This is a genomic window from Curtobacterium sp. UNCCL17 (genome assembly GCF_000686685.1).
Taxonomy (GTDB): domain Bacteria; phylum Actinomycetota; class Actinomycetes; order Actinomycetales; family Microbacteriaceae; genus Curtobacterium; species Curtobacterium flaccumfaciens.
This window is the reverse complement of the sequence record NZ_JMLI01000017.1, coordinates 57,086-170,971: the sequence shown is the minus strand read 5'-3', so window position 1 is coordinate 170,971 and position 113,886 is coordinate 57,086. Positions and strand designations below refer to the sequence as shown.

At 70.5% G+C, this 113,886-nt stretch carries 105 protein-coding genes, 1 tRNA gene and 2 riboswitches (2 of these 108 only partly in view); of the genes, 35 read left to right on the top strand and 71 right to left on the bottom strand.

The window, feature by feature from the left end; translation table 11 throughout:
* From BR70_RS0100970 to gcvT, 6 genes are all read right to left on the bottom strand, one after another.
* Positions 1–297 carry the start of an ABC transporter permease gene (locus BR70_RS0100970; RefSeq protein ID WP_027464554.1) on the bottom strand. The gene continues 654 nt to the left of window position 1, outside the view, so only the first 297 of its 951 coding nucleotides appear in the window; the start codon lies at positions 295–297; its stop codon lies off the left edge, out of view.
* Positions 287–1,216, bottom strand: a complete 930-nt coding sequence (locus BR70_RS0100965; RefSeq protein ID WP_027464553.1) for an ABC transporter permease — start codon at positions 1,214–1,216, stop codon at positions 287–289. The genes BR70_RS0100970 and BR70_RS0100965 overlap by 11 nt, the downstream gene beginning before the upstream one ends.
* Before the next feature lie 221 nt (positions 1,217–1,437).
* Complete coding sequence (locus BR70_RS0100960; protein WP_027464552.1) at positions 1,438–3,066, bottom strand: peptide ABC transporter substrate-binding protein; 1,629 nt, start codon at positions 3,064–3,066, stop codon at positions 1,438–1,440.
* Between the two features lie 583 nt (positions 3,067–3,649).
* Positions 3,650–6,571, bottom strand: a complete 2,922-nt coding sequence (gene gcvP / locus BR70_RS0100955; RefSeq protein ID WP_027464551.1) for an aminomethyl-transferring glycine dehydrogenase — start codon at positions 6,569–6,571, stop codon at positions 3,650–3,652.
* Positions 6,568–6,945 (bottom strand): glycine cleavage system protein GcvH, encoded by a 378-nt coding sequence (gcvH, locus tag BR70_RS0100950; protein WP_027464550.1) that lies wholly within the window; start codon positions 6,943–6,945, stop codon positions 6,568–6,570. The genes gcvP and gcvH overlap by 4 nt, the downstream gene beginning before the upstream one ends.
* 4 nt (positions 6,946–6,949) lie before the next feature.
* Positions 6,950–8,095: a glycine cleavage system aminomethyltransferase GcvT gene (gcvT, locus tag BR70_RS0100945; RefSeq protein ID WP_027464549.1), complete on the bottom strand. Its 1,146-nt coding sequence runs from the start codon at positions 8,093–8,095 to the stop codon at positions 6,950–6,952.
* A 49-nt stretch (positions 8,096–8,144) separates the two neighbouring features.
* Positions 8,145–8,246, bottom strand: a riboswitch (glycine riboswitch).
* Positions 8,247–8,367: riboswitch (glycine riboswitch) on the bottom strand.
* Between the two features lie 97 nt (positions 8,368–8,464).
* On the opposite strand from gcvT, the gene BR70_RS0100940 reads away from it, so the two are divergent.
* The 4 genes from BR70_RS0100940 to BR70_RS0100925 are packed head-to-tail and all read left to right on the top strand — an operon-like array spanning position 8,465 to position 10,364.
* Positions 8,465–8,839, top strand: coding sequence for a BlaI/MecI/CopY family transcriptional regulator (locus BR70_RS0100940; protein ID WP_027464548.1), 375 nt, complete (start codon positions 8,465–8,467; stop codon positions 8,837–8,839).
* A 13-nt stretch (positions 8,840–8,852) separates the two neighbouring features.
* Positions 8,853–9,590: a M48 family metalloprotease gene (locus tag BR70_RS0100935; protein WP_027464547.1), complete on the top strand. Its 738-nt coding sequence runs from the start codon at positions 8,853–8,855 to the stop codon at positions 9,588–9,590.
* A 40-nt stretch (positions 9,591–9,630) separates the two neighbouring features.
* Positions 9,631–10,113, top strand: coding sequence for an FBP domain-containing protein (locus tag BR70_RS0100930; RefSeq protein WP_027464546.1), 483 nt, complete (start codon positions 9,631–9,633; stop codon positions 10,111–10,113).
* On the top strand, positions 10,110–10,364 hold the full coding sequence (locus BR70_RS0100925) for a hypothetical protein (RefSeq protein WP_027464545.1): 255 nt from the start codon (positions 10,110–10,112) through the stop codon (positions 10,362–10,364). The genes BR70_RS0100930 and BR70_RS0100925 overlap by 4 nt, the downstream gene beginning before the upstream one ends.
* Before the next feature lie 46 nt (positions 10,365–10,410).
* Here the strand turns inward: BR70_RS0100925 and BR70_RS0100920 are convergent, their stop codons facing one another.
* Positions 10,411–11,295 (bottom strand): LysR substrate-binding domain-containing protein, encoded by an 885-nt coding sequence (locus BR70_RS0100920; RefSeq protein WP_027464544.1) that lies wholly within the window; start codon positions 11,293–11,295, stop codon positions 10,411–10,413.
* A 68-nt stretch (positions 11,296–11,363) separates the two neighbouring features.
* Here BR70_RS0100920 and BR70_RS0100915 point away from each other — a divergent pair, with 68 nt between their 5' ends.
* The gene (locus BR70_RS0100915; protein ID WP_027464543.1) at positions 11,364–11,852 is read left to right on the top strand and encodes a GNAT family N-acetyltransferase; all 489 of its coding nucleotides are present in this window, start codon (positions 11,364–11,366) and stop codon (positions 11,850–11,852) included.
* 35 nt (positions 11,853–11,887) lie between these two features.
* On the top strand, positions 11,888–12,073 hold the full coding sequence (locus tag BR70_RS0100910; protein ID WP_017887087.1) for a hypothetical protein: 186 nt from the start codon (positions 11,888–11,890) through the stop codon (positions 12,071–12,073).
* Positions 12,074–12,101: 28 nt separating this feature from the next.
* On the opposite strand, the gene BR70_RS18860 is transcribed toward BR70_RS0100910, so the two are convergent.
* From BR70_RS18860 to BR70_RS0100895, 3 genes are all read right to left on the bottom strand, one after another.
* The gene (locus BR70_RS18860) at positions 12,102–12,482 is read right to left on the bottom strand and encodes a hypothetical protein (RefSeq protein ID WP_035807565.1); all 381 of its coding nucleotides are present in this window, start codon (positions 12,480–12,482) and stop codon (positions 12,102–12,104) included.
* Complete coding sequence (locus BR70_RS23515; RefSeq protein WP_027464542.1) at positions 12,479–12,685, bottom strand: hypothetical protein; 207 nt, start codon at positions 12,683–12,685, stop codon at positions 12,479–12,481. Before BR70_RS23515 ends, BR70_RS18860 begins: the two co-directional genes overlap by 4 nt.
* A 214-nt stretch (positions 12,686–12,899) precedes the next feature.
* Positions 12,900–14,087 carry a MalY/PatB family protein gene (locus BR70_RS0100895; protein ID WP_231495608.1) on the bottom strand — a complete coding sequence of 396 codons (1,188 nt, stop codon included), beginning with the start codon at positions 14,085–14,087 and terminating at the stop codon, positions 12,900–12,902.
* A 112-nt stretch (positions 14,088–14,199) separates the two neighbouring features.
* Between BR70_RS0100895 and BR70_RS0100890 the strand changes: the two genes are divergently transcribed.
* Positions 14,200–14,976, top strand: a complete 777-nt coding sequence (locus tag BR70_RS0100890; protein ID WP_027464540.1) for an isocitrate lyase/PEP mutase family protein — start codon at positions 14,200–14,202, stop codon at positions 14,974–14,976.
* An 82-nt stretch (positions 14,977–15,058) separates the two neighbouring features.
* On the opposite strand, the gene BR70_RS0100885 is transcribed toward BR70_RS0100890, so the two are convergent.
* Both BR70_RS0100885 and BR70_RS0100880 read right to left on the bottom strand, forming a co-directional pair.
* Positions 15,059–16,930 carry an amidase family protein gene (locus BR70_RS0100885; protein ID WP_027464539.1) on the bottom strand — a complete coding sequence of 624 codons (1,872 nt, stop codon included), beginning with the start codon at positions 16,928–16,930 and terminating at the stop codon, positions 15,059–15,061.
* Positions 16,927–17,736 (bottom strand): hypothetical protein, encoded by an 810-nt coding sequence (locus BR70_RS0100880; protein ID WP_027464538.1) that lies wholly within the window; start codon positions 17,734–17,736, stop codon positions 16,927–16,929. The genes BR70_RS0100885 and BR70_RS0100880 overlap by 4 nt, the downstream gene beginning before the upstream one ends.
* A 139-nt stretch (positions 17,737–17,875) precedes the next feature.
* Here BR70_RS0100880 and BR70_RS0100875 point away from each other — a divergent pair, with 139 nt between their 5' ends.
* From BR70_RS0100875 to BR70_RS23510, 4 genes are all read left to right on the top strand, one after another.
* Positions 17,876–18,487 carry an HD domain-containing protein gene (locus BR70_RS0100875; RefSeq protein ID WP_051596501.1) on the top strand — a complete coding sequence of 204 codons (612 nt, stop codon included), beginning with the start codon at positions 17,876–17,878 and terminating at the stop codon, positions 18,485–18,487.
* 272 nt (positions 18,488–18,759) lie between these two features.
* Positions 18,760–19,047, top strand: coding sequence for a hypothetical protein (locus BR70_RS21970; protein WP_017887091.1), 288 nt, complete (start codon positions 18,760–18,762; stop codon positions 19,045–19,047).
* Positions 19,048–19,131: 84 nt separating this feature from the next.
* Positions 19,132–19,611, top strand: a complete 480-nt coding sequence (locus BR70_RS0100865; RefSeq protein ID WP_081827168.1) for a nucleotidyltransferase domain-containing protein — start codon at positions 19,132–19,134, stop codon at positions 19,609–19,611.
* Entirely contained in the window at positions 19,611–19,883 is a 273-nt protein-coding gene (locus tag BR70_RS23510) for a hypothetical protein (RefSeq protein ID WP_027464535.1), read from the top strand. The genes BR70_RS0100865 and BR70_RS23510 overlap by 1 nt, the downstream gene beginning before the upstream one ends.
* A gap of 1,397 nt (positions 19,884–21,280) precedes the next feature.
* Here the strand turns inward: BR70_RS23510 and BR70_RS23035 are convergent.
* From BR70_RS23035 to BR70_RS18855, 6 genes are all read right to left on the bottom strand, one after another.
* Positions 21,281–22,255, bottom strand: a complete 975-nt coding sequence (locus tag BR70_RS23035; protein WP_155896721.1) for a hypothetical protein — start codon at positions 22,253–22,255, stop codon at positions 21,281–21,283.
* A gap of 28 nt (positions 22,256–22,283) precedes the next feature.
* Entirely contained in the window at positions 22,284–24,167 is a 1,884-nt protein-coding gene (locus tag BR70_RS23030) for an ORC-CDC6 family AAA ATPase (protein ID WP_155896720.1), read from the bottom strand.
* Positions 24,164–25,090, bottom strand: a complete 927-nt coding sequence (locus BR70_RS23025; protein WP_155896719.1) for a phosphoribosyltransferase-like protein — start codon at positions 25,088–25,090, stop codon at positions 24,164–24,166. Before BR70_RS23025 ends, BR70_RS23030 begins: the two co-directional genes overlap by 4 nt.
* A gap of 63 nt (positions 25,091–25,153) precedes the next feature.
* The gene (ychF, locus tag BR70_RS0100850) at positions 25,154–26,227 is read right to left on the bottom strand and encodes a redox-regulated ATPase YchF (RefSeq protein ID WP_027464533.1); all 1,074 of its coding nucleotides are present in this window, start codon (positions 26,225–26,227) and stop codon (positions 25,154–25,156) included.
* Positions 26,228–26,286: 59 nt separating this feature from the next.
* Positions 26,287–26,496, bottom strand: coding sequence for a hypothetical protein (locus BR70_RS0100845; protein ID WP_027464532.1), 210 nt, complete (start codon positions 26,494–26,496; stop codon positions 26,287–26,289).
* 9 nt (positions 26,497–26,505) lie between these two features.
* Positions 26,506–27,063, bottom strand: a complete 558-nt coding sequence (locus BR70_RS18855) for a hypothetical protein (RefSeq protein ID WP_051596500.1) — start codon at positions 27,061–27,063, stop codon at positions 26,506–26,508.
* A 74-nt stretch (positions 27,064–27,137) separates the two neighbouring features.
* On the opposite strand from BR70_RS18855, the gene BR70_RS18850 reads away from it, so the two are divergent.
* Together BR70_RS18850 and BR70_RS0100830 are read left to right on the top strand one after the other, a co-directional pair.
* Positions 27,138–27,773 carry an exonuclease domain-containing protein gene (locus BR70_RS18850; protein ID WP_051596555.1) on the top strand — a complete coding sequence of 212 codons (636 nt, stop codon included), beginning with the start codon at positions 27,138–27,140 and terminating at the stop codon, positions 27,771–27,773.
* A 139-nt stretch (positions 27,774–27,912) separates the two neighbouring features.
* The gene (locus tag BR70_RS0100830; RefSeq protein WP_027464530.1) at positions 27,913–28,671 is read left to right on the top strand and encodes a GntR family transcriptional regulator; all 759 of its coding nucleotides are present in this window, start codon (positions 27,913–27,915) and stop codon (positions 28,669–28,671) included.
* A gap of 157 nt (positions 28,672–28,828) precedes the next feature.
* Here the strand turns inward: BR70_RS0100830 and BR70_RS0100825 are convergent, their stop codons facing one another.
* The 11 genes from BR70_RS0100825 to iolC all read right to left on the bottom strand — a co-directional run bounded on the left by BR70_RS0100825 (position 28,829) and on the right by iolC (position 41,182).
* The gene (locus BR70_RS0100825) at positions 28,829–29,236 is read right to left on the bottom strand and encodes a tautomerase family protein (RefSeq protein ID WP_027464529.1); all 408 of its coding nucleotides are present in this window, start codon (positions 29,234–29,236) and stop codon (positions 28,829–28,831) included.
* A gap of 61 nt (positions 29,237–29,297) precedes the next feature.
* Positions 29,298–30,491 carry a Gfo/Idh/MocA family protein gene (locus tag BR70_RS0100820; RefSeq protein ID WP_027464528.1) on the bottom strand — a complete coding sequence of 398 codons (1,194 nt, stop codon included), beginning with the start codon at positions 30,489–30,491 and terminating at the stop codon, positions 29,298–29,300.
* 235 nt (positions 30,492–30,726) lie between these two features.
* A complete protein-coding gene (locus BR70_RS0100815) occupies positions 30,727–31,839 on the bottom strand; it encodes a transaldolase family protein (protein WP_051596499.1) in 1,113 nt (370 codons plus the stop codon).
* The gene (locus BR70_RS0100810; protein ID WP_027464526.1) at positions 31,836–32,705 is read right to left on the bottom strand and encodes a sugar phosphate isomerase/epimerase family protein; all 870 of its coding nucleotides are present in this window, start codon (positions 32,703–32,705) and stop codon (positions 31,836–31,838) included. Before BR70_RS0100810 ends, BR70_RS0100815 begins: the two co-directional genes overlap by 4 nt.
* A gap of 3 nt (positions 32,706–32,708) precedes the next feature.
* Positions 32,709–33,782, bottom strand: coding sequence for a Gfo/Idh/MocA family protein (locus BR70_RS0100805; protein ID WP_027464525.1), 1,074 nt, complete (start codon positions 33,780–33,782; stop codon positions 32,709–32,711).
* A 43-nt stretch (positions 33,783–33,825) separates the two neighbouring features.
* Complete coding sequence (locus tag BR70_RS0100800; RefSeq protein WP_027464524.1) at positions 33,826–34,779, bottom strand: sugar phosphate isomerase/epimerase family protein; 954 nt, start codon at positions 34,777–34,779, stop codon at positions 33,826–33,828.
* 33 nt (positions 34,780–34,812) lie between these two features.
* Positions 34,813–36,702, bottom strand: a complete 1,890-nt coding sequence (gene iolD / locus BR70_RS0100795) for a 3D-(3,5/4)-trihydroxycyclohexane-1,2-dione acylhydrolase (decyclizing) (protein ID WP_035807757.1) — start codon at positions 36,700–36,702, stop codon at positions 34,813–34,815.
* Positions 36,703–36,719: 17 nt separating this feature from the next.
* A complete protein-coding gene (gene iolB / locus BR70_RS0100790) occupies positions 36,720–37,643 on the bottom strand; it encodes a 5-deoxy-glucuronate isomerase (protein WP_027464522.1) in 924 nt (307 codons plus the stop codon).
* Between the two features lie 8 nt (positions 37,644–37,651).
* On the bottom strand, positions 37,652–39,163 hold the full coding sequence (locus tag BR70_RS0100785; protein ID WP_027464521.1) for a CoA-acylating methylmalonate-semialdehyde dehydrogenase: 1,512 nt from the start codon (positions 39,161–39,163) through the stop codon (positions 37,652–37,654).
* Positions 39,160–40,149: a class I fructose-bisphosphate aldolase gene (locus BR70_RS18845; protein ID WP_035807563.1), complete on the bottom strand. Its 990-nt coding sequence runs from the start codon at positions 40,147–40,149 to the stop codon at positions 39,160–39,162. Before BR70_RS18845 ends, BR70_RS0100785 begins: the two co-directional genes overlap by 4 nt.
* Positions 40,142–41,182 (bottom strand): 5-dehydro-2-deoxygluconokinase, encoded by a 1,041-nt coding sequence (gene iolC, locus BR70_RS0100775; protein WP_027464520.1) that lies wholly within the window; start codon positions 41,180–41,182, stop codon positions 40,142–40,144. The genes BR70_RS18845 and iolC overlap by 8 nt, the downstream gene beginning before the upstream one ends.
* A 190-nt stretch (positions 41,183–41,372) precedes the next feature.
* Between iolC and BR70_RS0100770 the strand changes: the two genes are divergently transcribed.
* Entirely contained in the window at positions 41,373–42,635 is a 1,263-nt protein-coding gene (locus BR70_RS0100770; RefSeq protein ID WP_027464519.1) for a DNA recombination protein RmuC, read from the top strand.
* A 145-nt stretch (positions 42,636–42,780) separates the two neighbouring features.
* On the opposite strand, the gene glpX is transcribed toward BR70_RS0100770, so the two are convergent.
* On the bottom strand, positions 42,781–43,770 hold the full coding sequence (glpX, locus tag BR70_RS0100765; protein WP_017886722.1) for a class II fructose-bisphosphatase: 990 nt from the start codon (positions 43,768–43,770) through the stop codon (positions 42,781–42,783).
* 159 nt (positions 43,771–43,929) lie between these two features.
* On the opposite strand from glpX, the gene fbaA reads away from it, so the two are divergent.
* The gene (gene fbaA, locus BR70_RS0100760; RefSeq protein WP_027464517.1) at positions 43,930–44,958 is read left to right on the top strand and encodes a class II fructose-bisphosphate aldolase; all 1,029 of its coding nucleotides are present in this window, start codon (positions 43,930–43,932) and stop codon (positions 44,956–44,958) included.
* Positions 44,959–45,063: 105 nt separating this feature from the next.
* A complete protein-coding gene (locus BR70_RS0100755) occupies positions 45,064–46,323 on the top strand; it encodes a M18 family aminopeptidase (protein WP_027464516.1) in 1,260 nt (419 codons plus the stop codon).
* 593 nt (positions 46,324–46,916) lie between these two features.
* Here the strand turns inward: BR70_RS0100755 and BR70_RS0100750 are convergent.
* Together BR70_RS0100750 and BR70_RS0100745 are read right to left on the bottom strand one after the other, a co-directional pair.
* Entirely contained in the window at positions 46,917–47,666 is a 750-nt protein-coding gene (locus tag BR70_RS0100750; RefSeq protein WP_027464515.1) for a DUF6264 family protein, read from the bottom strand.
* Entirely contained in the window at positions 47,663–48,727 is a 1,065-nt protein-coding gene (locus BR70_RS0100745) for a 4-hydroxy-3-methylbut-2-enyl diphosphate reductase (protein WP_081827167.1), read from the bottom strand. The genes BR70_RS0100750 and BR70_RS0100745 overlap by 4 nt, the downstream gene beginning before the upstream one ends.
* A 126-nt stretch (positions 48,728–48,853) precedes the next feature.
* Between BR70_RS0100745 and xseA the strand changes: the two genes are divergently transcribed.
* The 5 genes from xseA (at position 48,854) to BR70_RS0100720 (ending at position 53,238) form a co-directional block, all read left to right on the top strand.
* Positions 48,854–50,089, top strand: coding sequence for an exodeoxyribonuclease VII large subunit (gene xseA, locus BR70_RS0100740; protein ID WP_027464513.1), 1,236 nt, complete (start codon positions 48,854–48,856; stop codon positions 50,087–50,089).
* A gap of 71 nt (positions 50,090–50,160) precedes the next feature.
* Positions 50,161–50,406, top strand: coding sequence for an exodeoxyribonuclease VII small subunit (locus BR70_RS0100735; RefSeq protein ID WP_027464512.1), 246 nt, complete (start codon positions 50,161–50,163; stop codon positions 50,404–50,406).
* Positions 50,403–51,038: a DUF4245 domain-containing protein gene (locus tag BR70_RS0100730; protein WP_027464511.1), complete on the top strand. Its 636-nt coding sequence runs from the start codon at positions 50,403–50,405 to the stop codon at positions 51,036–51,038. The genes BR70_RS0100735 and BR70_RS0100730 overlap by 4 nt, the downstream gene beginning before the upstream one ends.
* Positions 51,039–51,094: 56 nt before the next feature.
* Positions 51,095–51,709, top strand: coding sequence for a carbonic anhydrase (locus BR70_RS0100725; RefSeq protein ID WP_027464510.1), 615 nt, complete (start codon positions 51,095–51,097; stop codon positions 51,707–51,709).
* 125 nt (positions 51,710–51,834) lie between these two features.
* Entirely contained in the window at positions 51,835–53,238 is a 1,404-nt protein-coding gene (locus tag BR70_RS0100720) for a class II fumarate hydratase (protein WP_027464509.1), read from the top strand.
* Between the two features lie 170 nt (positions 53,239–53,408).
* Here the strand turns inward: BR70_RS0100720 and BR70_RS0100715 are convergent, their stop codons facing one another.
* The 3 genes from BR70_RS0100715 to BR70_RS0100705 all read right to left on the bottom strand — a co-directional run bounded on the left by BR70_RS0100715 (position 53,409) and on the right by BR70_RS0100705 (position 57,691).
* Entirely contained in the window at positions 53,409–54,770 is a 1,362-nt protein-coding gene (locus tag BR70_RS0100715; protein ID WP_173035851.1) for an RNA 5'-3' helicase PhoH2, read from the bottom strand.
* 940 nt (positions 54,771–55,710) lie between these two features.
* Complete coding sequence (locus BR70_RS0100710) at positions 55,711–56,820, bottom strand: aminotransferase class V-fold PLP-dependent enzyme (RefSeq protein ID WP_035807560.1); 1,110 nt, start codon at positions 56,818–56,820, stop codon at positions 55,711–55,713.
* Positions 56,821–56,905: 85 nt separating this feature from the next.
* Complete coding sequence (locus BR70_RS0100705; protein WP_027464506.1) at positions 56,906–57,691, bottom strand: isoprenyl transferase; 786 nt, start codon at positions 57,689–57,691, stop codon at positions 56,906–56,908.
* A 96-nt stretch (positions 57,692–57,787) separates the two neighbouring features.
* Here BR70_RS0100705 and trhA point away from each other — a divergent pair, with 96 nt between their 5' ends.
* Complete coding sequence (gene trhA, locus BR70_RS0100700) at positions 57,788–58,507, top strand: PAQR family membrane homeostasis protein TrhA (RefSeq protein ID WP_051596553.1); 720 nt, start codon at positions 57,788–57,790, stop codon at positions 58,505–58,507.
* Between the two features lie 181 nt (positions 58,508–58,688).
* On the opposite strand, the gene BR70_RS18840 is transcribed toward trhA, so the two are convergent.
* Together BR70_RS18840 and mca are read right to left on the bottom strand one after the other, a co-directional pair.
* Positions 58,689–58,994 (bottom strand): hypothetical protein, encoded by a 306-nt coding sequence (locus BR70_RS18840; RefSeq protein ID WP_017886736.1) that lies wholly within the window; start codon positions 58,992–58,994, stop codon positions 58,689–58,691.
* Entirely contained in the window at positions 58,991–59,881 is an 891-nt protein-coding gene (mca, locus tag BR70_RS0100690) for a mycothiol conjugate amidase Mca (RefSeq protein WP_027464504.1), read from the bottom strand. Before mca ends, BR70_RS18840 begins: the two co-directional genes overlap by 4 nt.
* 19 nt (positions 59,882–59,900) lie before the next feature.
* On the opposite strand from mca, the gene BR70_RS0100685 reads away from it, so the two are divergent.
* Together BR70_RS0100685 and greA are read left to right on the top strand one after the other, a co-directional pair.
* The gene (locus tag BR70_RS0100685) at positions 59,901–60,392 is read left to right on the top strand and encodes a DUF4307 domain-containing protein (protein WP_051596498.1); all 492 of its coding nucleotides are present in this window, start codon (positions 59,901–59,903) and stop codon (positions 60,390–60,392) included.
* Positions 60,393–60,463: 71 nt separating this feature from the next.
* On the top strand, positions 60,464–60,952 hold the full coding sequence (gene greA / locus BR70_RS0100680; protein ID WP_017886739.1) for a transcription elongation factor GreA: 489 nt from the start codon (positions 60,464–60,466) through the stop codon (positions 60,950–60,952).
* A gap of 132 nt (positions 60,953–61,084) precedes the next feature.
* Here the strand turns inward: greA and ilvA are convergent, their stop codons facing one another.
* Positions 61,085–62,344, bottom strand: a complete 1,260-nt coding sequence (gene ilvA, locus BR70_RS0100675) for a threonine ammonia-lyase (RefSeq protein WP_027464502.1) — start codon at positions 62,342–62,344, stop codon at positions 61,085–61,087.
* 48 nt (positions 62,345–62,392) lie between these two features.
* Positions 62,393–63,652 carry an AI-2E family transporter gene (locus BR70_RS18835; RefSeq protein WP_051596497.1) on the bottom strand — a complete coding sequence of 420 codons (1,260 nt, stop codon included), beginning with the start codon at positions 63,650–63,652 and terminating at the stop codon, positions 62,393–62,395.
* 93 nt (positions 63,653–63,745) lie between these two features.
* On the opposite strand from BR70_RS18835, the gene BR70_RS0100665 reads away from it, so the two are divergent.
* Complete coding sequence (locus tag BR70_RS0100665) at positions 63,746–65,029, top strand: winged helix-turn-helix domain-containing protein (protein ID WP_027464501.1); 1,284 nt, start codon at positions 63,746–63,748, stop codon at positions 65,027–65,029.
* Between the two features lie 4 nt (positions 65,030–65,033).
* Here the strand turns inward: BR70_RS0100665 and BR70_RS0100660 are convergent, their stop codons facing one another.
* Positions 65,034–65,936 carry a M48 family metalloprotease gene (locus BR70_RS0100660; RefSeq protein ID WP_027464500.1) on the bottom strand — a complete coding sequence of 301 codons (903 nt, stop codon included), beginning with the start codon at positions 65,934–65,936 and terminating at the stop codon, positions 65,034–65,036.
* Positions 65,937–65,955: 19 nt separating this feature from the next.
* The gene (locus BR70_RS0100655; protein ID WP_027464499.1) at positions 65,956–66,537 is read right to left on the bottom strand and encodes a LemA family protein; all 582 of its coding nucleotides are present in this window, start codon (positions 66,535–66,537) and stop codon (positions 65,956–65,958) included.
* A gap of 218 nt (positions 66,538–66,755) precedes the next feature.
* Between BR70_RS0100655 and BR70_RS0100650 the strand changes: the two genes are divergently transcribed.
* Complete coding sequence (locus BR70_RS0100650; protein ID WP_155896718.1) at positions 66,756–69,152, top strand: Ig-like domain-containing protein; 2,397 nt, start codon at positions 66,756–66,758, stop codon at positions 69,150–69,152.
* Between the two features lie 197 nt (positions 69,153–69,349).
* Positions 69,350–71,041 carry a class I adenylate-forming enzyme family protein gene (locus BR70_RS0100645; protein WP_027464497.1) on the top strand — a complete coding sequence of 564 codons (1,692 nt, stop codon included), beginning with the start codon at positions 69,350–69,352 and terminating at the stop codon, positions 71,039–71,041.
* 67 nt (positions 71,042–71,108) lie between these two features.
* Here the strand turns inward: BR70_RS0100645 and BR70_RS0100640 are convergent, their stop codons facing one another.
* The 8 genes from BR70_RS0100640 to BR70_RS0100605 all read right to left on the bottom strand — a co-directional run bounded on the left by BR70_RS0100640 (position 71,109) and on the right by BR70_RS0100605 (position 79,268).
* Entirely contained in the window at positions 71,109–72,449 is a 1,341-nt protein-coding gene (locus BR70_RS0100640; protein WP_027464496.1) for a threonine/serine exporter family protein, read from the bottom strand.
* A gap of 33 nt (positions 72,450–72,482) precedes the next feature.
* A tRNA-Leu gene (locus tag BR70_RS0100635) sits at positions 72,483–72,556 on the bottom strand.
* Positions 72,557–72,627: 71 nt separating this feature from the next.
* Complete coding sequence (locus tag BR70_RS18830; RefSeq protein ID WP_035807555.1) at positions 72,628–74,103, bottom strand: NAD(P)/FAD-dependent oxidoreductase; 1,476 nt, start codon at positions 74,101–74,103, stop codon at positions 72,628–72,630.
* A gap of 40 nt (positions 74,104–74,143) precedes the next feature.
* On the bottom strand, positions 74,144–74,692 hold the full coding sequence (locus BR70_RS0100625) for a DUF501 domain-containing protein (protein WP_027464495.1): 549 nt from the start codon (positions 74,690–74,692) through the stop codon (positions 74,144–74,146).
* Positions 74,693–74,768: 76 nt separating this feature from the next.
* Positions 74,769–75,302: an FtsB family cell division protein gene (locus BR70_RS21965; protein ID WP_081827163.1), complete on the bottom strand. Its 534-nt coding sequence runs from the start codon at positions 75,300–75,302 to the stop codon at positions 74,769–74,771.
* A 342-nt stretch (positions 75,303–75,644) separates the two neighbouring features.
* Entirely contained in the window at positions 75,645–76,928 is a 1,284-nt protein-coding gene (eno, locus tag BR70_RS0100615) for a phosphopyruvate hydratase (RefSeq protein WP_027464494.1), read from the bottom strand.
* 123 nt (positions 76,929–77,051) lie between these two features.
* Positions 77,052–78,296 (bottom strand): histidine--tRNA ligase, encoded by a 1,245-nt coding sequence (gene hisS / locus BR70_RS0100610; RefSeq protein WP_027464493.1) that lies wholly within the window; start codon positions 78,294–78,296, stop codon positions 77,052–77,054.
* Between the two features lie 270 nt (positions 78,297–78,566).
* On the bottom strand, positions 78,567–79,268 hold the full coding sequence (locus BR70_RS0100605; protein ID WP_027464492.1) for a MazG family protein: 702 nt from the start codon (positions 79,266–79,268) through the stop codon (positions 78,567–78,569).
* 90 nt (positions 79,269–79,358) lie between these two features.
* Between BR70_RS0100605 and nhaA the strand changes: the two genes are divergently transcribed.
* Entirely contained in the window at positions 79,359–80,537 is a 1,179-nt protein-coding gene (gene nhaA / locus BR70_RS0100600; RefSeq protein WP_027464491.1) for a Na+/H+ antiporter NhaA, read from the top strand.
* Positions 80,538–80,726: 189 nt separating this feature from the next.
* Here nhaA and mfd read toward each other — a convergent pair whose 3' ends face one another.
* The 3 genes from mfd to BR70_RS0100585 all read right to left on the bottom strand — a co-directional run bounded on the left by mfd (position 80,727) and on the right by BR70_RS0100585 (position 85,659).
* The gene (gene mfd / locus BR70_RS0100595; protein ID WP_027464490.1) at positions 80,727–84,335 is read right to left on the bottom strand and encodes a transcription-repair coupling factor; all 3,609 of its coding nucleotides are present in this window, start codon (positions 84,333–84,335) and stop codon (positions 80,727–80,729) included.
* A 69-nt stretch (positions 84,336–84,404) separates the two neighbouring features.
* Complete coding sequence (gene pth, locus BR70_RS0100590) at positions 84,405–84,992, bottom strand: aminoacyl-tRNA hydrolase (RefSeq protein WP_027464489.1); 588 nt, start codon at positions 84,990–84,992, stop codon at positions 84,405–84,407.
* Positions 84,993–85,035: 43 nt separating this feature from the next.
* The gene (locus BR70_RS0100585; protein WP_027464488.1) at positions 85,036–85,659 is read right to left on the bottom strand and encodes a 50S ribosomal protein L25/general stress protein Ctc; all 624 of its coding nucleotides are present in this window, start codon (positions 85,657–85,659) and stop codon (positions 85,036–85,038) included.
* Positions 85,660–85,932: 273 nt separating this feature from the next.
* Between BR70_RS0100585 and BR70_RS0100580 the strand changes: the two genes are divergently transcribed.
* Positions 85,933–87,441, top strand: a complete 1,509-nt coding sequence (locus BR70_RS0100580) for a phospholipid carrier-dependent glycosyltransferase (protein ID WP_027464487.1) — start codon at positions 85,933–85,935, stop codon at positions 87,439–87,441.
* A 140-nt stretch (positions 87,442–87,581) separates the two neighbouring features.
* Here BR70_RS0100580 and BR70_RS0100575 read toward each other — a convergent pair whose 3' ends face one another.
* From BR70_RS0100575 to BR70_RS0100515, 12 genes are all read right to left on the bottom strand, one after another.
* Complete coding sequence (locus BR70_RS0100575; protein ID WP_027464486.1) at positions 87,582–88,556, bottom strand: hypothetical protein; 975 nt, start codon at positions 88,554–88,556, stop codon at positions 87,582–87,584.
* Positions 88,557–88,564: 8 nt separating this feature from the next.
* Complete coding sequence (locus BR70_RS0100570) at positions 88,565–89,221, bottom strand: response regulator transcription factor (protein ID WP_027464485.1); 657 nt, start codon at positions 89,219–89,221, stop codon at positions 88,565–88,567.
* Entirely contained in the window at positions 89,218–90,477 is a 1,260-nt protein-coding gene (locus BR70_RS21960; protein ID WP_051596495.1) for a sensor histidine kinase, read from the bottom strand. The genes BR70_RS0100570 and BR70_RS21960 overlap by 4 nt, the downstream gene beginning before the upstream one ends.
* Positions 90,478–90,561: 84 nt before the next feature.
* The gene (locus BR70_RS21955; RefSeq protein ID WP_051596494.1) at positions 90,562–91,464 is read right to left on the bottom strand and encodes a hypothetical protein; all 903 of its coding nucleotides are present in this window, start codon (positions 91,462–91,464) and stop codon (positions 90,562–90,564) included.
* 79 nt (positions 91,465–91,543) lie between these two features.
* Entirely contained in the window at positions 91,544–92,896 is a 1,353-nt protein-coding gene (gene manD / locus BR70_RS0100550) for a D-mannonate dehydratase ManD (RefSeq protein ID WP_231495607.1), read from the bottom strand.
* On the bottom strand, positions 92,893–94,176 hold the full coding sequence (locus BR70_RS18810) for a mannitol dehydrogenase family protein (RefSeq protein ID WP_051596493.1): 1,284 nt from the start codon (positions 94,174–94,176) through the stop codon (positions 92,893–92,895). The genes manD and BR70_RS18810 overlap by 4 nt, the downstream gene beginning before the upstream one ends.
* Entirely contained in the window at positions 94,173–95,060 is an 888-nt protein-coding gene (locus BR70_RS0100540) for a sugar phosphate isomerase/epimerase family protein (RefSeq protein ID WP_027464483.1), read from the bottom strand. Before BR70_RS0100540 ends, BR70_RS18810 begins: the two co-directional genes overlap by 4 nt.
* The gene (locus tag BR70_RS0100535; protein ID WP_027464482.1) at positions 95,057–96,268 is read right to left on the bottom strand and encodes a Gfo/Idh/MocA family oxidoreductase; all 1,212 of its coding nucleotides are present in this window, start codon (positions 96,266–96,268) and stop codon (positions 95,057–95,059) included. Before BR70_RS0100535 ends, BR70_RS0100540 begins: the two co-directional genes overlap by 4 nt.
* Entirely contained in the window at positions 96,265–97,104 is an 840-nt protein-coding gene (locus tag BR70_RS0100530) for a sugar phosphate isomerase/epimerase family protein (RefSeq protein ID WP_027464481.1), read from the bottom strand. The genes BR70_RS0100535 and BR70_RS0100530 overlap by 4 nt, the downstream gene beginning before the upstream one ends.
* 73 nt (positions 97,105–97,177) lie before the next feature.
* Positions 97,178–98,137, bottom strand: a complete 960-nt coding sequence (locus BR70_RS0100525) for a carbohydrate ABC transporter permease (RefSeq protein WP_027464480.1) — start codon at positions 98,135–98,137, stop codon at positions 97,178–97,180.
* The gene (locus BR70_RS0100520) at positions 98,134–99,156 is read right to left on the bottom strand and encodes a carbohydrate ABC transporter permease (protein WP_027464479.1); all 1,023 of its coding nucleotides are present in this window, start codon (positions 99,154–99,156) and stop codon (positions 98,134–98,136) included. The genes BR70_RS0100525 and BR70_RS0100520 overlap by 4 nt, the downstream gene beginning before the upstream one ends.
* Positions 99,156–100,511: an ABC transporter substrate-binding protein gene (locus tag BR70_RS0100515; RefSeq protein ID WP_027464478.1), complete on the bottom strand. Its 1,356-nt coding sequence runs from the start codon at positions 100,509–100,511 to the stop codon at positions 99,156–99,158. The genes BR70_RS0100520 and BR70_RS0100515 overlap by 1 nt, the downstream gene beginning before the upstream one ends.
* Positions 100,512–100,631: 120 nt before the next feature.
* On the opposite strand from BR70_RS0100515, the gene BR70_RS18805 reads away from it, so the two are divergent.
* From BR70_RS18805 to BR70_RS0100500, 3 genes are all read left to right on the top strand, one after another.
* Positions 100,632–101,723 carry a LacI family DNA-binding transcriptional regulator gene (locus tag BR70_RS18805; RefSeq protein WP_051596492.1) on the top strand — a complete coding sequence of 364 codons (1,092 nt, stop codon included), beginning with the start codon at positions 100,632–100,634 and terminating at the stop codon, positions 101,721–101,723.
* Positions 101,724–101,785: 62 nt separating this feature from the next.
* Complete coding sequence (gene uxaC, locus BR70_RS0100505; RefSeq protein ID WP_027464477.1) at positions 101,786–103,282, top strand: glucuronate isomerase; 1,497 nt, start codon at positions 101,786–101,788, stop codon at positions 103,280–103,282.
* Positions 103,283–103,438: 156 nt separating this feature from the next.
* Positions 103,439–104,038: a class I SAM-dependent methyltransferase gene (locus BR70_RS0100500; RefSeq protein WP_027464476.1), complete on the top strand. Its 600-nt coding sequence runs from the start codon at positions 103,439–103,441 to the stop codon at positions 104,036–104,038.
* Between the two features lie 12 nt (positions 104,039–104,050).
* Here BR70_RS0100500 and BR70_RS0100495 read toward each other — a convergent pair whose 3' ends face one another.
* The gene (locus tag BR70_RS0100495; protein ID WP_035807552.1) at positions 104,051–104,722 is read right to left on the bottom strand and encodes a response regulator; all 672 of its coding nucleotides are present in this window, start codon (positions 104,720–104,722) and stop codon (positions 104,051–104,053) included.
* Complete coding sequence (locus BR70_RS18800; RefSeq protein WP_051596491.1) at positions 104,719–106,032, bottom strand: sensor histidine kinase; 1,314 nt, start codon at positions 106,030–106,032, stop codon at positions 104,719–104,721. The genes BR70_RS0100495 and BR70_RS18800 overlap by 4 nt, the downstream gene beginning before the upstream one ends.
* 214 nt (positions 106,033–106,246) lie before the next feature.
* On the opposite strand from BR70_RS18800, the gene BR70_RS0100485 reads away from it, so the two are divergent.
* Positions 106,247–106,510: an SHOCT domain-containing protein gene (locus tag BR70_RS0100485; RefSeq protein WP_051596490.1), complete on the top strand. Its 264-nt coding sequence runs from the start codon at positions 106,247–106,249 to the stop codon at positions 106,508–106,510.
* Here BR70_RS0100485 and BR70_RS0100480 read toward each other — a convergent pair.
* Positions 106,497–107,036: a gluconokinase gene (locus BR70_RS0100480; protein WP_027464473.1), complete on the bottom strand. Its 540-nt coding sequence runs from the start codon at positions 107,034–107,036 to the stop codon at positions 106,497–106,499. The two genes, BR70_RS0100485 and BR70_RS0100480, sit on opposite strands and share 14 nt — an antisense overlap.
* A gap of 112 nt (positions 107,037–107,148) precedes the next feature.
* On the opposite strand from BR70_RS0100480, the gene gndA reads away from it, so the two are divergent.
* Positions 107,149–108,606: an NADP-dependent phosphogluconate dehydrogenase gene (gene gndA / locus BR70_RS0100475; RefSeq protein WP_027464472.1), complete on the top strand. Its 1,458-nt coding sequence runs from the start codon at positions 107,149–107,151 to the stop codon at positions 108,604–108,606.
* Positions 108,607–108,712: 106 nt separating this feature from the next.
* Here gndA and BR70_RS0100470 read toward each other — a convergent pair whose 3' ends face one another.
* Positions 108,713–109,432 carry a hypothetical protein gene (locus BR70_RS0100470; protein WP_155896717.1) on the bottom strand — a complete coding sequence of 240 codons (720 nt, stop codon included), beginning with the start codon at positions 109,430–109,432 and terminating at the stop codon, positions 108,713–108,715.
* Positions 109,433–109,604: 172 nt separating this feature from the next.
* Here BR70_RS0100470 and BR70_RS0100465 point away from each other — a divergent pair, with 172 nt between their 5' ends.
* Entirely contained in the window at positions 109,605–111,239 is a 1,635-nt protein-coding gene (locus BR70_RS0100465) for a molybdopterin-dependent oxidoreductase (protein ID WP_027464470.1), read from the top strand.
* Positions 111,240–111,594: 355 nt separating this feature from the next.
* Here the strand turns inward: BR70_RS0100465 and BR70_RS0100460 are convergent, their stop codons facing one another.
* From BR70_RS0100460 to glmU, 3 genes are all read right to left on the bottom strand, one after another.
* Positions 111,595–112,374, bottom strand: coding sequence for a putative protein N(5)-glutamine methyltransferase (locus BR70_RS0100460; RefSeq protein WP_027464469.1), 780 nt, complete (start codon positions 112,372–112,374; stop codon positions 111,595–111,597).
* A complete protein-coding gene (locus BR70_RS0100455) occupies positions 112,371–113,348 on the bottom strand; it encodes a ribose-phosphate diphosphokinase (protein WP_027464468.1) in 978 nt (325 codons plus the stop codon). The genes BR70_RS0100460 and BR70_RS0100455 overlap by 4 nt, the downstream gene beginning before the upstream one ends.
* A gap of 61 nt (positions 113,349–113,409) precedes the next feature.
* Positions 113,410–113,886: the end of a bifunctional UDP-N-acetylglucosamine diphosphorylase/glucosamine-1-phosphate N-acetyltransferase GlmU gene (gene glmU, locus BR70_RS0100450; RefSeq protein WP_027464467.1), read on the bottom strand. Its footprint extends 951 nt past the window's final position; 477 of the gene's 1,428 nt are visible here — the last part of the coding sequence; its start codon lies beyond the right edge, outside the window; its stop codon occupies positions 113,410–113,412.

The following is a 113,886-nucleotide window of genomic DNA, read 5'->3' as shown; positions in this document are numbered from 1 at the left end:
CTGACGGGTGAAGCCGAGGATGTGCCCGGCCTCGGGTCCGCCATCGCTGTTGTCCAGGTTCGACGCCCTCGGGTCGACGTGGGCGAAGAGTCCCGGGAAGACCGCGACGACGATGATCAGCAGGATCAGGACCGAGGAGATCCAGAACGTCGGGCGGGTCCGCATCGACTCCCAGGCGTCGGTCCACAGGGAACGGGTCTTCTCGTCCTCGTTGACCTGGTCGACCGCCTGCAGGGGGGTTTCTTCGAGCGGGGCGACGTAGTGCGTCGCCGAGCGGGGTGCGGCGTTACTTGGCATAGCGGATCCTCGGGTCCAGGACGGCGTAGAGCAGGTCCACCAGGAGGTTGGCGAGCATGAAGATGATGACCATCACGGCGACGAAGGAGACCACCGTCGGGCCCTCGCCGAGCTTGACGGCGCGGAAGACCGTGCCGCCGACACCGTTGATGTTGAAGATGCCCTCGGTGACGATCGCGCCGACCATCAGGTTGCCGATGTCGACACCCAGGTAGGTCACCACGGGGATGAGCGAGTTCCGGAAGATGTGCACGCCGACGACACGACGACGGGGCAGGCCCTTGGCCGTGGCGGTGCGCACGAAGTCGGCGCTCATGTTCTCGGCGACGCTGGCCCGGGTCAGACGCACGATGTACGCGAACGACACCGAGGCGAGCACGATCGCCGGCAGGACGAGTTCACTCCACGGTGCCTCGCCGGACACCGTGACCCGGAACAGTCCGAGCTTGATGCCGAAGACGTACTGCAGCACGAACCCGACGACGAAGGTCGGCACCGAGATGAGCAGGAGCGACACGACGAGCGCGGTGGCGTCGAACAGCTTGCCCTTGCGCAGACCCGCGATGACGCCGACGACGATGCCGGCGACGGCCTCGAACACGAGCGCGAGGATCGCCAGGCGCGCGGTGATCGGGAAGGCCGACGCGAGCTGCTGGCTGACCGGCAGACCGGAGTAGGTCACGCCGAGGTCGCCGCGGAACACGCCGCCGATCCAGAGCAGGTACTGCACGATGAACGGCTTGTCGAGGTTGTACTGCTGACGCAGCGTCTCGATGACCTGCGGCGACGGCTGCCGGTCGCCGAAAAGCGCGGCGATCGGGTCGCCGGGCAGCGAGAAGACCAGGAAGTAGATGAGGAACGTGGCCCCGAAGAACACGGGGATGAGTTGCAGGAGGCGCTTGCCGAGGTACCAGAGCATCAGATCACTGCCCGGTCCGGAGCGATGTCGATCAGGTTCATTGTGGTGAGGGGTGGACGGTCCGAGGGTCGGCACGGATGTCCGGTGCGGGAGGGCGCCCGCTGTGTGGGGGTGTTGTCACCGTGGTACGGGGGTTCGGGGACCTGTGCGGTCCCCGAACCCCCGTCCGGTGGTCGCGAGGCAGGATACCTGCTCGCGCCTTGGTCTCGAGGAGACCGGTGTTACTTCTTGACCTCGATGTCGTAGTACAGCGGCACCGAGTTCCAGCCGAACTTGACGTTCGACACGTTGTCCGCGTTCCAGACACCGGTCACGTTGGAGTACCAGAGCGGGATCTCGGGCAGGTCCTGGAACAGGAGTTCCTGTGCCTGGTCGAAGGACTTGTTGCCCTCTTCGACCGTCGCAGCCGAACGGCCCTTGGCGAGCAGCTCGTTGTACTCCTTGGAGTCGTACCGCGAGTAGTTGTTCGACGAGCCCTCACCCATGGTCGGGCCGAGGAAGTTGTACAGCGACGGGTAGTCGGCCTGCCAACCGGTGCGGCTGCCGCCCGTGAGCTTGTCGTTCGTCTGCAGGTCCAGGGCTTCCTGGAACGTCGGGATCGCGTTGCCTTCGGCCTTGATGCCGAGCGTGTTCGAGATCGAGTTCGTGACCGCGGTCACCCAGGCCTCGTGGCCACCATCGGCGTTGTACGTGATGGTGAGCGTGTCGTCGTACTTCGAGATCTTGTCGGCCTCGGCCCAGAGCTTCTTGGCCTCGGACTCGTTGTAGTCCAGGACGTCCGACCCCTCGAGGTCGTCGTTCCAGCCGGCGATCACCGGGGAGGTGAAGTCCTTGGCCGGAGTGCGGGTGCCGTCGAAGATCTTGTCGGTGATCTGCTTGCGGTTGATCGCCATCGAGACGGCCTCGCGACGCAGCTTGCCCTCTTCACCCTTCCAGTGGTCGAGGTAGTAGGGCAGGTAGATCGCCTGGAAGATCGCGGCGGCCTGGTTGACGTTCGAGTCCGGGAAGTCGGACTTGTAGGTCTTGAACGCGCTGTCCGGCACGGCGTCGAGGACGTCGAGGTTGCCGCCCTGGGCGTCGGAGTACGCGGTGTCCTGCGAGGCGTAGAACGTGATCGTGAGACCACCGTTCTTCGGCTTGCGCTTGCCCTCGTAGTCCTTGTTGGCGACGAGCTTGATGGACTGGTTGTGGGTCCAGGCCTTCTTGCCGTCGAGCTTGTACGGACCGTTGCCGATCGGGTTCTCACCGAACGCCTTGGTGTCGTCGTAGAACGCCGACGGGAGCGGCACGAACGCCGAGTAGCCGAGCGACAGCGGGAAGTCGGACTGCGCCGACTTCAGCGTGACGGTGAACTCGTCGTCGTCCACGACCTTGAGGCCGGTGAGCTCGGAGTCCTTGTCGGCGTCGTAGCCCTCGATGTTCTCGAAGAAGTAGCTGGCGCCCTGGGCGTTCGACTTCTGGGCTGCCCAGTTCCACGCCTTGGTGAACGACTCGGCCGTGACCTTCTCGCCGTTGGTGAAGGTGTAGTTCGTGTTGAGCGTGATGTCGAAGGTCTTCGAGTCATCGGTCTTGATGCTCTTCGCGACCTCGTTGACCGGCTTGCCGTCGGCGTCGTACGAGACGAGGCCTTCGAAGAGCGAGTCGATGATCTTGCCGCCACCGGTCTCGGTGGTGTTCGACGGGATCAGCGGGTTCTGCGGCTCGCTGCCGTTCGTGGTGACGATCCCGGACGCGTTCGCCGAGCCCGAGTCACCGCCGTTCGACGAGCTGTTGCTGGAGCAGGCGGTCAGGGCGAGTGCTGTGGCCCCGAGCACGGCGAGGGCTGAGAGCCCGGCGCGCTTCTTGATCAAGGTTCCTCCTGGTGCATGGGACGCGCAAGGGCACAGCGGTGTCACCCGGGCGCGTTTGACCTTTGCAGCGTAGGCAAGGTGAACAGCGGCGTCCAAACCCAGGGGCGAACGGTTACACGCCGGTAACCAAGTTGCACGATCCTTGCGAGAAGATGCAACATTCGCGCGCGTGCCGGTGAAGGGTGCGTTTTTGTTGCATCCGCATGAAATCCATTGCACTCCGTCACACTTCTGTGCAAGTCGGGCGACGGGCGAGCATCGCTCAGGGGTACGGCTGAGGGGGCGCGTCGAGCGGTCAGGACCTGCCGTGGGTGGCGCGCCGAGGGGTCACGAACTGTCGGTGGGAGCGGGTCCGGACGTCGGTTCGTGACCGCCCGGCGGACCTGAGCGGGGTGTCTTGACCGCCCGGCCGGACGCCCGGAGGCCCGGACGTGAAGACGCCCGGAGGCCCGGACGCCCGGACGCCCGGAAGCCCGGACGCGACCGTGCCCCGCCCGGCGGACCGGACGGGGCACGAAGCGCTCGGCGACCAAGCGGGCAGCGACGACGGGGAGTCGGCGCCGGGGCGTCGGCGCCGGACGGATCAGGCGAACGCCTCGATCGGCGGGCAGGCGCACACCAGGTTGCGGTCCCCGTACGCCTGGTCGATGCGACGCACCGGCGGCCAGTACTTCCGGCCGCTGATGCCCGGCAGCGGGTAGACGGCCTGCTCGCGGGTGTACGCGTGCGCCCACTCCCCCGAGATCACCGACGAGGCGGTGTGCGGTGCATGCACCAGCGGGTTGTCGTCCGCCGGCCACTCCCCGCGCTCCACCGCTGCGGCCTCGGCCCGGATCGCGAGCATCGCGTCGACGAAGCGGTCGAGCTCGGCGAGGTCCTCGCTCTCGGTCGGCTCGACCATGAGCGTGCCCGCCACCGGGAACGACATCGTCGGCGCGTGGAACCCGTAGTCGACCAGGCGCTTCGCGACGTCGTCGACCGTGATGCCGGTGGTGTCGCGCAGCGGGCGGAGGTCGAGGATGCACTCGTGCGCGACGAGTCCGTCGTCGCCCGTGTACAGCACCGGGAACGCATCACGCAGACGAGCCGCGATGTAGTTCGCCCCGAGGACCGCGGCCTCGGTCGCACGGGTGAGGCCCTCGAGCCCCATCATCCGGACGTACGTCCACGTGATGGGCAGGATGCTCGGGCTGCCGTACGGAGCAGCACTGACCGGGCCACCGGCGTGCGCCAGGCGGTCGTCCGCCTCGGCGACGGTCGCACCGGAGCGCCGGTCGGCCTGCTGCGCGAACGGGTGCCCGGGCAGGAACGGTGCCAGGTGCGCCTTCGCGGCGACGGGTCCCACGCCGGGGCCGCCACCACCGTGCGGGATGCAGAAGGTCTTGTGCAGGTTGAGGTGCGACACGTCGCCGCCGAAGTCACCGAAGCGGGCGTGGCCGAGCAGCGCGTTGAGGTTCGCGCCGTCGACGTAGACCTGGCCGCCGGCGTCGTGCACGGCGTCGCAGATCTCGCGGATGTCGTGCTCGTAGACGCCGTGCGTGGACGGGTACGTGATCATCAGGGCCGCGAGGGTGTCGGCGTGGGCGGCGACGCGGGCCCGGAGGTCCTCGAGGTCGACGTTGCCGTTCTCGTCGCAGGCCACGACGACGACCTTCATGCCGGCGAGCACCGCGGACGCCGCGTTCGTGCCGTGGGCGCTCGACGGGATCAGGCAGACCGTGCGCTCGCTGTCGCCGTTGGCCTGGTGGTACCCGCGGATGGCCAGCAGGCCGGCGAGTTCGCCCTGGCTGCCGGCGTTCGGCTGCAGGGAAACGGTGTCGTAGCCGGTGACCTCGGCGAGCCACGACTCGAGGTCGCCGATCATGTCGAGGTACCCCTCGACGTCCTCGCGCGGTGCGAACGGGTGGATGTTCGCGAACTCCGGCCAGGTCACGGCGGCCATCTCGGTCGCCGCGTTGAGCTTCATCGTGCAGCTGCCGAGCGGGATCATGCCGCGGTCGAGCGCGTAGTCCTTGTCGGACAGGTGCTTGAGGTACCGCATCATGCGGGTCTCGCTGCGGTGTGCGCTGAACACGGGGTGCGTCAGGTAGTCGCTCTCACGCTGCAGGGCGGCCGGGAGGCCCGTGGCCGCGTCACGCACAGCGGTCTCGGTCGCGGGGACGGTGACGTCCACCGCCCCGAGCACGCCCGCCAGCGCCACGACGTCGTCTGGCGTGGTCGTCTCGTCGACGGACAGCTGGAACGTGTCGGCGTCCACGACGTGCAGCAGGTAGCCGGCGTCCTGCGCTGCCGCGACGATCGCCTCGGCGCGACCGAGGGCCCGCAGGGTGAGCGTGTCGAAGAAGGCGTCGTGCACGACCTCGACCCCGGCGTCACGCACCACGGCGGCGAGTGCACCGGTGGTCCGCGCGACCCGTCCGGCGATGAACCGCAGGCCCTCGGGCCCGTGGTAGACCGCGTACATCGAGGCCATCACGGCGAGCAGGACCTGCGCGGTGCAGATGTTGCTCGTCGCCTTCTCGCGGCGGATGTGCTGCTCGCGGGTCTGCAGACTGAGGCGGTAGGCCATCTGGCCGTCGGCGTCGAAGGACACCCCGACCAGGCGACCGGGGAGCTGGCGCTCGAGGCCGGCGCGCACCGCGAGGTAGCCGGCGTGCGGGCCACCGAAGCCGAGCGGGACGCCGAAGCGCTGGCTCGTCCCGACGGCCACGTCGGCGCCGAGGTCGCCGGGGCTGGCGAGCAGGGTCATCGCGAGCAGGTCGGCCGCGACGACGGCGATGCCGCCACCCGCGTGGACCCGCTCGATGACGGACGACGGGTCGACGATGCGGCCCGAGGCGCCCGGGTACTGCACGATGACACCGAACGCACCGTCGAGCTGGTCGTCGCTCGGGCCGTCGGCAGCGTCGAACGCGCGCAGCGTGATGCCCACCGCGTCGGCACGGTGGTCGAGCAGCGCACGGGTCTGCGGCAGCAGGTCGGCGTCGACGAGGAACGCGTCACCCTTGACCTTGGACGCGCGGCGGGCGAGGAGCATGCCCTCGACCACGGCGGTGCCCTCGTCGAGCATCGAGGCGCCGGCGGTGGCCATACCGGTCAGGTCGGACACCATCGTCTGGAAGTTGATGAGTGCTTCGAGGCGGCCCTGCGAGATCTCCGGCTGGTAGGGCGTGTACGCCGTGTACCAGCTCGGGTTCTCGAGCACGTTCCGCTGGATCACCGCGGGCGTGTGGGTGCCGTGGTAGCCGAGGCCGATCATGGCGCGGCGGACGGTGTTGCGGCCGGCCTTGGCGCGGAGCTCGGCGAGCGCCTCGGTCTCGCCGACGGCGGCCGGGATCACCGAGTCGGCGACGGGGCCGACGTGGATGGACTCCGGGATCGCCGCACGGACCAGGGCGTCGAGCGACGGCTGCCCGACGACGTCGAGCATGGCCTGCTGGTCGGCCGGGGTGGTGCCGATGTGTCGGTCGGCGAAGGACGTCTGGAGGTTCTCGAACGCGGTCATGCGATGGAGGCCCGGTACGCGTCGTGGTCCATCAGGTCCTCGGGGAACGAGGTGCCGTCGACCTTGATCTTCACGAGCCAGCCGGCACCGAACGGGTCCTGGTTGACGGTGTCGGGGGTGTCGACGACGGCGTCGTTGACCTCGACGACCTCACCCTCGATCGGGGCGAAGAGCTCGCCGACGCTCTTGGTCGACTCGATCTCGCCGATCTGCGCACCGGCGGTGGTGGCGGTGCCGACGGCGGGGAGCTCGACGTAGACGACGTCACCGAGCTGCTCGGCGGCGTGGTCGGTGATGCCGACGGTGACGGTGTCGCCCTCGACGAGCAGCCACTCGTGGTCGGCCGTGTACTGGAGTGCGGTCTGGTCGGTCATGGGGTCAGCCTTTCGAGGCGCGGCGGTAGAAGGGGAACGCGGAGACCGTGCTGGGGACGGCAGTCCCGCGGACGTCGATGTGGAGGACCTGTGCCCCGTCCGACACGGCGGCGAGCGCGGCCGGGTCGACGAAGGCCATCGCGACCGGGTGGCCGAGCGTCGGCGAGAGCGCGCCCGAGGTCACGGTGCCGACGACCGTGCCGTCGAGCACGACGTCGTAGCCGGCTCGGGGAGCACGGCGTCCCTCGGTCACCAGGCCGACGAGCACGCGGGCGTCCGCGGACGGGGTGACGCCGGCCGCACCGACGAAGTCGCCGTCCTTGGCGACGACGCGGCCGAGGCCTGCCTGGGCCGGGCGGACGTCGGTGCCGAGCTCGTGCCCGTACAGGGGCATGCCGGCCTCGAGCCGCAGGGTGTCGCGTGCGGCGAGGCCTGCGGGGACGACCCCGCGGTCGGCACCGGCCTCGAGCAGGGCGTCCCAGAGCACCGGGGCGGTGTCCGGGTCGGTGTAGACCTCGAAGCCGTCCTCGCCGGTGTACCCGGTGCGCGCGACGAGCACGTCGGCACCGTCGAACAATGCGTGCAGCACCCGGTAGTAGCCGAGTTCGTCGAGCGGGGTCTCGGGCTGCAGGCGGTCGGCGACGACGAGGGCGTCGAGCGTGCCGGCCGCCGCCGGTCCCTGCACGGCGACGAGGGCCGTGGTGTCGGAGTCGTCGGAGACCTCGACGTCGAACCCGTCGGCCCGGGCGGTGAGCGCGCTGACTGCCACATCGCGGTTGGAGGCGTTCGCGACGACGAGGAAGACGTCGTCGTCGGTCCGGTACACGACGAGGTCGTCGAGGATCCCGCCGTCCTCGGCGAGCAGCAGCGAGTACTTGGCGCGGCCGTTCGGCATCGCGCCGAAGGACCCGGCCAGCGCGTGGTCGAGGAAGGCGACGGCGTCGGTGCCGGTCACCCCGATCTCGGCCATGTGCGACAGGTCGAAGACCCCGGCGGCCTCGCGCACGGCGTGGTGCTCGGCGAGGTCCGACGAGTAGCGCACGGGCATGAGGTACCCGGCGAAGTCGGTGAAGGTCGCACCGGCGGCCTCGTGCACGGCTTCGAGCGGCGACGAACGCTGACCCGGCGTGGGCAGTGGGGACGGACTCATGGCGGAGTTCTCCTGGCATCGGCAGGGCCCGACGACGATCGCCGGGTGGAACTCCCCCTCTGTCATGGGCCTGAGAGTTTCACCGCGGCCCGTGAGGTCCGGCGGCTTTCACCGTGGGCGAGACGACCGAGCGTCTGCTTTTCAGAGTGGCCTGTCCGCTGCGGTGTGGGACCTGAGAGATTGACGGGGGGATTGCTCCTTCGGTGCCGTGCGTGTGCCCGAGGGCACGACGTACCCGGAGGTACGTGCACGGCGTCTCCCGCGACGGATGAGCGGCCGGTGTGTTCAGTTGTCCGCCCAGAGCATACCGAGACCGCGTTACGAGCGTGTGTCGTGGCCCCGGCCTTCGACATCTCGTAGAATGCGGGGATGGCCGGACAACGATCGCGCCCCCGCGGGCAGCTGGAGCAGGCGGTGCTCGACGCACTCCGCTCCGCCGACGCAGGTCTCACCGCACGCCAGGTGCTCGACGCGTTCCCGGAGCCCCGCCCCGCGCTGACGACCGTCCTCACCGTGCTCGACCGGCTCGGCCGCAAGGGCCAGGTGGAACGGGAACAGCACGACGACGCTCCCCTGACGTTCCGCGCCGTGCACAGTCGCGACGAGCAGACCGCGTCGCTGATGTCGAGCGCGCTCGCCGCGTCCTCCGACCGCGAGGCCGCACTGCTGCAGTTCACCGGCTCGCTCGCCTCGGACGACCTCGAGGCCCTGCGCCGCGCCCTCGACGCCCGCGCCCGCTCCTGACCGGCTGCGCACCGTGGTCGTCGCCGGCATCGCGCTCATCGTCCTCGCACTCGCGGTGGTGGTGTTCGCGCCCCGGGTCCTGACCCGTTCCGCCTGGACGATCGACCTGCCCCGCACCGCGCTGGTCTGCTGGTCGGTCGCGGTCCTGCTCGGCGTCGTCGGCTTCGTGGTCGGCATCACCCTCGTGGTGCTCGCGGACCGTCCGGTCACCGAGCTGTTCGGCGGGGACGGCTCCCCCACGCACGGCTTCAACGTCGGCGTCGCGCTGCTCGGGGTCGTCGCGTTCGTCGTCGCGGTCCGGGTGCGCCCCGGCCCGGAACACGAGGCCGTCCGGCAGGCGATGCGTTCCGGTGTCGCCCCGCACCGCGAGATCGACGGCACCCCCGTCGCCGTCGTCGAGGCCGACCACGCACTGGCGTGCGCCGTGCCGGGGCGGAGCGGTGGCGTCCTCGTCAGCACCGGCTTGGCAGACCGGTTGCGCACCGACGAACTGGAGGCCGTGGTCGCCCACGAACGCGCCCACCTGACCCAGCACCACGCGGCTGCGGTCGCGGTCGCCGAATCGATCGAACGTGCGGTCCCGTGGGTGCCCGGTGCGCGCGCCATGGCGCGGTCGACGCGTGTGCTCGTGGAGTTCGCCGCGGACGACGCGGCGGCCCGTCGCGTCGGACGCGATGCCCTGCGCCGGGCGGTGCTGGTGGCGGACGGGAGCAGCGCGCTCGGAGCGATCCGTGCCTCCAGGCTGTCGTGACGCACCACGTGTCGGGGGCGAGGCATATGGTGATCGGACCGTGAAGCCTTTGACCGAAGCCGACATCCGATCGTCGTTCGTGAACGCCACCCCCGACGAACTCGCACAGCTGCCCATCCCGGGCCTGCACGAGACGCTCTGGGACGAACGCGAGTTCCTGGGCTGGCGCGACCCGCAGGCCGCCCGCCGCGGGTACATCGTGTCCTGGATCGACGAGCGCCCCGTGGGCATCGTCGTCCGGTCCGCCGGTGGCTCGCTGCGCCCCGGCATCGCCGCGATGTGCTCGTTCTGCCACTCGCCGCAGCCCGCGACCCAGGTCCGGCTGTTCTCCGCCGCGCGTGCCGGTGAGTCCGGGCGCAACGGCAACACGATCGGCACGTACATCTGCGAAGACCTCGGGTGCCCGATGCTGATCCGCACCGCGCCCCCGCACCTGAACCCGCCGGCGACGATCGCGATGCGTGGCGCCTCCCTGCTGCAGCGCGTGCAGAACTTCACCGCGGACATCACCAAGACGGCGTGAGCCGGTTCGGCACCGCCCGCTGGGCCGTGGTCGAGGAAATCGGCGACGGCCGGTGGCGGCTGACCCTGCGGGACGAGGCCGACGACGAACTCGGCGCGTTCGGCCTGGGGGTCGAGGGGCCGTGGGACCCCGACGTCGAGCCGCACGTCGGGTTCGTGCTGGTCCAGCTCGGCTTGACGCTCCGCGGGGCTCGGCCGTGGCGCATCGACGAACTCGGTGACCACCGGGCGCCCGTGCTGTCGCTCGGCTGAGCGAGGACGCCCGAGCGGCGTCCGCTGGCGCAGCCGGTCCGCTCGGTCAGTCCGCGGCGACGAAGTTGCGCAGGATCTCGCGGTCGTCGTCGGCGCGCATCGCCCAGGCGAGCTCGCTGCGGTGGTCGCTGCCCTCGAGGGGCAGGAGCGCCACCGTGTCGGGTGCGGCGAGCGCGGCGCTCTCCGGCGCCACCGTGACACCGAGGCCCACCCCGACCAGGTGCAGCACGGTCGCCCAGGTCGTGGCCTCCTGCACGATGACGGGACGGCGGCCACCGGCGGTGACCGGTGCGAGGTTGCGCTCGGTCGCCAGGGCCCCGGCGACCGCCGGGAAGAACACGAACGGCTCGTCGACCAGCTCGGTGCCGCGGATGCGATCCCGATCCGCCAGCCGGTGGCCGCGCGGGACAGCGGCGACGAAGGCCTCGGACCGGAACGGCAGCAGCCGCACGGCGGGGTCCGGATCCGCATCGCGGACGACGGCGAGGTCGAGCTCGCCGCGGACGATCCGGGCGAGCAGGGTCGACGAGTACCCCTCGGTCAGTTCCACCCGGACCAGCGGGTAGCGATCCCGGAACGCCTGCACGCGTTCGATCGGACCGAGGGGCAGCGCGGAGACGACGAACCCGACGTCGAGCCGCCCGACCTCGCCCCGACCGACCCGCACCGTCTCGTCGAGGTCCCGTCGCACCTGCCCGAGCAGCGATCGCGCACGCCCCTGCAGCACCCGGCCGGCTGCGGTCAGGGCCACACTGCGGCTGGTCCGGACGAACAGGTCGACCCCGAGCGCGCGTTCGGTCCGCCGGATCTGCTGGGACAGCGCGGGCTGCGCGATCCGAAGCTGTTCGGCAGCACGGCCGAAGTGCAGCTCGTCGGCGACGGCCAGGAACGCCCGCAGCTGCCGGAGGTCGACGTCCGGTTCGCGATCCATGCACACAGCGTATCGATCAGCGCGAACGAGTATTGGACGTGACTGCATTGCCGCCCGAGGATGGTTGCATGCCCGAAGCGACCTCCACCGTCACCATCGCCGACCTCGCCACCCCCGCGGACGTCGAGGCGTTCCGCACGCTCAACGAGGCGTGGATCACCCGGTACTTCACCCTCGAGGACGAGGACCGCGTGTTCCTCTCCGATCCCGTCGGCCGCGTCGTGGAGCGGGGTGGGGCCGTCATGGTCGCCCGGCTCGACGACCAGGTCGTCGGGTGCATCGGGGTCGTGCCCACCACCCCCGGCGTGTTCGAGCTCGTGAAGATGGCCGTCTCCCCCGACCACCAGGGGCACGGCACCGGGCGGAAGCTCATCACCGCGGCGCTCGACCGGGCACGCGGACTCGGCGCCCGCCGCATCGACCTGGAGAGCAACGCGCGGCTCGCCAGCGCCGTGCACCTGTACGAGGCGTTCGGCTTCCGGCACCTGCGCGAGGACGAGGTCGCCCCGAGCCCGTACGTGCGGGCTGACGTGCACATGACCCTCGACCTGCACTGACGGCGGCCCCGTCCCGGTCCCGGTACGCTCGCGGCATGGCGACGTACGAGGTGCAGGCGGTCCGCGAGGCCGGCGCGTGGCAGGTCTTCATCGACGGCTTCATGGTGACCGAGGTGTCCCGGTGGCCGTCCGTCGGGTTCGTGGCCCGCGAGCTCCTCGCGATGGACCGTGACGACGACCTGCGCATCCGCGTCGTCGGCCGCAACCAGTACGTGGCCTGACCCCGGCGGAGCTCGATGACCCGGGCGGTCAGCGAGCAGCGGCGACCAGCTGTTGTGCTCGCTGGTGCGAGACGTGCAGCAGCGGTCCGATCTCACGCACCGTGAGCCCGCACTCGTGCAGGACCAGCGCCGCGGCGGCCGTCTCCTTCGCTGCCTCGACGCGTGCGCGCTCGGACTCCTCGCGGAGCGCGACCGCCCGGTCCAGGTGAGCCTGCGCCGCTTCGGGCATCGCCACCTCGACGACGAGTTCGAAGGACTCCGGATCGCGGTCGTCATTCATCAGCGAGAGCCAGTCGCGAGCCATCAGCTCGATCTCTCGTTCGCGCTTCGCCTGCGTCCGGATGACGCCGTCGATCCAGATCACCCAGTACTTCTTGCCGCGCTCCGCGCGCACCGTGTGTCGGCTCATCGTCGCCCATCTCCTCTTCGGTCGCAGTCACGGAGGATGCCGCGCGCCGTCATCTCCTCCACCTCTCGGTGCCTCGGAACGACGACCGCGTTCCGACCGAAGCGGAACAGGTCGTGTCTCCCGCCGTGGCGGTGGAACACGAACTCGACGTCGTTCTCGTCAGCCTTCCGAGCGAGCCGGCGGAGCAACTCCGTGCGCTTCACCGTAGCTGGCCAACTGTGACTAGGCAATCCTGCCTATCTCGATTGGACACTGTCGGATCGGATCTCTGCATGCACCGACCGTGGCGGTCCGCGGAGCGCGATCCAGGAGACTCAACGCGATCTGTGAGCAGATTTCAGCCAGGGCGAGTTGTGGAGGACGAGCCTTCCAGCCGCGTCGCCGGCACGCGCCGGTCAGGCGCGGGTCAGGAGCAGGTCAGGCGACGTGCCAGACCAGCCCCTCCTGCGCACTCGACGGGTACGCCGCAGCGATCCGGAACACGGCCTCGCGCAGGGTCTCCGGTGAGCACGCCAGGTTGAGCCGGACGAACCCGCGCCCCTCGGACCCGAACCCGAGCCCGGAGTTGAGCGCGACGTACGCGTGCTCCCGCAGCGGCACCGCGGGGTCGTCGCCGAGGCCGATGCCGCGGAAGTCGAGCCACGCCAGGTACCCGGCGCGCGGCCGCGTGTAGACGACCCCGGGCAGGTGCTCAGCGAGCAGCTTGGCGAGCAGCCGGTCGTTCGCCACGATGCGCGCCACGACGTCGTCGAGCCAGTCCGTCGCCAGGGTGAACGCCGCCAGGTTCGCGTGCAGCCCGAGGATGCTCGTGCGGCAGGCGACCTCCTCCCACAGGGTGTCGAGGAGCGCGGCGGTCCGGGGATCGCCGGCGACGATGACCGAGCACTTCACGCCGGCGAGGTTCCACCCCTTGCTCGCCGAGGTCACGCACACGCTGCGGGCTCCGAGCGGCTCGGCGACGGCGGCGAACGGGGTGAACTGCACGCCCGGGTGGGTCAGGGGCGCGTGGATCTCGTCGCTGATGACGAGGACGTCGTACTTCGCGGCCAGTTCGGCGATCGCCACGAGGTCGGCCCGGTCGTGCACGAGTCCGACGGGGTTGTGCGGGTTGCAGAGCAGGAAGACGCCGACCCCGTCGGCGAACGCCCGCTCGAGGCCCTCGAGGTCGAGCCGGTACTGCCCCCACTGCTCGAGCAGCGGGACCTCCTCGACCTGACATCGAGCCTCTTCCACGAGCTCGAAGAACGGCGGGTACACCGGCGGCGTGATCGCGACGCGGCCGCCGTCGGGCAGCGCGAGCCGCAGCGACTCGACGATCCCGACGCTGACGTCGGTGGCCAGGTGGATCCGCGACGGGTCGATCTCCCAGTCCCAGCGGTCCAGCGCGAACTGCGCGAAGGCCGGAGCGAGCGGCCCGGGGCCGTCGAGGTACCCGAGGTCGGACTGCGAGACCCGCTCGATCAGGGCCTGCCGGATCGCCGGGGCGACGTCGTGGTCCATCTCGGCGACGAACAGGGGCAGCACGTCGGGCGCGTACCGCGTCCACTTGATGCTCGTCCGGACCCCGCGGAGCGTACCGACCGGGTCCTGCTCGTCGCTCGCCATGCGTCCCAGCATGCCCCTGCCAGGAGGCCCGGCGCGACTCCCGACGTCATCCCACGTCGTCTTCGGGTGGGCTCGCGGCCGGGGGCCGCCCCGTCGGCCTACTGTCGGCAGCATGAGCACGAGCACCGCCGACAAGGCCGTCACCCTCAAGCAGCTGCACGAAGCACCCGAGATCCTGCGCGTCGTGAACGTGTGGGACGCGATCACCGCCAAGGTCGTCAGCGACCTGCCCGGCACGAAGGCGATCGCCACCGCCGGGCACTCGATCGCCGCGTCGTACGGGTACGAGGACGGCGGCATGCCCCTCGACCTCGCCCTGTCCGGGGCAGCGGTCGTCGCCGCCGCCACGGACCTGCCGGTCACCGCGGACCTGGACGACGGCTACGAGGACCCCGCCGAAACGATCCGCCGCGCCATCGGCTCGGGCATCGTCGGTGCCAACGTCGAGGACCGGCTACGGCCCTTCGACGAGGCCGTCGCCCGCGTCGCCGCGATCACCGCTGCGGCACAGGCCGAGGGCGTCGACTTCCAGCTGAACGCCCGCACCGACGCGATCGTGCGCGGCGGCGACCGCCCGATCGACGAGAGCATCGAGGACGCGATCGCCCGCGGCAAGGCGTTCCTGGACAACGGTGCCGCCCTGGTCTTCGTGCCCGGCGCGATCGAGCGTTCCGTGGTCGAGCGACTCGTCGCCGGTCTGGGCCGCGGCAAGCTCTCGGTCATCGGCCTGCCCGGCGCCCTGCCCGCCGCGGAGTACGAGGCGCTCGGCGTCGCCCGCATCTCCTACGGCCCGCTCACGCAGCGGGTCGCGCTGCGCGCGCTCCGCGACCTGGCGACCGACCTGTACGCGGACGGCGTCGTGCCGGAGGACACCCCGACCCTGAACTGAGCCCAGTGCAGACGGGAGGCCCGGTGCCAGCTGGCACCGGGCCTCCCGTCCATCACATGGTCGCGATCGCGACCCGCGCAGCTCAGCCGAGCGCCGGGTACAGCGCGGGCGTGGTGCGCGCGTGCGTCTCCTGCTCGAAGGCGTAGCCGAGGCCGATGACCGTGCTCTCGTCGAACGAGCGGCCGAGGAACTCCAGGTTCACGCCGGCACCGGTGATCGTGTTGTCGGCAGCGGTCGCCTGGCCCATCGGGACGGTGATCGCCGGCATGCCGGTGTTCGGGCTGAGGCGCATGTTCGTCGACTGCGTGCCGTACGGCGTGCCCGACGGGTAGACGAGCGCGTCGAGGTCCTGGTCGTCGAGCATCTGCGTCACGAGCTGCTTGCCGGTGGCGAGCTGCGTCGTGTGCGAGCCCGTCGGTCCGGCCCACGCCTGGTACTGCGTGTCGGTGATCAGGTCGCGCGACTGGTAGGTGCTCTTGCGGCTCGGCACGTACTCGCCCGAGGCCAGGATGCCCTGCAGCGAGCGAGCGGCGACGTCGGGGTCGAGGTGCTTCGCCACGTACTCGTCCAGGTCGTGCTTGAACTCGTTCGTGCTGCCGCTGCCCTCGGACAGGACCCGGTTGAAGGCCGTCGTCGCCGTGATCGGGACGACGGTGGCACCGGCGGCCTCGAGCTTCGCGACGGAGGCGTCGAACAGGCGCTTCGTCGTGGCGTTCGTGCCGACCATGCTCGTCACGTAGCCGATGCGGGAGCCCTGCAGGGAGTCGGCGTCGAGCGACGACGTGTACGACGTCGGCACCTTGCCGGCCTGCGCACTCGTCGCCGGGTCCGCCGCGTCCACGCCGGTGACGGCGTCGAGCGCGACCGCGGCGTCGGTCACCGAGCGCGTGATCGGGCCGCCGGTGTCCTGGGACAGGGCGAGCGGGATGATCCCGTCGCGGCTGGTCAGGCCGACCGTGGGCCGGATGCCGACGAGCTGGTTGTACGTCGACGGCACACGGATCGACCCGCCCGTGTCCGTGCCGAAGCCGATCCCGGCGAGGTTCGCGGAGATCGCCGCGCCGGTGCCGCCGCTCGAGCCACCGGCCGTCTGCGCCGTGTTGTACGGGCTGGCGACCAGGAGCGACGAGCCTGCGGGCTGGTTCGACGAGAACTCGGAGACGAAGCCGAAGGCGAACTCGTCGAGGCTGGCCTTCGCCAGGATCACGGCGCCGGCGTCGCGGAGGCCGGTGACCATGGCGGCGTCGGTGTCGGTCTGGTTGTCGTCCCAGCAGCCGCAGCCACCGGTGGTGGGCATGTCCTTCGTGTCGTAGTTGTCCTTCACCGCGATCGGCACGCCGAGCAGCATGCTCGTCATCCCGTGCTCGGCGCGCTCGGCGTCCGCGGTCTTCGCGGCGGCCAGGGCGTCGGCGTTGGTGGTGACGATCGAGTTGAGCGGGCGCCCGGTCGACGCGGTGTCGACCTTCGCGCGGTCGTAGGCGGCGATGCGGTCGAGGTAGTCCTCGGTGATCGCGACCGACGTGGTGACCCCGGCGTTCATCGCGGCCTGCATGTCGATGGTCGACGCCTCGACGAGCTGGAAGGGGCCGTCGTCGTAGATCATCCGCTGGGACAACCCGGCCAGGTCGGCGACGGTGATGGTGCCGTCGGCGTCGGTGTCCGCGGCGCTGACCGTCGCCCAGTCGGTGCTCGCGGTCGTCGCACCGAGGTGGTCGGTGAGCACGGCGAGGTCGGCCTTCGTCACCTGGTCGTCGCCGGTCAGGTCGAGGTCCGTGTAGTACGGCGCGAGCATGGCGGCGGGGCTGGCGTCGACGGCCGCGGGTGCGGCGGCGGCGGTGATCGCGGGGGTCGCGGCGAGGACGGTGCCGACGAGGGCGATGAGTGCGGCGCCAGCGACGGTGGTGCGCTTCTTGCTGGCGGCCTGCTTGCTGGCGGCCTGCTTCGTGGCGGTCATGCGGAGGCTCCGGTGCGGTCGCGGCGGGCACGACGGGCCCGCAGGGTGATCAGGGTGCCGCCGGCTGCGAGCAGGGCGATGGACGCGGCGATCCACGGCGCGACGTCCGCGCCGGTCCAGGCGAGGTCGCCTCCGGTCGGACGGCCGTCCCCGCCGGCTCCTGCCCCGGCGGTGGCGCCGTCGGTCGGGTCGGCGACCGGTGCCGTCGGGTCGCCGGGGCCGGCGGGGGCACCCGTGCCGCCACCGGCGCCGGGCTGCGTGGTCGCACCCGGCGTCGGCGTGGCCGTCGGGGCGGTGGTCGCGGCCGCGGCGACCACGACGGTGGTGCTCGCCGGGTCGTCGAGGGTCGTCGACGTGCCGTCGGAGCCGACGAGGGTGATGCTCGTGACGTCGAGGTCGACGCTGCCGACCGCCGTCGGGGTCAGCGAGATCGAGGTGGCCAGGTCGCCGTCGAGCGCCGGTGAGGTGCCGAGGCGGGTGTGCACGATCGTCAGGGCGTCGCCGTCCTGCTCGACGCTGTCGAAGCCACCGTCCGGGCCGGTGACGCTGTCGTCCCGGTACTGCACCGAGTCGGCCTCGAGCGTGATCTCGTACGCGTAGACGTCGGCGGTGTCCGGGATCGTCAGGTCGACGTCGAACGCGGTGCCGACGGTCACGGTGGCCGGGGCGTCGATGGTGGCGGTGGTCGCGGTGGGTGCTGCCTGGGCCGGAGCGGCCGTCAGGACGGCGAGGCCGAACGCCCCGGCGGCGACGAGCGTCGAGGAGACGATCGTCGCGCGGGGGCGCAGCCGTGGTCGGTGCTGCATGGGCGCAGATCCTTCGGGTGGGGTGGAGGGGTGCTGAGCGGGTACTCAGTGAACCGAAAGCTAACGGGGTGCTGTTTCCGGTTCTGGCCCGGCACGTTTCCGCCCCGTTACGGCTCGTTCCTGCCGCTACTGTCGTGCCATGTCGGTCGACGTCGAAGCCCTGCTCACCCCACCCTCCCCCGTCGCTGCGCGCGCACTGGAGGTCGTGCGGGCATGGTCCGAACCCGCCCTCGTGCACCACTGCCTGCGCTCGTGGGCCTGGGCCGTCCTGCTCGCCCCGACGGTCGACCTCGAACCGGACCCCGAGCTGCTCTTCGTCGCGACGATGCTCCACGACCTCGGCGTGACCCCGTCGTTCGACGCCCACGGCGTGCCCTTCGAGCACGCCGGCGGCGCGGTCGGTTCGGTCTTCGCGCTCGGTGCCGGGTGGGATGCCGTGCGAGCCCGTCGGGTCGGCGAGATCATCGAGCGGCACATGTGGCGGTCCGTCGAACCGGAGCTCGACGCCGAGGGGCACCTACTCGAGGTCGCTACCTCGCTCGACGTCTCCGGTGTGGGCTTCGACAGGTGGTCGTCGGACGACCTGCGGGACGTCACGGCCGCGCTGCCCCGTCTGGACTTCTCGGCGACGTTCGACGGGCTGATCCACGAGCAGGCTGACCGCAAGCCGTCGTCCGCAGCCGCTCGCCTCGACGGCTCGGGCAACGTGGCAGCAGGCGGAGACCGTTGGGCCGCGTTCCTGGCATCCTGACGCTCGGTCCGGTCGCTCGCTGGACTTCTCGGCAGGGTGGGCGTATAGTTTCTGGTTGGTGCACTGCAGCGAACCCATCTGACTCGCGCACACCAACCTCTCGACACCGACTCACCCGAGTCGCATTCCACTCGAGACACCGCTCGATCCGAACGGACGAGCTGCACGTTGAAACTCGACGTGCGCGCCCCGCACTCGATGCGTCGCGCTGGACTGAGACGTCCGCCGACACCGAGTCGCCCTGGCGCCGAATGACCAGGAAGTACAGCACCATGACCAGCAACGAACGAATCACCGTGTTCGGGACCGCACTCGCGGCCCCGACGATCACCCCCGACCGCATCGCCGAGTTCCCGGTGCGCGACGACCGCTCGCAGCGCGAGTACCTCGTGCGCATCGCGGCCGACGACCTGGGGACCTTCGTCACCCGGGGCACCCGGCTCGACGCCGTCGGCGAGGCCGGCTGGACCGTCCCGGGCCGCTCCTGGGCGGGCGAGGCCAGCCGCACCCTGCTGCAGGCACAGTCCGTGCAGGCGGGCGAGATGGCCCTCGCGGCCTAGGTCCACCAGCACCACCACGAAGCGCCGCCGAGTCCGCTCGGCGGCGCTTCGTCGTTCCCGGGCGCCCGTCTATCGTCAAGCGCTATCGGGGAGGTCGCCACGCGGGTCGAACGTGCTGCGGAGCTGATCCGCGCCGCCCCCGAGGACCTCGGCCTCTCGCAGACCGGTCTCGCTGCCGCCGCCGGCATGCAGCAGCCCACCATCTCGGCGTACGAGAGCGCACGGAAGCGGCCGCGCCCGGAGTCGCTCCGGCGGATCCTCGAAGCGGCGCACACCCACCCGAGCATCCCACTCGCCGTCTACGCCGACGCGATCCTCGACGAGGCAAAGCGCTTCCACCTCGAGGACGTCCGCGTCTTCGGCTCCGCTGTGCGCGGTCAGGACACCGAACACAGTGACATCGACCTGCTGGTCCACCTGACCCCGGCAGCATCGCTGTTCGACCTCGGTGGGTTCGCGCACGAGGTCGAGCGCATCACCGGTTTCGAGGTCGACGTCCTCACCGACGGCCTCGAGGACGACGAGTACCTCGCGCACGTCTCCGACGAAGCAGTGCCGCTGTGATGCCGACTCCCCGGTTCACGCCTCTGCCCCGCAACGACCGTGACCCTGCTGCCCTCGAAGAGCAGTGGGCGTCGCTGCAGGCCAGCTTCCTCGACGTGCTCGGTTGCATCCCCGAGGACCGGGAGGCACGACTCCTGCCGGACCTATCACTCGCGGCCGTCCGGAAGACCCGGAACATCCTGTCCCTCGACTACCGAAAGGCGCGGCAGGAGATCGTCAGGGACGCGATCGAGCACCGCATCCCGGCGGTCATCCTCCCGCTCGTCGACTGACCGCACCAGCCACCCCGACGACTCGGACCGATCGCACCAGTTCAGGCGCTCGAAGACCATCGTGGCTTGCACCCGGTCCCCGCCGCGGAAGCCCGCGCTCCCTGAGGAAGCCGTTGTGTTCGTGTGTGCAGACGGTACCCGAGAGCAGCCTGCGCGTTGATCGCCTTGTCGAGCTCGGTCAGGTTGCCAGAACCCGGAAAGAAAGCAGACAATCCGCTGCGAAACGGGCGATGGCTCGCACTTCGGCTACGTACAACCGTTCGGGACCCCCCCTGACGGGCACTTACAACGGAAGTCCCCCTTAGACGCTGGCACGTGCGTCGGGCGCGAGCCGAGTTTCCTGAGAAACTCGAGCAGCATGGGGAGAGTCAAATGTTTCGCGCCAGATCCCGTGTAGCGACTGAGCAGATCGGGCAGCTGATGCCCAATCTGCCGTTCGAACCAATGGCGGCTGGCGACCGATGCGAAACGCAAGGCGTAAACGCAGTCGCTCAATATCACTGGGCCGTCCACGATGCGGACCCGAAACGAAATCGGATTACCAACGCGCGGTAGAACTAAGAGCAGGCCACTGGTGGACCACCTGATTTCAGCTTCACTTGCCGAACTCTGCCCGTCAGCGGCGAGGGCGATCTCTCGAGTGTGCACAAAGCGCACCGATCCTGTGTCAGAGCCACGCATTCGAGCAACGGCCACCCTGCCACGAATAACCTCCACGCAAGAACACACATCGGCTGGAAGTGCCGGAACAAGTGGCGGAGGTTGTCGATCGACGAGAGGGACCCCGGTGTCGCTGACGCGTTTCCTGTCAAATCTGATGAGAACCACATCGACGGTTGCCTTAGCGAACACCTTACCGCCGAGATGCATTGGTTCCGATATGTCCCAGGATCTTGATGCCCAAGACATAAACCGCGAACCTCGCTCAGAGGTCAGGACCCCCGCGGGAAGCAGCGCAACGATGCCTGCCTTTGGGCGGATTGCGCTCATCGACCTCCACACGAACGCAAGTGCCGTCGGCAGACGGACCGTGCAACCATCTAAGCTGGCAAGCACACCACCGGAGCCCCGGTACGAAAAAGGTGGGTTGAGAACCACCCAATCAAGCCCGTAACGAGACAGATCGCGAAAAACTCTAGTCGAAGCAACGGCGCGATGATTGAGAAAGTCGGCACGACTCGAGGTCGTTACCCCCGACGCTGCCTGGAGAGCCCTATGAGCCCGCTCGTCAGAATCTATGCCGAATAACTTCGCGGACCCACCGAATCGCCGCTCGGCAGCCGAGAGTAAGGAACCGGTCCCGGCCGTCGGATCGAGGATCGAACCCGAAAATCCATCGGGCAACTCCGAAATGAGTCGATCGGCCAGCCACAACGGAGTGTAATGACGATCGACCGTCACCGCTCGAACTCTTCCCAACGGTCTACTTCTTCGTCCGCCGAAGCGCGAGCGCCCCTGAAAACTTCCGTCTGGACAAAGGCTGGAAGATCAAAAACGCACATACGATTAGCCCCCACCGATCGTTTCCGACTCCGCTTGGGGTGATCGTAGAGAAGCTCAACCCGGGTACCACGGGATAGCGCAAATAGCACCGCTCCAACACCATGAGGCTTCGTACCAATTGGCGCCAACTTGATGCGATCGCTCGGCATATCTTCCGAGATGCGCGTGATTGCGTCGAATACATCGAAAGGGCAATTCGCCTTAGCAAACGCCACCCGTCTATGCATATAATCGATTTCAAGCGGCACTCTATTACCCTTGTACGCGTAGTCTACATACTCGGGTCGATACCCGGGAAGCCCGATGACGGGAAAGGTCTTGTTTGAATCGTACTCCGTTTGATCAAGCACCCGGGTAAATCGATTGCCTTCGAATCCAAGAAGTGGAATGAGTATCGACGATTGCTGCGATACTGAAGGTAGACGAGCGAACCCTGGGAGCGGACTTATTTCCTCGAATCGCTCGGACAAATTGAACACCCGAGCAGCATTAGGTTGCTCGACTGACGAATACTCCATCGGCTCGACGTAGAGCACTGTCGGAGTTCTCTCGATCGACACGGCAGCGCGCAAAATCGATACCCAGGATCGATGCGTCAAGCCAGTGATATCGAGATAGATCGATCCCTCCACAAGGGCGAGGAACGCCGTCAACTCGGTGTCGTCGTGGATATAGACCGGCGTTATCTCAGCGTCGCGCAAGAACGGGTAAGTGAATCGAAAGTCTTCCTGAGACTCGCTTACGATAGCTATAACGTTCTCGGGCGCCAGCTCGGAGCGCGTGATCCATTCAAGATCCACCTGGGCTCTCGCTTCGTCTGCATCGAGTCGAAAAATGAACGCCGACCCGTTCGGGAGGCGGTAGTCCATCCTTTTCGTCTCAAGGGTGTAATGAACACTACTGATCATCGACCAGCAACTCCTCGTAGAGCGCCAACTGGGTGGGCAAGGAATCTGGCTCTGTTCCATTGGCGGAATACAACACCTGCTTGACCGCTTGCCCCGTCCTGTCGTTTGATAACGCCAAGACCTCGCGCCCCGATATCGTCATTCGCCTCTTCCGCCTGTGCCCGTAGACAAAATATGGGGCGAAGATCGGATGCATCTGGTAATCATTCTCCAGGGTTTCGGCCGAAACACTTGCTCTTTTATCAGCGGGAAAGGCGAGCAAGAGATTCTGCGAGATCGCGTCACGCAAGAGCGACGACAGAGCGTCGTCGTCAAGAACGTTCGAAGACCGATTGACGCGGAACTGATTGACTTCTGGGGTATGGCCGAAAGGTTCCGAGGCGAGTACTTGAAAAATTCGACCCAAGCCCAAGCCAAGCTTAGTCAGCGCAGCTCCATTGGCAGAAGTTCCGTCTAATTCTCCCAGAACTTTTTGTCCTATTCGAGAAGCAGCAATGGTCTGATGATCGATAGACACGGGCTCGTCGAGCGACTTGCCGCTCGCAATGTGCATGCTCAAAGCTTCATGCACTAGCTGGAGCATGTACCGGATATTTCCGTCGGCCAGTAGGGAGTAGGTCTGCCAGCCAGCATAGTGCTTCCGAATGCCGCGAACTCGCCGTCGCAAAGTGAATAGCATCGCGTACGAGTAATTACCCGTCCGGGTCGCCCAGGCTTGCGGGTGCGCAAGAGCGTCCTGCAATGCTTCAAGCGGCGCCACGCCCTTCGATTCCGCCCAGAAGCCGACCATTGCAGCCTCCAATGGAGGCATTTCCGTCCAGAGTTTCAGATGCTCGTCTGTGGCGCCACCTTTAAGAAGACGCGATCGAATGCGATCCAGCGCCTTGTCGAGTTCGAGTGCGTAAGCCTCCTCCAGGATCGTCAGACCTGGGAACAACGACTGAATTTCTGTCTCGTCTACCGCAAGCGCTCGCGCCAAACGTTGGTTGCAAATGGAGCGCGCAAACTTTGTGAAGTTCTGCTCCTTGATATGGTCAACTATTCGAATTGCTGCAAAATCGGCGGGATCAGAAAGAGTCTGTCCTAGCGCCAAGGTCTCTCGGCTCCAACCAAAACCATCGCGTACGCCGATTTTGAAGGTGAAAGGCGCGTCGCCGACGTGCTTGATCAACGTATTGAAGACTCGCTGCTGAGCCGGACGGAGGTTTTCGTATTCGTCGATAGCGAAACTGAACGGAGGCGATCCGGCGGGTAGAACTCGCGCCAAGGCCTTAGTGATGTATTTGATTGGCGCTCCCAGTACCGAGATTTCGATGCCTTCAAGTCGGCTCGGATTGTTCAGCGCAAATTCAAGTTCAACGCTAAGACGACGGACGAGGCGTCTCAGCCGCGACGCATCCGTCGTAGCAGGCAGTCCTAACGAATAGCAGAGAAGTTCGAGTTCGTCAGCCGGAAGTTCAACCACCCCGCCGCGCGTTCTCTCGAGCCATTCGACAAAGGATAGAACTCGTTCCGTCAACTGCAGGTTGACGAAATGGCCAAAGATCTTCTCCCAATCCTCATCGGTTTGGCGACGACCTTGGAAAGCAGAAACGACATTGGTCTCCACTCGCATATAGGCTCCGATTGACGCCCACTGTTCAATGTCGTTCCCGTTTAGTGCGGCTTGGCCTAGAAAAGACAGCCCTTTGAGGGCTGTAGTTTTTCCGGTTCCTCGTCCCCCGATTAGAAACGATGGCCGCGTACTTACAAGTTGCCCCCAATAGACGGGGCGGGAGAACATGGCAAAGACGTCCTCTTCCGATGCGTATTCCGCGCGCAGGTGACCGAAAGCGCGAGCGACCGCTTCGAGTTGTTGTTCTTTATTCGTCATTCCTGCAACCGTTTTCTTAAGGGTACCCAGCCAGATGCCTCAGCAGTGAACAGTGGGAGTGTATTGTCTGGGACTCCATGGTCGAAGGAGATGGCTAAGCCACTTCCGCGGTGGCCGTATCGCCCTGCTTCCGAGTATCCAGCCTTCCGTGCATGTCGCCGAAGGAACCCATCTAGGCCATCTCGGAGCTGATCAGGGACAAGCAGAGTTTTTGCGTGGGAGGCTGAGTAGCGATCGGGCAAGACATGAGCGGGACGCACTTCTATGAAAGGAATTTCGCCCTGTATGCGCTCGACTGCTTTCGAGGTCGCCACTGCCGGCAGATAGTAGCAAGTATCAAGTTTTCGTTCGTTAATCAGTTCTGCATAGCTGGTCGCTTCGGTGGCATTGATCTGCACTTCCCGCCTCATCGCTTTAAGAAACTGGTCGCCGCTACCGGCAAAATCATCGATCAATATGATGTCTGACGGGACATTCGAGTGAGCCAATTTGATTAGCAGATCGTCAGGATCGTGCAGCTGCTCCTCGGACGGAAGGAGGTTGGCACGAGCTTGACGGAGGAATATCCGCCCGGAACCTGCCGGGTCTCTTTCGTCCTCTTGAGGGTACGAGACTTGCACGTTGGCGAGATACTCCCGCCAACCTGAGCCGGAGTACGGGGGAACTCCTCGCATTCGTTCGACCTGGTAGGACAGGGCGTGGAAAGCGGAGGAGATGAGCCGCTTAGTCTGTCCTGAACTAAAGTGAACAAATGAGTCAAGAAGCTCGATTGCGATCTGCTGATCGAGGTCGGCGCGGAAGTTAGAAAGCCAACCCTCGGGATTTATGCCGCCGGGGATAGCTGGCCACAGCCCTAATCCGGAATAGTACCGGCGCGTTTCGAGAATCTCTGTACGTCTCGCGTCCATCACGTCGGGTTCCACCGCTCCACTTGGTCGATCGCAAGCGTAAGCGAGCGGTACCCACTAACGGAAGAGCTGCTGCCGTCAGTTGTTGAAGCGGAACTCCACCACGTCGCCGTCCTGCATGACGTAGTCCTTGCCCTCGATGCGGGCCTTGCCGGCAGCGCGGGCCTCGGCGATCGAGCCGGCTTCCATCAGGTCGTCGAACGAGATGACCTCGGCCTTGATGAAGCCCTTCTCGAAGTCGGTGTGGATGACGCCGGCAGCCTGGGGAGCCTTCCACCCCTTGCCGATCGTCCACGCACGGGCTTCCTTCGGACCGGCCGTCAGGTAGGTCTGCAGTCCGAGGGTGTCGAACCCGATGCGGGCGAGCTGGTCGAGGCCCGACTCGGTCTGACCGGTTGACTCGAGCAGTTCGGCGGCGTCCGCCGGGTCGAGGTCGATGAGCTCCGACTCGACCTGGGCGTCGAGGAACACGGCCTGCGCGGGAGCGACGAGCGCGGCCAGTTCGGCCTTGCGGGACTCGTCGGTCAGGATCGCCTCGTCGACGTTGAAGACGAAGATGAAGGGCTTGGCGCTGAGCAGGCCGAGCTCGGCGATCGGCGAGAGGTCGATCTTGGTGGCGGAGAGCAGGGTGCCCTGCTCGAGCGCGGCACGGGCCTCGCGAGCGGTCTCGAGCACGATCGGCTCGGTCTGCTTGAGCTTCACGGTCTTCTCGTACCGCGGGAGCGCCTTGTCGATGGTCTCCATGTCGGCGAGGATCAGCTCGGTGTTGATGACCTCGAGGTCGTCCTTCGGGGAGACCTTGTTCGCGACGTGCACGACGTCGTCGTCGGTGAAGCCGCGGACGACCTGCGCGATGGCGTCGGCCTCGCGGATGTTGGCGAGGAACTTGTTGCCCAGGCCTTCGCCCTCGCTCGCGCCCTTGACGATGCCCGCGATGTCGACGAACGACACCGGCGCCGGCACGGTCTTCTCCGAGTGGAAGAGCTCAGCGAGCTGGTCGAGCCGCGAGTCGGGCAGGTTCACCACCCCGACGTTCGGCTCGATCGTCGCGAACGGGTAGTTCGCGGCGAGGACCTGGTTCTTGGTCAGGGCGTTGAACAGGGTCGACTTGCCGACGTTCGGGAGACCGACGATTCCGATGGTGAGAGCCACGGAAGAAGAGCCTACCGGCGGCGGCCTGTCGGAGCCGACCCGGGCCTCCAGTCCGTCCGTCAGTACAGGGGACGCGACGCGCCCAGCGTGACCAGCCAGAGGATCGCGACGAGCAGGCCGTGCGCCGATCCCGTCACCACGATCGCGATGGCGGCGCCGGCCGCGACCAGCGCGGCGGCCAACCCGACGGCACGCCGCGTGGTGTGCGGCGATGCGTCAACGGGCTCGGCCTGCGCCAGCAGCTCGTCCATGTCCTGCGGTTCCCCCATGCGCCGAACCTAGTCCGTCGTCATCGGCGGCCGCAGGACCGTGATGCGCCGCTCGACGACGTCGAAGACGTCGACCTGCAGCCGCTGTGATCGCCGCCAGTCCCCCGGCACCTGGAGCGAGTGGTCGGCACGGTCGACGGTCTGGAGGCGCGCAGCAGTCCCCGAGACCCGCTCGGGCCGCCACATGGTGTCGTCTCCACCCCCGATCGCCTCGTGCACGTCGGTGGCGGCGGCGAGCGCTGTGGCCACGTCATCATGCGTCAGTACCGGGGTGAGCCAGACGCCGGGCACCGCGTGGCGGATCGCCCACGGCAGGGCGAAGCAGCCGAACGACTTCGCGACGACGAGGTCGGGCAGCCGGTTTCCCATTGCCGCGGCAACAGCGGTCTCGACGAACCCGACCGGATCGGCACCGGCAGCGTCGTCGACGTGCCAGCGTGGCGCGACGACCTCACACCCGGCCGCGGCGGCGATCTCGCTCGTCCACCACAGCAGCGGCGCCTGCTGCCCGTAGCCGGCACCGGCGAGCACCAGGACGAGCGGACGGCGGTCGGCCTCGTTCCCCATGCGCCGAGAGTAGCCACACGCAACGCCGACGGGAACGGAGGGCGATGTCGGCACCCCGTGCGACGATCGGGACCGTGCCGTTGAACTTCACCGCGATCGACTTCGAGACCGCCAACAGCTCGCCCGCCAGCGCCTGCTCCGTCGGGCTCGTGAAGGTCCGAGCCGGCCGGGTCGTCGATCGGGCGTCGTGGTTCATCCGCCCGCCGTTCGGGCACGACGCGTTCCTGGAGTGGAACACGCGGATCCACGGCATCGTCGCCGAGGACGTCACGCACGCCAAGACGTGGGAGCAGCAGTACCCCGACCTGGTGGCCTTCGCCGAGGGCGACGTCCTGGTGGCCCACAACGCCCGCTTCGACATGGGCGTCATCGCCGGTGGCTGCTCAGCGACGGGGATCGACCTGGCCGAGCACCACTCGCTGTGCTCCCTGGCGGTGGCCCGCAAGACCTACACGCTCGACTCGTACCGCCTGCCGGTCGCCGCGATGGCCGCCGGGTTCGAGGGCTTCCAGCACCACGACGCCGCCGCCGACGCCGAGGCCTGCGCCGCGATCGTCGTGCACGCAGCCGGGCACCACGGGGTCGAGACGGTTGAGGCGCTCGGAGCGGTGACCCGGGTGACGATCGCCCCGGTCCGTGCGCGTGCCGAGAAGCCGAAGGCCGCGAACCAGCCGCGTCTGTCGAACCGGCCGATGGTGTTCGCCGACTGACGGTCTGCGCTGACTGACGGTCTGCGACGACTGACGCAACGCCCGCTGCGCGCGGCCGGGGCGCCACATCCCCGGTGGTATTGTCACGACAATGCCGTCGGCACCGACGCCGGCATCTCCGCACGTGTGAAGGACCGCGATGACCAACGAAGGCCAGCTGCCGTCCGACCTGTTCATGGACCTGGACCGGTCGGGTCCCATGCCCCTCTACTTCCAGGTCGCCTCGCGCATCGAGGAGTCGATCCGCTCCGGCGCGATGCCGCCCGGGGCCCGGCTCGAGAACGAGATCGCCCTCGGTGAGCGTCTCGGTCTGTCGCGGCCGACGATCCGACGGGCGATCCAGGACCTCGTCGACAAGGGTCTGCTGGTGCGCCGCCGCGGCATCGGGACCCAGGTCGTGCACGGGCCCGTGACCCGCAAGGTCGAGTTGACGAGCCTGTACGACGACCTGGCCCAGGGTTCGCAGGCTCCGGCGACGAAGCTCCTGCAGCGCAACGACGTCCCCGCGTCCGACGAGGTCGCCGCGGCACTGAGCATCGAGCCCGGCACGACCGTCGCGCACATCCGGCGGGTGCGGTTCGCCGAGGACGTCCCGATGGCGATCCTCGAGAACTACCTGCCGCCGGAGTTCCTCGACCTGACCGACGAGGACCTGCAGGCGTACGGGCTGTACCAGCTGCTGCGCGGCCGCGGTGTCACGATGCGGGTGGCGAAGCAGCGGATCGGGGCCCGTGCGGTCACCGACGAAGAGGCCGGCCTGCTCGAGATCGAGGACGGCGACCCGGTGCTCACGATGAGTCGCACCGCGTACGACGCCTCGGGCCGTGCGGTCGAGTACGGCGTGCACTGCTACCGCCCGGACCGGTACTCGTTCGAGGTGACGCTCGTCGACAAGTAGGCCGAGCGGTCACGTGGCCGAACGGTCACGACGTGCTGTCGGTCGTGCGCCGAGTGGTCACGAACTGTCGCTCGGACGCCCGGCAACCGACAGTTCGTGACCACTCGGCGGACCTGAGCGGGGCGTCGTGACCACCCCGCACCCGCACCCGCACCGCTCACCCGAGCGCGGGCACCCCGAGCTCACCCGTGACGTACTGAGCACGCCCGAAGCCGAAGGACCAGTCCTGCGGCCCGTTCTCGACGTAGCCGATGAAGACGTCCTCGGACGCGACACCGATCGCCGCGAGGGCGTCGTGGATCGCCCGGTACAGCGCCGCCTTCGCCTCGTCGGTCCGCCCGCGCTGCGTGAACACCTGGATGACGATGACACCCTCGGTGCGCCCGAACCCCAGGCCGGCGTCCTCGGCGATGATCTGCTGCGCGGGGTGCTCGGTGATCACCTGGAACCGGTCCCGTACCGGGATCCCGTACACGTCGACGATGGCCTGGTGGATGGCGTCGGCGATGCCACGGACGGCCTCCGGCGTGCGGCCGGTGGCGAGGTCGATACGGACGAGCGGCATGTTGCCTCCTGGTTGCTCGGACTTTGTCCTTACATACTAACAAGCAACAGCGACCGGGTGTCTACAACTTCGGCGTCGCGGCCCCGTACGTCAACGGCCCGTCGACACGAGCGACGTCGTGCCACGAACCGTCGACCAGCGAGGCCTCCGCAGCCTCGACGATCGACGCGGCAGCCAGCCCGTCGGCGACCGAGGGTGCGAGCTGCTCCCCGCGCTGCACGCTCGCGATGAACTGCGCCGCCTCGATCGTCTTCAGGTCGTCGTAGCCCATCGCCGTGCCGGCGCCCGGCTGGAACCGCCCGAACTCCCCGTCTCCGGGAGCGACGTAGTGCGTCGCGTACCCGTCGACCTCCTGGCCGTCCAGGTACACCTCGAGCTCGTTGAGGCGCTGGAAGTCCCACCGGACCGAACCGCGGGTGCCGTAGATCTCGAGCGTGTACTCGGCGTGCGGCCCACGCATGACCCGACTCGAGTCCATCGTGCCGACCGCACCGTCCTCGAACCGGAACAGCAGCGCGGCGTAGTCCTCGTTCTCGACTGCACCGAGCTCGCCGGTCGCTGCGGCGCTGCGGTCGACGATGCCGGCAGCCGGGCGGGGCCTTGACTCGATGAACGTCTCGGCGAGCGCACTGACCGACGCGATCCGTCCGACCACGTACTGCGCCAGGTCGAGTCCGTGCGACAGCAGGTCGCCGAGCACACCCGATCCGGCACGCTCACGCTCGAAGCGCCAGGTCAGCGGGGCCGCCGGGTCGGACGAGTAGTCGGCGAGCAACGAGCCGCGCACGTTCGTGATCCGGCCGAGCCGTCCGCTGCGGACGAGTTCACGGGCGCGCTCGATCGCCGGGGCGTGCCGGTAGTTGAAGCCGACGCTCGTGATGACTCCGGCACGCTGCACCGCCTGGTGGATGGAGCGCGAGTCGCTGGCGTACCGTCCCATCGGCTTCTCGATCCAGAACGGCTTGCCTGCCTCGGCCGCGGCGACGGCCATCTCGCGGTGCAGGAAGTTCGGCGAACAGATCGACACGACGTCGACCGCCGGATCGGTGAGGACCTCGTGGTAGTCGGCGACGGCCCGCTCGTACCCGAGCCGCGTCACCGCCTGGTCACGGGCCGCCTCGATCGGGTCGGCCGCGACGACGAGCCGCGGCTGGACGCCGAGCTCCGGGAAGTGGTCCGGCAACGCTTGGTAGGCACGCGAGTGCAACCGCCCCATCCAGCCGACCGAGATCAGCCCGACGCCGATGCTGTCCATGGAGAACTCCTTCGTTCAGGTGACGCGCATTGGAGCGCGACAACGAGCGTAACCGATGCGGCGGACTTTGTCAGCACATGACGCAACCGCCTGGAGGCCCGGTGCCGGTCTCGGGGACCGGCACCGGGCCTCGAGGCTGGTGCGTCAGCGCGCGGGGCGCGACCCGTGGTTCCGACCGCGGATCGCGCCGCGCATCAGATCGCGCCGCGCATCAGATCGCGTCGCAGATCGCGTTTCAGATCGCGGGGACGATGATGTCGCGGACCAGGGCGTCGAGCTTCGCGTCGGCGTCCAGGAACTGCCGGAGCGTCGTCACGGTCGCACCGAAGCGGTCGAACTCGTCGATCGTCATGCCGTCCACGTCGTAGCCGCGGGCGAACTCCGGCGTCGCGGCCCGGAGCGCCTCGATCACGTGCACGGGGACCTCGTCGTCGATGGCGTGCGGACGGAACGGGAACGCGTTGTCGTTGATGTCCTTCGTCCACTGGAACGGCGGCGACACCACCAGGTCACCGCCCTGGAACTCCGACCACTGCAGTGCGTTGCGGAACGCGGCGACCAGCACGCGCGAGCGGAACCCACGCTCCCGGAAGACGCGGTAGGCGTTCTTCACCGCGGCGACACCGGCCCACTCGAGGATGCCCGGGTCCACCATCACGTGGTCGCGCTTGACGACGGTCTTCAGCCAGTCGTCGAAGCGGCCGGCCATCAGGGTGACGACGTGGCCGAACTCCTGCTCCGGCAGGCCCTCGGCAGCACGGCGGTCGAGGGCGCGCTCGATGGCCTCGCCCACGGCGACGACCTGCGGCACGGTGAAGGACACCGTGGCGTTGATCGAGACCCCGCGGTAGGCGGCTTCCTCGATCGCGGCGATGCCGACCTTCGTGGCGGGGATCTTCACGATGATGTTCGGCGCGAGCTGCGAGAACCGGACGGCCTGTTCGACGAGCGCGTCGGCGTCGCGGTGGAACCGGGGGTCGGTCTGCATGGACAGTCGACCGTTCCGGCCGCCGGACGCCTCGAACGCGGGCAGCAGCTGCGCCGCGGCGGCGATGGAGAGCTCCTCGACGGCCTTCCAGCCGACCCAGGACTCCCCCGCCGTCGGGTGCTCCTCGGCGATCTCGCGGATGCGCGGGACCCAGGTCTCCGGGTCCTGCCGGATGCAGGTGTACGCGATCACCGGGTTGCAGGTCGCACCGACGGCACCGTACTCGTGGATGGCGGTCGACAGTTCGCGCGGGTCGGCGGAGTCGTTCCACAGGGCGGTCGGGGTCTGCTCCGCGGCCTGCAGGGTGACGGGACGGGAGTCGGCGTCGGTGGACGCCTGCGTCTCGAGGGTGGTGGTCATCGGTGGAGTCCCTTCGTGATCGTGTCGAGCTGGAACCGCGACACCGCGTCGGCGTTCTCGTCCTCGGCGAAGACGCTCGAGACCGCGACGGTGTCCTCGCGCGCCGAGAAACCGACCCGGTCGAGCGCCGCCCAGAAGGCGTCGAAGTCGACGTCCGCCTGGCCGACCGGCAGGTGCTGGTGCACACGGACCGGGTTGCCGGGCGGGTTCGTGATGTAGCGCAGGCCGTGGGAGCGACGGTGGTCGTACGCGTCGGCGACGTGGACCAGCTGCAGCGAGTCGCCGGCTGCGTCGATGATCTCGTCCATGTTGCCGCCGTAGTGGAACGTGTGGCAGGCGACGTACACGAAGCCGACGTGCCTCGAGTTCAGGCCGCGGATCACCCGGAGCGCCTCGAGCCCGTCCTCGACGAAGTCGTCGGGGTGCGGGTCGATGAGCACACGGATGCCGGCGTCCTCGATGATCGGCAGCAGTTCCTCCATCGACCGGTAGAACTGGTCCTCGGACTCCTCGGCACGCTCGGGGCGGCCGGAGAACTCCGTGTTGATGGTGTCCACGCCGAGGCGCTTCGTGATCTCGATGACCCGCTTCCACTTCCGCACCGCAGCCTGTCGGGCGTCCTCGTCCGGACCCGACCAGCGCAGCACCGGCAGCACGCTCGCCACCTGGACCCCGGCGTCACGGCAGGCCGCGGCGAACGCGTCGACCAGGTCGTCGTCGGCCTTCGGGTGCCGGTAGAAGGGGATGAAGTCCTTGTGCGGCGTGAGCTGCAGGTACTCGTAGCCGAGCTCCGCGACCTTGCGCGGGAACTCGAGCAGCGACAGGTCGTGGTGGAACGGGGTCGGGTCGAGCGCGATCTTCGGCATCGATCAGGCCCCGGCGAGCGCAGCGGTCGCGTCGCTCGTCGCGTCGCTCGTCTCGTCGTAGAACGCCGGCTTCGTGACCGCGTACTCGACCACTTCGTGCGCGCCGGACTGCTGGGCCCGGACCGCGACCTCGGCGACGACGGAGGCGGTGTAGCCGTCCCAGGCACTCGGCCCGTCGATGCCGCCGGTCCGGGCAGCGTCGACCCAGCGCTGGACCTCTTCGTCGTAGGCGGCACCGAACCGCTCTTTGAAGGACGGCGTGACGCCCTGCGAGGTCGCCCCGGCTGCGGCGAGCGAGAGCGAGGTGTCGCGGCCGATGTAGGCGACGCCGGACTCGAACACGGCGTCGGTGGTCACCTGGTAGCCGAACTGGGCGTTGACGTTGATCTCGACGATCGCCATGGTGCCGGACTCCGTGGTGAACAGGACGAACTGCGGCTCGGGCAGGTCGGCCGGCGCGAGGGAGTTCTTGCGCGGCTTCTTCACCTCGACGCTCGTGATCGCTTCACCGGTGAGGAACGGGATGATGTCGATCTCGTGGATCACCGAGTCGTGGATGAGCATCGACTCGCTGAAGTTCGGCGGCGTCGTCGGGTTGCGGTGCGCGTGGTGCAGGGCGAGCAGGGCGCCGTTCGCCCCCGACTCGCGCAGGGCCTTGAGCTCCTGGTACCCGGCGTCGAACCGGCGCATGAAGCCGACCTGGATGACGGGCCGGGCGGCGTGCTGCTGCTCGAGCTCCACGATGCGCAGCGAGTCCTCGGCGCTGGTCGTCAGCGGCTTCTCGCACAGGACGGTGAGCCCGCGCTCGAGCGCCGTCACCAGGATCGGCTCGTGCAGGAAGCCCGGCGTCGCGATGATGACGGCGTCGATCTCGGTCTGCTCGAGCGCCTCGTCGAAGGACGCGGCGGTGATCGCGCCGGGCGCCAGGGCGGCTGCCGCGGCGGCACGGGCCTGGTCGGGCTCGACGACGGCGACGACGTCGGCGTTCGAGATCTTGGCGGTGATGCGGCGGACGTGGTCGGCGCCCATCATGCCGGCGCCGACGACGGCGACGCGGAGGTTCTGCGTGGTGGTCATGGTGGTGTTCTCCTGGGGTTGTTGACGCTGCGTGGACGGCGCGTCAGGAGGCGCGGGCGGCCGACGTCGAGCCGAAGATGTGCTGGAAGGTGCGCTCGGCGATCGGGCCGGGGGCGTCGACGGAGCAGCCGTACATGTCCTGCTCGACGATGCCGAACACGTCCGGGTTGATCGCGGCGACGGCCTCGATGATCGGGGCGAGTTCCGGGGTGCCGTGCGGCGGCTCGGTCATGATGCCCTGCGACACGGCGGTCGCGAACGGCACGTCGTTCTTGAGGACGTCGAACAGCAGGTCGGTGTCGACCTGCTTGAGGTGCAGGTAGCCGATGCGCTCCGGGTGGGCGGCGATGAGCTTGAGGTTGTCGCCGCCGTAGTAGGCGAAGTGGCCGGTGTCGAGGCAGAGGTTGGTGTACTCGGGGTTCGTGACCTCGAGGAACCGCACGGTCTCCTTGTAGGTACCGACGTGGCTGTCCGCGTGGGTGTGGAACTGCTGGTGGACGCCGTACTCCTCGAGCAGCGCCTTGCCGAGTTGGTCGTGTCCCTTGCCGAGACGCTCCCACTGCTCGTCGGTGAGCGTGCGCGACTCGAGCACCTCTTCGGTGGCGTCCGAGCGCCACAGGTCCGGGATCGTCACCAGGTGCTCGGCGCCGAGCTTCGCCGCCAGACCGGCGACCGCGACGGCCTGGTCCCACGCACGCTGGAACTGGTCCTCGCCCTTGTGGAACCCGGTGAATACCGTGCCCGCCGACAGCTTGAGCCCGCGGGACTCGAGCTCGTCGGACAGCTGGGACGGGTCGGTCGGCAGGTACCCGTACGGGCCGAGCTCGATCCACTCGTACCCGGCGGCGGACGCCTCGTCGAGGAAGCGCTGCCACGGCACCTGCTTCGGGTCGTCCGGGAACCAGACGCCCCACGAGTCCGGGGCGGTGCCGATGCGGATCGATGCGGGCGCCGCGTCGGTCGCGGGGCTGCCGATGGGGGTGGCGGTGTCGGTCATGACGTCGCTGTCGCTTTCTGTCTCGTGAACGGTTCAGCCGAGCAGCGGACGCTGCGTGGCGACCTGCTGCTCGTACTCGGCGCGGGCGGCCTGGGTGCTGGGGAGGGTGGAGGTCTGCGCGACCGGCACGTCCCACCAGCCGTCGCCCTCGGGGGCGTAGACCAGCGGGTCGGAGTTGATGTGCACCAGGGTGGTGTGGTCGTTCGCCTTCGCCTGGCGCAGCGCGGCCTTCAGGTCCTCGATGCTGTCCGGGCCGGGCTGCACCTCGATGACGTCGACGCCGTACGAGCGGGCGTTGGCGGCGAGGTCGACGGGCAGGGGCTCGCCGTTCTCGAACGACTCGGTCTCGTCGAGGTAGCGGTACTTCGTGCCGAAGCGCTCGGAGCCGACGGTCTCGGACAGGTGCCCGATCGACGCGTACCCGTGGTTCTGGATGAGCACGACGATGATCTTGATGCCCTCGGCCACGGCGGTGACGAGCTCGGTGTGCAGCATGAGGTAGCTGCCGTCACCGACCATCACGATCGCGTCGCGGTCCGGAGCCCCGCGGCGGACCCCGATGCCACCGGCGATCTCGTAGCCCATGCACGAGAACGCGTACTCGACGTGGTACCCGAGCTCGTCCCGCACCCGCCAGAGCTTGTGCAGGTCGCCGGGCAGCGAGCCCGCCGCCTGGATCACGACGTCGCGCGGGTCGGAGACCGACTGCACGGCCCCGATGATCTCGGGCTGACCGGGCAGGTCTGCACCGGACGGGGCGAAGGCGCCGTCGACGGCGGCGTCCCACGCCGCCTTCAGCGAGGCGATCTCGGAGGCGTAGCCGGGGTCGACGACGTACGCCGTGTCCGACGTGAGCGACTCCGTCAGGGCGACCAGCGCCTCCCGGGCGTCCGCGATCAGCGGCAGCTGCGAACCGTGCTTGTACGCGTCGAACGCGGCCACGTTGACGTTGACGAACGTGACGTCCGGGTTCTGGAACGCCGTGCGCGACGCCGTGGTGAAGTCGCTGTAGCGGGTGCCGATCCCGATGACGACGTCGGCCTGGGCGGCGATCGCGTTGGCGGCCGCCGTGCCCGTCGCGCCGATCCCGCCGAGGTACTGCGGGTGGTCCCAGACCAGGGATCCGCCGCCGGCCTGCGACGTGCCGACCGGGATCCCGGTGGCCTCGACGAAGGCGCGGAGCTCGTCGGCGGCGTCGGAGTACAGCACCCCGCCGCCGGCCACGATGACCGGACGCCGGCCGGCTCGGATCGCGGCCACGGCACGCTCGAGCGGGCCACGCTCGGGCAGCGGGCGGCGGATGTGCCACTCGCGCGGCTGCAGGAACGCGACGGGCACGTCGAACTCCTCGGCCTGGACGTCCTCGGGCAGCGCGATCGTCACCGCACCGGTCTCGGCCGGATCGGTCAGCACCCGCATCGCGGCGAGGGCGATCGAGAACAGCTGCTCCGGACGCTCCACACGGTCGAAGTAGCGCGACAGCGGACGGAAGGCGTCGGTGACCTGCAACGACGTGTCGTGCGGCAGCTCGATCTGCTGGAGCACCGGGTCCGTGGTGCGCGTGGCGAAGGTGTCCGACGGCAGCAGCAGTGCCGGCAGCCGGTTCGTGGTGGCGAGTGCCGCGGCGGTCAGCATGTTGGCGGCGCCCGGGCCGACCGACGCCGTCGATGCGTAGGTCGCGCGGCGGCGGTGCATGCGGGCGAAGCCGACGGCCTCGTGCACCATCGCCTGCTCGTTGCGGGCCTGGTGGTACGGCAGCAGACCGGGCTGCTCGACGTGGAGCTGCTTGATGGCCTGACCGACCCCGGCGACGTTGCCGTGCCCGAAGATGCCGAAGATCCCCGGGATGGTGCGTTCGCGGACGTCGCCGTCGACGGTCCACTGGTTGGCCAGGAACTCGACGAGTGCCTGGCCGACCGTCATCTTCCGCGTGGTGGTGGTCACGCCTGCTTCCTTTCGTAGGGCAGTCGTGGGTCGATCGCTTCCGATGCCCACGCCTGCCGGACCCACCCGTGGGCGGGGTCGTCGGTGATGTTCCAGACGCGCTCCGGGTCGGGCCCGGCCATCACGTTGAGGTAGTACATGTCGTAGCCCGGAGCGGCGACCGCCGGACCGTGCCAGCCGTACGGCACCAGGGCGACGTCGCCGGTCCGGACCTGCCGGAACTCGTCGATGGCGCGGTCGTCCGAGGCGTACGTGCGGTGCAGGGCGAACGGGTCGGCGGCCTCGGGCGCGATCGACTCGAGCCCACGGGACACCGCGGCCTCGTAGTAGTAGATCTCCTCGAGGTTCGACTCCGAACCGGGCACGTTCGTGTCGTGCTTGTGGGGCGGGTACGACGACCAGTTGCCGGCCGGCGTGATCACTTCGCACACGATGAACTTGACGGCGTCGAGCGCCGCCGGGGTGCCGAAGTTGTGCACCTGACGGCTCGACTGCCCGGCGCCGCGGAGCTCCACCGGCACGTCCGGCCGGGCCAGGTAGGTGGTCGGCTTGACGGTGTCGGTGGGCGCCTCGGCGACGGCGAACCGGCCGCTGCCGGTGATGGTGGCCGCGGAGCCCGAGCCCAGGTACAGGACGTCGGTGGGGCCGTCGAAGACGCTCTCCCGCCCCTGCAGGGTCTGCTCGCCGTCACCGGCAGCGCCCGAGTGGGTCACGTGGAACGACCCGGCGAGCGGCACGACGATGCGCTCCACGGCGTCGGCCGGGAGGCGCAGCTCGCCCCCGTCGGTCAGCGCGCCGGTCCGGAGCCCGGTGTGCGCCCACCCCTCGATGCGACCGTCGACCACGTCGGTCCAGCCCGCCTCGGGCCGGGAGCCCGCCGGGATGAACCACTGGTCGTGCTGGTGCTGTTCGTTCGCCATGCTGCGGGTCAGTTGTTCGACGGGAAGCCGAGGTTGATGCCGCCGTGCGACGGGTCGAGCCACCGGCTCGTGATCGCCTTCTGACGGGTGAAGAAGCTCACGCCATCGGCACCGTACGCCTTGTGGTCGCCGAACAGCGAGTTCTTCCAGCCGCCGAACGAGTAGTAGGCGACGGGCACCGGGATCGGGACGTTGATGCCGATCATGCCGACCTGCACATCGCGCTGGAACCGTCGGGCGGCGCCACCGTCGTTCGTGAAGATCGCGGTGCCGTTGCCGTACGCGCCGGAGTTGATGAGCTCGAGGCCCTCTTCGTAGGTGGCGACCCGCACCACGCTCAGCACCGGACCGAAGATCTCCTCGGTGTAGACGCGGCTGGTGGTGGGCACCTGGTCGATCAGCGTCGGACCCAGCCAGAAGCCGTTCTCGTCGCCGTCGGGTCGGACGGTGCGGCCGTCCACCACAACCACCGCACCGTCCTGCTCTGCGACCTCGATGTACGAGGCGACCTTGTCACGGTGCTGCTTCGTGACGAGCGGCCCCATGTCGCACCCGCGACGACCGTCGCCGATGCGCAGGGTCGCCGCGCGGTCCTTGATCTTCTGGATGAGCTCGTCCGCCACCGGCTCGACGGCGACGACGACCGAGATCGCCATGCAGCGTTCACCGGCCGAACCGAAGCCGGCGTTGATCGCGTTGTCGGCGACCAGGTCGAGGTCCGCGTCGGGCAGGACGAGCATGTGGTTCTTCGCGCCGCCGAGGGCCTGCACGCGCTTGCCGTGCTTCGTGCCGGTCTCGTAGACGTACTGCGCGATGGGCGTGGAGCCGACGAACGAGATCGACTCGACGTCGTCGCTGGTGAGCAGGCCGTCGACGGACAGCTTGTCGCCGTTGAGCACGTTGAAGACGCCGTCGGGCAGCCCGGCCTCCTTGAACTTCTCGGCGAGCCAGATGGCGGCCGACGGGTCCTTCTCGCTCGGCTTCAGCACGACGGTGTTGCCCGCGGCGATCGCGATCGGCAGGAACCAGAGCGGCACCATCGCCGGGAAGTTGAAGGGGCTGATGATGCCCACGACGCCGAGCGGCTGGCGGATCGAGTAGACGTCGATGCCGGTCGAGACCTGGTCGGAGAACTCGCCCTTCATCAGGCTCGGGATGTTGGTGGCGAGCTCCACGACCTCTTGCCCACGGGCGATCTCACCCAGGGCGTCGTCGATGACCTTGCCGTGCTCGCTCGTGATGATCTCGGCCAGCTCGGCCTTGTCGCGGTTCAGGATCTCGCGGAACGAGAACAGGATCGCCTGGCGCTTGGCCAGTGAAAGGTTGCTCCAGCCGGGGAACGCCGCCTTGGCGCTGCCGATGGCCGCCTGGATCTCGGACTCGTCGGCGAGCGCGACCTGCTTGGTCGCGACGCCGAGCGCCGGGTCGTACACGGGGGCGGTGTTGCCCGACGCGGATTCGACGCGCTTGCCGTCGATCCAGTGCCCGACGGTGGTGGTGGTCGTGTCGGTGAGCGTCATGCGTTGCTTCCTTCCGAGATGGACGAGTCCATGGTGGTGGCGCCCGCGAGCCGAGCGGCTGGGTCGTGGGCATCTGTGGAGAACCCGCCCCGGGCCTCCTGGCTGTGGACGAGACCGGCGGCGACGTCCACGGCGGCGGCGACGTCGCCGTCCGAGGGGTAGAGCAGGGTGCGTCCGACGACCAGGCCGCGGACTCCGGGCAGGGCCAGGGCGTCCGCCCACTTGGCGTACGTCTCCAGCGGGCGCGAAGCCGGGTCGCCGCCGAGGAGCAGCGTGGGCAGCGTCGTCGCGGCCATCACGCGCTCCATGTCGTCGACGACGGGGATCTTGAGCCAGCTGTAGGCGCTGGACTCGCCGAGTCCCGCAGCGATCGCCATCGAGGTGATCACGGCGTCGGCCGACAGGTCGTTGACGACCCGGCCGTCCCGCCACTCGGACATGAACGGCTCGAGCATGATCGGCAGCTGGAGCGCAGCGGCCTCGCTGACGGCGCGGGCCGTGGCCTCGAGCGTCGGCGCGGTGCCCGAGTCCTCCAGGGCGATGCGCACCAGCAGCTTGGCGAAGTCGAGCCCGGAGTCCTTGATCGCCTGCGCCGAGTACGCCGTGTACCGGTCGTCCATCTCGAACGTGGCGCCGCGCAGTCCGCCGCGGTTCATCGACCCGACGACGACCTTGCCGTCGAGGGCGCCGAGCAGCGCGAGGTCCTCGAGGATGTCGGGGGTACCGAGCACCCCGTCGACCCCCGGACGGCCGAGGGCCGTGACGAGCCGCTCGAGCAGGTCGTAGCGGTCGGCCATCGCGGATTCGTCGTCGCGCACGGCCAGCGCGCCGCGTGCGGGGTGGTCGGCGGCGACGATGAAGAGCTTGCCGTCGTCGGCGAGCAGGGAGCGCTTGCGGCGGGCGTCGAGCGTGGCACGCACCAGGTCTGGCTGGCCGGCACGGATGTCGCGGAGGCGCTGGAAGTCAGCGGGGCTGAGCTCAGGCATGGGTCTTCTCCTCGGTGTTCGTCTCACCCGTGTACGTCTCACCCGTGTGGTTCGTGCCCTCGGCCGGGTTGTCGGTCAGGAACTGCTCGATCTCGTCGCTCGTCGGCATCGCCGTCGAGCACTCGAACCGCGTCGCGACGATCGCGCCGGCTGCGTTGCAGAACGCCAGGATCCGCTCGAGGCTCCAGCCCTGCAGCAGTCCGTGGGTCAGCGCGCCGCCGAAGCCGTCGCCCGAGCCGAGCCCGTTCACGACGTCGATGTGGTGCGGACGGAACTCGACGAACTCGTCGCGGGTCTTCGCCAGCACGCCCTTCGGCCCCTGCTTGACGATCGCGATCTCGACACCGCGGTCGAGCAGGGCGTCGGCGGCGCGGACCGGGTCGGTCTCCCCCACCGCGACCTCGCACTCCTCGCGGTTGCCGACGGCGACGGTGGCGTGCTCGAGGGCGATCGCGACCTCGCGCGTGGCGGCCTCGGGGCTCGACCAGAACATCGACCGGTAGTCCAGGTCCAAGACGGTGTGGGTCTTCGTGCTGTTCTGCGCGGCGGACCGGGCTTCGTACGCCACGTGGTGCGCCTGTCGGCTCGGCTCCTCGCTGAGGCCGGTCACCGTGGTCCAGAAGATCTTCGCGCGCTCGATCTCGTGCAGCGGCAGGGACTTCGCCGTGATCATCAGGTCCGGCGCCTTCGGGGCCCGGTAGAAGTAGAGCGGGAAGTCGTCCGGCGGGAAGATCTCGCAGAAGGCGACGGGGGTGTTCAGCCCCTCCACCGTCTCGACGAAGGCGTTCGCGACGCCGTACTCGGGCAGCGTGCGGGCGATGTACCGGCCGAAGGGGTCGTTGCCCGTCCGGGTGATGACCGCGGCGTCCGCGCCGTGGCGAGCAGCGGCGATGGCGACGTTCGTGGCGCTGCCGCCGACGGACTTCGAGAAGGTCGAGACGTCCTCGAGGGGGCCGGTCTGCTGCGGGTAGATGTCGACGCTGACGCGTCCCATCGTGATCACGTCGTAGGCGTGGGGAGCTTGGTTCGTCATGCGACGCGGTGGACCTTCCGTGCGGCTTCATCGGCGGACGATCACGACTGTACACCCTCTTTGCCCTAATGTCATGACATGGATTCCGAGGTCCGTCACGCGGGTCGCGAGGCGCCGGTCACGCCGGTTCTGCGGGGCGCGCCGGAGTGCCGGGAGGCGCGGTGTCGGTGGGTTCTGCCAGGGTCGCGACATGCAGATCCTCGCCCTGGTCATCGGTCTCGTGATCGGCATCGGCGTCGGTGCGGTCGTCGCCTGGTCGCTCGCCCGCTCGCGCGCAGGCGTCGACGCCGCGTCGGCCCGCGCGACGGCCGAGGCCCTGCGCGGCCAGCTCGAGGCGGTGCGGCGCGACGCCGAGGAACGCCTCGACGCCCAGGACACGCAGTACCGCCGCCAGGTCGACTCGCTCGAACGACGCTCCGCCGAACTCGAGCACCTGGTGCAGCGCATGCACGGCGTCGACGCGGCCCGCAACCAGAACGAGTCGAAGGTGCTCTCCGCGCTCAGTCCCGTGGCGCAGACGCTCGACGTGATGCGCACGAAGATCGCCGAGCTCGAGCAGTCGCGGAGCGAGCAGTACGGCGCGCTGTCGGCGCAGCTCCGGTCGGCCGCCGAGTCCGAAGAGCGCCTCCGTGCCACCGCCGACACCCTGGCCAGCGCCCTGTCGTCGAACAGCACGCGCGGCGTCTGGGGCGAGACGCAGCTGCGCAACGTGGTCGAGGCCGCCGGGCTGCTCGAACGGGTCGACTTCGACGTGCAGTCCTCCGTCACCACCGCGGTCGGCTCCGCCCGGCCGGACATGGTCGTGCACCTGCCCGGCGGCAAGACCATCGCCGTCGACGCCAAGGTGCCGTTCAGCGCCTACCTGCAGGCCGCCGAGATCCCGGCGACCGCCACCGGCGCCGAGGCAGCACGACGCGTCCAGCTCATCGCTCAGCACGTCAAGGCGCTCCGCGCGCACGTCGACGCCCTCGCCGCACGGGAGTACTGGACCGGGTACGACGCCTCACCCGAGCTCACCGTCGCCTTCATCCCGTCCGAGTCGCTCATCTCGAGCGCCCTCGCCGCCGACCCCGGGCTGCTCGACCACGCCTTCCGCAAGCGCATCGCCCTCGCCTCACCCGTGACCCTGTGGTCGGTGCTCAAGACCGTGGCGTTCTCGTGGCAGCAGGACGTCGTGTCGCAAGAGGCGCACGAGCTCTTCAAGGTCTCCCGCGAGCTCTACGGCCGGCTGTCCACGATGGCCGGGCACGTCGACAAGCTCGGCCGCTCGATCCGGGGCTCGGTCGTCGACTACAACCGCTTCGTCGGGTCCCTCGAGCGCCAGGTGCTGCCGAGCGCCCGTCGGCTGTCGCTGCTCGACGAGTCGAAGGTCATCGCGGACCCGTCCTCGATCGAGGACGAGCCGCGGCTGCTCACGGCACCGGAGCTCGTCGGCGCCGTCGACGAGGACTGACGGCGCGGCACCGGACCGCACCGTCGCACCGCACCGCACCGCACCGCACCGCACAACGGAAACCCGTCCGAACCACGGGATCGCGTGGTTCGGACGGGTTGCAGTGGTTCAGCGCGGATCCGCGCCGATCAGGACCGCGTGCGGATCAGAACCACTTCTCCGCACGGTGGTCCGCCTGGATGCGGCGGATCGTGTTCGAGCGCGAGCGGAGCACGAGCGAGTCGGTGTGGATGACGCCGCGCGAACGACGCACGCCGTCGACCAGGACGCCGTCGGTGACGCCGGTGGCGACGAAGAACGTGTTGTCCCCCGTGACCAGGTCGTCCTGGTCGAGGACCTTGTCCAGGTCGTGGCCGGCGGCGATGGCGCGCTCGCGCTCCTCGTCGTCCTTCGGCTGGAGCTTGCCGAGGATCACGCCGCCGAGCGCCTTGATCGCGCACGCCGTGATGATGCCCTCGGGGGTGCCGCCGACACCGACGCACATGTCGATCGTCGAGCCGGGCAGGGCGGCGGCGATGCCACCGGCGACGTCACCGTCGAGCAGCAGTCGCGTGCCGGCACCGGTCGCGCGGATGGCGCGGATCAGCTCGTCGTGGCGCGGGCGGTCGAGCACGGCGACGACCATGTCCTCGAGGTCCTTGCCCTTGGCCTTCGCCAGCGCGCGGATGTTGTCACCGATCGGCTTCTCGAGGTCCAGGACACCGCGACCCTCGGGGCCGGCGGCGATCTTGTCCATGTAGAAGACGGCGGAGGGGTCGTACATCGAGCCGCGGTCCGAGACGGCCATCACGGAGATGGCGTTCTGGCGGCCGGCGGCGGTGAGCGAGGTGCCGTCGATCGGGTCGACCGCGATGTCGCAGGCCGGGCCGTGTCCGTTGCCGACGTGCTCGCCGTTGTAGAGCATCGGGGCGTTGTCCTTCTCGCCCTCACCGATGACGACGACGCCGTCGAAGTTCACCGTGCCGAGGAACTTGCGCATCGCGTCGACCGCGGCGCCGTCGGCGAGGTTCTTCTCACCACGCCCGACCCACGGCTGCGCACGGATCGCGGCGGCCTCCGTCGCACGCACGAGCTCGAGCGCGAGGTTGCGGTCGGGCTGGAGGAACAGGGAGCCGGTTTCCGTAGTGGGAGTCACGACCCGAGCCTACCGACCGGCGGCCGACCCGCGGTCCGGACACCGGGCCCGTGCACGCATGTGCACGCCGGACGTGAGCCGACCGCGTAACCCGGACCGCGCCTCCAGTCCGGCTGACTACGATCGGCGGGGACATCACCGAAGTCGAAGGAGATCCACGTGCCCATCGCAACGCCGGAACAGTACGCCGAGATGATCGAACGCGCGAAGGCGGGCAAGTTCGCGTACCCCGCGGTCAACGTCTCCTCCTCGCAGACCATCAACGCGGTCCTCCAGGGCCTGCAGGAAGCCGGTTCCGACGGCATCCTCCAGGTCACGACGGGCGGTGCCGACTACTTCGCCGGCCACACGATCAAGAACCGCGCAGCCGGTGCCCTCGCGATGGCGAAGTTCGCCCACGAGGTCGCCAAGAACTACGACATCACGGTCGCGCTGCACACCGACCACTGCCCGAAGGACGCCCTCGACGGCTTCGTCCTGCCGCTGATCACGGCGAGCGAGGAAGAGGTCCGGCAGGGTCGCAACCCGATCTTCCAGTCGCACATGTGGGACGGTTCGGCCGTGCCGCTCGACGAGAACATCGAGATCGCGAAGACCATGATCGAGAAGACGCGGAACATCAACGCGATCCTCGAGGTCGAGATCGGCGTCGTCGGCGGCGAAGAGGACGGCGTCCAGCACGAGGGCACGAACGACGCGCTCTACACCACCCCGAACGACGTCGAGAAGGTCGTCGACGCGCTCGGCCTGGGCGACAAGGGCCGCTGGATCGCGGCGCTCACCTTCGGCAACGTGCACGGCGTCTACAAGCCGGGCAACGTCAAGCTCCGCCCCGAGCTCCTCGGCGAGATCCAGGCGTCGGTCGCCTCGAAGCACGGTACGGGCGAGAACCCCCTCGACCTCGTGTTCCACGGTGGCTCCGGTTCGACCGACGACGAGATCCACGAGGCTGTCCGCAACGGCGTCATCAAGATGAACATCGACACGGACACGCAGTACGCGTTCACCCGCTCGATCGCGGACTCGATGTTCCGCAACTACGAGGGCGTCCTGAAGATCGACGGCGAGGTCGGCAACAAGAAGCAGTACGACCCCCGCGCCTGGGGCAAGGTCGCCGAGACCGCCATGGCGGCCCGCGTCGTCGAGGCCGCGAAGGTCCTCGGCTCGGCCGGTCACGCCAAGGGCTGAGCAGGTCCGTCCGGTCGGGTCCACCGGCCTGGAGGAACGGGGTGCGTCCGACGGACGCGCCCCGTTCTGCGTCGGGTCGCCTCCACCGCGTGCCACGATGGGCGGGTGACCGTCGACGCCATCGCCTCCGAGTTCGCCCAGTTCGTCACCGAGTCGCCCACCGCGTTCCACGCGGCGGCGGCGACCCGGGACCGTCTCGTCGCTGCCGGGTTCACCGAGCTGTCCGAGCTCGACGCCTGGCCGACCGAAGCCGGTGCGTACGTGGTGGTCCGCGACGGCGCCGTCATCGCGTGGCGCCTGCCCGACGGTGCCGGCCCGACGACGCCGTTCCGGATCCTCGGCGCCCACACCGACTCCCCCGGCTTCCGCGTGAAGCCGAACCCCGGCGTGCGCACCGGGGGCTGGGAGCAGCTGGGCGTCGAGGTCTACGGCGGCGCGCTCCTGTCGACCTGGTTCGACCGCGACCTGCGGATCGCCGGCCGGGTCGTCGACGCCGACGGCAGCGTGCGGCTCGTCAGCACCGACGCGGTCGCCCGGATCCCCAACCTGGCGATCCACCTGGACCGTGGGGTCAACGACGGCAAGGAGATCGACCGCCAGCGCCACACCCTGCCGATCGTCGGGGTCGACGGCGACGCCGGCGGGACGGACGTGATGTCGTGGTTGCGTGCCCGACTCGGCGAGGGTGCGGTGTCGTGGGACCTGTTCCTCGCCGACACCCAGGCGCCGGCCCGGATCGGCATCGAGCGGGAGTTCCTGGCGTCCGGCCGGATGGACAACCTGACGAGCGTGCACGCCGGGCTCCGGGGCATCGTGGACGCTCCGACCGACGGTGACCACATCCCGGTGTTCGCGGCGTTCGACCACGAGGAGATCGGGTCGTCGACGCCGTCCGGTGCCGGTGGTCCGTTCCTCGAGGACGTCCTCGGCCGTGTGCAGGAGGGCCTCGGCGCCACCCGCTCAGAGGCCGCAAGGGCGTTCCGTGCGTCGTGGCTGCTGTCGAGCGACGCCGGGCACCTGGTGCACCCGAACCAGCCGGAGAAGCACGACCCGACGAACCGTCCGCGCCCCGGAGCCGGACCGCTGCTGAAGATCAGCGCGAACCAGCGCTACATGACCGAGGCGAAGGGCGAGGCCGTCTGGGCAGCGGCGTGCGAGACCGCCGGTGTGCCGTGGCAGCCGTTCGTCAACGTGAACACGATCCCCGGCGGCTCGACCATCGGCCCGATCGCGGCGACGCGGCTCGGGATCCCGACGATCGACATCGGCGTCGGGCTGCTGTCGATGCACTCGATCCGGGAGCTCGTGCACGTCGACGACCTGGCTGCCCTGCACGGAGCGGTCGCCGCCTTCCTGGCCGGCTGACCTCCGGGCGGCGTCGGCTGCTGGGTGGTCGCGACTCCCCGCGCGCATCGGGCCGAGAGGTCACGAACTGTCGCTCGCGCCGGTGCCGAACGACACGTTCTGACCACTCGACGGCGGGCCCGCGGTGTGTTGCGACCACCCGGCAGTCGGTGCTGCGCGCGCCCGCGAGGCTGGCCACGCTCGCCGGAACGGCACCGCACCGCGACTGGCCGACGGACGGGCTGCCGAGAGGTCAAGACTCCCCGCGCGCGCAGGGCCGAGAGGTCACGAACTGTCGCTCGCGCCGGTGCCGAACGACACGTTCTGACCACTCGACGGCGGGCCCGCGGTGTGTTGCGACCACCCGGCAGTCGGGGCTGCGCGCGCCCGCGAGGCTGGCCACGCTCGCCGAAAGGGCACCACACCGCGACTGGCCGACGGACGGGCTGCCGAAAGGTCACGACTCCCCGCGCGCCCAGGGCCGAGAGGTCACGAGCTGTCGCTCGCGCCGGTCCCGGACGACACGTTCTGACCACTCGACAGCGGGCCCGCGGCGTGTTGCGACCACTCGGCGCGCGGAGGCCGGCACCGCGAGCAACCCGGCGGTCAGGCGGTCAGGCGCCGCCGGACTGCCGCAGCATGAAGTCGACGAAGGCCTGGTCCTGCATGACCACGACGACGAACGCGATCACGCTGATCGCCGTGGCGACGACGGCTCCGACCAGCGGCACCCAGAACGTCCGCTTCCGTGCTCGGAGCCGACGGATGGACCACCAGGCGACCAGGGCGAAGACGACCACGTTGGTGATCGCGGCGACGGCGGCGGCCGTGCTGAGGGCACTCGGGTCGTTCAGGGCCGTGTACTGGGCCTCGAGGGTGCGCCGCACGGTCGAGGCGACCTTGCCGACCGACAGCGACTGCACGACGGAGACGAGCCCGAAGGCGAGCAGCCCGACGGTGAGTACGAAGTCGGCGGGCGTGCGGCCGAACCGGCTGCGGGCCATCGACCCCTGTGCCCCGGCAGGGATCGCCCCGGAGCGGGCATCCGTGCCGGCGCGGTCGCCGTGGACGCCGTCGCTCGGAGCAGCGTCACGCGCGCCGGCGGCGGAGGCCTGGTCCTGCCGTTCCCGTGCCTGACGCTCACGCTCCTGGCGTTCCTGCTCGACGAGGACCGGGTTGACCCACCCCTCTGGCGCGTACTCGCCGTACCCGGGTGCGGGACGGCCCTGGGGCCGGTCGTCCACGGAACCGGCGGCCGACGTCGGGGACGCACCCCGGGCCTCCTGGCCGGCACCGGAACCGGCGTCGACCAGGTTCGCCGGGTCGCGACGCGGGACCGAGGTCCAGCCGTCCGCGCCGCTCATGCCCGACGCCCGCCGAGCGCGCGCGTCGGGTTGCCCGAGGCGTCGGTGCGGAGCTCCTTGGGGAGCGAGAACATCAGGTCTTCGTGCGCGGTGACGACCTCTTCGACGGCGGCGTACCCGGCGTCGGCGAGCTGCTCGAGCACCTCGGCCACGAGTTCTTCCGGCACGGACGCACCGCTGGTCACGCCGACCGTCTCGACACCGTCGAGCCACTCCTGCTGGATCTCTTCCGCGTAGTCGACACGGTGGGCGGCCCGCGCACCGTGTTCGAGCGCGACCTCGACCAGACGGACGCTGTTCGACGAGTTCGCGGAGCCGACCACGATCACCAGGTCGGCACCGGGCGCGACCTTCTTGATCGCGACCTGGCGGTTCTGGGTGGCGTAGCAGATGTCGTCCGACGGGGGGTCCTGGATGGCCGGGAACTTCTCGCGCAGCAGCCGCACGGTCTCCATCGTCTCGTCGACGCTGAGCGTGGTCTGCGACAGCCAGACGAGGTTGTCCGGGTCGGGGACCGACAGGGCGGCGACGTCGTCGGGGCCGTTCACCAGGATCGTGCGGTCCGGGGCGTGCCCCATCGTTCCCTCGACCTCTTCGTGGCCGGCGTGCCCGATCAGGATGATGGTGCGCTCGGCCTTGGCGAACCGGGTGGCTTCGCGGTGGACCTTGGTGACGAGGGGGCAGGTGGCATCGATGGCGTGCAGGTCGCGCTCGGCGGCACCCGCGACGACGGCCGGCGACACACCGTGGGCGCTGAAGACGACGTGCGAACCCCGGGGGACCTCGGCCACGTCGTCGACGAAGACGGCACCGCGCTGCTCGAGCGTCGACACCACGTGCACGTTGTGGACGATCTGCTTGCGGACGTAGACGGGCTCGCCGTACTGCTCCAGGGCCTTCTCGACCGCGACGACCGCGCGGTCCACCCCGGCGCAGTAGCCACGGGGTGCCGCGAGCAGCACCTTCTTGGGGCCGGCGACCGGTTCGTCACGCAGTCGGCCCCGTGCCGCGTGCACACGCGGCGGGGCGAGCGGGACCGTGTGGCCGTTGGTGATCGTCACGTCCCTGATGATAGGTGAGCAGCACGCACGCGACCTGGGCGCGCGGGGCGCCTGTGGAGAACACGAGGGCCGTCCCCTGTCACCGGTCTCGGGCACGATGGACGTCCCAGCAGGACAAGGAGCGACATGGCGATCGAACAGGGCCCGCCGACGGCCGACAACCCGTGGCCGGTCGCGCTCCTCGGCGCGAAGCTGCGCGACTGGATCGACCGGCTCGGCACGGCGTGGGTCGAGGGCGAGATCACGCAGTGGAACGTCGCCGGCGGCAACGTGTACGGCAAGCTCAAGGACGTCGAGGTCGACGCCACCGTGTCGTTCTCCATCTGGTCGAGCGTGCGCTCCCGGGTGCCGGCGGACATCAAGCAGGGCGACCGCGTCGTCGCCGCGCTCAAGCCGAACTACTGGGTCAAGGGCGGCTCGCTGACCATGCAGGTCGTCGAGATGAAGCACGTCGGCCTCGGTGACCTGCTCGAACGCCTCGAGCGCCTCCGTCGCACCCTCGCCGAGGAAGGGCTGTTCGACCCGTCCCGCAAGCGCCGTCTGCCGTTCCTGCCGCATCGCATCGGTCTGATCACCGGCAAGGACTCCGACGCCGAGAAGGACGTCAAGCGGAACGCGCAGCTGCGGTGGCCCCAGGTGGAGTTCCGCACCGTGCACACGGCCGTGCAGGGCGAACGGACCGTGGGCGAGGTCACGGCGGCGATCCTCGAGCTCGACGCCGATCCCGAGGTCGACGTCATCATCATCGCCCGCGGCGGCGGTGACTTCCAGAACCTGCTCGGCTTCAGCGACGAAGGACTCGTCCGTGCCGCGGCCTCGGCGTCGACCCCGATCGTCTCGGCGATCGGGCACGAGGCCGACCGCCCGATCCTCGACGAGGTCGCCGACCTGCGCGCCTCGACCCCGACGGACGCCGCCAAGCGCGTCGTGCCCGACGTCGCCGAGGAACTCGCCAACGTCCGGGCGGCCCGCGCCCGACTCGGGCTGCGGCTCTCGCACACGCTGTCGGTCGAGGCCGACCGGCTCGCCGCGCTGCGGTCGCGGCCGGCCCTGGCGTCGACCGCGTGGCTCGTCGACACCCGTGCGGAAGAGGTCGCGCGCGACCTGTCCCGTGCCCGCGAACTGCTCGACCGCCGGCTCGAACGCGGGCACTCCGAGGTCGGCCACCTGACCGCCCGCCTCCGCGCGCTCTCGCCCCGTGACACCCTGCGCCGCGGATACGCCATCGTGCAGCGTGCCGACGGGGGTGTCGTCCGCGGCACCGACGACCTGTCCGGCGCGACGCCGGTGCACGTCACGCTCGGTGCCGGCACGGCCACGGGCACGCTCGAACCGGACGACCCCGGCCCGGACGGCTCCTGACCACCACGGGTGTTCTCCACAGCCTGGGACCGGGCGTCGGATCGTCGGTGGACGCTCGGTAGGATCGTCCCGTGTCATCCCAGCAGGAACCCGAGCAGACCGACGTCCAGTCGCTGAGCTACGAAGCGGCCCGCGACGAACTCGTGCGCGTCGTGAGCGAGCTCGAACAGGGCTCCGCGACCCTCGAGCGTTCGCTGGCGCTGTGGGAGCGGGGCGAAGCCCTCGCCGCCCGGTGCGAAGAGTGGCTCGTCGGCGCTCGTGCACGGCTCGACGCGGCCCGTGCCGCCAGCGACGCCCAGGACGGCTCCGGCCGATGACCGACCCCGACGGCCGCCCGATCGTCGCCGAGCTCGGTCGCCCCGAGACGGCAGAGGAGACCTGGGCCCGCAAGGACGCTGCCCGGACCGCCCGCCGGCAGCACCAGACCGCGTTCAACCTGGTCATCGCGCTCATCGCCTCGCTCGGCATCGTGCTGTTCCTGGTGGCGGTCGTCGTCCGTCCGGACACCACGGTCGACCGCACCGTCGAATACCAGCAGATCGCGGCGAAGGCGAACGTCGACGACGTCACCCTGGTGGCGCCGCCGCTGCCGGACGGCTACAGCGCCAACCGCGCGGACTTCGCGAGCAAGACCACCGACGGCGTGGACGTCTGGACCGTCGGTTTCGTGACGCCGGACAAGCAGTACCTCGGCCTGCAGCAGGGCATCGACGCCAACGCCTCGTGGGTGTCGAACCAGCTCGACCAGCGGCCGTCCACCGGTGACCGCACGATCGGTGACACGGAGTGGACCGTCTACGACCGCCGCGCCCAGGGCACCGACGCCGGCAACCACGCGTACTCGCTCGTCTCGACGTTCGGCAAGAACACGATCGTGCTCTCGGGCACCGCCGACGATAAGGCCTTCCGGACCGTCGCGACCGCCGTCTCCCGAGAACTGACCGAGTAGACGACGGGCACCGCCCCGCCAGTCACCACCCCGTCCCACCCGAACCGAGGAGCCCCATGCCCGACCGCGCCGCCTCCACCCCGTCCGACGCCCTGCGCCTGCTCGTCGACGGCAACGCCCGCTTCGCCGCCGACAAGCGCCGGATGGGCCGCGTGGACCCGGATCGCCGCACCGAGCTCGAAGGATCGCAGTCGCCGTTCGCGACCGTCCTCGGCTGCTCGGACTCGCGGGTGCCGTTCGAGCACGTCTTCGACGCCGGCATCGGCGACCTGTTCGCCATCCGCAACGCCGGGCAGATCGTCGACGACGTCGTGCTCGGCTCGATCGAGTTCGCGGTCGTCGCCCTGGGCACACCGCTGGTCGTCGTGCTCCGGCACACCCGGTGCGGTGCCGTCGCGGCAGCCCGCTCCGGTGAGCCCGTCCCCGCCCCGCACCTGCAGGCCCTCGTGGACGCGATCGCCCCGAGTGTCGAGAAGGTCCGGCTCACCGACGCCGAGCTCCCGCAGGAAGCCGTCGGCGCCGCACACCTCGAAGCCACCCTCCGCCAGGTGATCGAGCGCTCCGGCGCGGTCTCCGATGCCGTGGCCGAGGGTAGATTGGCCGTCGTCGGGGCGACCTACGACCTCGCCACCGGGGAAGTCACCATCGACACCGTCGTCGGCCAGGTCTGACCGACCCGACGAAGACCCAGCCAGACAAGACCCAGCCCGACGACGACCGCCCCGGCGACCCCGGGGCGCAGGCACGGGCCGGCGCGACCGCGACCGGCGAGCACCCCAGGAAGGACCACGACGACGTGACCGACACCACCCCGACCGAGTTCCGCATCGAGCACGACACCATGGGCGAGGTACGGGTGCCGAAGTCGGCGCTCTACCGTGCCCAGACCCAGCGCGCCGTCGAGAACTTCCCCATCTCGGGCACCGGGCTCGAGTCGGCGCAGATCGTGGCGCTCGCACGGATCAAGCGGGCGGCGGCCATCGTGAACGGTGAACTCGGCATCGTCGAGCCCGCCGTCGCCGACGCCATCGCCGGTGCGGCCGACCTGATCATCGGCGGCCAGCACCACGACCAGTTCCCGGTCGACGTCTACCAGACGGGCAGCGGCACGTCGTCGAACATGAACATGAACGAGGTGCTCGCGACACTGGCGTCCGACATCGCGGGTTCTGCGGTGCACCCGAACGACCACGTCAACGCCTCGCAGTCGTCGAACGACGTCTTCCCCACCTCCGTGCACGTCGCCGTGACCGAGGCGCTCCTCCGCACCCTCGTGCCCGCTCTCGAGCACCTCGCCGAGTCCCTCGAAGCGAAGGCCACGCTCTGGGCCGACGCCGTGAAGTCCGGCCGGACGCACCTGATGGACGCCACGCCCGTCACCCTCGGGCAGGAGTTCGGCGGCTACGCACGCCAGATCCGCCTCGGCATCGAGCGGGTGCAGGCGACGCTCCCCCGCGTCGCCGAGGTCCCGCTCGGCGGCACCGCGGTCGGCACCGGCATCAACACCCCCAAGGGCTTCCCGCAGCGGGTCATCGCCCAGCTCGCGAGCGACACCGACCTGCCGATCACCGAGGCCATCGACCACTTCGAGGCGCAGGGTGCGCGTGACGCCCTGGTCGAGGCCTCCGGAGCGCTCAAGGTGCTCGCCGTCAGCCTGACGAAGATCAACAACGACCTGCGCTGGATGGGTTCGGGTCCGAACACCGGCCTGGGTGAGCTGCACATCCCCGACCTGCAGCCCGGCTCCTCGATCATGCCCGGCAAGGTGAACCCGGTGATCCCCGAGGCCACCCTGATGGTCGGTGCCCGGGTCATCGGCAACGACGCGACCATCGCCTGGGCCGGGGCTTCGGGTGCGTTCGAGCTCAACGTCGCCATCCCGGTGATGGGCACGGCGCTGCTCGAGTCGATCCGACTGCTGGCGAACAGCTCGCGCGTGCTCGCCGACAAGACCATCGACGGGCTCCAGGCGAACCTCGAGCGCGCCCGAGCCTTCGCGGAGTCCTCGCCGTCGATCGTCACGCCGCTCAACCGGGTCATCGGCTACGAGGCGGCGGCGAAGGTCGCGAAGTACGCCGTCGCCGAGGGCCTCACCGTGCGCGAAGCCGTCGTGGCCCTCGGCCACGTCGAGCGTGGCGAGGTCACCGAGGCGCAGCTCGACGAGGCGCTCGACGTCCTCAGCATGACCCACCCGAAGTAGTGCGACGCTCCTGACGCACCCCAGGACGGACGGGAGGCCCGGTGCCAGCTGGCACCGGGCCTCCCGTCCGTCCGATGGCGGCTCGACCCGCCTCACGCGCTGAGCGACAGGTCACGCGCCCGGAAGCGCGTGACCTGTCGGTCAGCGCGAAACCTCGTCAGTGCCTGCCGCTACACCAGGTCGGGCGAGTCCAGCAGGTCCGTGACCAGGGCGGCGATCGCGGAGCGCTCGGACCGCGTCAGCGTGACGTGTGCGAACAGCGGGTGCCCCTTGAGCCGCTCGATGACCGACGCGATCCCGTCGTGCCGGCCGACCCGCAGGTTGTCGCGCTGCGCGACGTCGTGGGTGAGCACGACCCGCGAGTTCTGGCCGATGCGCGAGAGCATCGTGAGCAGCACGTTCCGTTCGAGCGACTGCGCCTCGTCGACGATCACGAAGGCGTCGTGCAGGGAGCGGCCGCGGATGTGGGTCAGGGGCAGCACCTCGATCAGGCCGCGCTCGATCACCTCGTCGAGGACGTTGTCCGACACCACCGAGCCGAGGGTGTCGTAGACGGCCTGCGCCCACGGGTTCATCTTCTCGCCGGCGTCACCGGGCAGGAAGCCCAGGTCCTGCCCGCCCACGGCGTACAACGGGCGGAACACCATGATCTTCTTGTGCTGCTGCCGTTCGAGCACCGCCTCGAGTCCGGCGCACAGGGCGAGCGCCGACTTGCCGGTGCCGGCGCTGCCGCCGAGCGAGACGATGCCGATCTCGGAATCGAGCAGGGCGTCGATGGCGAGCCGCTGCTCGGCCGAGCGTCCGCGGAGTCCGAAGACCTCGCGGTCGCCGCGCACCAGGGCGACGGCTCCGGCGACGTGCACGCGGCCGAGGGCCGATCCGCGCTCGGAGTGGATGACGACCCCGGTGTTCACCGGGACGCCGTCGAGCTTCGCGGAGCGGATCTCCTCTTTCTCGTACAGGTCGGACATCTGCTCGCCGGAGACCTGCAGGTCGGCGATGCCGGTGTAGCCCGAGTCGACCGCGAGCTCGGCGCGGTACTCCTCTGCCGCCATGCCGATCGACGACGCCTTGACCCGGAGCGGCAGGTCCTTCGACACGACGACGACGTCGAGCCCGTCGTTCTTCAGGTTCGACGCGACGGCGAGGATGCGGGAGTCGTTGTCGCCGAGCTGCAGGCCCGACGGCAGGACGGACTGGTTGGAGTGGTTCAGTTCGACGCGGAACGAGCCGCCGTCGCCGATCGCGATCGGGAAGTCGAGCCGCTCGTGCTCGATGCGCAGTTCGTCGAGCAGCCGGAGGGCCTGCCGGGCGAAGTACCCGATCTCCGGGTCGTTGCGCTTCGACTCGAGTTCGCTGACGACCACCACGGGCAGGACCACGGCGTGCTCGGCGAAGCGGAACAAGGCCCGCGGATCGCTGAGGAGCACCGATGTGTCGAGCACGTACGTGCGCTGGGCGACCGATGTGGACGAGTCCGCGGTGTGCTGCTGCTGTGCTCCGCGAGAGACGTTCTGAGAGGTCACGACCACTCCATCCCCGGGCCGCGACGGGCCCGGTCCTGTCCTCGAACGCGGCCACGGAGCGGGTCCCGAAGCACCGACTGTGGCCGCTTCGATCGGGCGCGGTGCCCGATGGGGACAACGTACGTCCGGCCCCCGACACGCTGACAGCGACACGCGGTTTCCGGAGTTACGGTCGCGTGAACAACGCGAGCGTGGCTCGCGCCGCTCGCGTGCTGCCAACTGGAGGCCCGTGGCAGCCTGGCACCGCGCCTCCAGGCCGTCCGTTGGTCGCGACTCGTCGCGCGGGTGGCCCCGGCTGGTCACGAACCGTCGGCTGCGACGACTCCGGCCGACAGATGGTGACCACTCGGCGGACCTGAGCGGGGTGTCGTGACCGCTCGCGTGCTGCGGACCGGAGGCCCGTGGCGGCCTGCCACCGCGCCTCCAGGCCGTCCGTCGGTCGCGACTCGTCGCGCGGGTGGCCCCGACTGGTCACGAACCGTCGGCTGCGACGACTCCGGCCGACAGGTGGTGACCACTCGGCGGACGTGAGCGGGGCGTCGTGACCGCTCGCCGGCTGCCAACCGGAGGCTCGTGGCGGCCTGGCACCGCGCCTCCAGGCCGTCCGTGGGTCGCGACTCGTCGCGCGGGTGGCCCCGACTGGTCACGAACCGTCGACTGCGGCCCCTCCGGCCGACAGATGGTGACCACTCGGCGGACGTGAGCGGGGCGTCGTGACCGCTCGCCGGCTCCGGACTGGAGGCCCGTGGCGGCCTGGCGCCGCGCCTCCAGGCCGTCGGGCGGGCAGCGCCGGCTGGTCACGAACCGTCGGCTGCGACGACTCCGGCCGACAGATGGTGACCACTCGGCGGACGTGAGCGGGGTGTCGTGACCGCTCGCGGACTGCGGAACGGCCCCGGAACGGCTCCGGAACGGCTCCGGACGGCGGACAGCAGGCACGCCGCTGCTACTGCATGGTGGCGTACGAGACGCAGGCGTCGCGGAACATGTCCAGGGTCTCGTCGGTGGTCGACGGGAACACGGACACTCGCGCGACCCCGAGCCGCGTGGTCGCGGTGACGCCGTGGTTGTGCATCGCGGCGGACAGGGCCGTCACGCGACCCTGCATCGGCCGGAGCACCACGATGCCGGCGCGCTCGGCAGGGTCGCGGCTGGACTCGACCTCGAGCCCGAACTCGTCGGCGATGGCGAACACGCGCTCGACGCGGTCGGTGATCCGCTCCTGCACGGCGGCGACGCCGACCGCGGTGAGGCGCTCGAGCGACACCGCGAGCCGGGCCTGCGCGACCGGGTCGATGCGGGACATCTGGAAGCCGGCCGCCCCCGGACGCACCGCCGGGACCTCGGTGGGCCAGCCGGACGTGCCGTGCGGGCCGGACAGTGCCGGACGGATCCGGTTCAGGGCACGGTCGCTGAACGCCACGAACCCGGTGCCCCACCCGGCGTGCAACCACTTCTGTCCGCCGGTGGCGACGACGTCGGCGACCTCGTACGGGGCGTCGACCACGCCGAAGCCCTGGATCGCGTCGACGATGAGCAGGCGGTCGCCGATGACCTCGCGGATGGCGGCGAGGTCGGTCAGGTAGCCGGTGCGCCAGTCGACCAGGGACACCGCGACGGCGGTCACCTCGTCGGTCAGGCGCTCACGGATCAGCTCGGGTGTCACCCAGCCGGCACCCGACTCGATGACGACGGGCTGTACCCGTCCACCGGTGGCCGAGGCGGCGCTGGCCAGTGCGAGCGGCAGCGAGGGGTACTCGTCGGCGGACACGAGCACGCCGCCGGTCAGGCCGAAGGCGGTGTGCAGCAGGCCCGGGGTCGTCGCGGCCTGCGAGACGACCTGGTCCTCGCGGCGGCCGACCAGGCGGGCGGCGACGGTGCGGACGCGGGCGTCCTGCTCGTCGAGGGTCTCCATGGCGCCGAAGCGCATGTGTGCCTGGATGGTGCCGAGCACACGCTGCTCCTCGAGCACGGCGGTCTGCACGGGGCCGAACGCAGCGTGGTCGAGGTAACCGGGGTCTTCGGAGAAGCCGGCGGCGTACTCGTCGATGTTCACAGGTGGTGCACCTTTCACAGGGTTGAACCCTGAGAGCCTACTGGGACGCGGCTCCGCCGACGAACCCGGTGCGGGAGGTGGCTGCTCAGCCGCCGAAGCGACGCGACCGGAGCCCGAAGTCGCGGACCGCCCGGAGGAAGTCGACCTCGCGCAGGTCCGGGTAGAACGCCTCGACGAAGTAGAACTCGCTGTGCGCGCTCTGCCACAGCATGAAGTCCGACAGCCGCTGCTCGCCCGAGGTCCGGATCACCAGGTCGGGGTCGGGCTGACCCTGCGTGTACAGGTGGTCGCCGATGAGCTCCGGCGTCAGCACCTCGGCCAGGGTGTCGATGGTGCCGCCACCCGCACCGTGCGCCTGCACGATGCTGCGCATGGCGTCCGCGATCTCACGACGGCCGCCGTAGCCGACGGCCAGGTTGACGTGCAGCCCGGTGCGGCCGGCGGTGCGCTGCTCGGCCTGTTCGAGCGCGGTCACCAGGTTCTCCGGCAGGCCCTCGTTCGACCCGACGTGCTGCACGCGCCAGTCTCGGTTGTCGGCCAGGACCCCGGCGAGGTCGGCGATGATCCCCACGAGTTCCTCGAGCTCCTCGCCGCCGCGACCCGTCAGGTTGTCGGCCGACAGCAGGTACAGCGTCACGACCTCGATGCCGAGGTCGTCACACCACGTCAGGAACTCCGGGATCTTCGCGGCGCCGGCGCGGTGGCCGTGTGCGGCGGACTCGAGCCCGAGCTGCTTCGCCCAGCGGCGGTTGCCGTCCACGATCATGGCGACGTGCTTCGGCTTCGCTGCCCCCTCGAGCTGGCGGCGGATCCGGCGTTGGTAGGCGCGGTAGAGGATCCCTCGCCCTGTCCATCCCGCCGTCCCGGTCACGCACCGAGCGTAGTGCACCACCGGCACACGCTCCCTGAGGCACCCGCTCTGCGGACACGTGGCTGTCGTTCGGGGTCAGGCCCTATGGTCGGGACCATGCAGGACGAGCACGAGACCGGAACACTCCCCCACGTCCCGTTCACGGAAGAGGCGTCGGCGACCGCCACCACGACCGCTGCCGAACCCCGTCCGGCGTGGCGCGGCTGGATCCACCTCGGTGCGTTCCCGTTCGCGATCGCGATGGGGATCGTCCTGATCACCCTCGCCGACAGCACCGCAGCGAAGGTCGGCAGCGCGGTGTTCATGGCGACGTCGCTCGCGATGTTCGGTGTCTCCGCGACCTACCACCGGTTCCCGTGGGGGCCGAAGGTGAAGGCCGTGCTGAAGCGCATCGACCACACCAACATCCTGCTGCTCATCGCCGGCACCTACACGCCCGTCGCGATCTGCGCCCTGCCGCACACGCTCATGGTCGTCGTGCTCTGGGTGATGTGGTCGGGCGCAGCGCTCGGCATCGCGTTCCGGGTGCTCTGGATCAACGCGCCCCGGTGGCTGTACGTCCCGATCTACCTGGTGCTCGGGTGCGCTGCCCTCGGGCTGCTGCCGCAGTTCTTCGCGGCGAGCGTGCCGATGACCGTGCTCATCCTGTCCGGCGGCGTCGCGTACATCATCGGCGCGCTGGTCTACGGCTTCAAGCGGCCGAACCCGGTGCCGACGCAGTTCGGGTTCCACGAGGTGTTCCACGCCCTGACCGTGGTGGCCTTCGGTGCGCAGTGGGTCGGCGTGCTCATCGTCGCGCTGGACCCGGTGCGCTGACCGTCGCACGTTCCTTCCCAGAACGGGTGCGATGCCTGGTGGTTCCGGGCGTACTCACCCGGAACTTCTGACCAGGTACGCCCGATTCGACCAGGTACGCCCGGTTCCGGTAGGTGCGCACGAGGCGGACTGGAGGCCCGTGGCGGGATCGCCACGGGCCTCCAGTCCGTACCCGGTCGCGTCAGCCGCGCTCGGTGTCGTCGCCGACGTCGGCCCGGCCGTCCTCGGCCGCCCGCCGCTCCGGCTCGTCCGTCGCGGTGCCGTCGCCCGCGGTGCCGTTCGCCTCGGCCTCGAGCCGCTCGCGCACCTCGGCGCGGTAGCGGGTCCGGCGGATGCGTCGGGTCATGTCCACCACGAGCAGGATCGTCACGATCGCGACGAGTGCGATCGCGATGAACCCGACGACACCCGGGGTGACGTCGACGTCGGGGACGACCGAGGGGCTGGGACTGGGGGTGGCGGCGAGTGCCGCCGCGATGGTGCTCACGAGGTCGGTTCCTTGTCGGCTGGGATCCCGGCGAACAGGTCGGTCTCCGGGAGCTCGGTCGGCACGCGTGCCTCCACGAGCTGGTAGTCCTCGGTCGGCCACACCGTCGCGAGGAGGTCGTTCGGCCAGTAGAAGAAGGCGCTGTCCGGTGCGACCTGGCTGGCGTGCGCGCGGAGTGCGGCGTCACGCTGGTCGAAGTACTCGTGCACGTCGACGTGGGTGGTGGCGAGGTCGGGGCGGTCGGCAAACCGCTCGACCCACTCGCGCAGCTGCTCGATCGCGGGGCTGTCCGGGTCGCGCTCCTGCAGGGCTTCGAAGATCGTGCTGAAGCGGCGCGGGTTCATCGTGCGCTCGTAGTAGAGCTTCGCGATCGACCACGGGGCACCGGCGGACGGGTACGCCGACGGATCGGCGGCGGCGGACCACGCGGCCATCGACACCTCGTGCGTGCGGATGTGGTCGGGGTGCGGGTAGCCGCCGTTCTCGTCGTAGGTGACGAGCACGTGCGGGCGGAACCGGCGGATCACGCGGACGAGGGCCTCGGTGCTGTACTCGAGCGGCACCGTGGAGAACGTGCCCGGCCGGACCGTCTCGCCCTTCTCGGCGTCGGGCAGCCCCGAGTCGTGGTACCCGAGCCACACGTGGTCGATGCCGAGCGCCTGCTGCGCCGCGGCCATCTCGGTGCGGCGGTACCCGGCCATGTCACGGTGGGCACGGCTCGTCGCCGGCTCGCCGAGCTGGTCGTTCAGGATGTCGCCGGCCTCGCCGCCGGTGCAGGACACGACGAGCACCTGGTGCCCGTCGGCCACGTACTTCGCGGCGGTCGCGGCACCCTTGCTCGACTCGTCGTCGGGGTGGGCGTGGACGGCCAGCAGACGGTAGGGCACGTGGGGTTCCTCACTGCGGGTGAGCGGCGTCGGACGCGGGCAGCGCACAGCATCGCGTGAACTACCCTGGGATCAGGATATCCACCCCGGGAGCCCCGAACTGTCCGAACAGACCCAGACCGCCACCCTCGACGAGCGCTACGGCCGCACCCCGGCCCGCAAGCGCCGCAGCCGCCTCTTCGCGATCGTCGCGGCCATCGCGGTCGTCGTGGTCTTCGGTGCGTGGGTGATCTGGGCCGGGCTCGACCAGTCCGACCGCGGCCTCGACCAGGACGTCATCGGGTACGAGGTGCTGTCCGAGCACAGCACCGTCGTCCACTCGCAGGTGTCGGTCGACCCGGGCGTCGAGGCGAAGTGCGCCGTGCAGGTCCTCGACAAGAGCTACTCGATCGTGGGCTGGAAGGAGATCACCGTCCCGGCGTCCGAACAGCGCAGCCGGAGCATCTCCACGCAGGTCACCACGACGACGCGGGGCGTGACCGGCTTGATCCACGACTGCTGGATTCCCTAGACTGTCCTGATTCGCCTCTCGAGACCGACCACTCGGCCGGTCTCGTTTTTTCATGGTCGAAGGGACAGAACATGAGCAACGACACGCAGGTCACCTGGCTGACCCAGGAGGCGCACGACCGTCTCAAGGCGGAGCTCGACGAGCTGAGCGGCGAGGGCCGTGCCGAGATCGCGCGCCGCATCGAGGCCGCTCGCGAAGAGGGCGACCTCAAGGAGAACGGCGGCTACCACGCCGCGAAGGACGAGCAGGGCAAGATCGAGGCCCGCATCCGCGTCCTCACCGAGCTCCTCAAGCACGCCACCGTCAGCGAAGCGGAGTTCGACGGGACGGTCGAGCCGGGCACCGTCGTCACGGCGGTCATCGCCGGCGACGAGTCCACCTTCCTGGTCGGCAGCCGCGAGATCGTCGCCGAGGGCTCGGACCTGACGGTCTACAGCCCCGTCAGCCCCGTCGGCGCGGCCATCGTCGGCCTCAAGGCCGGCGACAAGGCCACGTACACGGCACCGAACGGCAAGGAGATCGCCGTCGAGGTCGTCAAGATCGAGCGTTACGAGCCGTAGACCCGGCCCACTGCAGACAGGAGGCCCGTGGCGTCACCGCCACGGGCCTCCTGTCTGTCCGCTGGTCGCGCCCAGAGCGCGCACCGCCTTTCGGACAGTCCACGCGTCGAACGACTCGTGGATCGTCGCGGACTAGTGCTCGAGGAGCTCCGGGCGGAAGCCGACCTCGTGCAGGCGCTGGATGACCTCCTGCGCGTGCTCCGGGCCGCGCGCCTCGATCGACAGGTCCAGCGCGACCTCGTTGATGACCAGGCCCTGGCCGTGGCGGGTGTGCAGCACCTCGACCACGTTCGCGCCGGCGTCCGAGATGACCTGCGCGACGCGGGCGAGCTGACCCGGGCGGTCCGGCAGCATGATGCGGATCCCGATGTAGCGCGAGGCCGCCACGAGCCCGCGGGTGATCACGCGTTCCATCATGAGCGGGTCGATGTTGCCGCCGCTCAGCAGCACCACGGTGCGGCCGGTGTCGCGGACGGCACCGGACATGATCGCGGCGACGCCGACGGCCCCCGCTGCCTCGACCACGAGCTTGGCGCGCTCGAGCAGGACGAGCAGTGCGCGGGCGGTGTCGTCGTCCGAGACGGTGACGATGTCGTCCACCAGGTCGCGGATGATCGGGAAGTTCAGGTCGCCGGGGCGCGCCACCGCGATGCCGTCGGAGATGGTCGGCTTCGTGGTGATGGTGACGGGCTCGCCGGCGGTGATCGACGACGGGTAGGCCGCAGCGTTCTCCGCCTGCACACCGATGACCCGGATCTGCCGTCCGAGCCGCTCGGCCATGCCCTTCACGGCGAGCGCGATGCCGGAGATGACGCCGCCGCCACCGATCGGCACGACGACGGTGTCGACGTCCGGCACCTGGTCGATGATCTCGAGGCCGAGCGTGCCCTGCCCGGCGATCACGGCCGGGTGGTCGAACGGCGGGATGAACACGGCGCCGGTGTGGGCGGCGAAGTCCTTCGCGGCGCTCAGCGCCTCTTCCACGGAGTGGCCCCGCAGCACGACGTCGGCCCCGTAGTGGCGGGTGGCCTGCAGCTTGGGCAGGGCGACGCCGACCGGCGTGAAGATCGTCGCGGGGATGCCGAGCTCGCGGGCGGCGAGGGCGACACCCTGCGCGTGGTTGCCGGCGCTCGCGGCGACGACGCCCTTGGCGCGCTGCTCGGCGGACAGGGTCGACAGGCGGTTGTAGGCACCGCGCACCTTGTAGGCACCCGTGCGCTGCAGGTTCTCGCACTTCAGGTGCACCGGGGACCCGAGCAGCTCGGCGAGGAACTGCGACGTCTCCATCGGGGTGACGCGTGCGACGCCCTTGATGGTCTCGCGCGCCGCCTCGATGTCCGCGAGGGTCGGGATCGCGGTGAGCGTGTGCGGGGAGGCGCTGGTGTCGGTCACTCCCCCATCATCGTCGCTCACGGCCCCCGCGGCGAACTCGTGTGACGCTCAGTTGGTGCTGGCGGTGTCTTCTTCGGCCGAGGGACCCGAGTCGACGCCCGGTGCCGGCACGTCGTCGCCGACCTTGTGCCGACGGCGTCGGAGCAACTGGATCTGCCCGTGCTGCCCGCGCTTCGGCGTCGCTTCGAGGACGTGGTCGGAGTCGAGTCGCCGCCAGCGTCCGCTCGCGATGGTGGTGACCATGGCGTTCAGCGTCGCGATCAGCGGGACGGCGAAGAACGCTCCGGCGATGCCGGCGAGACCGGAGGCCGCGGTGACGCCGAGGACGACCGCCAGCGGGTGGACCTTGACCGCGTTGCCCATGACGAGCGGCTGCAGGATGTGGCCCTCGATCTGCTGGACCAGCAGCACGACCCCGAGCACCAGGACAGCCGCGAGGGGACCGTTGAAGATCAGCGCGACGAACACCGCCAGGAAGCCGGTGACGATGGCACCGACGACCGGGATGAACGCACCGAGGAACACGAAGGCTGCGATCGGGATGACCAGCGGCATGCCGCCGAAGAAGAGCCCGACGATGAAGGACCCCAGACCGATGCCGACCGCGTCGACGAACGCGACGAAGATCTGGACCCGGATGAAGCTCGTCAGGGTGATCCAGCCGGCGACACCGGCGCCGTCGACCGCAGCGCGCGCCTTCTTCGGGAACAGCCGGACGGACCAGCGCCAGACGTTCTTGCCGTCGATCAGCAGGAAGATCGTGGTGAACAGGATGATGAAGAGCGCCTCGAAGGCGTGCGTGGCACCCGAACCCGCGCTGGCGACCCCGGACAGGATCGACGCGGAGTTGTCCTGCAGCCACTTCGTGCCGTCGTCGAGCCAGCCGTTGACGTCGGACTGGCTGATGCCGAACCCGGAGCTCAGGACGAAGTCCTTGATGTTCGCGTACTGGTCGACCGTCCGGTCACGCAGGGAGGGGTAGGACGCGATGATCTGGTCGACGACGAGCCAGATCAGGCCACCGAGCGCCGCGATGCCGCCGAGCAGGCTCATCACGACGGCGAGCCACTTGGGCACGTGGTGCCGCTGCAGCCAGTTCGAGATGGGGACGAGGAGCGCCGAGACCACGATGCCGACCAGGAACGGGATGAGGATCTCGCTGAAGACCGTGACGAGCCAGATGAAGACGGCGATCACGCCCACGACGACGAGCGCCCGCCACGACCACGCACCGGCGATGCGCACGCCGACCGGGACGGATTCCTCGACCACGGGGTCGGGATGTGTCTGCTTGCTTCCCCATGCCATGCGCCCGAGTGTAGCGATGTGCTTCCCGTCAGGTGCCAGATACGGCATACGTTCGTGGACCCTCATGTCGGCGGGGTTCGGTAGCGTCGCGGCATGCCCAGGTCGACGCTCTCCGCCGCCGAGGCCCGCCGGGTCGCACTCGCCGCGCAGGGGTTCGGACGACCACCCGCCGAACTCGTCTCGACGCGTGCGCTGAACGCAGCCTTCGGCCGGCTCGGGCTCCTGCAGATCGACTCCGTCAACGTGTTCGAACGCAGCCACTACCTGCCGCTCTTCGCCCGGCTCGGGGCCTACGACCGGTCGACGCTCGACCGGCTGACGCTCGGACGTTCGGGTCCGTACACCGAGTACTGGGCGCACGAGGCGGCGTTCATCCCCCGCGATGACCTGCGGCTGTTCCGGTGGCGGATGGACGCCCTGCGGGAGCGTGACGCCGGCCCGACCAGGGTCGACGGCGTCACCCGGACTGCTGCCGTCCGGCGCGAACTGCACGCGCTGCTCCGAGCCGAGGGGCCGATGCGGGCGAGCGCGGTGGAGCACGAGTCGAACGTTCGGCGCGGCCCCTGGTGGGGGTGGAGCGACGTGAAGCTCGGGCTCGAGCAGATGTTCCGCTGGGGCGAGGCCGTGAGCGCCGGACGAGTCGGCTTCGAGCGGGTGTACGCCCTGCCGGAGCAGGTGCTGCCCGCAGGCTTCCTCGAGACCGCCCCGCCGCGTGCCGACGCCGTGCTCGAACTCGTGCGCCAGGCCACACGCGCGCTCGGCATCGGCACCCGAGCGGACATCGCGGACTACTACCGGCTGCGCTCCGACGACACGGCCACCGCGATCGCCGAGCTCACCGACGCCGGCGAGCTCCTGCCGGTGCGGGTCGAGGGCTGGGGTGAGCGGGCGTGGCTGCACGTGGGCGCTCGGGTCCCCCGGCAGATGCCCACGGACGCGGTGCTGAGCCCCTTCGACCCGGTCGTCTGGTTCCGGCGGCGGGCCGAGCGGATGTACGGCTTCCACTACCGGATCGAGATCTACACGCCCGCCCCGAAGCGGGTATTCGGCTACTACGTGCTGCCGGTGCTGCAGGACGACCGGCTCGTCGGCCGCATCGACCTGAAGAGCGACCGGCAGCGCGGCGTGCTCCGCGTCCGGACCGCGTGGCAGGAGCCGGGCGAGCACCTGGACCCCGAGCGTCTCGCCGACACACTGCGACGGACCGCGAGCTGGCAGGGTCTCGGCGCGATCGAGGTGACCGACCGCGGCACCGCGGCTGCGGCCGTCGCCGGAGCCCTCGGAGTACCCCTGGTGCCGCACGAGTCCGCTGACGACGCGGACGCCCCCGAACCGGTCGAGACGGCCGACGACTCGGCCGCCGACGGCGTCGGCTGACCCCTCAGAACCGGTCGGCGTTCGCCCGCAACCGCGCGATGCGGTCGGGCAGCGGCGGGTGTGTGGAGAACAGCCGGTCCATCACGCCGGGGCGCATCGGGTCGGCGATCCACAGGTGTGCCATCGAGGAGTTCTGCGTCTGCATCGGCCGACCGTACGCACCGAGCTTCTCGAGGGCCCGCGCCAGGCCCTCCGGATGACGGGTCGTCATCGCGCCCGTCGCGTCGGCCAGGTACTCGCGCTGCCGGGACACCGCTGCCTGGACGCCGGCCGCCGCGATCGGGGCCACGATGACGGCGACGATCCCGGCGATGAGCAGCACCGGGTTGGCGCTGCCGCCGTTGTCCGAGTTGCGGTTCCGCCCGCCGGACAGACCGCTGAAGATCGAGATGCGGAGCAGGACGTCGGCGATGAGCCCGACGGCCACGACGAGACCGAAGACCATCGTCGACACCCGGATGTCGTAGTTCCGGACGTGTCCGAGCTCGTGCGCCATCACGCCCTGCAGCTCCTGGTCGTCCATGAGCTCGAGCAGCCCCGTCGTCGCCGCCACCACCGCATGCTCGGGGTCACGCCCGGTGGCGAAGGCGTTCGGCGCGGGGTCGGGGATGACGAACACCCGGGGCATCGGCATGCCGGTCGCGATGGCGAGGTTCTCGACGGTCCGCCACAGCCGTGGTTCGGAGACGCGGTCGATCTCGACCCCACCGGCGATCGCGGTGGCCTGCCGTGCCGCCAGGAAGTACTGCAGCACCGCGTACCCGAGGGCGACCACGAGGACGATGAAGCCGATCGAGACGTTGCCGGCGAGGTACCCGCCGAGGAACCCGAGCGCGCCGATGATCAGCAGGAACACCAGGACGATGACCACGGTGTTGCGCTTGTTCCGCGCGATGGCGCTGTACACGTCGGATCCGACGCTGTGGTCAGAACTGGACGCGCGGCGGCTCGGCGATGGCCGCCGGCTCGTTCGTCTCGAAGAACGGTGCCTCGGAGAAGCCGCGGTTCTTCGCGAACGTGGAGTTCGGGAACACCCGGATCTTCGTGTTCAGCTCACGCACTCCGCCGTTGTAGAACCGGCGGGCGGCCTGGATCTTGTCCTCGGTGTCGACGAGCTCGGACTGCAGCTGCAGGAAGTTCTGGCTCGACTGCAGCTGCGGGTACCCCTCGGCCACCGCGAACACGCTCTTCAGCGCCTTCTGCATGTGCCCCTCGGCGGTGGAGGCCGTGTCGGCGTCACCGGCGGACAGGGTCTCGGCGCGGGCCTTCGTCACGTCGTCGAAGACCGCCTTCTCGTGCGTGGCGTACCCCTTGACCGTGTCCACGATGGTGGGGATGAGGTCGGCGCGGCGCTTCAGCTGCACCGAGATGTCGCTCCAGGCCTCGTCGACCCGGACCTTGAGCGTGACGAGGGAGTTGTACGTCACCCAGAGGTAGATCCCGATGATCACCAGGACGACCACCACCACTCCGACGACGATGAGCGTCGTGACGAGTCCGGTGTCCATGCGGGCGTACTCCTTTGCGCGTCGGGATCCGCGGTGCTGCGTTGACCTGAACGGCCATCGTGAAGTCTATCGACGCGCTGAGCATGCTCTGTTCCTCGAGCAGTGTTCACGGCCGATTCCCGAGTCACGCACACCGGGCTCCCGGACTGCGGCCCGATACCGAACCTCATCCGCGAGGTGTATTGACCGGAGGCCGCCGATCCCGTGGGATGGGTCCGGTGAACACGAGCGGGGAGAACGTGGACGAGGGGGCTGTCGGGGGCGACAGCCCTCGTCGTCGTCCCCGCTTCGCCCTGCTCGCAGCGGCGACGACGGTCCTCGTCGCCGCCCTGCTCGGCGCCGCGGCAGCCCCGGCCGTCGCGGTCGCCGCGGGTGGCCCGTCGGTCGTCACGGCCGCTGCGGACGCCCCGGCAGCCCCGGCCGCCGCCGCTCCCACCGCCACGCCCGGGACGAGCGAGATCGCCCCGCCGAACACCGGCCGTCCGGGCGCTCCGACGCCCACACCCACCCGTCCCGCCGTGCGGCCCACGATCGCCGATCCGGGTGACGTCACGACGGGGACGACGCGCTTCCACGGCACCGGTACCCCCGGGCACGCGGTCCGGGTGACGGGTCCGGCCGCGACGGGTTCGTCCGGGTGCACGACCCGGGTCGACCCGAACGGATCGTGGGCCTGCCTCGGAACCGTCCGCTCCGGTCCGCACCAGGTGTTCACGGTGCGCGACCTCACCGCCGCACTGCCCGTCGCGAGCGCACCGGCGTCGGACGTCATCGTCCCGCCGACCCTCTCGTCCGCCGGGCCCACCGGCGGGACGGTCTCCGGCACGGGGTACCCCGGATCGACCGTGACGCTCTCGGTGTCCGGGTCCTCGGCCCAGCAGACCGCCCGGGTCGGCGCAGACGGCCGGTGGGTCGCCGCCCTGGGGACCCGGGCCGACGGTCGGTTCACCGTCACGGCGTCGCAGACTGCCAGCACGGCCGACGGGTACCGGTCCGACCTGCGGAGCGCGGCCTCCGCTCCCGTGACGGTCACGGTCGACCGCACGGCGCCGGCCGCCCCGCGCATCACGACCCCGGACGACGGCCAGCGCATCGGCACCCGCTCGACGACGGTGGCCGGGACCGGTGAACCCGGCGCCCGCGTGACCGTGTACGTCGACCGTGCGCCGGTGTGCGGCGCGGTGGTGGGGTCGGACGCCTCGTGGTCGTGCTCCACCGCGGGGTCGACGTTGCGCGCCGGCGGGCACAAGCTCACTGCGACGCAGCACGACGTCGCGGGCAACTACTCCCGGTCGTCAGCCGCCGTGCGGGTCACGGTGCGGACCACCACCACGACCCCGACCGCAGCACCGACGCCGGCCGCCACGGACACCCCGGGGACACCGGGCACGTCGACGCCGGGGTCCAGCGCGACGGCGGGCACCCCCGGCACGACCGGCCACGGCGGAACCGGCAACGCCAACGGCACGAATGCCGCCGGCCACGGGGGCGACGGCGGCAACGACGACGGCGGCGCAGCAGGCACCGGCAACGGGTCCAGCAACGGCGACGGCACCGGCACTGGCAGCGGCACCGGCACCGGCAGCACCCCGGCCGGCGTCGGCAGCACCGGAGGCCACCCCGACTGGTCCGGACCCGCGGGCGACTGGACCGCGGCGACCACCTACGACCGCACCGTCCCGACCATCCAGGCCGCGTTCTCGTGGCGGACCGTCCTGGTCGCCACCGCCGTCGCCGCCGGGTTCCTCCTGCTCATCGCCGCGCCGCTCGCCCTCGTGGCCGCGGTCACCCGCGGCCGCCTCCGCTCGCCGTTCGCGGCGCTGCTCGGACGCAACCGCTCGCGGTCGGACCGCACACGGGGCGACGACGTCCTGCCGACCTGGGCGTCCATCGCCATCGCGGTGTCCGTCGCGGCGCTGTGCACCCTGCTCGGGGTCGGCGTCGAACTCGAGGCCCGGTACGCCCGTCTGGCGATCGCCGTCCTCGCCGGCACCGGTGTCCTGACCGCCGCCGTCGTGTTCGCCACGCGGTGGGCAGCCGGCAGCGATCACCGCGCCGTCGGGTTCCGGGTGTCGCCGTGGCTCGTCCTCGCAGCGCTCGTGGCGTGCGGCGTCACCCGTGCGGCCGACCTCTCCCCCGCCCTCATCGTCGGTGTCGTCCTCGTGCCGTCCGGCCGCCCCGGACTGGGGACCGGCCCGCTCCGCCTGGGCACCGGGATCGCCACGAGCGCCCGGGGTGCGACCTGGCGGGTGCTGGCCCTGCTCGGCCTCGCCGCGGCCGGCTGGGTGCTGCACAGCCTGCTCGCCGGCGGGGGCTTCTGGGTGTCGCTCGGGTCGGAGTTCGCCATCACCCTGTGCGTCGGTGGCCTCGGCGCCGTGGTCGCGACCCTGCTGCCCGTCGCGGGGTCCGCCGGCAGCGCGCTGCTCGCCGCCTCCCGCGGTCGGTACGTCGCGCTCGCGGTGGTCGCCGTGGCGCTAACCACCGCGGTCTACTCGGGGACGACCGGCACGCACGCCGCACCGGCCCTGCTCGTCGGGATCGCCGCGGCCTGTGTGGTGGCCGCGATCGCGGCCCTGGTCTGGCTGCGCACCGACCGGCGCGCGGCCCGCGTCTGAGCCGAGCCGGGCCTCCAGAGCGGTGCTCCGCTCCGCCCCCGGGACAGAAGACGCACATCCGGGCCGGTTCGCGGACAGCGGGCTAGTGTGACGATCGGACGACCACGCCGCACCGGACCAGCGGTGCAGCGGCGCCTCGTGACCGGTGCCCGCGCAGGACAGTCGGTGTGCACCGCACGACCGCGGCAGGAGCGATGATGACCGACACCCGACCCGACAGCCACCCCGACACGGACACGCGGTCCGACTACGACGCGACGCGCTTCCGCGAGGTGTTCGAGGGCAGCTTCACCTACGCCAACGGCTTCGCCCGCAACACCCACCGCTTCGCCGGCCGACCCGCGCTGCGCGAGCCGGAGACGGACCGCTCGTGGACCTACGCCGAACTCGGCGACGTCGTCGACCGGATCGCCGGGTGGCTCGTCCGGCACGGTGGCGGACGGGGTTCGGTCGTGATGGTCGAGCTGTTCAACACACCCGAGTTCGCGATGCTCTACCTGGCCTGCCACCGCATCGGCGCGGTGTTCTCGCCGACGAACTTCCGGCTCGCCCCCGACGAGGTCGCGTTCATCATCGAGGACTCCGCACCCGCCGTCCTGGTGCACGACACCGAGCGGACGAGTGCGATCACCGCTGCGCTGGGGTCGTCGCCGCACCGGCCGGACCAGGTCATCCCGGTCGGTGGCGACCACGACCGGTTCGCCGAGATGCTCGCGTCCGAGCCCCTCTCCCCCGAGGAACTCGCGGCGATCGGTCCGCGCAGCACCTACGACGAGTCCACCCGGCTCTACACCTCGGGCACCACCGGCCGGCCGAAGCCCGTACCCCTGCCGAGCCTGGTCGAGGTGCTCAGCGCACACGACGTGGTCATGCACTTCCCGCTCAGTCCGTTCGACAAGACGCTCAACATGTCGCCGCTGTTCCACCGCGGCGGCCTGTACTCCGGCGGCCCGAACCCGGTGTTCTACGTCGGCGCGGAACTCACGACGCTGCGCCACTTCGACGCCGACCGGGTGCTCGACCTGGTCGAGTCCGAACGCCTGACGTTCCTGATCGGCGCTCCGCCGAACCTGGTGCAGCTCGCCGACGCGCAGGAACGCCGGGCGCGGGACCTGTCGAGCCTCAACGGCATCGTCACGATGGGCGCACCACTCGACCGAGCCGCGGCACTGCGCTACCAGGAGCTGCTGTCGCCGCGGATCTTCAACGGCTACGGCACCACCGAGACCTTCTGGAACACGTTCCTGCGCCCCGAGGACTTCCCGGACGGCGCCGGTTCCACCGGTCGCGCATCGACCGACGACGACGTCGCCGTCGTCCGCGTGCACGAGGACCGTCTGGCCGACCCGACCGACACGGTGGCGAAGGACGGCACCGAGATCGGCGAGTTCGCCGTGCGCACCGTGAAGTCCGGCTACTCGTACCGGAACCCCGGGCTCGAGGCGGAGAAGTTCGCGAACGGCTGGTTCTACCCCGGCGACCTCGCCACGTGGGACGAGCACGAGCGGGTCACGATCGTGGGCCGCAAGGACGACATGGTGATCTCCGGTGGCGAGAACGTGCACCCGGTCCAGGTCGAGGCGGTGCTGCAGGAGCACCCCGGGGTCGCCGACTCCATCGTGGTGGGCGTGCCGGACCCGCGGTGGGGCGAGGTCGTCACGGCGTACGTCGTCCGTGCCGGCGACCGACTGCCGGCCGACGACGCCGAGGCAGCGGCCGCGCTCGAGGAGTGGACCGGCTCCCACCCGGGCCTCGCCCGGTACAAGCGTCCGCGGCGGTACCGCTTCGTCACGGACGTCCCCTACAACGCCACCGGCAAGAAGGTGCACTACCTGGCGAAGGACACGGCCGCGGCGGATGCGGCAGCCGGCCGGCTGATCGAGCCGTAGCGCGCCCGGAACGCGACCGGTGACGGCCTGGAGGCCCGTGGCGGCGCCGCCACGGGCCTCCAGGCCGTCAGCTGGTCGCGTCCACCGCGCGCCGGGGCGCGTTGCGCGCGAAGAGGCCGGGCAGGAGCCCGCCGATCTTCGTCCCGATGCACAGGCTGACGAAGGTCGCGAGCGGGGTCGCGAGCGCCTCCGGATCGAAGGTGGCCACCGCCACCAGCCCGACCGTCCCCGGCACGAGCAGCAGGAACGCCGGGAAGAACGACACCGTCGCCGGGATCGCCGGCACGAGCCGCTCGAGCAACCGGGTCGCGACGAACAGCAGCGCCGCTGCGGCCCCGGTCGCGACGACACTGCCCCAGAGCGGCGTCGTCGTACTCACCACGGCGTAGGCGGTGACCATGACCGCCACCGACACGAGCGTCAGGCGCCACCCGGACCGGAAGACCAGACCGAGCCCGACCGCGAGCACCACGACGGCGACCCACGACACCCAGTACGCCGGCACGGACTCCCAGCCGGCCAGGTCCGTGCCGACCCCCGCGACCTCGCCGACGAGCGCGGCCGACGACGGATCGACGTGCAACCCGGTCAGGGCGCTGCCGGACGCGATGCCGGCGGCCATGAAGCCGAGCATGATGAGTCCCTGGACCAGCCGCGACGACCCGGTGACGATGTCCGCGGCGGTGAGTTCGAGCAATGCGTTGGTGATGAGCGCGCCGGGGACGAAGACCGCGACCGGGGCGCAGACCGCGAAGAGCGGGACCTGCTCGAACCCGGTGCCCGCGGCGACCAGGCCGACGATCGCCGTCGACACGAACGCGGCCAGGAACGGGATGATCGCCACGGCTTCGCGGAAGCGCCGGAGGACCAGTCCGATCACGCCGACCAGACCACCGACGACGAGCGCCAGGACGATCGCCCACCAGGGGCAGCGGAAGACGACGGCCAGGCCGGCCGAGGTCAGGGCGTTGCCGAGGATCCACGGCAGGGCGGGCGGCGGGACGGTGCCCGCGCGGATGGCCCGGACGCGGGCGGGGATCTCGGCGAGGGCGATGGAGCCGCTCTCGAGCCCGAGCACGACGCGGTTGGCGCGGGCGGCCTGGCGGGACGACAGTTCGACGCCCTCGGCGTTGACGATGGTGGCGGCACCCGTCGAGACCTCGCTCACCATCACCAGGGCGGGCAGGACGCCGATCGCGAGCGTCGGTCCGACCCCGGCGGCGTCCCGGGCCTTCTCGAGCGCCGACCGGACGTCGGTCACGGAGCTGCCGGCGTCCAGGAGCAGGGCTCCGAGGGTGCCCAGGAGCATGCCGACCGGGACGCTCTCGCCGTCGACGACCTCGACGTGGGCCTCCGGTCGGCGGAGGGCGTTCTGCAGGTTGGCGAGTGCGCTTCCGAGTCCGACCACGATCGTCGATGCTACTGGGCGTGCGGTGTTCGGTACCCCCGGTGGGACTCGAACCCACAACTCGGCGATTTTAAGTCGCATGCCTCTACCGATTGGGCCACGGGGGCGGGCCGCAACAGCCTACCGATGCACGAAGGCGGCCACCCTTCACGGGTGACCGCCTTCGTGACGAGTGGTGCTACTTGGCGTCGGCCGGGGCCGTCACCGGCTCGGCGGCGTTGGAGACGTCCTTCGCGGGCTCGCCGTACACGGGGCCGGCGGCACCGGCGACCTTGCCCTCTTCCGGAGCCGGGGCTGCGGCGGGCGCGGCCGGGGCCTCGGCGGCGGGCTTCGGACGGGACACGAACGCCTCGAACGCGGCACGCGGGGTCTCGCGGTCGTCGAGCGACACGATGTCGCGGCCCAGGAAGAAGCCACCGACCCAGTCGCCGATGACGCGCCACTTGCGCTCCCACGACGGCATGGCCAGGCCGTGGTAGCCGCGGTGGGCGCCCCAGGCCAGGAAGCCCTTCATGGCGAACTTGCCGGACTGGAACACGCCGGTGCCCAGGCCGAGACCCGCGACGGCGCCGAGGTTCTCGTGCTTGTAGTCGGTCGTCGCCTCGCCACGGATGGTCGCGACGACGTTCTTCGCGAGCTGCTTGGCCTGGCGCACGGCGTGCTGGGCGTTCGGCACGCAGAACCCACCGACACCGCCACCGGTCAGGTCCGGCACGGCCGCGACGTCGCCGCAGGCCCATGCGTCGGCGATCACGCCGTTGTCGTCGACCACGCGCAGGTCGGGCTGCACGCGGATGCGGCCACGCTGCTCGAGCGGGAAGTCGGTGCCCTTGACCATCGGGTTCGCCATGACGCCGGCGGTCCAGATGATGAGGTCGGACGGGATGGTCTCGATCGCGCCGTCGCTCGTCTTGAGCTCGCAGACGCCACCCACGGCCGAGGCCAGCTGGGTCTCGAGGTGCACGGTCGCGCCACGCTCGGCGAGGTTCTTGAGCACCCAGTGCGAGGTCTCGAGCGAGACCTCGGGCATGATGCGGCCCATCGCCTCGACCAGGTGGAAGTGCGTGTCGTCGAACGACAGCTGCGGGTGGCTCTTCAGCAGGTCGGTGACGAAGGAGCGGAGCTCGGCGAACACCTCGATGCCGGCGAAGCCACCACCGACGACGACGACGGTGAGCAGGCGGTCGCGCTCGGGACCGGCCGGCAGGTTCGCCGCCTTGTGGAAGTTGCTGAGGATGCGGTCACGGATGGACGCGGCTTCCTCGATGGTCTTCAGGCCGATGGCCTCGTCCGCGACGCCCGGGATCGGGAACGTGCGGGACACCGCGCCGGCGGTCATGACGATCTGGTCGTAGGACTCCTCCCACGCCTCGCCCTCGGTCGGGGTGATCGTCGCCGTCTTGGTGGCGTGGTCGACCTTGGTGACCTTCGCCGTGACGACGCGGGTCTTCTTGAGGTGACGACGGTGCGCGACGACCGCGTGACGCGGCTCGATGGAGCCGGCGGCGACCTCGGGCAGGAACGGCTGGTACGTCATGTACGGCAGCGGGTCCACCATGACGACCTCGGCTTCGCCCTGGCGAAGGTGCTTCTCGAGCTTCCATGCGGTGTAGAAACCGGCGTAACCGCCGCCGACGACGAGGATCTTGGGCACGGGGGATGATCTCCTTGGATGGGGGTGTGCGGGAGTCGAGTCAGACTTCGCCGCCACCCGCCCCGACTCCAGCGTCTGCACCGTCATCATACGCCCGGCATGCACACCGGGAGGGCGACCAGTCCGCGCGCTCGAGCGCGAGGTCGCCGATGGGGTTGACGCCGGGTCCGGCGGCGAGGGCGTGGCCGACGAGGGCGTGCAGGCACTTCACGCGGGTGGGCATGCCACCGGCGCTGATGCCGTCGATCTCGTCGACGTGTTCGATCGACTCGCGATCGGCCAGGTAGGACTCGTGGGCCGCGCGGTACTGCGCGGCGACTTCGGGGTCCTCGAGCAGGGCTGCCAGCTCGGGCATCACCTGGTTGGCCTCGAGGGTGCTGACCGCAGCGGTGGCCGCGGGGTGGCACAGGTAGTAGAACGTCGGGAACGGGGTGCCGTTCGACAGCCGGGGCTTCGTGGAGACGACGGTGGGGTTGCCACAGACGCAGCGTGCCGCGATCCCGATGACGTCACGTGCCGGTCGGCCGAGCTGCGCCGACACGACCTGGACGTCGCGGTCGGAGGGCGGGTCGAAGGGAGGGGTCGTCACGGGAACGTGAGCCTACCGGAGAAGCGGAACCCCTCGCACCGTCGGGCCGGACGGCTGCGCGCCCTGCGGTCCGGGACTACTTGCTGTCGCCGGTCCCGGAGACGTCGGGGGCGACGAGGTCGGCTGCCCGCTCGTCGGTGAGCCCCGACTGCAGCACCGACGAGAGCATCGCCTGCACCCAGTCGACCTTGGGCGTCTGCACCTTCGCGCTCACGGGGGTGCCCGAGTCGGTGGTGGGGGTCTTGGTGGCGCCCTCGTCCTCGGCGCCCATCACGAGGTAGCTCTCCTCGCCCGGGTACACGTAGAGCAGTCGGTCGCGGGCCTGTGCCTCGATGTACGCCGGGTCGTCCCAGCGTGCGACGTCCTGCTTCTTCTGCGCGACGTCGGCCTTCTGGCTCGCGACCTCGTGCTGCTGCTGGGCGATCTGCTCCTGCTGCTGGATGAGCGTCCGGAGCGACGGCGCGAGCACCACCACGAAGAGCACGATGATCGCGAGCATGAGCAGGCTGAACCCGGAGAAGTGGATCGAGCGGTACCAGGGCTGCGCGGGCGTGCTGCCGTCGGGCATCGCCACGGGGACGCGGCGGACGCGGGGCTTCTGGCTGGGCACGGTCCGACGATAACCCGGCGCGGTCGGTCCGGCCGCCCGGCACGCGGCCGTTCGGCGCCCTCCCAGCGTCTCGCGTCGTCACCTCGAGGCAGCCGGGAGGCACGGCTTCGGCCCGCCCCTGGAGTCCCGCACCTGGAGCGGTCACCACACACCGCCCGGCGCACGTCCGGTGGTCACGTCCTGTCGGCCAGGCCCGGACCAACCGACGACTCACGACCACTCGACGCAGCGCGGGCGGGACGTCCTGACCGCTCGGCGCTCCGGGGCCGTGCACACACCGAGACGCCGTCCTCCCGGAGGAGGACGGCGTCTCGGTGGTGCGGGTACTGCTGGCCGGGCTGGTTACAGCGACGCGGCGCGCGGGAAGGCCGAGCGACCGGCGTACACCGCGGCGTCACCGAGCTCTTCCTCGATGCGGAGCAGCTGGTTGTACTTCGCGACGCGGTCCGAGCGGGCCGGTGCGCCGGTCTTGATCTGGCCACCGTCGACCGCGACCGCGATGTCCGCGATCGTGGTGTCCTCGGTCTCGCCGGAGCGGTGCGACAGGATCGAGGTCAGGCCGTGACGGTGCGCGAGCGAGACCGCGTCGAGGGTCTCGGTGAGCGTGCCGATCTGGTTGACCTTGACGAGGATCGAGTTCGCGGCCTTCTCGTCGATGCCCCGCTGCAGACGCTTCGGGTTGGTGACGAACAGGTCGTCGCCGACGATCTGGACCTTGTCGCCGAGCTCGGCGGTCAGGTGCGACCAGCCTTCCCAGTCGTCCTCGGCCAGCGGGTCCTCGATGGTGACGAGGGGGTAGTTCGCGACGAGCTCGGCGAAGTAGGAGGTGAACTCCTGGCTCGAGAGCTGCTTGCCCTCGAACTGGTACTTGCCGTCCGAGAAGAACTCGGTGGACGCGACGTCGAGGCCGACGGCGATGTCCTTGCCGGGCGTGTAGCCGGCCTTCTCGATCGCGGTGAGCAGGAAGTCGAGCGCCGCGCGGTTCGACGCGAGCTCCGGCGCGAAGCCGCCCTCGTCGCCGAGGCCGGTGGCCAGGCCCTGCTTCTTCAGCTCGCCCTTGAGGGCGTGGTAGGTCTCGACGCCCCAGCGGAGTGCCTCGGAGAAGGACTCGGCGCCGTAGGGCACCAGGAAGAACTCCTGGATGTCGACGTTGGTGTCCGCGTGGGCACCACCGTTGACGACGTTCATCAGCGGGACGGGCAGCGTGTGCGCGTTCGGGCCGCCGAGGTAGCGGAAGAGCGGCAGGTCGACCGAGTCGGCTGCGGCACGGGCCACGGCGAGCGAGGCACCGAGGATCGCGTTCGCGCCGAGGCGGGACTTGTTCTCGGTGCCGTCGAGCTCGATGAGCGCGGCGTCGACGAGGCGCTGGTCGGTGGCGTCGAAGCCCTCGAGCGCCGGGCCGATCTCGTCGAGGACGGCGTCGACGGCCTTGAGCACGCCCTTCCCGCCGTAGCGCGAGGCGTCGCCGTCGCGCAGCTCGTACGCCTCGAACGCGCCGGTGGATGCACCGGACGGGACGAGCGCGCGGGACACGACGCCGTCGTCGAGGAGGACCTCGACCTCGACCGTCGGGTTGCCTCGGGAATCGAGGACTTCGCGTGCGCCTACGGCATCGATCAGGGCCACGGGGTACTCCCTACACATTGGTTGTGGTGATTGCGGTGTCGATCCTAGCGAGCGGAGGTGAACACGACGTCGGCCGTGACGCCCCGCTGTGGACGAGTCCGTGCTGGAACGAGGACTGGGTGCTCAGTCGAGCGGGCGGAACGCGACGCCCTCGAGCGACGCGGTCTCCGCCGAGACGGTGGCGAACGCCGTGAAGCCCTGGGCGGCGAGGCCGGCGAGCAGGTTCTTCGTGTTCTTCGTGCGGCGCTCGAGCCGGACGCGTCGGTGGGACGCCAGCGCCTCGGTCTTCAGCGCGGCGAGCCGGACCGGGTCGACGTCCTTGTCGTACACGAGCACGACGGCGTCGGCCTCGGCGGACTCCGGGAGGGTCACGAGGTCGACGAGCCGCTCGAACCCGAGCGAGAACCCGACCGCGGGGACGTCCTGCCCGAGGAACCGGCCGATCATCCCGTCGTACCGGCCGCCGCCACCGAGGCTGTAGCCGAAGTCGGGGTGCGCGACCTCGAAGATCGTGCCCGTGTAGTACCCCATGCCGCGCACGAGCGTCGGGTCGAAGCGCAGGTCCACCCCGGGCAGCGCCTCGCGCAGGCGGAGCAGGTCGGCGAAGGCCTCGGCGTCGAGCCACGGCGCCCCCTCGACCGACGTCCAGTCGGCGGCCTCGAGCGCGCGGATGGTGTCCTCGAGCCCGGGCAGGTCGGCACCCACGGTGCCGCGGAGCTCCGCCGCGACGCCGTCCGCACCGATCTTGTCGAGCTTGTCGATCGTGATGAGCGCGCGGTCGGCGGCGGCGGGCTCGGTGATCCCCCACGACGCGAGGAGCGCCAGCAGGATCCGGCGGTCGTTGATCCGGATCGTCGTGCCGCTGACCCCGAGGGCGTCGAGGGCCGCGGTCGTCGCGCGGATGAGCTCGATCTCGGCGAGCTGCCCGGGCTCCCCCAGGATGTCGATGTCGCACTGCACGAACTGGCGGTAGCGACCCTTCTGCGGGCGCTCGGCACGCCAGACCGGCGCGATCTGCACGGATCGGAACACCGACGGCAGCTCCGCGCGGTGCGAGGCGTAGAACCGGGCCAGCGGGACCGTCAGGTCGAACCGGAGACCGAGGTCGGCGAGGTCAAGCGGCGCTTCGGCGGCCTGCAGGTCCTCGGTGGTGAGCCCGCGCTTCATCACCGCGAACGCCAGCTTCTCGTTGTCACCGCCGAGCCCGGAGTGCAGCCGCGCAGCGTCCTCCACCACCGGGGTCTCGATCTCGTCGAAACCGTGCCGCGAGTAGACGTCCCGCACGACACCGAGCACGTGCTCGCGCCGGGCCTTGTCCGCCGGGAGGAAGTCACGCATGCCACGGGGTGCCGTCACGGTCGTTGCCATGCGGTCAATTCTGGCAGACGGGCGTCTCCGGCTTGCGCGCGTGCCGACCCACTGGCATACTGCATGCAGAACCTCGGTCCGGATCGTGCCTGATCCACGCTCCGGACCGATTCGCGGGGCGACGTGCTGCAGTGCGTCCCGCGGTTCGAGCGGGCTTCCCTGTCGGCCCCTCTCCCTGGTGGAGCCGACGCCCGCTCACGGGCGCCCTCTCTTTTTCGGGTTGGGAGGGCGCCCGTTCTCCCTTGCCCGGAGCGATCTCCCGACCGGGGATCACTCCGCAGCCCGACCGGCCTCCTCCAGCGCCGACACCGCGGCCCGCAGACTGGCGACCGGGTCCACCCCGCGTCGTGCCGCAGCCGCGACCTCCCCGAGCACCGCTCGCCCCCACTCGGCGTCGACCGTCCCCACCCCGTCGTCCGCGGGCGCGTCGGACGCGGCGGACGCACCACGGGCCTCCAGGCCGACGCCGGAACCGGCCCCGACGACGGACGCGACGACCGCGTCGGCATCCCCGCGTTCCGCCAGGCGTTCCAGCAGCTTCACCGCACGCTCAAGCGGCGGCATCGCCCGCGGCACCCCGTCGAACGCACTCCGCCGGGTCGCCTTCTCGGCTGCCTTGGCCGCACGCCAGACCCGCACGACGTCCTCGACGGTGTCCGCCGTCTCGTCGCCGAACACGTGCGGGTGCCGCCTGGTCATCTTGTCCCGCACCCCGGCGGCGACGTCCTCGAGGGTGAAGTCCCCCGCGCGGGCGGCGATCCCCGCGTGCAGGACCACCTGGTAGAGCAGGTCGCCGAGTTCCTCGCGGACGTCGTCCGGGTCGCCGTCGTCGATGGCGTCGACGAGTTCGTACGACTCCTCGACGGCGTAGCGCGCGAGCGAGGCGTGGGTCTGCGCCCGGTTCCAGACGCACCCGCCGTCCTCGGCGAGCAGGTGGTCGACGACGGTCACGAGGTCCGGTACGGCGGTCATCTGGTCATCGTGCCACCCGCGTAGACTGGCCGTGGTGTGTCGGGAAGTCTGGTCGACGGACACTCACCCGACCCCTCGAGACGGAGATCCATGTCGTCCCTCGTCCGCTCCCCCCGCTTCAGCGCCATCGCGCTCCTCACCGCCGCCGTGCTCGGCCTGGTCGTCGCGAACTCCCCGATCGGCCCCGGCCTCGAACGGTTGCTCGACGCGCACCTGCCGCTCGGTGCCCTGGGCCTCGACCTGTCCATCGCGCACTGGATCAGCGACGGGCTGCTCGCGGTCTTCTTCCTGCTCGTCGCGATCGAGCTGAAGCAGGAACTCGTCGACGGCGAGCTGTCGAACCCCAAGACCGCGATCATCCCCGCCATCGCGGCGGTCGGCGGCGTGCTCGTCCCGGCCGGCATCTTCCTGCTCGTCACCGCGGGCACGCCGTACACGCACGGTTGGCCGATCCCGACGGCGACGGACATCGCGTTCGCGCTCGGGGTGCTCGCCATGTTCGGTCGCGGGCTGCCGAGCGGCATCCGGGTGTTCCTGCTCGCGCTGGCCGTGCTCGACGACCTCATCGCGATCATCATCATCGCCGTGGTGTTCGCCCACGACACCGACTTCCTGGCCCTCGCGGGCGCTGTCGTCACCCTCGCGGCGTTCTGGCTGCTCGGCCGGATGCTCCGTCCGGGGCGCAGCGGGCAGACGCTCGTCATCGTGGCGATGGTCGTCGTCGGGCTCCTGACCTGGTGGCTCGTCTACCACTCCGGTGTGCACGCCACGATCGCCGGCGTCGCCCTCGGGCTCGTGCTGCCCCGACGCCCGGGCCACACCCTGCACGAGAACGTCGAACCGTGGTCGAACGCCATCGTGCTGCCGGTGTTCGCGTTCGCGTCGGCCGCTGTCATCATCCCCTCGGTCGGCATCAGCGAGCTCTCCCCCACGTTCTGGGCGGTCGTCCTCGCACTGCCGGTCGGCAAGGTCATCGGCATCACGCTGTTCGGCACGATCGCCACGCGGATCTTCCGCTCGCCCGGCCGCTCGTCGCTGTCGTTCTTCTCGATCATCACCGTCGGGGTGCTCGGCGGCATCGGGTTCACGGTGTCGCTGCTCATGAACGAGCTGGCGTTCGCCCGCAACGAGGAGATCCTCGACGAGGGCGTCCTCGCCGTGCTCGTCGGCTCGGGCATCGCCATCGTCGCGTCGGCCGTCGTCGTCACCCTGCGGGCGCGGGCGTACCGCGCGCGCCGCGAGCTGTCCGAGGCCGAGGACACCGAGTAGCGGGTCGCGGGCCGCGGCGCAGCCGACGCGGAGCGACAGGGTCGACGTCGTACGACGTCGACCCTGTCGCTCCGCATCAGCGGACAGGTGGATCGTCGCGAACGGCGTGCGCGCCGTGGACGTGGCCGATGACGGCCTGGAGGCACGGTGCGGGCCCGCACCGTGCCTCCTGTCCGTCTCCGCTCGCGTCTACGCGGCCGGCGCCTCGGCCGGGGTCGTCGCCCCGTACACGGCGGTGAGGATGCTCTCCACCCACTGGATGAGGGCGTCGTCCGGCAGCGCCTGGTCGTGCGGCCGCGGCATCGGGATGCTCGTCGCGTTCTGCTGCGGGAACCAGCGCGCCCCCGGGAACATGCGCTTCAGGCGCACCTGCGACGAGTCGGCGAGCTCCTTGCCGGCCACCCGCAGGTTCGAGCCCATCACCACGACGTCGGACAGGCCGACCTGCTGCGCCATGCGACGGAGACGGGAGACCTCGACCAGGGTCTGCACGGCCTGCGGCGGCTGCCCGTAGCGGTCGGTGAGCTCGTCGAGCACCATGTCGATCGCGTTCGGCTGTGCCGTCGGGGCCGAGGCCGCCGAGAGCTTCTGGTACGCCTCGAGCCGGAGTCGCTCGGACTCGACGTAGTCCTCGGGGATGTGCGCGTCGACGGGGATCTCGAGCCGGAGCTCGGTCTGCCCCTCGGCGACGTCGCCACGGAACTGCGACACGGCCTCGCCGATCATCCGCAGGTACAGGTCGAACCCGACGCCCGCGATGTGGCCGGACTGCTCCCCGCCGAGCAGGTTGCCGGCCCCGCGGATCTCGAGGTCCTTCATGGCGACCTGCATGCCCGCGCCGAGCTCGTTGTTCGCGGCGATGGTCTCGAGGCGGTCCTGCGCGGTCTCGGACAGCGGCTTGTCGGAGTCGTAGAGGAAGTACGCGTACCCGCGCTCCCGCCCACGGCCGACACGACCGCGCAGCTGGTGCAGCTGCGACAGGCCGTACTTGTCCGCCTTGTCGATGATGAGTGTGTTCGCGTTCGCGATGTCGAGGCCGGTCTCGATGATCGTCGTCGAGACGAGGACGTCGAAGCGGCGCTCCCAGAAGTCGACCATGACCTGCTCGAGGGTGGTCTCGGACATCTGCCCGTGCGCCACGGCGATGCGGGCGTCCGGCACGATCTCGGCCAGGTGTGCGGCGACCGACTGGATGTCCTTCACGCGGTTGTGCACGTAGAACACCTGGCCCTCGCGCAGCAGTTCGCGGCGGATCGCCGCCGCCACCTGCAGGTCGGACTGCGGCCCGACGAAGGTCAGGATGGGGTGGCGGTCCTCGGGCGGGGTCGCCAGGGTCGACATCTCGCGGATGCCCGTGACCGCCATCTCGAGCGAGCGCGGGATCGGGGTCGCCGACATCGCCAGGACGTCGACGTTCGTCTTGAACTTCTTGAGCTGGTCCTTGTGCTCGACGCCGAACCGCTGTTCCTCGTCGATGATGACGAGCCCGACGTCCTTGAAGGTGATGCCCTGCGACAGGATCCGGTGGGTCGCGATGACGATGTCGACCGTGCCGTCGGCGAGCCCGGCGATGGTCTCCTTCGACTCCTTCTCGGTCTGGAAGCGGCTCAGGGCGCGCAGGTGCACGGGGAACCCGGCGAAGCGCTCCTGGAACGTCTCCATGTGCTGGCGGACGAGCAGGGTCGTCGGGACGAGCATGACGACCTGCTTGCCGTCCTGCACGGCCTTGAACGCGGCACGGATCGCGACCTCGGTCTTGCCGTAGCCGACGTCGCCGGACAGCAGGCGGTCCATCGGGATCGGGCGTTCCATGTCGCGCTTGATCTCGTCGATCGTGGTGAGCTGGTCGGCGGTCTCGGCGAACGGGAACGCCTCTTCCAGCTCGCGCTGCCACGGGGTGTCCGGGCCGAACGCGTGCCCCTTCGACGCCATCCGCGCCGAGTACAGCTTGACCAGGTCGACGGCGATGTCACGGACGGCCTTGCGCGCCTTCGACTTGGCTGCGGACCAGTCCGAGCCGCCCATCTTCGACAGGGTCGGGGACTCACCACCGACGTAGCGCGACAGCTGGTCGAGCTGGTCGGTCGGCACGAAGAGCTTGTCGCCCGGGTAGTTGCGCTTCGACGGCGCGTACTCGAGCACGAGGTACTCGCGCTGCGTCTTCACGGCGTTGCGGCCACCGCTGGAGACCTCGCGGCTGACGAGCTCGACGAACTTGCCGATGCCGTGGGTCGCGTGCACGACGACGTCGCCCGGCTTGAGCTGCAGCGGGTCGACGACGTTCTTGCGCCGGCTCGCGAGCTTCTTGACGGTGCGGGCGCCCTGCTGGACGCTGCGGCCGTAGAACTCGGCTTCGCTCAGGACCGCGATGCGGGGGTCGGGGATCGCGAAGCCGTGCTCGACGGTCGCGGTCGTCACGACGGCGACGCCGGGCTCGGGCGGCGCGGTCACGGCATCGGCACGGGCGGCGACCCCGGCGTCGGCGAGCACCTGCACCGCACGCTCGACGAGGCCCTGGCCCTGCGCGGTCACCACGACGGCCCACCCGTCGTCGGTCAGCGACTTGACGTGCGCGATCGCCCCGTCGGCGCTGCCCGCGAAGCTCGGGACGGCCTCGGCCCGGACGCGGATGTACTCACCGGCCTCGGCAGCGGCCTCGGCGTCGGTGAGGACGCGCTCGGTGTCCCCTTCGTCGAGGCCGGAGTCGAACGGCGACACCGTCCACCAGGTGCGCTGGCCGCGGGTGTTCTTGAGCTGCTGCACGGTCAGGAAGTTGCCGGCGTCGAGGTCGATCGGGGCCTGTGCACCCGCGACCGCTGCGCTCCAGGCCGCCTGCAGGAACTCGGTGTTCGTCTCGGCGAGGCTGTTCGCCCGACCGTTCACCCGCTCGGGCGAGAACACCGCGATGGTGGCGTCGTCCGGCAGGTAGGAGGTCATCGGCACGAGGTCCTGCACGAGCGCCGGAGCGAGGGACTCCATGCCCTCGACCGGGATGCCCTCGGCGATCTTCGCGAGCATCTGGGACAGGTTCGGGAACTCGTGCAGCATCTCGCGCGCCCGCTGCCGGACGTCGTCGCTGAGCAGGAGTTCGCGCGAGGCGGTGAGCTCGACCGAGCCGAGGTCGTCCTCTGTCGTGCGCTGGTCGGCGACCGAGAACGCCTTGATCGCCTCGATCTCGTCGCCGAAGAAGTCGACGCGTGCCGGGTGGTCGGCCGTCGGTGGGAAGACGTCGAGGATGCCACCGCGCACCGCGAACTCACCACGGCGGGTGACGAGGTCGACGCGGGAGTAGGCGAGGTCCACCAGCTGGGACGCGATCGCCGCCAGGTCGTTGCCCCGCGAGTCGGTCCGCAGCACCACCGGCGCCAGGGACGTCAGGTTGCTCGCGATCGGCTGCAGCGCGGCGCGGACGCTCGCGACGACGATGGTCTGGCGACGCTCGGCGGGGTCCGCCGCCTGCCACGCCGCGAGCTTCCGGAGCGTCGCGATGCGCGTGCCGACGGTCTGGGCACTCGGGCTGAGGCGTTCGTGCGGCAGGGTCTCCCACGCCGGGAACTCGAGCACGTCGGCGTCGGGGACGTAGCTGCCGAACGCTTCGCGGACCGCTTCGGCTTCACGCCCGGTCGCCGTGATGACGAGGACGCACTGCGGACCGTGGCGCTCGGCGAGCAGCGCGCCGAGCAGCGGCACGCGCAGGCCGTCCACGACGGAGAAGTCGGCGTCGCGCGGTGCGGCGCGCAGCACGCGATCGAAGGCGGAGGCGCGCGAGAGCGCAGGGATGATGCCCGAGATCGTCACTCAGGAGATGGTACCGGCCGCCACCGACACCGGCCGCGGCGTGCGCGACGGGCGAACAGCGCCGAGCGCTCAGGACGGAGCGTGCACGCGCTGCTGTGCGGCGAGCAGCCCGACCTCGGCGATCGCTTCCACCGCGTCGGCCGCGTCGGCCAGCAGGATCGGCAGCGTCTTCTTCTCGGCTGCGGAGAAGTCACGCAGCACGTAGTCGGCCGGGTCCTGCCGACCGGGCGGACGCCCGATGCCGACCCGGACGCGCATGAACTCGTTCGTGCCGGTGGCCTTGATGATGTCGCGCAGCCCGTTGTGCCCGCCGTGCCCGCCGTTGCCCTTCAGGCGGACGGTGTCGAACGGCAGGTCGAGCTCGTCGTGCACGACGACGAGGTCGGCCGGGGTGGCGCCGTAGAACCCGAGCACCGAAGAGACCGGTCCGCCCGAGGTGTTCATGAACGACCCGGGCTTCGCCAGCACGAGTCGTGTGCCGCCGGGAACCAGGCGCCCCTCGGCGACCTGGTTCGGCGTCTTGTGCTTCTTGAACGACGCTCCCATGCGGGAAGCGAGTTCGTCGAGGACCATCTGGCCGACGTTGTGGCGGTTGCCGGCGTAGTCGGGCCCGGGGTTCCCGAGCCCGACCACCACCAGGATGCTGCTGCCGTTCATGAGCGCAGTGTCACAGCGTCGACCAGATGTCTTCGAAGGGGTGTTACTCGGAGTCCGCGGCGCCCTCGGCACCCGACTCGGCACCGGCCTCGGCCGAGGCCTCGTCCGCGGCGTCGTCGTCTGCGGTGCCACGCGGGGTGACGATCGCGACGACCAGCGCCTCGGGGTCGGTCTCGAGCTCGGCGCCCTCGGGGAGCTCGAGCTGCGAGGCGTGGATCTGCACGCCGTCCTCGAGGCCCTCGACGTTCACGGAGACGTGCTCCGGGATGTCGGTGGCGAGCACGAGCAGCGAGATCGTGTTGAGGTCCTGCACGTGGATGGTGCCGGAGAAGGACTCGCCCTCGACGACGACGGGCACGTCGACCGTGACCTTCTCGCCGCGACGGAGGACCACGAGGTCGATGTGCTCGATGATCTGGCGCACCGGGTCACGCTGGACGTCCTTGACGAGGGCGAGCTGCGCAGCGCCCTCGATGTCGAGGTCGACGACCGCGTTGGCGGTACGGACGAGCAGCATGGTCTCGTGACCGGGCAGCGAGATGTGCATCGGCTCGGTGCCGTGGCCGTAGACGACCGCGGGGATCTTGTCGGCCGCGCGGAGCTTGCGAGCAGCGCCCTTGCCGAACTTGGTGCGGACTTCCGCTGCGAGCTTGGTGTAGTCGGCCATGGTGCCTCCTGGTGTCGGGGACGACGCCGGGGTGCCGGCATCGTGGGGGTCTGTGGTGTTGCAACTCGAACGCGTGCACGCGTGAGGAACGATCCCAGGGTCTTGCCGGGTATCCCACCGCGTCGATCACGGCCGCGCGTACGCAGCCCTCGCCGAAGTCAGGGACTGAGTCTAGCAGCACCCGTCCGGGCGTGTCGGACCACGGGTGCAGGTGCGGTCAGGACGGGACCGGCTCACGTCGCGGCCGACCTCCGCGTGTGAGACTTGTCCACCGTGATCGCCTCCCACCGTGCCCGCCGAACGCTCGACCGTCCGCGGGTCGTGCGGATCGTCGCGTTCCTGGTCGTCGTCGCCGCCGCGGTGGTCTTCGCCTACTGGCACGTGGGCCGGCAGCGCGTGGACGTCGACGAGGACGTGTACGTGGTGTCCGGCTGGGAGTACCTGCACGGCGTCTTCATCCGCAACCTCGAGCACCCGCCGACGGCGAAGTACCTGTTCGGCCTGGCGGAGGTCGTCCTCGGCGCTCCGGGGCCGCTCGGTCCGCGCTACGTCGCGGCGACCGCCTCGCTGGGCACCGGGCTCCTGTTCTTCCTGTGGTTCCGCCGTCCGGTCGGGTACTGGGCGGCACTCATCGCCGCCGCCCTCTGGTGGCTCACCCCCCGGGCGAACGGCATCGCCTGGGGTGACCCGGGCTCCGGTGTCGCCACCAGGATGGACCGCACGGCGCTGCTCGAACCGGTCATGGTGTTCTTCGCGGTCGCCGCGCTGTACGCCGCGTGGCGGTGGGTGAACGGCGCCGACCGCCGACGCTGGCTCTGGGCCGCTGCGTCCGGCCTGTTGCTCGCCCTGTCCGTGACGTCGAAGATGACCTCCGCCGTGCTCGTCGTGGCGATCATCGCGTTGCCGATCCTGTTCCGCCGGTGGTGGGACCTGTTGACCGGCGGGCTGATCGCGGCCGGGTCGTTCGTCGTCGCGTTCGTGCTGCTGTACGCGCCCGTGGGCTTCGAGCGCGGCTTCGTGCACATGCTGCAGTTCCAGACCGGGCACGCGGAGCTCGGCCACTCCATCGAGCTGCTCGGTCGCGAGTACCTGTTCGCCCCGTGGTGGGCGAACTTCGTGTACTTCACGCAGGGCACCAGCCGCTGGGTGGTCCTCGTGCTGGTCATCGGGCTGATCGCGGCGTTCGTGTTCCGACCCGACCGGCTCGTCGCCTACCTCGGCATCGGCCTCGGTGCGCAGGTCGCCTTCCTGACCGCGTCGGACGTCGCACTCGCGCACTACTACTACGCGTGGATGCCGCTCCTCATCGCCCTCGCCGGCATCGGACTCGGACGTGCCGGCTGGCCGTCCAGGCCCGTCAGCCGTCGGCAGCGGGTACTGCGGGTCACGGCGGTCTGCCTCGTGCTCGCCCTCGCCGTCGTGCCGGTGGTCCGGCTCGGCAGCGCGGTGGCGCAGGCGCGTCCGGCTGGTGTCGCCCGGCTCGACGCGGAGTTGCGGGCACGTGGCGTCGACGACGGCACCGTCCTGTTCAGCGGGTACAACCTGGTCGCGTGGCGGCCGTACTTCTTCGAGCGCGGCACCTGGGAGCCCGACGCCGACGACGTCGTCGCCGTGGTGCAGGGGATCGACCCGCGGTTCCCGATGAAGCCCGGGATCGCCTCGTACCTGGCGGCACACCGCGACGACCTCGAGCACTTCACCGTCGACGAGTTGCAGGTGTGGGTCCCGAAGCACGGCGCGCTCCGCGAACGCGACGGGGTCCTCGAAGCCGTCCCGGGCTGACACGGGTCGACACGCGACGTCCCCCGGGCAGCGGGACGGACGGGAGGCCCGTGGCGGTCCCGCCACGGGCCTCCCGTCCGTCGTCCCCACGCGGCGGGCGCGGGGCGCTCCCCCCAGGACCGCTCCCCGCGACCGCCGCGTCAGTCGACGTCCGCCGGTGCCGCCGGGGCGAGCCGCGCGATCACCCGGTCGAGGCGGGCGTCCACCTGCGGCTGCCGCGTCGAACCCTTCCGGAGCGCGGCCGCGTCGGTCGCGGTGACGTGCAGCAGCCGTTCCCACTCTGCCGCGTACAGCGCGCTGCGGTAGCCGGATGACTCCTGGCACGCGACGTCCCGTCCGGCGACGGCGACCTCGGCCCTCCCCGGATCGTCCGAGAACAGGACGACCTGGTCGCCGTCACGGGCGCTGACGTGCATCGAGGGGGTCGGCATGCCCTCCGGACCCGCCGGCAGGTCCGGCACACCGGACGGCGCCATGCAGGTGCGCCACCCGGCCGCCGCCGTGCGGACCTTGTCGTCCTGGCGCGCATCCAGCGCCGCCAGGTACGTCAGGCGCTGGGCCAGTTCGGACGCGGTCTGCTCGGTGCCGGGCAGCGTCGTGCCGAGGGTCTTCCGGGCTGCCTTCCAGCAGCGGGCGGCCACGTCGTCCGGGAGCGCGGCGAACGCGGCCTGGCGGTCCGGGTCGTACCCCCACTGCCGCAGGCCCTCCTGGTTCGCACCCGCGGCGGACGGCCCGTGGTATCCGCGGGACTCGGCGAGCGCCGCGGTGAGGGGCCTGGTGGTCGCGAGTGCGGGTGAGGGGTTCGCCCGGGCGGCGGTGTCGGCCGCGTCGTCGTCGGCCTGCAGCCCGGCCGCGGTCGCCCAAGGAGCCGGGTCGTCGATGCCGGCCTTCCGCAGGCAGGGCTCGGCCACGAGGTCCTCGGCGTACGTGGTCTTCGACGAGGCCGGTGCGACGAAGGCGTCGAGGGGCATCGCCCACGCCGTGCTGTCCTGTTCGACGGTGGGTGCGACCGCGACGTCGGCGCGTTCGGGCAGCCCGTGGACGACGGCGGTGGCCAGTCCGGCGAGGACGACGACGACGGTGCCGGTCTTCGCGACGCGGTTCGTGATCTGCATGGTTCCCCCTAGGCGCGGACGAGGCCGCGTTCGTGTGCGGTGATGACGACCTGGATCCGGTTCCGGAGTCCGAGCTTCGTCAGGACGGCGCGGACGTGGGTCTTCACGGTGGCGTCGCTCAGGAAGACCGACTCGGCGATCTCGGCGTTGCTGAGCCCCTTCGCGACGAGCAGGAAGACCTCGCGCTCGCGAGCCGTCAGCGCGTCGAGGACCTCGTCGCGTCGGTCGGTCACGGCCGGGGTGCCCTGCGCGCGCAGCAGGTCGAGTGCCTCGGCTTCGGTCGGTGCCGGTCGCCCGGCGTGCACGTCGCGGATGGTCGCGGTGACGACGTCGGGCAGGGCGTCCTTCGTCAGGAACGCGGCGGCGCCGGCGCGGAGTGCGGCGAGCACGGCATCGTCGCGGCGGATGGTCGTGAGCGCGACGACCCGCGGGCGGTCCTGGGTCGAGGCGACGAGACGCGTCAGGGTCTCGATGCCGTTCATGACCGGCATCCGCAGGTCGAGCAGCAGCACGTCGGGGTGTTCGGCGGCGCAGAGCTCGAGGGCGGCGGCACCGTCACCGGCGGTCCCGACACAGGTCATGTCGTCCTGGGCGTCGACGAGCATCTGCATCCCGGTGGCGAACAGTCGCTGGTCGTCGACCACGGCGACGCGGACGGCGCTCATCGGACGTGCTCCGGCAGGACGGCCGTGGTGCCGGTGTCGGTGCCGGACGTCGCCGTGGTCGGCACCGCGGCGCTCGTCGGCAGCCACGCGGTGACGACCCACTCGTCCGGGGCGTCGCCGACACCGGCACGCAGCCAGCCGCCGGCCAGCCGGGCACGCTCCTGCATCCCGGCGACACCGGACCCCGCGCCGTCGAGCTCGACGAGGGGTTCGCTCCCCCGTGACGTCACGACGACGCCGAGCCCCGGGCCGCGCCAGTCGAGCGCCACCCGGGCCGTCGCTGTCCGCCCCTGGTGCTTCAGCACGTTCGTCAGGCTCTCCTGCACGATCCGGTGCACCGCGCTGGCGCTGCCCGCGGGCAGGACCCCGGCGCCGTGCTCCTCGAACGTCGCGGTCATCCCGAGCTCCCGCATGTCCTCGACCAGGTCGGGGACGTCGGCCAGCCCGTGACGGTCGGCGTCGTCACTCGCCTGGATGCGTTCCACCAGGGTCCGGACGTCACCCAGTGCCGAGCGGCTCACGTCGGCGATGTCCTGCAGCGCCCGGGCGGCGTGTTCGTCCCGCACGGCGATGGCCGCGGCGCCCTGGGCCTGGGACACGACGACCGCCAGGGAGTGGGCGAGCGAGTCGTGCACGTCGCGGGCGATCCGTGCGCGCTCCTGCTCGGCCCGGAGCTCGGTCGTGGTCACCTCGGTGCGGCGTTGCGCCTCGACCACCCGGACCCGGGCGAGGCCGATCCGCCAGGCGGCACCGATGGCCACGCCGACCGCCCAGGTGACACCGCTGACCCCGACGAACGCGAAGGTGATCGTGACGAGGTCGGACCGGGTCCCGCCGGAGTTCCCCACCCAGCTGCCCCAGACGTCCTGGTCGGCAGCGGTCGGGACGGCCATCGCCCAGGCGGCCGCCGCGCTCGCGAGCAGGAGCACGGGGACCGCCAGGTAGCGGAGCAGGTCGGACCGACCGGCGCCGACCACGCCGACGACGATCGCGATGGCCAGGTACTCCGGCCAGGTCGTGTCGGTCGGCCGGGTGAGCAGCCGGGCCGCCTGCAGGAGCGGGATGCCGACGACCAGTCCGAGCGCGGTCGCGGGCATCCACGCGGCGAGGCCGATGGCGACGGCGAAGGCCGACACCACGACGACGTGGTCGGCGAGCCCCGCGCGTCCGGCCTCGGCGACGATCCAGAGCACGAGGTACACGGCGCCGGCGGCGGGGGCCAGCAGGTGCCGGTACCGGCGGAGGAGGGAGGTCATGACGCGAGCGTATGGGCCGCGCCGGACGGGGACCGAGCCGTTCGGCCGCTTTTCATCCGAGGTGATGAGGTCCGACCGGACGGCTCAGCGGCCGATCTTCCGGCGGTGCTCCTGCGCGGCGCGGAGGACGTCGCGCGCCCGGTCGCTCGCCGCCTCGGCCTCGTCGCGGACTGCCTCGAGCCGGGTGATCTCGGCCTCGGCCTGCTCGAGGGCACGCTGGAGCTCCGCGCGCCGCTCCTCTGCCTGTTCGAGATCGGCCTCGGCGGCGTCGAGTGCTGCGTCGGCGTCGCGGGACTCCGTGCGCGCTGCGGTCTCGGCCTGGCGCGCGGCCTTCCGGTCGGCGGCCGGGTCGCGCTTCGGTTCGGGTTCGGCGTCCGGTTCCGGAGCATCGCGCTGCGCGGGCCTGGAGGCACGGCTCGCCTTCCGCGCACCCCTCGCCTGGGAGATGGGGATGGGTGGGGCATCGCTGCCGGACCAGGCATCGGGGACCGCGTCCGGATCCGCGAGCGCCCCGTCGAGGTCGACCGCGTCGAACCCCACGCTCTCGAGCGCCGTCACGAGCAGCCCCGACCGGACGGCCGCGCCGGCGTGCGGGTCTGCCATCGCCGCCTCGATCGTCGACCGGACCAGCTCGAGCACCGCCGGGGTGACGGGGTGTCCGGCGTCGGACGCCAGGTCCGCACCGGCCTGCGCGAGGGCGTCGACGACCTCGGCGCGCTGCCGGCGGAGGGTCCGGATCGCGTCGGGGTCGGCGTCGGCCTGGGCCTTGCGGAGCGCCGGTCCGAGGTCGACGGCGTCGTCGAGGGCACCGTCGTGGGCGAGCAGGTCGATCACCCAGGCAGCCGGGGCGGGCTTCCGGAGCTTCCCGATCGCCGTCGCGAGGGCACGGTCGTCCTTCCGCGCCGCGCGTTGTCGTGCGGTGCGTTCGGCGACGAAGTCCTGCGGCGCGACGAGCAGCAGCTCCCTGGCGACGTCGGCGAACTCCATGCCACCACTGTGCCTGCTCGACACCGTGCCCGCTCGACACCGTGCCCGCTCGACACCGTGCCCGCCACGGCGCCGGGGACTACCAGTCGTGGACGGTGCCGTCGGCCAGGCGGTTGAACGGCAGGTACGCCTGCTCGTAGGGGTACTTGCCGGCTTCGTCGACGTCGAGGCTGACCCCGAGGCCCGGCTCGTCACCCGGGTGCAGGTAGCCGTCGGTGAACGTGAAGGTCTGGTGGAACACCTGGTTGGTCTGCGGCCCGTGCTGCATGTACTCCTGGATGCCGAAGTTGTGGATCGCGAGCCCGAGGTGCATCTGCGCCGCGAGCCCCACCGGGGAGATGTCGGTCGGTCCGTGGAACCCGGACCTGACCTGGTACAGCGCCGCGTACTCCATCGTCTTCTTGAGCGGGGTGACGCCGCCCATGTGCGTGACGGCACCGCGGACGTAGTCGATGAGCTGGTCGCGGATGATGTCCTTGAAGTCCCAGATGGTGTTGAAGACCTCGCCGATCGCCAGCGGCGTCGTGGTGTGCTGCCGGACGAGCTTCAGGGCCTCCTGGTTCTCGGCGGGGGTGCAGTCCTCGAGCCAGAACAGGTCGTAGGGCTCGAGCGACTTGCCGAGCTTGGCGGCCTGCAGCGGGGTCATCCGGTGGTGGCCGTCGTGCAGCAGCGGCAGTTCGGGACCGAACTCGGCGCGGACGGCCTCGAACACGGTGGGCACGTGGCGCAGGTAGGCGCGGGTGTCCCAGTCCTCCATCGCCGGGTACGCACCGCGCTGGGCGGGCTCGAAGTCGTAGCGGACGCCGGCGTTGCCCTCGGTGGTCCTGTTCGACGCGATGCCGTAGATGGACTCGAGGCCGGGGACACCGGTCTGCACCCGGATCGAGCGGTAACCCTCTTCCTGGTGTTCGCGGATGGAGTCGAACAGTTCGGGCAGCTCCTTGCCCGAGGCGTGGCCGTACGCCATGAGCCCGGTGCGCGATGCCCCGCCGAGCAGCTGGTACAGCGGCATCCCGGCGACCTTCGCCTTGATGTCCCAGAGGGCCATGTCGACGGCGGCGATCGCGGCCATGGTGACCGGACCACGGCGCCAGTACGACGACCGGTACAGGAACTGCCAGGCGTCCTCGATGCGGCTGGCGTCACGGCCGACGAGCAGCGGGACGACGTGCTCGGACAGGTAGGCGGAGACCGCGAGCTCACGGCCGTTCAGGGTGGCGTCGCCGAGTCCGGTGACGCCGTCGGCCGTGGTGAGCTTGAGCGTCACGAAGTTCCGGTTCGGGCTGGTCACGATGACCTCGGCCCGATCGATCAGCTGGCCGCGGTCCGCCGAGGCCCAGGTGTCCGGACGGCCGGCGGTGGTCTCGGCCGGCCCGCTGTCGGCGGCGCCGGGCACCGGGGCCGCGGGGTTCGTGGTGTTCGTGTCGGTCATGCGTGGACTCCTCCGTTGGAGCGTTCGCGGGCGCGTGCCGCGGCGGTGCGGATGCGGTCGGCCGCCGCCGTCACGGCGGCGACCACGGGGGTGGTGTCGAGTTCGGGCGCGACGACGGCCAGGACGTCGTGCACGTCCGAGTCTGGCCCGGGGGCACCGGGGTCGTCCACCAGGTCGGACTGCTCGGTGAGGTGCAACCACCACGCGGCGAGGGCGGTGGCCGCTCCGGTGCCGATGCCGGCCGAGGGGTCGCGGGCGAGCCGGTGCCGCACGACGTCGACGACACGGACGGGCAGCTTCTGCGAGCCGCCGGACGCGATCTGCCGCAGCGTGTGCCGGATGCGCGGGTTGGCGAACCGCTCGACCAGGGCTGCGCGGGCGTCGGTGACCTCGGCCTCGGGCAGCGGGAGCTCGAGCGCGGCTTCGTCCCAGAGCTGCTCGACGGCGGTGCGGCAGACCGGGTCGTCCATCGCCTCGGCCACGGTGTCGTGGCCGAGCTGCAACCCCAGGTAGGCGAGGAGCGAGTGCGAGCCGTTCAGCAGCCAGAGCTTCCGCTGCTCGTACGGGGTGACGTCGTCGACGATCCGGACGCCGGCCGTCTGCCACGCGGGCCGGTCGATGCCCGCGAAGGTGTCCTCGAGCACCCATTCGGCGAACGGCTCGGTGACGACGGGGACCCGGTCTCCGGCGAGCGCACCCGGCAGTTCCGACAGATGAGCGACGTCGGCGTCGGTGGTCGCGGGGGTGATCCGGTCGACCATCGAGCTCGGGAACGCGACGTTCACCTCGATCCAGTCGCGCAGGTCGTCGTCGGTGACGGCGTCGAGCACGGCGCCGCGCAGGACCACCCCGTTGTGCGTCAGGTTGTCGAGACTGACCAGCGCGATGCGCCCGGAACCGGCGGCACGGCGGGCGTCGAGCCCCGCGACCAGCCGCGCCGGCACGTCGGAACCGGGCCGGTAGCCCTGCTCGGTGACCGTCAGCGTGACGATGGCTGTCTCGGGGGACGCGACCACGTGCCTCCAGGCCGTGTCGTCGCTGCCCGGGTGGGCGGCCACGATGGTGTCGACCACCTCGGCTCCGTCGCCGGACGCGGCTCGCGTGACCAGCGTGTACCGGCAGTCCTGCGCGGCCAACGCGTCCGCGGCCGCGGGCGAGCGGCCGGTGAAGGCGGTGATGCCCCACGGCTCCCCCGTGGTGTGGGCGGTGTACCAGGCGAGGTGGGCGCGAGCGAACGCACCCACCCCCACATGGACGATGCCCGGACGCCGGTCGGTCATGCCGACACCGGAACGAGGGAGCGGAGGTACGCCAGGTTGTCGGCGGTGCGGGTCTCGAGCGGGAGGTCGGTGGAGAAGTCCTCGATGGTGACCCACCCGTCGTACCCGACCTGGCGGAGCGCGTCGAGGTACCCGGACACCGACGCCTGGCCGGTGCGCAGGGGTGCCCACTCGTGCTGCCAGATCGAACTGCCGTCGGCCCGGGTGTCGCCGGTGTCGACCCAGCGGGCGTTCTTCACGTGGGCGTGTGCCAGGTACGGCCCGAGCAGTTCGAACGCGGCGAGGTGGTCCTCGTCACCCTCGATCACGAGGTTGCCGAGGTCGTGGATGACGCCGACGTGTGCGGGGTCGAGACCGTCGATCAGCCGCAGCGCTGCGGAGGCCGACGGTGTGATCGTCATGTGGTGCAGCTCGACCAACACCTTGACGCCGAGTTCGGCCGCGCGGTCCGCCGCCCACTCGAGGTCGGTGCGGGTGCGGTCGAAGAGCTGCGGGTAGGTCTCGCCGGTGCGTTCCTTCTCGGCCCGGTAGTTCGGCATCGTGACGCGGACCTGCCGGGCACCCAGTTCGCTGGTCACGCGCAGCATCGTCTCGACGCCGTCGTGGTCTGCGGCCGGCTGGTAGCCGCCGATGCCCGAGTACTCGAGCCCGGCGGCGTCGGTGACCCGGGCGATCTCACCGACCCGGTCGCGGATGCCGGTGTACTGCCACGTCGAGTTGTTGCCCGCCCAGAACGACCGTTCGGCGGGGACCTCGGCGCCGTCGGCCGGGCGGTCGTCGACGATGCGCCACTCGATGCCGTCCCAGCCCTGCGCGGCCAGGGTCTCGGCGGCTTCGGACGGGGTCCAGTCGGGGGTGGATGCGGTGAACACGGAGAACTTCATCGGGTGGCTCCTTCGGTCGCGCTGGCGGTGGCGGGTGTGCCGACGACCGGCACCACGTCGTCGTACTTCCCCTCGATCACGTCGTCGATGCGGACGGGTTGCCCGAGCGTCGCACTGACGTAGAGCCCGCGGACGGTGGCGAGCGACACGAGGGCCGCGTCGACGGTGACACCCGGTTCGCGTCCCTGCCGGATCGCGTCGACGATGTCCGTGTACTGCCGAGCGTGGCCCGCGGCGAAGTGGTCGGGTTCAGCCGGGCCGCCGACGACGTGCTCGGGCGGGACGACCTGGTCCTTCTGGTCGACCGCACCGGCGACGGCGGTGGCGTTCGACGTGGTGGACGCGGACTCGAGGGTGGCGGTGTCCGGGGCGATGTGGAAGTACGCGAGCCGGTCGTCGTCGACGATGGCGGAACCGTGCGTGCCGTACACGGCGTACCGGGCGGAGAGCCCCGGGTACGCCGCGGTCGTGCAGTGGACGACCCCGAGCGCCCCGCCGGCGAACCGGACGGTGGCGACGGCGGTGTCCTCGACCTCGATGCGGTCGTGGGCGAGGAGCCCCGTCTGGGCCGAGATCTCGACCGGACGACCGAGTGCCCAGACGAGCAGGTCGACGGTGTGCACGCCCTGGTTCATCACCGCGCCGCCGCCGTCGAGCGCCCAGGTGCCGCGCCAGTCACCGGAGTCGTAGTACCCCTGCGACCGGTACCACGCGACGCTCGCGAGCCCCGAGGTCACGGTGCCGAACCCGCCGTCGTGCGCGGCCCGGGCGACGGCTGCCGACGCCGGGTCGAAGCGGTGCTGGCTGATGACGCTGGTGACGAGTCCGCGGTCGCGCGCTGCTGCGGCGAGCGCCGCGATCTGCCGTGCCCGGGGCATCGTGGTGTCGAGCGGCTTCTCGATGACGACGTGCTTGCCGGCGGCCAGGGCGGCCTCGGCGAGCTGCACGTGCATGCCGGACGGCGAGCAGATCGCGACGACGTCGATGTCGGTCTGTTCGATCGCTTCCTCGATGGTGGAGGTCGTGATCGGGCGGGCGGCACCCAGCTCCTGGACCGCGTCCGCCGCGCTCGTGGCGGCTTCGGGCACGGCGTCGACGAGGGCGACGACGTGCAGGTCAGGGTGGTGCACCGCGACGGTGGCGTGGTGGCGTCCGATGACGCCGGCGCCGACGACGGCCAGGCGGAGCGGGTTGGTGGGTTCGGTCATCGCAGGGTGACTCCGATCTGGTCGGTGAGGGTGCGGAAGGCCCGGCCGGCACGACCGAAGGCCGCGGGGCCGGAGAACCCGCCGAGGGAGGTGAAGTCGCTGAGGTGCGGCTCGAGCGAGGCGTACCCGGAGTACCCGGCGTCGCGGAGCGCGGTGAGGGTCTGGACGAGTTCACCGTCGCCCTCGCCCGCCGGCACCACCGACGAGTCGGCGGCGAGGGCGTCCTTGACCTGCAGGTAGTCGACGTACGGGGCGAGCTGCTCCCAGCCGTCGGTGAAGGGCCGGACGCCGCACTGCACGTAGTTCGCGTTGTCCCAGGCCAGGCGGAGCGCGGACGAACCGACGCTCTCGACGATGTCGAGCACGCGCGCGGGGACATCGCCGTAGATGTCCTTCTCGTTCTCGTGCAGCAGGGTCACGCCTTCGCGCTCGGCGAGGTCGGCCAGCGCCCGCATCCGGACGAGGACGTCGTCGCGGACGTCGTCGGGCGTGCGGCCCTCGAAGTAGAACGAGAAGATCCGGATGTTCGTCGTGCCGAGGGCGTGCGCGGCACGGATCGCACGGGCGAGCCGTGACACCTCGTGCTCGACGGGTTCGTCGACGGACACCTTGCCGATCGGCGAGGCGATCGCGGACACGGTCTGCCCGCGCTCGTCGAGCAGCCGGTGGAGTCCGGCGAGCTGGTCCTCGTCGAGGTCGACGACGTTGACGCCCCAGGCGCTCCGGACCTCGATGGCGCTCGCGCCGAGCGCCTGGAGGACCGCGACCTGGACGACCGGGTCGGCGTCGATCTCGTCGCCGAAACCGGAGAGTTCCCAACTGGGCTGGTCGGTCATGGTGTCCTTTCGTTCGGACTGGAGGCGCGTGGCGGGGCCGCCACGGGCCTCCAGTCCGGTTCTGGGTTGCGGCCTACTTGACGGAGCCAGCGGTGAGCCCGCCGACCAGGTAGCGCTGGAAGATCAGGTACAGGGCGACGACGGGGACCGCGCAGACGATCGAGGCGGCCATCATCTGGCCGTAGATCGGGACCGCGCCGCCCTCTTGGGTGGTGCCGAGCACCTGCAGGACCACGGCGACCGTCCGGGTGTTCGGGGTCGTCATGATCGTGGAGAACAGGACGTCGTTCCAGCCGAGCAGGAAGGCGAAGATCGCGGACACGACGATGCCCGGCCACGACAGCGGCAGCACGATCTTCGTCAGGATCTTCGTCGAGCTGGCACCGTCGATGCGCGCCGCTTCCTCGAGTTCCTTCGGCAGGCCGCGCAGGTAGGTGACCATCACCCACGTCGAGAACGGCAGGGCGAACGTCAGGTAGGTGACGAACAGGCCCCAGCGGGTGCCGATGATCTGCACGCCGGTGGCGCTGGCGATGTTCGAGAACACCACGAAGACCGGCAGGAGCAGGAGCGTGCCCGGGATCGACTGCAGGGCGAGGAGCCCACGCAGGATGGTCAGCCGCCCGAGGAACCGGAACCGGACGAGCACGTAGGCCGTGGACACGGCGAGCGCGGCACTCGCGACGGCGACGGCACCGGCGGTGAGCATCGAGTTCACCAGTCCCTCGCCGAGGGCGACGGTGGACCAGATCTCGACGTAGTTCGACAGCGTGAACTCGGACGGGAAGTACTCGCCACGGGCCACGGCGACGTCGGAGTTGACCGAGCCGAACAGGATGTAGAGCACGGGGACGGCGATGAACGCGATGATCACCGCGATGACGGTGACGAGCAGCCAGCGCGGCAGCAGCCGGGTGACGTCGGTGTCGTACGGGCGCTTGTTCCGTCGCCCGCCGTTGCCGGTCGTGATGCTCTCGGTGAGCGTCGCGGTGGGGCGGGTGCGGGTGCTGAAGGACGTGCTCGGGGTGGTCATGCGCGTGCTCCGTCGATGTCGGCGGCTGTCGGGGCGGCGGCGAGCGTGGCGCGGTCGGCGCGACGCTGCTTCCGGTTGGGGCCGGCGTCGTCGCCGGTGTCGAGCTTGACCGCCCGCAGGTAGACGAACAGCGGGATCGCGACGATCACGAGCGAGCAGATAGCCATCGCTGCGGACAGGCCGAAGCGGAACGACTGGAAGCTCGCGATGTACGTCAGGACGGGCATCACCTCGACGCTGGACGGCAGCGGGATGCCGAACAGCACGAACGGCAGCGTGAAGTTGTTGATGTTGTGCAGGATCGAGATGATCACCGCGAGGCTGAGGGGTCCGCGCAGGTACGGGAAGATGATGTACCGCAGCTTCGCCCACCAGGTCACCCCGTCGAGCGCGGCGGCCTCGTGCACCTCGTTGTCCACGGCCTGCAGCCCGGCCAGGGACAGCAGGTAGACGAAGGGCCAGCTCGTCCAGATCATCACCCCGGCGAGCGCCCAGTACGACGCCGAGCCGTTCAGCCACAGCACGTCGGTGTGCAGGATCGAGTTCACGACGCCCTGCGGCTGGAGCATCGTGCGGAAGAACGTGCCGACGACGAACGCGGGGAGCACGTACGGGATCAGGTAGATCGAGCGGACGAGCCCGCGACCGGGGAACCGGTTCTGGGTCGAGATCGCGGCGGCGACCCCGATCGGCACGGTCACGGCCGTGACGAGCACCGACAGCGACACCGAGATCCAGATGGAGTGCAGCAGCGGCGAGTTCGTGAACGCCTCGGTGAAGTTGGCGAACCCGACGAACGGGGCGCTGAACCACTGGCGGAGCGTGTACTGGTCGAGGTCGAGCATCGCGATCCAGAAGCCCACCAGGAGCGGCACCACGATGACGGCGAGCATGAGGACCCCGCCGGGCAGGAGCATCCACAGTGGACGCTCCCGTTTGTAGAGGGGCGTCTTGCCGGCGGGGCGGACCGGCCGGGGCGGCGCCGCGTCGGTGCGGGGCCTGGTCTGCGTGCTGGTCATCACAGACCTCCGTTCTTCTGACGGTCGAGGGTGGCCTGGGCGTCCTTCTGGGCGTCCTGCAGTCGCTTGCGGAGCTGGTCGTCGGTGACCTCGCCGGACTTCAGCGACGGGATCGACTGCACGACCACGTCGACCAGGGCGAGCTGGATGTCGGACCAGGCACCGGTGAACGCGGTCGGCTTGGACAGGCGGCCGGCGTCGATGATCGGCTTGAGCTGCGGGTTGTCGGCCGCCAGGTCGGCGGCGGCGGACGCGTTGGTCGGCAGGTTGCCGAACAGGTCGTAGTACTCGAGCTGGGCCTTCGGCGCGCTGAGCTGCTTGACGAACGCGAACGACAGCTCCTGCTTGGTGCCGTAGTCGGCGACGACCCAGTTGTCGCCGGACAGGATGCTGGCGGCCTCGATGCCGTCGGACGGACGTTCCGTCGCACCCGGCGGGACGGTCGGCAGCAGCGCGAACTCGTACTTGCCGTCGACCTTGGTGCCCTTGAAGGAGTTGATGGCGGTGGTGGTCGTCATCGGGAAGAACGCCGCCTTGCCCTCGGTGAACTGCGCGAGGGCCTGGGCGTTGTTCCAGCCGATCGCGGCCGGGTCGACGACACCGTCCTTCGTCACCCAGTCGAAGTAGGTGCGGTAGGCGTTCTCGACGGCCTCGCTGTCGATCTCGGCCTTCGAGCCGTCGACGATCGTGTTGCCGGCGTTCTGGGCCATCCCCCACACGAACTTCCAGGGGTCGAAGCCGTCGGCGTAGGCGATCGCCATGCCGTGGCGTCCGTCACCCGTGGTGGCCTTCGCGTCGGCGGTCAGCTCGTCCCACGTCGTGGGCATGTCGGTGATGCCGGCCTTCGCGAGCAGGTCCTTGTTCACCGCCATCACGAACGGACGGCTGGCGAACGGGATCCCGATCTGCTTCGACGCACTCGGCCCGGAGATGCCGAACGACGCGGGGTCGAACTGGTCCTTGCCGCCGATCGCGTCCCACTCCTTCGCGCCCATCTCGACGAAGGCACCGGTGGCGTACGCGGTCGGGGTGAAGGTGGTGCCGATCGCGTAGACGTCGGGGCCCTGCCCGGAGATGACGCTCGTCTGGATCGCGGTCAACTCCTCCTGCGCGGACGAGTAGGTCTCCCACTGGATGTCGGCACCGGTCGTGCGCTTGAACTCGGCGGCGGTCTCCCGCTGCCACTGCTTGCGTTCCTTGGGGTAGGTGGTGTCCGCGCCCATCATCACGCGGAGGGTGTTCGGGTCGTCGCCGCTGCCGTTCACCACGGCACATCCCTGCAGGGACAGTGCGGCGAGGGCGACCACGGCGACGGCACCGACGAGGGTGCGGACTTGCAGTCTTCGCGTCTTCACGGGGGTTTCCTCCTCGAGACCTCCTCCGAGCGGCGCTGCTCGGTGGCACCACTGTTCCGCCGTTGGCAACATGCGGCAACCGGTTGCCACTTGTTGCCAGACGCGAATACGTTCGGCCTCGTGAAGGACCTCTCGACGGACGGCGGCGGGCGCACGGGCGGTGCTGCCGGCGCCGCCGCTGGTGCCGCGCGTCGCGTCACCATCCGCGACATCGCCGACGCCACCGGGGTCGCCGCGTCCACCGTCTCCCGCGCCCTGTCCCTGCCCGACCGGGTCAACCCCATCACCCAGGAGCGCATCCAGCGGGCCGCCCGCGAGCTCGGCTACGTCGCCAACTCGCAGGCCCGGGCGCTGACCTCGGGCCGCACCCGCGCCGTCGCCGTGCTCGTGTCCGACATCACGAACCCGTTCTACTTCGACGTCATCCGGGGCACCCAGCACCAGCTCGCCGGGGCCGGCTGGACGCAGCTGCTCGTCGACACCGAGGAGTCCGCCGACGCCGAGATGGCCGCACTCACCGCCGTGGGGGCGAAGGCCGACGGGGTCGTGCTCACGGCGTCACGACTGTCCGACGCGCAGATCGCACGGTTCGCCGAACGGATCCCCCTGGTCGTCGTGAACCGGCGGCCCACCGGCGTGCCCTCGGTGCTCATCGACACCCCCGGCGGGGTGGAGCAGGCGGTGCAGCACCTGGTGTCGCTGGGACACCGGGAGATCCTGTACGTCGCCGGGCCGGACAGCTCGTGGTCGAACGAGCGTCGGTGGCGCGCCCTCGTGCAGGTCGCCAAGCGCCTGGGGATCCGCGTCGCCCGGGTCGGGCCGCACGCACCCTTCGTCGACTCCGGCGCGGCGGCCGCCGACGCCGCCGTGCACGCCGGTGCGACCGCGTGCATCGCCTTCAACGACCTGATCGCCATCGGGATGCTCGCTCGACTGCGGGAGCGCGGGGTCCGCGTCCCCGAGGACATGAGCATCGTGGGCTGCGACGACATCTTCGGCGCCGACTTCTGCAACCCGCCGCTCACCACGATGACCTCGCCGATCGAGCGGGCCGGCCGGGTCGCGATCAGGATGCTGCTCGGACGGCTCGGCGCCCTGCCCGCCGACGAACTGCCCGGGGAGCACATGTCCGGTGCCGTCGCCCTGCCCACCCACCTGACCGTGCGCGAGTCGACCGGACCGGCACCCCGTGCCGGCACCGGCACCGACTGATCCCGCACGAGCAGCCCCCGCACTCGCCACCGGCGAACTCGCCGCCCCCGAAGGAGTCGATGATGACCCGCACCAGCACCCCCACCCGGCTCGCACCGCACCCCGACCGGCTGTTCCCCGCCGACCCCGGGGCTCGAGCCGTGGCACGCACCGTGTACGAGGCGGTCAAGGACGCCCCGATCATCTCGCCGCACGGGCACGTCGACGCGGCACTGATCGCCTCGGACCAGCCGTTCAGCGACCCCGCGTCGCTGCTCATCACGCCCGACCACTACGTGCTCCGCCTGCTGCACGCGAACGGGGTGGACCTGGCCGCGCTGGGACGCACGGACCTGTCGGGGCCCCGCCCGGGCTCGCAGGCTCGCCCGGCGGCGTCGGCGCATCGCTGGCGCGATGCCGCTGAGCCGACGCCGCCAGGCCGTGCCGTCTGGCGGCAGCTGGCGGAGCACTGGGACGACTTCCTCGGGACCCCCGTGCGCTACTGGTTCGAGACGGAGCTGCACGACGTGTTCGGGCTCGAGCAGGCGCCGTCCGCCGCGAACGCGGACGACCAGTACGACCACATCGCCGGCCTGCTGGCGTCCCCCGCCTTCCGGCCACGCGCGCTCTTCGACGCCTTCAGCATCGAGGTCCTCGCCACCACGGACGGGCCGGCGGACGACCTCGCTGCGCACGCGCAGCTCGCGGCGGACCCCGGCTTCACCGGCCGGGTGCTCCCCACGTTCCGCGCGGACGCCGTGTTCGACCCGACACGGTCGGACTGGAGGCGCGTGGTCGCGTCGATCGGCGAGGCCGCCGGCATCGACACGGGCACCCACGCAGGGCTACTGGCGGCTCTCCGCGCACGTCGCCACTACTTCATCGAGCACGGCGCGACCGCCACGGACACCGGGGTGCTCGACGCGGGCTCCGCTCCCCTGCCGTCGAGCGAGCGGGAACGCATCCACGCGGCGGCGCTGCGCGATGCGTCGTCGGTCACCGAGGCCGAGGCGAGGGCGTACCGGCACGACATGCTCTACCGCTGGGCGGAGATGAGCGTCGAGGACGGCCTCGTCATGCAGCTGCACCCCGGGGTGATCCGGAACCACCACACCCCGACGCTCGAGCGCTTCGGGCCGGACACCGGGCACGACCTGCCGGCCGTCGGGTCCTTCACCGAGCCGCTCCGACCGCTGCTCGAGTCCTTCGGGACCGCTCCCGGGTTCCACCTGGTGCTCTTCACCGTCGACGAGACGGTCTTCTCGCGCGAGATCGGGCCGCTCGCGGGCTTCTACCCCGCCGTGTACGCGGGCGCGCCGTGGTGGTTCATCGACACCCCGGCGGCCATCGGGCGATACCGGTCGGCCGTCACCGACTCCGCGTCGTTCACCAAGACCTCCGGGTTCATCGACGACACCCGCGCGTACTGCTCCATCCCCGCGCGGCACGACATGGCGCGGCGGGCGGACGCGGCGTACCTGGCGTCGCTCGTGGTCACGCACCAGATCTCCGAGGAGGACGCCGTCCGCACCGCCCGGCGCATCGTGTCCGACATCCCGCGGGCGACGTTCAAGCTCTGACGCGGGCGGGTGCGGGGCGGGTGGTGCGGGGCGGCTGCTTGGCGCAGCGCGGTGTTGCTGCTTGGTGCGACGTTCCGTTCTCGGTGCGAGGGTTGCCGGGTCGCACGGAACACGGAACCTCGCACGGTTCGGCGCTGCGGCGGTACGGTCGGGCGCATGAAGGAGCGCGTGACGGCGGCGTACAGCGCTCGGGCCGACGAGTACGCGGCGCTGCTCGGGTCGATGGACGCCGTCCACCCCGACGACCGAGCCCTCGTCGACGCCTGGGCAGCCGGTCAGAGCGGTGCCCTGGTCGACGCCGGGTGCGGCCCCGGTCACTGGACGGCGCACCTCGCACAGCAGGGGCACCGGGTCAGCGGCATCGACGCGGCGCCGGAGTTCGTCGAGCACGCACGACGGACGCACGGCGCCTCGGTCGACTTCCGGGTCGGGTCGCTCGACGCGCTCCCGCTCGCGGACGGCAGCGTCGACGGGGTCCTGGCCTGGTACTCGGTGATCCACCACGAACCGTCGCGGATCGGTGGGCCACTCGACGAGTTCCGCCGGGTGCTCACCCCCGGCGGTGGGTTGCTGCTCGGGTTCTTCGAGGGCGCCGCGGTCGAGGCCTTCGACCACGCGGTCGTCACCGCCTACCGCTGGCCGGTCGCGTCCCTGGCGGCGCTGCTGGACGAAGCGGGCTTCGACGTGGTGGACGTCCGCACCCGCACGGACCCGGGGCACCGGCCGCACGGGGCGATCAGTGCGGTGCGCCGCTGATCGGCCGCGGTGTCAGGGCTGCCAGCCCGGAGTGACGAGTCCGGTCTCGTAGGCGAACACGACGAGCTGCGCGCGGTCGCGGGCACCGAGCTTGATCATCGCTCGGGAGACGTGGGTCTTCGTGGTGAGCGGACTGACGAACAGCCGCGCGGCGATCTCGGCGTTGGTGAGCCCGACCGCCACGAGCTGCATGACCTCGCGCTCGCGATCGGTGAGCACCGAGAGGCCCGGCGCGAGGGACGACGGCTTCGCGTGGGTGGCGTACGCCTCGACCAGGGAACGGGTCGCACCGGGTGAGAGCAACGAGTCGCCAGCCACCACGGTGCGGACGGCGCGGAGGAGTTCGGCGGGTTCCGTGTCCTTCACCAGGAACCCGGCCGCCCCGGACCGGATCGCCTCGAAGACGTAATCGTCCTGCTCGAAGGTCGTGAGGATGACGACGTGCACGCCGTCGAGGTCCGGGTCGTCGCTGATGCTGCGGGTGGCGGCGAGCCCGTCGGTGCCGGGCATGCGGATGTCCATGAGCACCACGTCGGGTCGCAGCGCCCGGGCAGCTTCGACCGCAGCGTCCCCGTCGCCGGCCTCGCCGACGACGGCCATGCCGGGTTCGGCGTCGAGGAGCGCGCGGAGGCCGGCACGGATGAGGACCTGGTCGTCGACGAGCAAGACGGTGATCGGGGTCATGATCCGGCTCCGTCCGCGACGTCGATCGAACCGGCGTCGTCGGTCGAACCGCCGGTACTGATCGGCAGGCGCGCCACGACGCGCCAACCACCGTCCGTCGTCGGACCCACGGACAGCTCTCCGCCGACGGCGGCGGCGCGCTCCCGCATGCCGATGATGCCGTTGCCGGTCGCGCCGAGGCCGACTCGTCGCGCGGAGCGGTCCGGGACGGCCGACGGGTGGTCCTCGACGACCAGGTCGACGACGTCGGCCCCGACGGTGACCACGACCGACGTGTCGTGTCCGGGGGCGTGCTTCATGACGTTGGTGACGGATTCCTGCACGATCCGGAAAGCGCTCCGGCCGCTGGTCCCGGTGACGCTCGACGGGTCGCCGTGGATCCGGAGATCGACCGCGACGCCGGCGGCACGCGCTCGATCGACGAGCTCCGCGACCCGATCGAGGCCGGGAACGGGACTCCGATCGGGTCCACCGGTGCTCGCGGGGCCGCCGTGCACCGAGCGCAGCACCCCGAGGATCGTCCGGAGCTCGACGAGCGCATCGCGGCTCGAGTCACGGATGTTCAGCAGGGCGTCGTGGGTCTGCGCGGGGAGTCCGTCACCGAGGTGCAGAGCCACGCCCGCCTGCAGGTTGATGAGGGACATGCTGTGCGCCACCGAGTCGTGCAGTTCGCGGACGATGCGTACACGCTCCTCGCCCGCCCGCACCCGTTCGGCTTCGGCACGCTGTCGACGGCGTTCGGCGACCCGCTCGACCTGCACCCGGACGAGTTCGGACACGGCGATCGTCACCGTCAGCCACGCCGCGCACAGCAGTACAGCCCCGAGGTCCAGCCCCGGAGCCCGGCCGAGCAGCACGTCGGCCGACGGGAGCACCAGGACGGCGACGACAGCGGCCACCGCCACGGTCCGTCGGTGGCCACGCAGCCACGCGTTCGCGATCGCCATCGTGAGCGCCGCCACGAAGGGCCCGCGGGGGCTGACGACCAGGGCGTACCCGACGGTCGTCGCCAACGTGACGAGCAGCACCGACCGTGGCCACCGCCACCGCCACGGCAGGACGACGACGCCGGCCACGAGGAGCGCGCCGGCGAGTGGGCCGAGCACGACGGGATCGACGCCGCCGACCGCACCGTGTCGTGCCCACGGCGGACCGCCCGGCCCTGCGACCGTGATGCGGGACGCGAGGATCGTGCCGACGATCTGCACGACGGCCACCGGCAGGACCCGACCGGACCGGGCGAATCGCTGGCGCCCCGGCCAGCGGTCGCCAGCCGAGTCGCGGTCGTCTTCGCGTGGCCCTGTCGTCATGGGTCGAGCCTAGGGACGTCGGTCCGCCCCGGCATCGACCGCAGGGGTGCCTGTGGACTACTCCCCGGGGAGTACGGCCCTGGTGAGGAACGACCGCAGTACGACTGCGGGAGCAGACGGAAGTGGGGCTGCGCGGCGGACGCGTGGCGGGCCTCCAGGCCGGAGAGTCGACGTGTCGCGACAGCGGCCCCGAAACCGACCACAGGAGATCACCGTGTTCACGTCCATCACCGCATCCGCACTCACGACGGCAGCAGCCCACGGCCCGTACTGGCAGGGCGGCGGGTTCCCGTTCTTCCTGTTCCCAGCGTTCTTCTTCTTCGCGTTCCTCGTCGTGTTCCTGGTGTTCGGGGTGCTCCGACGAGGGAGCTGGCGCGCCCGCTCCGACGCCCGCGGTGTGCTCGCCGACCGGTTCGCTCGCGGCGACATCGACGCCGAGGAGTACCGCGCCCGGCTGTCCGAGCTCAGCCGGAAGTGACCGCGAGCGCGGCGAGGATCTCCTGCACGGTGGCGTCGACCGATCCGTCGATCGACACCGCGACGGCGGCCTCGTCGTGCTGCGGCCGCTCGAGGGTCGCGAACTGCGAGTCGAGCAGCGTCGTCGGCATGTACTCGTGCTGGCGGTGGGACTGCCGTTCGGCGATCAGGTCGCGCGACCCGTCGAGGAAGGCGATGACGAGACCCGGCGCCGACTCGCGCAGACGGTCCCGGTAGGCGCGCTTGAGCGCCGAGTTCGCCATCACGCACCGGGAGCCGCCCGATTCGACCGCGGCGATCCGCTCGGCGCAGGCGTCGAGCCACGGCCAGCGGTCCTCGTCGGTGAGTGGGATGCCCTGCCGCATCTTCTCCTTGTTGGCGGCCGGGTGCAGGTCATCGGCGTCGACGAAGACGCACGGTTCACCCTGCGCGACCAGGGCGTCGGTGAGCGCCTGGCCGATGGTGGACTTGCCGGAGCCGGAGACCCCCATCACGAGGACGGGCGGGTGGACAGCGAGCTCGCTCATCCCTCCACAGTATTGATCCGGTGAACTCTGGTCCCCAGTTCCCGGAACACCTGTGCGGTCCCAGACCACCGGTCGTAGGTTGGGCGCCAACGTCAGGACAAAGGAGGCCCCCGTGGCAGACAACAACGGTCAGGCGAACATCGGAGTCGTGGGACTCGCAGTGATGGGCTCGAACCTCGCCCGCAACCTCGCATCGCGCGAAGGCAACACGGTCGCGGTCTACAACCGCACGTACGCCCGCACCGAGGAGCTGCTCCAGGAGCACGGCGACGCCGGGTTCATCGCGTCCGAGGACATCGACGGGTTCGTCGCCTCGCTGTCGAAGCCCCGGACGGCCATCATCATGGTGCAGGCCGGCAAGGGCACCGACGCCGTGATCGGGCAGCTCGCCGAACGGTTCGAACCGGGCGACATCATCGTCGACGGCGGCAACGCGAACTTCCACGACACCATCCGACGTGAGCACGACCTGCGCGAGAAGGGGCTGAACTTCGTCGGCACCGGCATCTCCGGTGGTGAAGAGGGCGCGCTCAAGGGCCCGTCGATCATGCCCGGTGGCTCGAAGGAGGCCTGGGAGACGCTCGGCCCGATCCTCAAGTCGATCGCCGCGGTGGCCGAAGGCGAACCGTGCGTGACCCACATCGGCACCGACGGCGCCGGGCACTTCGTCAAGATGGTGCACAACGGCATCGAGTACGCCGACATGCAGCTCATCGCCGAGTCGTACGACCTGCTCCGTCGCGTCGGTGGGCTCTCGGTGGAGGACCTCGTGCAGGTCTTCGACGAGTGGAACAAGGGCGACCTCGAGTCCTACCTGATCGAGATCACCGGCGAGGTCCTCAAGCAGCGCGACGCCGACACCGGCAAGCCGCTCGTCGACGTCATCCGTGACGCGGCCGGCTCGAAGGGCACCGGCGTCTGGACCGTGCAGAACGCCGTCGGCCTGGGCATCCCCGTCTCGGGCATCGGCGAAGCCGTGTTCGCCCGTGCGGTGTCGTCGAAGCCGACGCAGCGTGCCGCCGTGCAGCAGTCGGTCAAGAACCGCCCGCAGATCGCCGAGGTGCCGGACACCTTCGCCGACGACGTCCGTGCGGCGCTCTACGCCTCGAAGGTCGTCGCGTACGCACAGGGGTTCGACCTCATCATCGCCGGGGCGAAGGAGTACGGCTGGGACATCGACCTCGGCAACGTCGCGAAGATCTGGCGGGGCGGCTGCATCATCCGTGCCCAGTTCCTGAACCGCATCGTCGAGGCCTACGCCGAGAACCCGAAGCTCGAGTCGCTGCTGGTCGACCCGTACTTCGCGAACGCGGTGGCCGAGGGCGAAGCCGCCTGGCGCCGCATCGTCGGCATCGCGGCGGCGTCGGGCGTCCCCGCGCCGGGCTTCTCGTCCGCGCTGTCGTACTTCGACTCGCTCGCGTCCGACCGTCTGCCGGCGTCGCTGATCCAGGGCCAGCGCGACTTCTTCGGCGCACACACCTACCAGCGCATCGACAAGGACGGCACCTTCCACACGCTGTGGTCGGACGACGACCGCCGCGAGGTCGAACAGGAGCCGTCCACGCACTGACGACCGCGCCCGCTGCCGCACCCGCTGCCGCGCTCGCTGCCGACCACCGTGGTCGGTGCGGGGCCTCGCGAGGAGGGCCTCGCTGAACCCGGGGCCCTCCGCCGCGTCAGGCGACGATGCGTTCCCGTGCCAGGTCGGCGACGAGTCGGTCCAGCCGCGGACCGCGTCCGAGCAGCCGACGCGAACCCGGGGCGCTCCGGACGAAGAAGGTCGCCACGGCGGGGGTGTCGTCCGGTCGCACGTGGTGGATCGCCACCGCACACGCGCGGCGAGCACCACCGGAACCGCCAGGTCGCGGCGAGCCGCCGGGTCGCCCCGCGACGCCGATCTCCGCTGCACCGCCGAGTCGTCCCGAGCCGTCCAAGCCCTCCGCCACGTCCTCGAGTCCGACGTGAACGACACGACTCCACCGGATCACGAGCAGCCGGGTCGCCCGTCGTTCGTCGAGTTCCCACAGGGAGGCCTCGGTGGCGCCGAAGGCCCAGGTCACGCGCGAACCGAGGTGAGTGTCCGGACGGACCTCGTCGACGATGCCACGGAGTTCCGGTGTCGGCGCCGCCGGCACGAGCCACACCGTCGGGTCGATCCGCCGGATGGCGAGCGCGAGGGCTTCGTCCGCCTGCCGCCGCCGTGCCGTCGCGGTCCGCACGACGGCGACCACGATGACCACGACGCCGAGGGCGATCGCGCCGAACTCGACGATGCCGTACCAGGAGAGGTCGACGCCCGGCGCCGTCGAGACGACGACGATCCGGGTGATCAGGAGGACCAGCCAGACGGCGACGATCACCCAGCGCAGGGTGGCGAGTCGACGTGCCGGAGACATCGGTGTCCGCCGTGCACCGCGGGCACGACCGGACCGCGGGACACCATCCGGACGCTGCAGCACGGTCCGATCCTCCCACGAGCCGCGCGCCACCTGCTGGCCGAACCCGATGAACGCGCGGGGAAGCCCGCACACACAGCCCACGAGCGGCCGGGAGACCTACGCTCGGGCGGTGACCACCGAGACGACGGACGAACCGATCGGGCGATCGACGGCGGGTCCGTCGGACGGCCCGAGCGGGCCCGACGGCCCTGCGACCCGACGTTGGACGCTGATCGCCGCGATCGTCGGCGTCGTGGCCGCCGCCGCGTTCCTCGGCGTCGCCGAGTTCGGCGCGCTGCTGCTCGGCGGAGCTGGTAGCCCCCTGGTCGCCGTCGGGTCCGCCGTCATCGACCTCGCTCCCCCGGGTGCGAAGGACTTCATGGTCGCCGTGTTCGGCACCGGGGACAAGGTCGCCCTGTTCGTGCTCATGACGGTGATCGTCATCGCGATCAGTGCCGGTGCCGGTGTCCTCGAACGCGTGCGCCCACCCTTCGGCGCCCTCGTGTTCGCCGCCGGAGGTGTGCTGGCGCTGCTGGCCGTCAGCACCCGCTCGGGCAGCGGGACGCTCGACGGTGCCCCGACGGTCCTCGGCATCGCGGCAGCGGTGGTCGTCCTGCGCCTGCTGCTCCAGCGGCTGCGTCGGTGGGAGGCCGCGGCGACCGTGCCGACGGCGGCACCGCGACCCGCGTCGACGGAGCGCCGGACGTTCCTGGTCTGGGGCGTCGCGACGGCGACCGTCGCGGTCGTGGTGGGCACCGCCTCCCGGCTGGGGTCGTCCGCGATGCAGGCGGCCGCTGCTGCCAGGCGGGCCATCCGGCTGCCCGCCGCGGCGGCCCCTGCACCGGCGGTCCCCGCGGGTGCGTCGCTCGACGTCGACGGCATCACCCCGTACATCACGCCCAACGCCGACTTCTACCGGATCGACACGGCCCTCCGGGTGCCGCAGGTCGATCCCGCCGACTGGTCGCTCCGCATCCACGGTGCGGTCGAGCAGGAGATCACACTGACGTGGAACGAGCTGCTCGCACTGCCACTCGAGGAGCACGTGGCCACCCTGAGCTGCGTGTCGAACGAGGTCGGCGGTGACCTCATCGGCACGGCCCGCTGGCTGGGCTACCCCATCCGGAAGCTCCTCGCCCGGGCACGTCCGACGGGCGACGCCGACATGGTGCTCTCACGGAGCATCGACGGGTTCTCCGCCGGCACCCCGCTCGACGTGCTGCAGGACGACGGCACCGCGGCGCTGCTCGCGGTCGGGATGAACGGCGAGCCCCTGCCGACCGAGCACGGGTTCCCGGTGCGGATGGTCGTGCCGGGCCTGTTCGGGTACGTCTCGGCGACGAAGTGGGTCACCGAGCTCGAGGTCACCCGGTTCGCCGACGCGCAGGGCTACTGGACACCGCGTGGCTGGTCGGAGCGTGGCCCGGTCAAGCTCGAGTCCCGCATCGACACCCCGCGGAACGGGTCGACGGTGACCGCGGGCAAGCCGGTCGCGATCGCCGGGGTCGCGTGGCAGCCGCACAAGGGCGTGAAGGCCGTCGAGGTCCGCGTCGGAGGCGGCGACTGGCAGCGCGCCGAGCTCGCCGACTCGGTCTCTGCGGACACCTGGCGACAGTGGGTGGTGCGGTGGACGCCGGTCGCCGGCTCGCACCGCATCGAGGTGCGCGCGACCAGTGCGGACGGCGAGGTGCAGACGAGCGTGGACCGGCCGCCGGCGCCCAACGGTGCGACGGGCTGGCACACGGTCACGGTCGACGCGCGCTGACCGTCCGGGAGTGGGTCTGCGACACGCCCGCTGACTGCCGTCGAGGTGGCAGAACGCGTCGGTTCGTGGGCGCGCAGGCGACACTTCGTGCCGCCCCGGCGAACCTGAGCGGCATGTCGTGACCGCCCGCCGCCGGCGCGCTCCGGTCACCCGATGGCCTGGAGGCCCGGTGCCAGCCCGCCCTGCCCCTCGCCCTGGTCGCACGACACGCCACGTGCGTCACGCCGGGGGTACCGAAAGCGTCGGTTTGCGGACGCGCAGGCGACACTTCGTGCCGCCACGGCAAACCTGAGCGGTGTGTCGTGACCGCTCGACGGCGGGGTTCGGCGGGCAGACCGGGTTCAGGCAGACCTGGTCAGGCAGGCCGAGTCGCGACGACGCAGGTGCCGTCGACTTCGGCGTCCCGCTCGACCACGGCGGAGAAGCCCGCGGCCGTGAAGGCAGCGGCGGACGCCTCGGCCTGGGCCTCGGACACCTCGATGACGACGGCACCACCGGGGCGGAGCCACTCCCCCGCACCCGAGGCGATCCGGCGGTGCAGATCGAGGCCGTCCACACCTCCGTCGAGGGCGACGCGGTGTTCGTGCTCGCGGGCCTCGGTCGGCATGAGTTCGATCGAGGCCGTCGGCACGTAGGGGGCGTTCACCGCGATGACCGCCACGGCGCCGCGGAACCGATCGGGCAGCGGCGCGAACAGGTCACCCGCGACGACGATGCCGCGGTCGCCGATGTTCTCGGCTGCGACGTCGACGGCGTCCGGGTCGATGTCCGTGGCGACGAGGTCGAGCGCGCCGACCCGACCGAACAGGGCCACCGAGATCGCGCCGGCGCCGCAGCACAGGTCGACCACGCGGTCGTAGCGCTGCAGCCGACGCGCAGCCTGCTCGACGACGACGCTGGTGCGGGCTCGCGGCACGAAGACCCCCGGGGTCACCCGGATGCGGTGCCCGTCGAAAGCGGCCCAGCCGAGCACGTACTCGAGCGGCTCACCGGCCAGCCGACGCTGCACGAGGGTTCGGAGTCGCACCGGCTCACCGTCACCGGCCTCGAGCAACAGGTCGGCTTCGTCCTCGGCGAAGACGCTCCCCGCGGCCCGGAGCCGGGCCGCGAGGGCGTCACGCGCGGGATGTGTCAAGCGGCGCCGTCGAACATCGACGTCACGGAGCCGTCGTCGAAGACCTCGTGGATGGCACGGGCGATGAGCGGGGCGATCGGCAGGACCTCGAGGCGGTCCCAGCGCTTGTCCATCGGCAGGGGCAGGGTGTCCGTCACGACCACGCGGTCGATGAACTCGCTCTGCAGCAGCTCGGTCGCCGGGTCGGAGAAGACGGCGTGGGTCGCGGCGACGACGACACCGGTGGCGCCGGCGTTCTTGAGCGCCTCGGCAGCCTTGGCGATCGTGCGGCCGGTGTCGATGAGGTCGTCGACGAGCAGGCACACGCGGCCGCTGACGTCACCGACGATCTCGTGCACCGAGACCTGGTTCGGCACGAGCGGGTCGCGGCGCTTGTGGATGATGGCGAGCGGAGCGCCGAGCTTCTCGGACCAGATGTCGGCGACACGGACGCGGCCCATGTCGGGCGACACGACGGTGAGCGTCTTCGGGTCGAGGATCTGGCGGAAGCGCTCGAGCAGCACCGGCATGGCGAACAGGTGGTCGACGGGGCCGTCGAAGAAGCCCTGGATCTGCGCGGCGTGCAGGTCGACGCTCATGATGCGGTGCGCGCCGGCGGCCTTGAACAGGTCGGCGACGAGGCGGGCCGAGATCGGCTCGCGGCCGCGGCCCTTCTTGTCCTGACGGGCGTACGGGTAGAACGGCGCCACGACCGTGATGCGCTTCGCCGAGGCACGCTTCAGCGCGTCGACCATGATGAGCTGCTCCATGAGCCACTCGTTGATCGGCGCGGTGTGCGACTGGATGACGAAGGCGTCGCAGCCACGGACCGACTCGTCGAAGCGGGCGTAGAGCTCACCGTTCGCGAAGGTCCGGGCATCGGTCGGCACGAGGTCGACCCCGAGCTCCTCCGCGATCTCGGCAGAGAGCGCCGGGTGTGCTCGCCCCGAGACGAGGACGAGTCGTTTCTGGCCGGTTGTCTTGATTCCGGACAAGTGCGGTGCTCACTCCCTGACCCACGAGGGGTCGATGTCGGCGACGGGTGGTCGCCGGGATCTATTCGCCGTTCGCGAGCCGAGCAGCCTCGGCCGCCGGTGTGCCGGGTCGGTGTTCCTCGACCCATCCGTCGGTGTTGCGCTGTGGGGCGTAGCTGATCGCGAGCGATCCTGCCGGAACGTCCTTGCGGACGGTGGTCCCGGCGCCGGTGTACGCACCGTCACCAATCCTAACGGGGGCGACGAACACGTTGTGCGAGCCTGTCCGGACGTTCGAGCCGACCTCGGTGCGGTGCTTGTGCACGCCGTCGTAGTTCGCGGTGATGGTGTTCGCGCCGATGTTGGAGTCCTCGCCCACCTCGGCGTCGCCGATGTAGGACAGGTGCGGGACCTTGCTGCCGCGACCGATCCGGGCGTTCTTCGTCTCGACGAAGGTGCCGATCTTGCCGTCGTCTCCGAGGATCGTGCCCGGCCGCAGGTAGGCGAACGGGCCGACCGAGGCGCCGTCCCCGATCACGGCGAGGGTGGCGTCGACGCG

What these genes read in the sequence shown, in the direction of transcription:
- BR70_RS0100965 (WP_027464553.1), bottom strand. Translation starts at nt 1,216, where the DNA reads ATGCTCTGGTACCTCGGCAAGCGCCTCCTGCAACTCATCCCCGTGTTC.
- gcvP (WP_027464551.1), bottom strand. Translation starts at nt 6,571, where the DNA reads ATGACCGCGTTCGAGAACCTCCAGACGTCCTTCGCCGACCGACACATC.
- gcvH (WP_027464550.1), bottom strand. Translation starts at nt 6,945, where the DNA reads ATGACCGACCAGACCGCACTCCAGTACACGGCCGACCACGAGTGGCTG.
- gcvT (WP_027464549.1), bottom strand. Translation starts at nt 8,095, where the DNA reads ATGAGTCCGTCCCCACTGCCCACGCCGGGTCAGCGTTCGTCGCCGCTC.
- BR70_RS0100940 (WP_027464548.1), top strand. Translation starts at nt 8,465, where the DNA reads ATGGCCGGACAACGATCGCGCCCCCGCGGGCAGCTGGAGCAGGCGGTG.
- BR70_RS0100920 (WP_027464544.1), bottom strand. Translation starts at nt 11,295, where the DNA reads ATGGATCGCGAACCGGACGTCGACCTCCGGCAGCTGCGGGCGTTCCTG.
- BR70_RS0100915 (WP_027464543.1), top strand. Translation starts at nt 11,364, where the DNA reads ATGCCCGAAGCGACCTCCACCGTCACCATCGCCGACCTCGCCACCCCC.
- BR70_RS0100910 (WP_017887087.1), top strand. Translation starts at nt 11,888, where the DNA reads ATGGCGACGTACGAGGTGCAGGCGGTCCGCGAGGCCGGCGCGTGGCAG.
- BR70_RS18860 (WP_035807565.1), bottom strand. Translation starts at nt 12,482, where the DNA reads ATGAGCCGACACACGGTGCGCGCGGAGCGCGGCAAGAAGTACTGGGTG.
- BR70_RS0100895 (WP_231495608.1), bottom strand. Translation starts at nt 14,087, where the DNA reads ATGGCGAGCGACGAGCAGGACCCGGTCGGTACGCTCCGCGGGGTCCGG.
- BR70_RS0100890 (WP_027464540.1), top strand. Translation starts at nt 14,200, where the DNA reads ATGAGCACGAGCACCGCCGACAAGGCCGTCACCCTCAAGCAGCTGCAC.
- BR70_RS0100885 (WP_027464539.1), bottom strand. Translation starts at nt 16,930, where the DNA reads ATGACCGCCACGAAGCAGGCCGCCAGCAAGCAGGCCGCCAGCAAGAAG.
- BR70_RS0100880 (WP_027464538.1), bottom strand. Translation starts at nt 17,736, where the DNA reads ATGCAGCACCGACCACGGCTGCGCCCCCGCGCGACGATCGTCTCCTCG.
- BR70_RS0100875 (WP_051596501.1), top strand. Translation starts at nt 17,876, where the DNA reads ATGTCGGTCGACGTCGAAGCCCTGCTCACCCCACCCTCCCCCGTCGCT.
- BR70_RS21970 (WP_017887091.1), top strand. Translation starts at nt 18,760, where the DNA reads ATGACCAGCAACGAACGAATCACCGTGTTCGGGACCGCACTCGCGGCC.
- BR70_RS23510 (WP_027464535.1), top strand. Translation starts at nt 19,611, where the DNA reads ATGCCGACTCCCCGGTTCACGCCTCTGCCCCGCAACGACCGTGACCCT.
- BR70_RS23035 (WP_155896721.1), bottom strand. Translation starts at nt 22,255, where the DNA reads ATGGACTACCGCCTCCCGAACGGGTCGGCGTTCATTTTTCGACTCGAT.
- BR70_RS23030 (WP_155896720.1), bottom strand. Translation starts at nt 24,167, where the DNA reads ATGACGAATAAAGAACAACAACTCGAAGCGGTCGCTCGCGCTTTCGGT.
- BR70_RS0100845 (WP_027464532.1), bottom strand. Translation starts at nt 26,496, where the DNA reads ATGGGGGAACCGCAGGACATGGACGAGCTGCTGGCGCAGGCCGAGCCC.
- BR70_RS18855 (WP_051596500.1), bottom strand. Translation starts at nt 27,063, where the DNA reads ATGGGGAACGAGGCCGACCGCCGTCCGCTCGTCCTGGTGCTCGCCGGT.
- BR70_RS0100830 (WP_027464530.1), top strand. Translation starts at nt 27,913, where the DNA reads ATGACCAACGAAGGCCAGCTGCCGTCCGACCTGTTCATGGACCTGGAC.
- BR70_RS0100825 (WP_027464529.1), bottom strand. Translation starts at nt 29,236, where the DNA reads ATGCCGCTCGTCCGTATCGACCTCGCCACCGGCCGCACGCCGGAGGCC.
- BR70_RS0100820 (WP_027464528.1), bottom strand. Translation starts at nt 30,491, where the DNA reads ATGGACAGCATCGGCGTCGGGCTGATCTCGGTCGGCTGGATGGGGCGG.
- BR70_RS0100815 (WP_051596499.1), bottom strand. Translation starts at nt 31,839, where the DNA reads ATGACCACCACCCTCGAGACGCAGGCGTCCACCGACGCCGACTCCCGT.
- BR70_RS0100810 (WP_027464526.1), bottom strand. Translation starts at nt 32,705, where the DNA reads ATGCCGAAGATCGCGCTCGACCCGACCCCGTTCCACCACGACCTGTCG.
- BR70_RS0100805 (WP_027464525.1), bottom strand. Translation starts at nt 33,782, where the DNA reads ATGACCACCACGCAGAACCTCCGCGTCGCCGTCGTCGGCGCCGGCATG.
- BR70_RS0100800 (WP_027464524.1), bottom strand. Translation starts at nt 34,779, where the DNA reads ATGACCGACACCGCCACCCCCATCGGCAGCCCCGCGACCGACGCGGCG.
- iolD (WP_035807757.1), bottom strand. Translation starts at nt 36,702, where the DNA reads ATGACGGTCGGCCAGGCACTCGTCGAGTTCCTGGCCAACCAGTGGACC.
- iolB (WP_027464522.1), bottom strand. Translation starts at nt 37,643, where the DNA reads ATGGCGAACGAACAGCACCAGCACGACCAGTGGTTCATCCCGGCGGGC.
- BR70_RS0100785 (WP_027464521.1), bottom strand. Translation starts at nt 39,163, where the DNA reads ATGACGCTCACCGACACGACCACCACCACCGTCGGGCACTGGATCGAC.
- BR70_RS18845 (WP_035807563.1), bottom strand. Translation starts at nt 40,149, where the DNA reads ATGCCTGAGCTCAGCCCCGCTGACTTCCAGCGCCTCCGCGACATCCGT.
- iolC (WP_027464520.1), bottom strand. Translation starts at nt 41,182, where the DNA reads ATGACGAACCAAGCTCCCCACGCCTACGACGTGATCACGATGGGACGC.
- BR70_RS0100770 (WP_027464519.1), top strand. Translation starts at nt 41,373, where the DNA reads ATGCAGATCCTCGCCCTGGTCATCGGTCTCGTGATCGGCATCGGCGTC.
- BR70_RS0100750 (WP_027464515.1), bottom strand. Translation starts at nt 47,666, where the DNA reads ATGAGCGGCGCGGACGGCTGGACCTCGGTCCCGCGTCGCGACCCGGCG.
- xseA (WP_027464513.1), top strand. Translation starts at nt 48,854, where the DNA reads ATGGCGATCGAACAGGGCCCGCCGACGGCCGACAACCCGTGGCCGGTC.
- BR70_RS0100730 (WP_027464511.1), top strand. Translation starts at nt 50,403, where the DNA reads ATGACCGACCCCGACGGCCGCCCGATCGTCGCCGAGCTCGGTCGCCCC.
- BR70_RS0100725 (WP_027464510.1), top strand. Translation starts at nt 51,095, where the DNA reads ATGCCCGACCGCGCCGCCTCCACCCCGTCCGACGCCCTGCGCCTGCTC.
- trhA (WP_051596553.1), top strand. Translation starts at nt 57,788, where the DNA reads ATGCAGGACGAGCACGAGACCGGAACACTCCCCCACGTCCCGTTCACG.
- greA (WP_017886739.1), top strand. Translation starts at nt 60,464, where the DNA reads ATGAGCAACGACACGCAGGTCACCTGGCTGACCCAGGAGGCGCACGAC.
- BR70_RS18835 (WP_051596497.1), bottom strand. Translation starts at nt 63,652, where the DNA reads ATGGCATGGGGAAGCAAGCAGACACATCCCGACCCCGTGGTCGAGGAA.
- BR70_RS0100665 (WP_027464501.1), top strand. Translation starts at nt 63,746, where the DNA reads ATGCCCAGGTCGACGCTCTCCGCCGCCGAGGCCCGCCGGGTCGCACTC.
- BR70_RS0100655 (WP_027464499.1), bottom strand. Translation starts at nt 66,537, where the DNA reads ATGGACACCGGACTCGTCACGACGCTCATCGTCGTCGGAGTGGTGGTG.
- BR70_RS0100645 (WP_027464497.1), top strand. Translation starts at nt 69,350, where the DNA reads ATGACCGACACCCGACCCGACAGCCACCCCGACACGGACACGCGGTCC.
- hisS (WP_027464493.1), bottom strand. Translation starts at nt 78,296, where the DNA reads ATGGCAACGACCGTGACGGCACCCCGTGGCATGCGTGACTTCCTCCCG.
- BR70_RS0100605 (WP_027464492.1), bottom strand. Translation starts at nt 79,268, where the DNA reads ATGACCGCCGTACCGGACCTCGTGACCGTCGTCGACCACCTGCTCGCC.
- nhaA (WP_027464491.1), top strand. Translation starts at nt 79,359, where the DNA reads ATGTCGTCCCTCGTCCGCTCCCCCCGCTTCAGCGCCATCGCGCTCCTC.
- pth (WP_027464489.1), bottom strand. Translation starts at nt 84,992, where the DNA reads ATGAACGGCAGCAGCATCCTGGTGGTGGTCGGGCTCGGGAACCCCGGG.
- BR70_RS0100585 (WP_027464488.1), bottom strand. Translation starts at nt 85,659, where the DNA reads ATGGCCGACTACACCAAGCTCGCAGCGGAAGTCCGCACCAAGTTCGGC.
- BR70_RS0100575 (WP_027464486.1), bottom strand. Translation starts at nt 88,556, where the DNA reads ATGCAGATCACGAACCGCGTCGCGAAGACCGGCACCGTCGTCGTCGTC.
- BR70_RS0100570 (WP_027464485.1), bottom strand. Translation starts at nt 89,221, where the DNA reads ATGAGCGCCGTCCGCGTCGCCGTGGTCGACGACCAGCGACTGTTCGCC.
- BR70_RS21960 (WP_051596495.1), bottom strand. Translation starts at nt 90,477, where the DNA reads ATGACCTCCCTCCTCCGCCGGTACCGGCACCTGCTGGCCCCCGCCGCC.
- BR70_RS21955 (WP_051596494.1), bottom strand. Translation starts at nt 91,464, where the DNA reads ATGGAGTTCGCCGACGTCGCCAGGGAGCTGCTGCTCGTCGCGCCGCAG.
- manD (WP_231495607.1), bottom strand. Translation starts at nt 92,896, where the DNA reads ATGACCGACACGAACACCACGAACCCCGCGGCCCCGGTGCCCGGCGCC.
- BR70_RS18810 (WP_051596493.1), bottom strand. Translation starts at nt 94,176, where the DNA reads ATGACCGACCGGCGTCCGGGCATCGTCCATGTGGGGGTGGGTGCGTTC.
- BR70_RS0100540 (WP_027464483.1), bottom strand. Translation starts at nt 95,060, where the DNA reads ATGAAGTTCTCCGTGTTCACCGCATCCACCCCCGACTGGACCCCGTCC.
- BR70_RS0100535 (WP_027464482.1), bottom strand. Translation starts at nt 96,268, where the DNA reads ATGACCGAACCCACCAACCCGCTCCGCCTGGCCGTCGTCGGCGCCGGC.
- BR70_RS0100530 (WP_027464481.1), bottom strand. Translation starts at nt 97,104, where the DNA reads ATGACCGACCAGCCCAGTTGGGAACTCTCCGGTTTCGGCGACGAGATC.
- BR70_RS0100525 (WP_027464480.1), bottom strand. Translation starts at nt 98,137, where the DNA reads ATGACCACCCCGAGCACGTCCTTCAGCACCCGCACCCGCCCCACCGCG.
- BR70_RS0100520 (WP_027464479.1), bottom strand. Translation starts at nt 99,156, where the DNA reads ATGACCAGCACGCAGACCAGGCCCCGCACCGACGCGGCGCCGCCCCGG.
- uxaC (WP_027464477.1), top strand. Translation starts at nt 101,786, where the DNA reads ATGACCCGCACCAGCACCCCCACCCGGCTCGCACCGCACCCCGACCGG.
- BR70_RS0100500 (WP_027464476.1), top strand. Translation starts at nt 103,439, where the DNA reads ATGAAGGAGCGCGTGACGGCGGCGTACAGCGCTCGGGCCGACGAGTAC.
- BR70_RS0100495 (WP_035807552.1), bottom strand. Translation starts at nt 104,722, where the DNA reads ATGACCCCGATCACCGTCTTGCTCGTCGACGACCAGGTCCTCATCCGT.
- BR70_RS18800 (WP_051596491.1), bottom strand. Translation starts at nt 106,032, where the DNA reads ATGACGACAGGGCCACGCGAAGACGACCGCGACTCGGCTGGCGACCGC.
- BR70_RS0100480 (WP_027464473.1), bottom strand. Translation starts at nt 107,036, where the DNA reads ATGAGCGAGCTCGCTGTCCACCCGCCCGTCCTCGTGATGGGGGTCTCC.
- BR70_RS0100470 (WP_155896717.1), bottom strand. Translation starts at nt 109,432, where the DNA reads ATGTCTCCGGCACGTCGACTCGCCACCCTGCGCTGGGTGATCGTCGCC.